Annotated in this window: 111 protein-coding genes, 2 tRNA genes and 1 pseudogene (2 of these 114 only partly in view); 68 read left to right on the top strand and 46 right to left on the bottom strand. The window is 54.5% G+C overall.

The features are described from left to right. Positions 1-307, top strand: partial view of a DMT family transporter gene (locus tag AAC621_RS03400; protein WP_340252245.1) — the 3' end only. The gene continues 545 nt to the left of window position 1, outside the view; the window shows 307 of its 852 coding nt (coding positions 546-852); its start codon lies off the left edge, out of view; the stop codon is at positions 305-307. A 19-nt stretch (positions 308-326) separates the two neighbouring features. Further along, positions 327-2,039 (top strand): dihydroxy-acid dehydratase, encoded by a 1,713-nt coding sequence (locus tag AAC621_RS03395; protein WP_340252242.1) that lies wholly within the window; start codon positions 327-329, stop codon positions 2,037-2,039. A 73-nt stretch (positions 2,040-2,112) separates the two neighbouring features. Here AAC621_RS03395 and AAC621_RS03390 read toward each other — a convergent pair whose 3' ends face one another. Then, positions 2,113-2,850, bottom strand: coding sequence for an SDR family oxidoreductase (locus tag AAC621_RS03390; protein ID WP_340252240.1), 738 nt, complete (start codon positions 2,848-2,850; stop codon positions 2,113-2,115). Between the two features lie 38 nt (positions 2,851-2,888). Then, positions 2,889-4,670, bottom strand: a complete 1,782-nt coding sequence (locus AAC621_RS03385; RefSeq protein ID WP_340252238.1) for an IlvD/Edd family dehydratase — start codon at positions 4,668-4,670, stop codon at positions 2,889-2,891. Between the two features lie 132 nt (positions 4,671-4,802). Between AAC621_RS03385 and AAC621_RS03380 the strand changes: the two genes are divergently transcribed. The 3 genes from AAC621_RS03380 to AAC621_RS03370 all read left to right on the top strand — a co-directional run bounded on the left by AAC621_RS03380 (position 4,803) and on the right by AAC621_RS03370 (position 6,861). After that, entirely contained in the window at positions 4,803-5,285 is a 483-nt protein-coding gene (locus tag AAC621_RS03380) for a hypothetical protein (RefSeq protein WP_340252235.1), read from the top strand. Between the two features lie 92 nt (positions 5,286-5,377). Then, positions 5,378-6,082: an RraA family protein gene (locus AAC621_RS03375; RefSeq protein WP_340252234.1), complete on the top strand. Its 705-nt coding sequence runs from the start codon at positions 5,378-5,380 to the stop codon at positions 6,080-6,082. A 14-nt stretch (positions 6,083-6,096) separates the two neighbouring features. Next, the gene (locus AAC621_RS03370) at positions 6,097-6,861 is read left to right on the top strand and encodes an SDR family NAD(P)-dependent oxidoreductase (RefSeq protein WP_340252231.1); all 765 of its coding nucleotides are present in this window, start codon (positions 6,097-6,099) and stop codon (positions 6,859-6,861) included. 16 nt (positions 6,862-6,877) lie between these two features. On the opposite strand, the gene AAC621_RS03365 is transcribed toward AAC621_RS03370, so the two are convergent. Genes AAC621_RS03365 through AAC621_RS03355 form a run of 3 tightly spaced genes read right to left on the bottom strand, consistent with a single transcriptional unit; the run spans position 6,878 to position 9,498 of the window. Beyond that, positions 6,878-7,768, bottom strand: a complete 891-nt coding sequence (locus tag AAC621_RS03365; protein ID WP_340252230.1) for a phytanoyl-CoA dioxygenase family protein — start codon at positions 7,766-7,768, stop codon at positions 6,878-6,880. A 26-nt stretch (positions 7,769-7,794) separates the two neighbouring features. Next, complete coding sequence (locus AAC621_RS03360; protein ID WP_340252228.1) at positions 7,795-8,718, bottom strand: NAD(P)-dependent oxidoreductase; 924 nt, start codon at positions 8,716-8,718, stop codon at positions 7,795-7,797. Between the two features lie 18 nt (positions 8,719-8,736). Continuing rightward, entirely contained in the window at positions 8,737-9,498 is a 762-nt protein-coding gene (locus AAC621_RS03355; RefSeq protein WP_340252227.1) for an SDR family oxidoreductase, read from the bottom strand. A 170-nt stretch (positions 9,499-9,668) separates the two neighbouring features. Here AAC621_RS03355 and AAC621_RS03350 point away from each other — a divergent pair, with 170 nt between their 5' ends. From AAC621_RS03350 to denD, 7 genes are read left to right on the top strand one after another with little or no spacing between them, the layout of a single operon-like run. After that, the gene (locus AAC621_RS03350) at positions 9,669-10,709 is read left to right on the top strand and encodes an L-idonate 5-dehydrogenase (RefSeq protein ID WP_340297405.1); all 1,041 of its coding nucleotides are present in this window, start codon (positions 9,669-9,671) and stop codon (positions 10,707-10,709) included. After that, positions 10,703-11,305, top strand: a complete 603-nt coding sequence (locus tag AAC621_RS03345; protein WP_340252224.1) for a LysE family translocator — start codon at positions 10,703-10,705, stop codon at positions 11,303-11,305. The genes AAC621_RS03350 and AAC621_RS03345 overlap by 7 nt, the downstream gene beginning before the upstream one ends. After that, positions 11,302-12,492, top strand: a complete 1,191-nt coding sequence (locus tag AAC621_RS03340) for a mandelate racemase/muconate lactonizing enzyme family protein (protein ID WP_340252222.1) — start codon at positions 11,302-11,304, stop codon at positions 12,490-12,492. The genes AAC621_RS03345 and AAC621_RS03340 overlap by 4 nt, the downstream gene beginning before the upstream one ends. A gap of 8 nt (positions 12,493-12,500) precedes the next feature. After that, a complete protein-coding gene (locus tag AAC621_RS03335; RefSeq protein ID WP_340252219.1) occupies positions 12,501-13,877 on the top strand; it encodes an FAD-binding oxidoreductase in 1,377 nt (458 codons plus the stop codon). Between the two features lie 13 nt (positions 13,878-13,890). Beyond that, entirely contained in the window at positions 13,891-15,051 is a 1,161-nt protein-coding gene (locus AAC621_RS03330) for a fumarylacetoacetate hydrolase family protein (protein WP_340252217.1), read from the top strand. Positions 15,052-15,083: 32 nt separating this feature from the next. Next, on the top strand, positions 15,084-15,968 hold the full coding sequence (locus AAC621_RS03325) for a sugar kinase (protein ID WP_340252214.1): 885 nt from the start codon (positions 15,084-15,086) through the stop codon (positions 15,966-15,968). Further along, entirely contained in the window at positions 15,968-16,933 is a 966-nt protein-coding gene (denD, locus tag AAC621_RS03320) for a D-erythronate dehydrogenase (protein WP_340252212.1), read from the top strand. Before AAC621_RS03325 ends, denD begins: the two co-directional genes overlap by 1 nt. Positions 16,934-16,987: 54 nt before the next feature. On the opposite strand, the gene AAC621_RS03315 is transcribed toward denD, so the two are convergent. From AAC621_RS03315 to ltnD, 10 genes are all read right to left on the bottom strand, one after another. Further along, a complete protein-coding gene (locus AAC621_RS03315) occupies positions 16,988-17,926 on the bottom strand; it encodes a 2-hydroxyacid dehydrogenase (protein ID WP_340252209.1) in 939 nt (312 codons plus the stop codon). 29 nt (positions 17,927-17,955) lie between these two features. Further along, complete coding sequence (rhmD, locus tag AAC621_RS03310; RefSeq protein WP_340252207.1) at positions 17,956-19,128, bottom strand: L-rhamnonate dehydratase; 1,173 nt, start codon at positions 19,126-19,128, stop codon at positions 17,956-17,958. Positions 19,129-19,298: 170 nt separating this feature from the next. Then, positions 19,299-20,138 (bottom strand): phosphogluconate dehydrogenase C-terminal domain-containing protein, encoded by an 840-nt coding sequence (locus AAC621_RS03305; RefSeq protein WP_340252204.1) that lies wholly within the window; start codon positions 20,136-20,138, stop codon positions 19,299-19,301. A gap of 3 nt (positions 20,139-20,141) precedes the next feature. Beyond that, positions 20,142-21,512: a four-carbon acid sugar kinase family protein gene (locus tag AAC621_RS03300; protein ID WP_340252203.1), complete on the bottom strand. Its 1,371-nt coding sequence runs from the start codon at positions 21,510-21,512 to the stop codon at positions 20,142-20,144. Next, the gene (locus tag AAC621_RS03295; protein WP_340252201.1) at positions 21,509-22,756 is read right to left on the bottom strand and encodes a ribulose-bisphosphate carboxylase large subunit family protein; all 1,248 of its coding nucleotides are present in this window, start codon (positions 22,754-22,756) and stop codon (positions 21,509-21,511) included. The genes AAC621_RS03300 and AAC621_RS03295 overlap by 4 nt, the downstream gene beginning before the upstream one ends. Then, a complete protein-coding gene (gene nanR / locus AAC621_RS03290; RefSeq protein ID WP_340252199.1) occupies positions 22,753-23,499 on the bottom strand; it encodes a transcriptional regulator NanR in 747 nt (248 codons plus the stop codon). Before nanR ends, AAC621_RS03295 begins: the two co-directional genes overlap by 4 nt. Positions 23,500-23,550: 51 nt before the next feature. Beyond that, positions 23,551-24,312, bottom strand: a complete 762-nt coding sequence (locus tag AAC621_RS03285) for a hydroxypyruvate isomerase family protein (protein ID WP_340252197.1) — start codon at positions 24,310-24,312, stop codon at positions 23,551-23,553. Further along, positions 24,312-24,959, bottom strand: coding sequence for a 3-oxo-tetronate 4-phosphate decarboxylase (otnC, locus tag AAC621_RS03280; RefSeq protein ID WP_340243209.1), 648 nt, complete (start codon positions 24,957-24,959; stop codon positions 24,312-24,314). Before otnC ends, AAC621_RS03285 begins: the two co-directional genes overlap by 1 nt. Beyond that, positions 24,956-26,227, bottom strand: a complete 1,272-nt coding sequence (gene otnK / locus AAC621_RS03275; RefSeq protein ID WP_340252194.1) for a 3-oxo-tetronate kinase — start codon at positions 26,225-26,227, stop codon at positions 24,956-24,958. Before otnK ends, otnC begins: the two co-directional genes overlap by 4 nt. 4 nt (positions 26,228-26,231) lie before the next feature. Then, positions 26,232-27,125: an L-threonate dehydrogenase gene (ltnD, locus tag AAC621_RS03270; RefSeq protein WP_340252193.1), complete on the bottom strand. Its 894-nt coding sequence runs from the start codon at positions 27,123-27,125 to the stop codon at positions 26,232-26,234. 156 nt (positions 27,126-27,281) lie between these two features. Between ltnD and AAC621_RS03265 the strand changes: the two genes are divergently transcribed. After that, complete coding sequence (locus tag AAC621_RS03265) at positions 27,282-28,451, top strand: pyridoxal phosphate-dependent aminotransferase (protein ID WP_340252192.1); 1,170 nt, start codon at positions 27,282-27,284, stop codon at positions 28,449-28,451. A gap of 39 nt (positions 28,452-28,490) precedes the next feature. Here the strand turns inward: AAC621_RS03265 and AAC621_RS03260 are convergent, their stop codons facing one another. The 3 genes from AAC621_RS03260 to AAC621_RS03250 are packed head-to-tail and all read right to left on the bottom strand — an operon-like array spanning position 28,491 to position 30,774. Further along, positions 28,491-28,667, bottom strand: a complete 177-nt coding sequence (locus AAC621_RS03260) for a hypothetical protein (RefSeq protein WP_340243201.1) — start codon at positions 28,665-28,667, stop codon at positions 28,491-28,493. After that, entirely contained in the window at positions 28,664-29,809 is a 1,146-nt protein-coding gene (locus AAC621_RS03255; RefSeq protein ID WP_340252190.1) for a YeeE/YedE thiosulfate transporter family protein, read from the bottom strand. Before AAC621_RS03255 ends, AAC621_RS03260 begins: the two co-directional genes overlap by 4 nt. An 11-nt stretch (positions 29,810-29,820) precedes the next feature. Next, positions 29,821-30,774: a sulfurtransferase gene (locus AAC621_RS03250; RefSeq protein ID WP_340252187.1), complete on the bottom strand. Its 954-nt coding sequence runs from the start codon at positions 30,772-30,774 to the stop codon at positions 29,821-29,823. A gap of 710 nt (positions 30,775-31,484) precedes the next feature. Here AAC621_RS03250 and AAC621_RS03245 point away from each other — a divergent pair. From AAC621_RS03245 to AAC621_RS03235, 3 genes are all read left to right on the top strand, one after another. Further along, positions 31,485-32,411 carry a LysR family transcriptional regulator gene (locus AAC621_RS03245; protein WP_340252184.1) on the top strand — a complete coding sequence of 309 codons (927 nt, stop codon included), beginning with the start codon at positions 31,485-31,487 and terminating at the stop codon, positions 32,409-32,411. A 114-nt stretch (positions 32,412-32,525) separates the two neighbouring features. Further along, complete coding sequence (locus tag AAC621_RS03240) at positions 32,526-33,377, top strand: shikimate dehydrogenase family protein (RefSeq protein ID WP_340252181.1); 852 nt, start codon at positions 32,526-32,528, stop codon at positions 33,375-33,377. Beyond that, complete coding sequence (locus AAC621_RS03235; RefSeq protein ID WP_340252178.1) at positions 33,374-35,263, top strand: bifunctional sugar phosphate isomerase/epimerase/4-hydroxyphenylpyruvate dioxygenase family protein; 1,890 nt, start codon at positions 33,374-33,376, stop codon at positions 35,261-35,263. Before AAC621_RS03240 ends, AAC621_RS03235 begins: the two co-directional genes overlap by 4 nt. A 131-nt stretch (positions 35,264-35,394) precedes the next feature. Here the strand turns inward: AAC621_RS03235 and AAC621_RS03230 are convergent, their stop codons facing one another. Next, a complete protein-coding gene (locus AAC621_RS03230) occupies positions 35,395-36,327 on the bottom strand; it encodes a LysR substrate-binding domain-containing protein (RefSeq protein WP_340252175.1) in 933 nt (310 codons plus the stop codon). A gap of 96 nt (positions 36,328-36,423) precedes the next feature. Here AAC621_RS03230 and pcaC point away from each other — a divergent pair, with 96 nt between their 5' ends. From pcaC to AAC621_RS03200, 6 genes are read left to right on the top strand one after another with little or no spacing between them, the layout of a single operon-like run. Continuing rightward, a complete protein-coding gene (pcaC, locus tag AAC621_RS03225) occupies positions 36,424-36,804 on the top strand; it encodes a 4-carboxymuconolactone decarboxylase (protein WP_445322479.1) in 381 nt (126 codons plus the stop codon). A gap of 51 nt (positions 36,805-36,855) precedes the next feature. Next, on the top strand, positions 36,856-37,578 hold the full coding sequence (pcaH, locus tag AAC621_RS03220; protein WP_340252169.1) for a protocatechuate 3,4-dioxygenase subunit beta: 723 nt from the start codon (positions 36,856-36,858) through the stop codon (positions 37,576-37,578). After that, entirely contained in the window at positions 37,578-38,132 is a 555-nt protein-coding gene (gene pcaG / locus AAC621_RS03215) for a protocatechuate 3,4-dioxygenase subunit alpha (RefSeq protein WP_340252167.1), read from the top strand. The genes pcaH and pcaG overlap by 1 nt, the downstream gene beginning before the upstream one ends. After that, positions 38,125-38,976: a BKACE family enzyme gene (locus AAC621_RS03210; RefSeq protein ID WP_340256290.1), complete on the top strand. Its 852-nt coding sequence runs from the start codon at positions 38,125-38,127 to the stop codon at positions 38,974-38,976. Before pcaG ends, AAC621_RS03210 begins: the two co-directional genes overlap by 8 nt. Next, positions 38,969-39,754 carry a 3-oxoadipate enol-lactonase gene (gene pcaD / locus AAC621_RS03205; RefSeq protein ID WP_340252165.1) on the top strand — a complete coding sequence of 262 codons (786 nt, stop codon included), beginning with the start codon at positions 38,969-38,971 and terminating at the stop codon, positions 39,752-39,754. The genes AAC621_RS03210 and pcaD overlap by 8 nt, the downstream gene beginning before the upstream one ends. Beyond that, the gene (locus tag AAC621_RS03200) at positions 39,751-40,806 is read left to right on the top strand and encodes a 3-carboxy-cis,cis-muconate cycloisomerase (RefSeq protein WP_340252163.1); all 1,056 of its coding nucleotides are present in this window, start codon (positions 39,751-39,753) and stop codon (positions 40,804-40,806) included. Before pcaD ends, AAC621_RS03200 begins: the two co-directional genes overlap by 4 nt. Positions 40,807-41,358: 552 nt before the next feature. On the opposite strand, the gene AAC621_RS03195 is transcribed toward AAC621_RS03200, so the two are convergent. From AAC621_RS03195 to AAC621_RS03180, 4 genes are all read right to left on the bottom strand, one after another. Further along, positions 41,359-41,432, bottom strand: a tRNA-Cys gene (locus tag AAC621_RS03195). Positions 41,433-41,528: 96 nt separating this feature from the next. Further along, positions 41,529-42,242, bottom strand: coding sequence for a leucine-rich repeat domain-containing protein (locus tag AAC621_RS03190; protein ID WP_340252162.1), 714 nt, complete (start codon positions 42,240-42,242; stop codon positions 41,529-41,531). Positions 42,243-42,271: 29 nt separating this feature from the next. Then, positions 42,272-42,664 (bottom strand): bactofilin family protein, encoded by a 393-nt coding sequence (locus AAC621_RS03185; RefSeq protein WP_340252160.1) that lies wholly within the window; start codon positions 42,662-42,664, stop codon positions 42,272-42,274. A gap of 71 nt (positions 42,665-42,735) precedes the next feature. Next, entirely contained in the window at positions 42,736-43,752 is a 1,017-nt protein-coding gene (locus AAC621_RS03180) for a rod shape-determining protein (RefSeq protein WP_340252158.1), read from the bottom strand. Between the two features lie 232 nt (positions 43,753-43,984). Here AAC621_RS03180 and AAC621_RS03175 point away from each other — a divergent pair, with 232 nt between their 5' ends. The 4 genes from AAC621_RS03175 (at position 43,985) to AAC621_RS03160 (ending at position 47,801) form a co-directional block, all read left to right on the top strand. Then, the gene (locus tag AAC621_RS03175) at positions 43,985-44,638 is read left to right on the top strand and encodes a protein-L-isoaspartate O-methyltransferase family protein (RefSeq protein ID WP_340252156.1); all 654 of its coding nucleotides are present in this window, start codon (positions 43,985-43,987) and stop codon (positions 44,636-44,638) included. Positions 44,639-44,706: 68 nt separating this feature from the next. Then, positions 44,707-46,095 carry a TolC family outer membrane protein gene (locus tag AAC621_RS03170; protein WP_340252155.1) on the top strand — a complete coding sequence of 463 codons (1,389 nt, stop codon included), beginning with the start codon at positions 44,707-44,709 and terminating at the stop codon, positions 46,093-46,095. Positions 46,096-46,375: 280 nt separating this feature from the next. Next, positions 46,376-46,939, top strand: a complete 564-nt coding sequence (locus tag AAC621_RS03165; protein WP_340252154.1) for a hypothetical protein — start codon at positions 46,376-46,378, stop codon at positions 46,937-46,939. 40 nt (positions 46,940-46,979) lie between these two features. Then, positions 46,980-47,801, top strand: coding sequence for a rhomboid family intramembrane serine protease (locus tag AAC621_RS03160; protein WP_340252152.1), 822 nt, complete (start codon positions 46,980-46,982; stop codon positions 47,799-47,801). A 65-nt stretch (positions 47,802-47,866) separates the two neighbouring features. Here AAC621_RS03160 and efp read toward each other — a convergent pair whose 3' ends face one another. Then, positions 47,867-48,430, bottom strand: coding sequence for an elongation factor P (gene efp / locus AAC621_RS03155; protein WP_317656085.1), 564 nt, complete (start codon positions 48,428-48,430; stop codon positions 47,867-47,869). Positions 48,431-48,648: 218 nt separating this feature from the next. Between efp and AAC621_RS03150 the strand changes: the two genes are divergently transcribed. The 4 genes from AAC621_RS03150 to AAC621_RS03135 all read left to right on the top strand — a co-directional run bounded on the left by AAC621_RS03150 (position 48,649) and on the right by AAC621_RS03135 (position 52,347). Continuing rightward, positions 48,649-48,960, top strand: a complete 312-nt coding sequence (locus AAC621_RS03150) for a DUF6280 family protein (protein WP_340252151.1) — start codon at positions 48,649-48,651, stop codon at positions 48,958-48,960. Between the two features lie 899 nt (positions 48,961-49,859). Continuing rightward, on the top strand, positions 49,860-51,218 hold the full coding sequence (locus AAC621_RS03145) for a peptidoglycan-binding domain-containing protein (protein ID WP_340252150.1): 1,359 nt from the start codon (positions 49,860-49,862) through the stop codon (positions 51,216-51,218). A gap of 49 nt (positions 51,219-51,267) precedes the next feature. Beyond that, complete coding sequence (locus AAC621_RS03140; RefSeq protein WP_340252149.1) at positions 51,268-51,630, top strand: hypothetical protein; 363 nt, start codon at positions 51,268-51,270, stop codon at positions 51,628-51,630. A gap of 306 nt (positions 51,631-51,936) precedes the next feature. Then, the gene (locus AAC621_RS03135) at positions 51,937-52,347 is read left to right on the top strand and encodes a thermonuclease family protein (protein ID WP_340256287.1); all 411 of its coding nucleotides are present in this window, start codon (positions 51,937-51,939) and stop codon (positions 52,345-52,347) included. A 17-nt stretch (positions 52,348-52,364) separates the two neighbouring features. Here AAC621_RS03135 and AAC621_RS03130 read toward each other — a convergent pair whose 3' ends face one another. Then, complete coding sequence (locus AAC621_RS03130; protein ID WP_340252147.1) at positions 52,365-52,832, bottom strand: YccF family protein; 468 nt, start codon at positions 52,830-52,832, stop codon at positions 52,365-52,367. Positions 52,833-52,905: 73 nt separating this feature from the next. On the opposite strand from AAC621_RS03130, the gene AAC621_RS03125 reads away from it, so the two are divergent. Next, complete coding sequence (locus tag AAC621_RS03125; RefSeq protein ID WP_340252144.1) at positions 52,906-54,432, top strand: hypothetical protein; 1,527 nt, start codon at positions 52,906-52,908, stop codon at positions 54,430-54,432. 154 nt (positions 54,433-54,586) lie between these two features. Here AAC621_RS03125 and AAC621_RS03120 read toward each other — a convergent pair. The 4 genes from AAC621_RS03120 to AAC621_RS03105 form a co-directional block, all read right to left on the bottom strand. Continuing rightward, positions 54,587-54,671, bottom strand: a tRNA-Leu gene (locus tag AAC621_RS03120). A 197-nt stretch (positions 54,672-54,868) separates the two neighbouring features. Then, entirely contained in the window at positions 54,869-55,408 is a 540-nt protein-coding gene (locus AAC621_RS03115) for an adenine phosphoribosyltransferase (RefSeq protein WP_317656083.1), read from the bottom strand. A 23-nt stretch (positions 55,409-55,431) separates the two neighbouring features. After that, positions 55,432-56,304: an S-methyl-5'-thioadenosine phosphorylase gene (locus AAC621_RS03110; protein WP_340252142.1), complete on the bottom strand. Its 873-nt coding sequence runs from the start codon at positions 56,302-56,304 to the stop codon at positions 55,432-55,434. Positions 56,305-56,391: 87 nt separating this feature from the next. Then, positions 56,392-56,994, bottom strand: coding sequence for a flavin reductase family protein (locus AAC621_RS03105; protein WP_340252140.1), 603 nt, complete (start codon positions 56,992-56,994; stop codon positions 56,392-56,394). Between the two features lie 82 nt (positions 56,995-57,076). Here AAC621_RS03105 and AAC621_RS03100 point away from each other — a divergent pair, with 82 nt between their 5' ends. Then, positions 57,077-57,553 carry a GNAT family N-acetyltransferase gene (locus AAC621_RS03100; protein WP_317656078.1) on the top strand — a complete coding sequence of 159 codons (477 nt, stop codon included), beginning with the start codon at positions 57,077-57,079 and terminating at the stop codon, positions 57,551-57,553. Here the strand turns inward: AAC621_RS03100 and AAC621_RS03095 are convergent. The 4 genes from AAC621_RS03095 to acuR all read right to left on the bottom strand — a co-directional run bounded on the left by AAC621_RS03095 (position 57,550) and on the right by acuR (position 61,556). Further along, positions 57,550-59,145: a GMC family oxidoreductase gene (locus AAC621_RS03095; RefSeq protein WP_340252137.1), complete on the bottom strand. Its 1,596-nt coding sequence runs from the start codon at positions 59,143-59,145 to the stop codon at positions 57,550-57,552. The genes AAC621_RS03100 and AAC621_RS03095 overlap by 4 nt on opposite strands. A gap of 20 nt (positions 59,146-59,165) precedes the next feature. Beyond that, positions 59,166-59,825, bottom strand: coding sequence for a dimethylsulfonioproprionate lyase family protein (locus tag AAC621_RS03090; protein WP_340252134.1), 660 nt, complete (start codon positions 59,823-59,825; stop codon positions 59,166-59,168). Between the two features lie 79 nt (positions 59,826-59,904). Further along, the gene (gene acuI, locus AAC621_RS03085) at positions 59,905-60,897 is read right to left on the bottom strand and encodes an acrylyl-CoA reductase (NADPH) (protein WP_340252132.1); all 993 of its coding nucleotides are present in this window, start codon (positions 60,895-60,897) and stop codon (positions 59,905-59,907) included. Next, on the bottom strand, positions 60,879-61,556 hold the full coding sequence (gene acuR, locus AAC621_RS03080; RefSeq protein ID WP_340252130.1) for an acrylate utilization transcriptional regulator AcuR: 678 nt from the start codon (positions 61,554-61,556) through the stop codon (positions 60,879-60,881). Before acuR ends, acuI begins: the two co-directional genes overlap by 19 nt. A 132-nt stretch (positions 61,557-61,688) precedes the next feature. Between acuR and AAC621_RS03075 the strand changes: the two genes are divergently transcribed. Further along, entirely contained in the window at positions 61,689-62,438 is a 750-nt protein-coding gene (locus AAC621_RS03075; protein WP_340252128.1) for an SDR family NAD(P)-dependent oxidoreductase, read from the top strand. A gap of 3 nt (positions 62,439-62,441) precedes the next feature. On the opposite strand, the gene ptsP is transcribed toward AAC621_RS03075, so the two are convergent. After that, on the bottom strand, positions 62,442-64,691 hold the full coding sequence (gene ptsP / locus AAC621_RS03070; RefSeq protein ID WP_340252125.1) for a phosphoenolpyruvate--protein phosphotransferase: 2,250 nt from the start codon (positions 64,689-64,691) through the stop codon (positions 62,442-62,444). A 258-nt stretch (positions 64,692-64,949) separates the two neighbouring features. Here ptsP and AAC621_RS03065 point away from each other — a divergent pair, with 258 nt between their 5' ends. The 22 genes and pseudogenes from AAC621_RS03065 (at position 64,950) to AAC621_RS02960 (ending at position 85,651) form a co-directional block, all read left to right on the top strand. Beyond that, positions 64,950-65,315 carry an NADH-quinone oxidoreductase subunit A gene (locus tag AAC621_RS03065; RefSeq protein WP_317656069.1) on the top strand — a complete coding sequence of 122 codons (366 nt, stop codon included), beginning with the start codon at positions 64,950-64,952 and terminating at the stop codon, positions 65,313-65,315. Next, positions 65,306-65,839: a NuoB/complex I 20 kDa subunit family protein gene (locus AAC621_RS03060; protein ID WP_340252123.1), complete on the top strand. Its 534-nt coding sequence runs from the start codon at positions 65,306-65,308 to the stop codon at positions 65,837-65,839. The genes AAC621_RS03065 and AAC621_RS03060 overlap by 10 nt, the downstream gene beginning before the upstream one ends. A 48-nt stretch (positions 65,840-65,887) precedes the next feature. Continuing rightward, positions 65,888-66,511, top strand: coding sequence for an NADH-quinone oxidoreductase subunit C (locus tag AAC621_RS03055; RefSeq protein WP_340252121.1), 624 nt, complete (start codon positions 65,888-65,890; stop codon positions 66,509-66,511). Next, on the top strand, positions 66,508-67,731 hold the full coding sequence (locus tag AAC621_RS03050; RefSeq protein ID WP_340243165.1) for an NADH-quinone oxidoreductase subunit D: 1,224 nt from the start codon (positions 66,508-66,510) through the stop codon (positions 67,729-67,731). The genes AAC621_RS03055 and AAC621_RS03050 overlap by 4 nt, the downstream gene beginning before the upstream one ends. 66 nt (positions 67,732-67,797) lie before the next feature. Then, positions 67,798-68,646 (top strand): annotated as a pseudogene (gene nuoE, locus AAC621_RS03045) (NADH-quinone oxidoreductase subunit NuoE); the annotation flags it as partial. A gap of 199 nt (positions 68,647-68,845) precedes the next feature. Next, entirely contained in the window at positions 68,846-69,535 is a 690-nt protein-coding gene (locus AAC621_RS03040; protein WP_340252119.1) for a hypothetical protein, read from the top strand. 126 nt (positions 69,536-69,661) lie between these two features. Next, the gene (locus AAC621_RS03035; RefSeq protein ID WP_317656064.1) at positions 69,662-69,934 is read left to right on the top strand and encodes a DUF5337 domain-containing protein; all 273 of its coding nucleotides are present in this window, start codon (positions 69,662-69,664) and stop codon (positions 69,932-69,934) included. Between the two features lie 3 nt (positions 69,935-69,937). Further along, entirely contained in the window at positions 69,938-71,224 is a 1,287-nt protein-coding gene (nuoF, locus tag AAC621_RS03030; RefSeq protein ID WP_340252117.1) for an NADH-quinone oxidoreductase subunit NuoF, read from the top strand. Positions 71,225-71,341: 117 nt separating this feature from the next. Beyond that, on the top strand, positions 71,342-71,785 hold the full coding sequence (locus AAC621_RS03025) for a DUF5333 domain-containing protein (RefSeq protein WP_340252115.1): 444 nt from the start codon (positions 71,342-71,344) through the stop codon (positions 71,783-71,785). A gap of 70 nt (positions 71,786-71,855) precedes the next feature. After that, positions 71,856-73,877, top strand: a complete 2,022-nt coding sequence (nuoG, locus tag AAC621_RS03020) for an NADH-quinone oxidoreductase subunit NuoG (RefSeq protein ID WP_340252113.1) — start codon at positions 71,856-71,858, stop codon at positions 73,875-73,877. Between the two features lie 103 nt (positions 73,878-73,980). Next, entirely contained in the window at positions 73,981-74,313 is a 333-nt protein-coding gene (locus tag AAC621_RS03015) for a hypothetical protein (protein ID WP_340256284.1), read from the top strand. Positions 74,314-74,320: 7 nt separating this feature from the next. Further along, positions 74,321-75,358 carry an NADH-quinone oxidoreductase subunit NuoH gene (gene nuoH / locus AAC621_RS03010; RefSeq protein WP_340252110.1) on the top strand — a complete coding sequence of 346 codons (1,038 nt, stop codon included), beginning with the start codon at positions 74,321-74,323 and terminating at the stop codon, positions 75,356-75,358. Between the two features lie 3 nt (positions 75,359-75,361). Further along, the gene (nuoI, locus tag AAC621_RS03005) at positions 75,362-75,856 is read left to right on the top strand and encodes an NADH-quinone oxidoreductase subunit NuoI (protein WP_317656054.1); all 495 of its coding nucleotides are present in this window, start codon (positions 75,362-75,364) and stop codon (positions 75,854-75,856) included. Between the two features lie 23 nt (positions 75,857-75,879). Then, on the top strand, positions 75,880-76,296 hold the full coding sequence (locus tag AAC621_RS03000) for a carboxymuconolactone decarboxylase family protein (protein WP_317656053.1): 417 nt from the start codon (positions 75,880-75,882) through the stop codon (positions 76,294-76,296). A 3-nt stretch (positions 76,297-76,299) separates the two neighbouring features. Next, positions 76,300-76,914: an NADH-quinone oxidoreductase subunit J gene (locus AAC621_RS02995; protein ID WP_340252105.1), complete on the top strand. Its 615-nt coding sequence runs from the start codon at positions 76,300-76,302 to the stop codon at positions 76,912-76,914. Between the two features lie 68 nt (positions 76,915-76,982). Further along, a complete protein-coding gene (gene nuoK / locus AAC621_RS02990) occupies positions 76,983-77,291 on the top strand; it encodes an NADH-quinone oxidoreductase subunit NuoK (protein WP_340252102.1) in 309 nt (102 codons plus the stop codon). Positions 77,292-77,295: 4 nt separating this feature from the next. Continuing rightward, entirely contained in the window at positions 77,296-79,437 is a 2,142-nt protein-coding gene (nuoL, locus tag AAC621_RS02985) for an NADH-quinone oxidoreductase subunit L (RefSeq protein WP_340252099.1), read from the top strand. Positions 79,438-79,446: 9 nt separating this feature from the next. Further along, entirely contained in the window at positions 79,447-80,991 is a 1,545-nt protein-coding gene (locus AAC621_RS02980) for an NADH-quinone oxidoreductase subunit M (protein WP_340252096.1), read from the top strand. Positions 80,992-81,001: 10 nt separating this feature from the next. Continuing rightward, positions 81,002-82,438 carry an NADH-quinone oxidoreductase subunit NuoN gene (gene nuoN / locus AAC621_RS02975; protein WP_340252093.1) on the top strand — a complete coding sequence of 479 codons (1,437 nt, stop codon included), beginning with the start codon at positions 81,002-81,004 and terminating at the stop codon, positions 82,436-82,438. Continuing rightward, the gene (locus tag AAC621_RS02970; RefSeq protein ID WP_340252090.1) at positions 82,428-83,183 is read left to right on the top strand and encodes a biotin--[acetyl-CoA-carboxylase] ligase; all 756 of its coding nucleotides are present in this window, start codon (positions 82,428-82,430) and stop codon (positions 83,181-83,183) included. The genes nuoN and AAC621_RS02970 overlap by 11 nt, the downstream gene beginning before the upstream one ends. 12 nt (positions 83,184-83,195) lie before the next feature. After that, the gene (locus AAC621_RS02965) at positions 83,196-83,972 is read left to right on the top strand and encodes a type III pantothenate kinase (RefSeq protein ID WP_340252087.1); all 777 of its coding nucleotides are present in this window, start codon (positions 83,196-83,198) and stop codon (positions 83,970-83,972) included. Continuing rightward, positions 83,972-85,651: a ribonuclease J gene (locus tag AAC621_RS02960; RefSeq protein WP_340252084.1), complete on the top strand. Its 1,680-nt coding sequence runs from the start codon at positions 83,972-83,974 to the stop codon at positions 85,649-85,651. Before AAC621_RS02965 ends, AAC621_RS02960 begins: the two co-directional genes overlap by 1 nt. A gap of 27 nt (positions 85,652-85,678) precedes the next feature. On the opposite strand, the gene AAC621_RS02955 is transcribed toward AAC621_RS02960, so the two are convergent. From AAC621_RS02955 to AAC621_RS02945, 3 genes are all read right to left on the bottom strand, one after another. Further along, a complete protein-coding gene (locus AAC621_RS02955; RefSeq protein ID WP_340252081.1) occupies positions 85,679-87,364 on the bottom strand; it encodes a DEAD/DEAH box helicase in 1,686 nt (561 codons plus the stop codon). A gap of 139 nt (positions 87,365-87,503) precedes the next feature. After that, entirely contained in the window at positions 87,504-89,123 is a 1,620-nt protein-coding gene (locus AAC621_RS02950) for a peptide chain release factor 3 (protein ID WP_340252078.1), read from the bottom strand. A 68-nt stretch (positions 89,124-89,191) separates the two neighbouring features. Beyond that, on the bottom strand, positions 89,192-90,211 hold the full coding sequence (locus AAC621_RS02945) for a Hint domain-containing protein (RefSeq protein WP_340252075.1): 1,020 nt from the start codon (positions 90,209-90,211) through the stop codon (positions 89,192-89,194). Positions 90,212-90,382: 171 nt separating this feature from the next. Here AAC621_RS02945 and AAC621_RS02940 point away from each other — a divergent pair, with 171 nt between their 5' ends. The 6 genes from AAC621_RS02940 to AAC621_RS02915 all read left to right on the top strand — a co-directional run bounded on the left by AAC621_RS02940 (position 90,383) and on the right by AAC621_RS02915 (position 95,216). Beyond that, positions 90,383-91,162 (top strand): SDR family oxidoreductase, encoded by a 780-nt coding sequence (locus tag AAC621_RS02940; protein WP_340252072.1) that lies wholly within the window; start codon positions 90,383-90,385, stop codon positions 91,160-91,162. Between the two features lie 87 nt (positions 91,163-91,249). Further along, positions 91,250-92,353, top strand: coding sequence for an ABC transporter ATP-binding protein (locus tag AAC621_RS02935; protein ID WP_340252070.1), 1,104 nt, complete (start codon positions 91,250-91,252; stop codon positions 92,351-92,353). 204 nt (positions 92,354-92,557) lie between these two features. Continuing rightward, a complete protein-coding gene (locus AAC621_RS02930; protein ID WP_317656028.1) occupies positions 92,558-92,779 on the top strand; it encodes a twin-arginine translocase TatA/TatE family subunit in 222 nt (73 codons plus the stop codon). 83 nt (positions 92,780-92,862) lie between these two features. Next, the gene (gene tatB, locus AAC621_RS02925; protein WP_340252068.1) at positions 92,863-93,468 is read left to right on the top strand and encodes a Sec-independent protein translocase protein TatB; all 606 of its coding nucleotides are present in this window, start codon (positions 92,863-92,865) and stop codon (positions 93,466-93,468) included. Beyond that, on the top strand, positions 93,465-94,358 hold the full coding sequence (tatC, locus tag AAC621_RS02920; RefSeq protein WP_340252066.1) for a twin-arginine translocase subunit TatC: 894 nt from the start codon (positions 93,465-93,467) through the stop codon (positions 94,356-94,358). Before tatB ends, tatC begins: the two co-directional genes overlap by 4 nt. Before the next feature lie 15 nt (positions 94,359-94,373). After that, positions 94,374-95,216 carry an ATP-binding protein gene (locus AAC621_RS02915; RefSeq protein ID WP_340256281.1) on the top strand — a complete coding sequence of 281 codons (843 nt, stop codon included), beginning with the start codon at positions 94,374-94,376 and terminating at the stop codon, positions 95,214-95,216. Here the strand turns inward: AAC621_RS02915 and AAC621_RS02910 are convergent, their stop codons facing one another. From AAC621_RS02910 to AAC621_RS02895, 4 genes are read right to left on the bottom strand one after another with little or no spacing between them, the layout of a single operon-like run. Next, positions 95,217-96,164 carry an AEC family transporter gene (locus AAC621_RS02910; protein ID WP_340252064.1) on the bottom strand — a complete coding sequence of 316 codons (948 nt, stop codon included), beginning with the start codon at positions 96,162-96,164 and terminating at the stop codon, positions 95,217-95,219. Between the two features lie 9 nt (positions 96,165-96,173). Further along, on the bottom strand, positions 96,174-97,085 hold the full coding sequence (locus tag AAC621_RS02905; protein WP_340252061.1) for a DMT family transporter: 912 nt from the start codon (positions 97,083-97,085) through the stop codon (positions 96,174-96,176). 42 nt (positions 97,086-97,127) lie between these two features. Continuing rightward, complete coding sequence (locus tag AAC621_RS02900) at positions 97,128-97,619, bottom strand: lipocalin family protein (protein WP_340252058.1); 492 nt, start codon at positions 97,617-97,619, stop codon at positions 97,128-97,130. Then, the gene (locus tag AAC621_RS02895; RefSeq protein WP_340252055.1) at positions 97,619-98,665 is read right to left on the bottom strand and encodes an aldo/keto reductase; all 1,047 of its coding nucleotides are present in this window, start codon (positions 98,663-98,665) and stop codon (positions 97,619-97,621) included. The genes AAC621_RS02900 and AAC621_RS02895 overlap by 1 nt, the downstream gene beginning before the upstream one ends. 115 nt (positions 98,666-98,780) lie before the next feature. Here AAC621_RS02895 and AAC621_RS02890 point away from each other — a divergent pair, with 115 nt between their 5' ends. The 3 genes from AAC621_RS02890 (at position 98,781) to AAC621_RS02880 (ending at position 103,016) form a co-directional block, all read left to right on the top strand. Beyond that, positions 98,781-99,440, top strand: coding sequence for an ImuA family protein (locus AAC621_RS02890; protein ID WP_340252052.1), 660 nt, complete (start codon positions 98,781-98,783; stop codon positions 99,438-99,440). Positions 99,441-99,522: 82 nt separating this feature from the next. Next, positions 99,523-101,235 carry a methionine--tRNA ligase gene (metG, locus tag AAC621_RS02885; protein ID WP_340252050.1) on the top strand — a complete coding sequence of 571 codons (1,713 nt, stop codon included), beginning with the start codon at positions 99,523-99,525 and terminating at the stop codon, positions 101,233-101,235. Positions 101,236-101,348: 113 nt separating this feature from the next. Next, positions 101,349-103,016, top strand: coding sequence for a chloride channel protein (locus AAC621_RS02880; RefSeq protein ID WP_340256278.1), 1,668 nt, complete (start codon positions 101,349-101,351; stop codon positions 103,014-103,016). Between the two features lie 11 nt (positions 103,017-103,027). Here AAC621_RS02880 and AAC621_RS02875 read toward each other — a convergent pair whose 3' ends face one another. From AAC621_RS02875 to AAC621_RS02855, 5 genes are all read right to left on the bottom strand, one after another. After that, complete coding sequence (locus AAC621_RS02875) at positions 103,028-103,372, bottom strand: DUF427 domain-containing protein (protein ID WP_340252048.1); 345 nt, start codon at positions 103,370-103,372, stop codon at positions 103,028-103,030. Between the two features lie 70 nt (positions 103,373-103,442). Continuing rightward, positions 103,443-105,266, bottom strand: a complete 1,824-nt coding sequence (locus AAC621_RS02870) for an aminopeptidase P family protein (RefSeq protein WP_340252046.1) — start codon at positions 105,264-105,266, stop codon at positions 103,443-103,445. Continuing rightward, positions 105,259-107,169, bottom strand: a complete 1,911-nt coding sequence (gene cobT / locus AAC621_RS02865; RefSeq protein ID WP_340252044.1) for a cobaltochelatase subunit CobT — start codon at positions 107,167-107,169, stop codon at positions 105,259-105,261. Before cobT ends, AAC621_RS02870 begins: the two co-directional genes overlap by 8 nt. A 17-nt stretch (positions 107,170-107,186) precedes the next feature. Beyond that, positions 107,187-108,173, bottom strand: a complete 987-nt coding sequence (cobS, locus tag AAC621_RS02860) for a cobaltochelatase subunit CobS (RefSeq protein ID WP_340252042.1) — start codon at positions 108,171-108,173, stop codon at positions 107,187-107,189. A 128-nt stretch (positions 108,174-108,301) separates the two neighbouring features. After that, positions 108,302-110,080: a peptidoglycan-binding protein gene (locus AAC621_RS02855; RefSeq protein WP_340252040.1), complete on the bottom strand. Its 1,779-nt coding sequence runs from the start codon at positions 110,078-110,080 to the stop codon at positions 108,302-108,304. Between the two features lie 184 nt (positions 110,081-110,264). Here AAC621_RS02855 and AAC621_RS02850 point away from each other — a divergent pair, with 184 nt between their 5' ends. The 4 genes in view from AAC621_RS02850 to glyS are tightly spaced (at most 24 nt apart) and all read left to right on the top strand, a layout consistent with a single transcriptional unit that may run on beyond the window. Next, positions 110,265-111,203: a glycine--tRNA ligase subunit alpha gene (locus tag AAC621_RS02850; protein WP_340252038.1), complete on the top strand. Its 939-nt coding sequence runs from the start codon at positions 110,265-110,267 to the stop codon at positions 111,201-111,203. After that, entirely contained in the window at positions 111,200-111,739 is a 540-nt protein-coding gene (locus AAC621_RS02845; protein WP_340252036.1) for a DUF6446 family protein, read from the top strand. Before AAC621_RS02850 ends, AAC621_RS02845 begins: the two co-directional genes overlap by 4 nt. Next, entirely contained in the window at positions 111,736-112,428 is a 693-nt protein-coding gene (locus tag AAC621_RS02840; RefSeq protein ID WP_340252034.1) for an FkbM family methyltransferase, read from the top strand. Before AAC621_RS02845 ends, AAC621_RS02840 begins: the two co-directional genes overlap by 4 nt. A gap of 24 nt (positions 112,429-112,452) precedes the next feature. Further along, positions 112,453-113,461 carry the beginning of a glycine--tRNA ligase subunit beta gene (gene glyS / locus AAC621_RS02835; protein ID WP_340252032.1) on the top strand. Its footprint extends 1,070 nt past the window's final position, so the window shows 1,009 of its 2,079 coding nt (coding positions 1-1,009); the start codon lies at positions 112,453-112,455; its stop codon lies beyond the right edge, outside the window.

Genomic DNA, 113,461 nt, shown 5'->3' with positions numbered 1-113,461 from the left:
GCCATTTGCCTTAAATGTTTGGGTATGGCCAAACAACGGCGTTGACTGGGCCGTCCTAGGCATAATTGGTTTCTGCGGCGCTATGGGCCATATTGCGGTTACCACTGCCCATCGTTGGGCTGACGCATCAATTCTAGCTCCGCTGATCTACACACAGGTTTTTTGGGCTGCGTTGGTAGGTGTAGTAATTTTCAACACATATCCAACGGTTTGGACTTTAGCCGGGGCTGCAGTTATCATCGCTTCTGGTCTCTATATTTGGCGAAGAGAACGTTACAAAAAAGTGCAGGCCAATCTCGTTGGATAAGACTTCTTTTGGGGTGATTATGTCAAAAGAGAAAAAAGTCGGCTTCAGTAAGGGACTTACCAATTACGGTGACCAAGATTTCTCATTGTATTTGAGGAACTCATTTGCGGCCTCAATGGGATACTCAAAAGAGGTTTTGAAAAAGCCTATTGTTGGAATAGCCAATAGCTATTCGGGATTTAACAATTGCCATCGGCATTTCCCTGAATTGCTTGAGGCGGTTAAGCGGGGCGTTCTTCTAGGAGGGGGACTGCCCATTGAGTTTCCGACCATATCGCTCGGCGAGGTTTTTCTTAATCCGACTAGTCTGAAATTTAGAAATTTGATGTCGATGGACGTCGAGGAAATGATAAGAGCTCAGCCAATGGATGCCGTTGTGTTGATGGGGGGCTGCGACAAAACTGTGCCGGCTCAATTAATGGGTGCGGCTTCAGCAAATTTACCGGCAGTTCAGCTGGTTGGTGGTCCAATGATGACTTCCCGCTATGGTGAAGAAAGGCTAGGAGCTTGCACCGATTGTCGCAGGTTTTGGGCTAAGTACAGGTCTGGTGATGTCTCAAAAGACCAAATCGATGATATTGAAGGTCGGCTAGCCACTACTGCAGGCAGTTGTGCAGTTATGGGCACTGCCTCAACAATGGCTTGTGTTGCTGAAACTCTAGGAATGACCATTCCTGGTACGGCCGCTATACCCGCGGTGCATGCGGATCGCCTTAGAGCGGCTGAAGCGTCTGGTTTGGCCGCGGCGCGGATGGTTGAAAAACCCATACTTCCTAGTGAAATCATAACTGAAAAATCCGTTGAAAACGCAATCAGGGTTTTGCTCGCGCTAAGCGGCTCAACCAATGCCATAGTGCACCTAACTGCCGTTGCTGGTCGGCTAGGGATAAACGTTTCTTTAGAGCGATTGAACGAGCTATCGGATACGACACCAGTCCTCGTTAATCTAAAGCCTATGGGCTCACATTACATGGAAGATTTTTTCTTCGCGGGTGGGATGGGAGCTGTACTTCGCGAATTACGTCCCCTGCTACACTTGGATACAATTAGTGTGACCGGTGAAACGCTTGGCGATCGATTGGAGACAGATGACGGCTACATAGATACGACGGTTATAGCACGTGCACAGGAGCCGTTAGAGCCAGAAGGCGGGTTGATTGCTCTTTTTGGAAATTTAGCTCCAAATGGTGCAATATTAAAGCGGGCTGCGGCCGACAAAAATCTCTTTGAAGCAGAGGGCCGTGCCGTTGTTTTTTCCTCTCTCGAAGATTTAGCTGCAAGAGTTGATGATCCAGATTTAGATATTTCTAGCGATGACTTTATGGTTCTACAAAATGCAGGGCCAAAAAGTGACTCTGGGATGCCTGAAGCGGGGTATTTACCTATTCCTAAAAAGCTCAGCAAATTGGGTGTGAAAGATATGGTGCGGATATCTGATGCCCGAATGTCTGGAACTGCTTTCGGTACTATTGTGCTTCATGTGTCTCCTGAAGCAGCCATAGGAGGTCCGCTATCACTCGTGCGAAATGGAGATCGCATTCGCATTTCTGTGTCCAACAAGCGTATTGATTTGTTGGTCGATGAAAAGGAATTAGATAAGCGTCGGTCAGAATGGGTATCTGATCTCGAAGAGCCTGAGAATTTGCGTGGATATAATAAGCTCTATGCTACCGAAGTCACACAGGCAGAACAGGGTTGTGATTTCGAATTTCTTAAGCCGGTAAAACGATAGCGGAAAAAGAGTGACTTCGCGCTTACAGCGTTAGGTGGTGAGTGGAAGGGCGGTTCTCCCTTCCACTAATAATTTAGCCACGTCCAATATATGGCATATTCGTAGCCATGACTGTCATAAACTGGACATTGGCCTCCAAAGGAAGATTTGCCATATGAAGCACGGATGTTGCGACATTAGACACATCCATGACCGGCTCTACTTCGATACTTCCATCAGCTTGCGGTACACCTTTTGTCATTTTTCTGGCCATGTCGGTAAGTGCGTTGCCGATGTCAACTTGCCCGCAAGCAATGTTGAATGGACGTCCGTCAAGGCTGATTGAGCGAGTAAGACCGGTAATCGCGTGTTTTGAAGCTGTATAAGGCGCAGAGCCCCAACGTGGTACATAGGCAGACACAGATCCATTGTTGATAATGCGGCCGCCCTGTGGCGATTGATGTCGCATGATCCTAAAAGCGGCGCGGGCCACAATGAAGCTGCCTGTAACGTTGATATCAATAAGATTACGCCAGTCATCCACTGAAAGTTCGTCGATTGGCGCGCCTCCGAGGCTCACGCCGGCATTGTTGAATACGGCGTCCAATCGTCCCCATGCCTCGTAGGCAGTGTTAAACGCACTTTCTACTTGGGTTTCGTCAGTGACATCACATGGTAAAATAAGTGTATTTTTATTTTTTGCCGCGGTTTCTTCCAAAGCGGCGGATCTGCGGCCAATTAAGCCGACTTGCCATCCATTGGCGAGGAAATGTTGCGCTGTGGCGCGTCCGACACCGCCGCCGCCGCCTGTAATGATAATAGTTTTGGACATATTAGGCCTCCTTGTTCGATTGATCTTATGCGGTGGCTTCAGTGATTGTCCCTGGGTAGATCACGCCCAATCTTCTGATAGGCAGTCGCTAATTCTAAGCAACCTCCATCGGCTAGCTGGCCCACATGAGTACGATAAATTTCCTGCCATGGGGTTTGATGATGTAACTCAGGAGGGATCCAAGCATCAATTCTGGCTTGCCACTCGGCATCATCAACTAATGCGTGCAATGTTGAACTGTTGAAATCCAATCTTACCCGGTCGCCTGTCTTTAGATAGGCAAGGCCACCTCCAACTACGCTTTCTGGCGAAGCGTTCAGGATTGATGGGCTCTCAGATGTACCTGATTGACGGCCATCTCCCACGGTCGGCAAGTGGCTGATACCTTGACGAATGATGTGATCAGGTGGCTGCATGTTCACAACTTCCGCTGAGCCAGGATAGCCAACGGCGCCAACGCCACGTATAAACATGATGGTGTGCTCATCGATGCCCAAAGAGGCTTCATTAACTCGTTCGTGATAATCTTCAGGGCCCTCAAAAACCACTGCCTTAGCCTCAAATACGCCCTCATTCCCGGGTTCTGAGAGGAAGCGCTTGCGAAAGTCTTCCGAAATCACAGAGGTTTTCATTAAAGCTGAGTCAAACAGGTTACCTGAGAGCACCTTAAAGCCTGCATTTTTACGCAGTGGTTTTTCATAAGTCGTAATTACGCTGTGGTCACGAGAGACCTGACCTTCCAGGTTTTGGCCCATACTTTTACCTGTCGCAGTAATTACATCTTCATGAATGCGGCCTGCCTTTTGTAGTTCTCCCATAACAGCAGGAACACCGCCGGCTCTGAAAAAGCTTTCCCCCAAATACTCGCCTGCTGGCTGCATATTAAGCATTAGTGGTACGTCATAGCCGATCTTTTCCCAGTCCCGTACGTTAAGTTCTACACCTATGTGACGGGCAACCGCCTGCAAATGAGGTGGAGCATTGGTCGAACCACCAATCGCCGCATTAACGACGATAGCATTTTCAAAAGCTTTGCGCGTCATGATGTCGGAAGGTTTTAGATCCTCATGAACCATTTGTACAATTCGCTTGCCTGTTTCGTAAGCCATTGTCATCCGCTCACGAAATGGTGCAGGAATAGCCGAGTTTCCAGTCAGAGACATTCCCAAGGCTTCAGCCATGGCATTCATAGTCGAAGCTGTTCCCATGGTATTGCAATGCCCGAGTGAAGGCGCTGACGAGCATACCCGCGACATGAACTCTTCGTAGTCTATCTCACCAGCAGCAAGCAGGCGACGGCTTTCCCATACGATCATGCCGGAACCCGCTCGCTTTCCATTCCACCAACCGTCAAGCATTGGTCCGCCATTAAGCGCGATTGCTGGCAAATCGACAGTGGCTGCTCCCATCAACATTGCTGGGGTTGTTTTGTCACATCCTGTGGTTAACACCACTCCGTCGATAGGATAACCATGCAAAACCTCTACCAACGAAAGATATTGCAGGTTGCGATCAAGCGCTGCAGTTGGCCTCTTGCCTGTTTCCTGAATTGGATGGACAGGAAATTCCATTGGAACCCCGCCTGCCTCACGAATGCCTTGTTTGATCCGTTCCATCAGGAAAACATGTATCTTATTACATGGTGCCAGATCAGATCCCGTTTGAGCGATGCCAATGATTGGACGCTCACTTTGTAATTCTTCGCGTGAAAACGTCGAGTTCTGATAACGCTCAACATAGAGAGCAGTCATCCCCGGGTTGTTGGGGTTATCAAACCACTCTTGTGAGCGGAAACGTTTGTTGGCGCGAGTGTCAGACATTGTAATCTCCTGATCGAGCGGCTTCGCTGGGGTTAGCCGCTCTAATAAAGTCAAACGTCAAAGTGTTCTTGTTATACAAAATGCAAATGGTATACCAAATGCAAGAGTAAAGCGTTTGAACTGAGAAACATTATGAAAACGAAATTTTGGTCATTCCTCACAGTGGCCTGCATGCTAGTTTTTTCGGGCCCTGCATCAGCGCAAGATGCACGACTAACACTCAACACGTGCTTGTCTGAAGGTACTCAGGACGAAGAGGGAGTACTGTCGTGCATCAATGAAGCGCTATATCCGTGTCTCACTCAGTCTGAAGATATGAGTTCGGTCGCGACCTTATGTTTTATCGAAGCCCGTGGTCAGTTTGATGAGGGCATCAGTTCTGCGATGTCAGATATCCGCGGCAGAGTTGACGAGCAGTTAATTGCTCTTATGACGATTGGGCTTAAATACGATATGCTCAGCGGTTTGTTGCAGTGCGATCGTTTGGAAGAGCTAGCGCTCGCCTTATCCGAACTATCAGGAGAAATAATTCAAAGGCAAAAAGCACAGTGTCTCGCAACGACCTCTGGTCTTGCATTAGCCAGGGTCACATCACGCGCAGCAGGCCTTGATTGATGGCGTAAAAGCCACTCAAGTCGCTTGCCTGTATATTGATTAGTTAGAATGAAAAAAGTTTGATTGGCTGTTTTACAACAGGAGAAAATAACGTGATTTTTGAACCACCAATTTTGACTATTTGTGAGAACTTCAAGCGCCCATCCTCAGCACAAATTGCTGCTTTTAAGAATATACCTACCGGCTATGTCTGTGACGCCATGGAGGGGCAGGGTGCGATGGACAGTAGTATTAAGCCCCTTTTTGCAGCTACTCGAGATAAAGATCTTTACACCACCGTGGGGGTGGCACTTGTCGCTGAAAATGGCCCAGCAGAAATTCTTGCCACAATGGGTGCGCTGCATGTTTTGCAAAAGGGAGATATAGTCATTGCTGCAATGCAAGGCGGTAAAAACTGCTCGGCTTCCGGGGATCGCTTCTGTGGCATGCTAAAGAACAAGGGTGCGGCGGGGTTCGTTACAGATGGCGAAATGCGTGATTATGAGGGGATTTTGGAAACCCGTTTGCCAGTTTTTTGTACGGGTCTTAGCCCTAATTCGCCCTATTCCAATGGGCCTGCTCGTGTTGGTTTCGGCGCCATAGTTGGCGGACGAAATGTGCAAAGTGGTGATATTATCGTGGCCGACATAAACGGCGTGGTAGTAGTACCTTTTGCTCGAATTGATGAAGTTATTGCTACAATAAATGAAATCAGCGCAGCTGAAGATGCATTGGATGAAAAAGTCCGCAACGGATTTTGCGAAATGCCCATTATCTCCGAGATGATTAATGATGGGCGCGCAGTAATAGTCGATTAATTAGGGAGTAAGTTATGTCAGACACTGAAAGCAGGATTAACTTAGAGGGCCTTTGTGCGGTGGTGACGGGTGGCGCGCAAGGCATAGGTTATGCTGTAGCATCACGAATATTGCGATCCGGGGCTAGTGTTATGCTTTGGGATATGAATTCGGCACTAAATGATAAAGCGGTCAAAAGCTTGTCTGCGGTTGGGCGGGTTCAGGCTATTGATTGTAATGTAAGCGATTACAGTTCTGTTGAGGCAGCGGTTAATGCAACTGAGACCGCGTTTGGACGCATCGATATCCTTGTGAATAGTGCGGGTGTTGCAGGAGATAACGCGACGGTGGCGGAGTATTCCAATGACGAATTTCGGCGGGTTATAGACATCAATTTGATGGGCACGTATTACACGAACAAAGCTGTGATTTCTGGAATGATAGAACGCAATTTTGGTCGGATCGTAAACATTGCGTCTATCGCTGGTAAAGAAGGCAACCCCAATGCAAGCGCTTACAGCGCTTCGAAGGCTGGTGTCATTGGCTTTACTAAGTCACTAGGAAAGGAATGCGCGAACCACGACATTGCAGTTAATTGTGTAACACCTGCCGCGGCACGCACAGCGATTTTCGATCAGATTACGCAACAGCACATAGATTATATGCTTTCAAAGATCCCACGTAATCGTTTTCTAGAAGTTGATGAGGCAGCGGCAATGATCGCTTGGCTTGTGAGCCGCGAGAATTCCTTTACCACTGCATCAGTTTTTGACCTGTCAGGTGGGCGCGCGACTTATTGAAGGTCCGCGCTCGTTGTCACTGAAACGCACTTTTCGCGCCTGCGCTTTGTTGAGTTTTGAAAATTGAACTGTTGTCTGGCGCAGGTGGCAGGGGCATACGCACAGGCACTGTTTCAAGACGGGGCACTAGGCAGGCTTTGCCTGTGATGATGCGTTCCTGTAAATCTTCCCAAAACCGCCGCTGACCCAATTCGTGGATATACGAAGCGGCACCAAGGATCGGCCATGCGTCTGCCTTGGCGATTTCATAGAACAGAATATAGCGCGGTCTATCGCTGACATTCGGGGCTGAGCCGTGCAGAATGCGGGCGTGATGCACCGTCATTGATCCTGCTTTTCCTGTCAAAGTTACAATCTTGTCGCGCTCAAAGAGTGGGTCATCGGGATTGATCGCGCCCGCGAAAACCCCGTTTATGCCGTGATCCAAAATTGGCCCGCGATGGGTTTCAGGGATCACCATCAATGGGCCATTGGCCGCATCCACGTCCTCAAGCATCAGGCCAAAGGCCAGAAGGTCATCGTTAGTATGTGGATAAAATGCCCAATCTTGGTGCCATTCCACCGCTGCCCCACCGCCTGGTGCCTTGGTGTTGAGCTTAGAAGTGATAATGGCTGTATCGGGGCCAAGCAGGCTTGCCAACACCTCGGTCATGCGTGAATTGCGCAGCACCTCCCAGAAATAGGGATGCTGCTTATGCGGGATTTTGATCCGGGTTAGGCGCGGGGTGTCTGGCCCGTGGCCCTTGTCGAGATCATAAACCGCGTTGCTTTCGCGTACATCGCGGGAGGCCTCAATGAACTGCGCGGTCAAGCGGCGCAATTCGTTTAATTGGGAGGGGCTGACTGCATCCTCCACCATTAGATAGCCATTCTTTTGGTAGGATGCGATCTCGTCTTTGGATAGCATGGTTAGCCTCCTTTTTGATGCAGGTGCTACTTTTTACCTTTGGCTACTTCGGCGGCTAAATCCATTCCGTTTAAGTTGCCAATGTGATCCGACAGCATTGGAACAAAATCTCCGCCTTTTCCGATGGCTTCGGCATGGGTGAAATAATGCCGCGCAGCGGATGCCATGACATTCATCACGCCCGCATCTGTTGCCATCGCATTCACATAGCGGATGTCCTTTGACAGATTCTCAATCGAGAATTTATGCGCATTCTTATCCCTATCGCAGACATATTGCATGAATGTACCAAAGAAGCCTGAGCCAAGACGGCTGGGTGCAATCACTTCGCGAAACGCGTGGGGTGAGATCCCAACTGCTGCGCCTAGAACAGTAGCCTCGGAATAAAGAGCAGCATAAGCGGCTCCTAAGAAATTCATCAAGAGCTTCATCTTGTGGCCTGTGCCCACCTCGCCAATGCGCGTGATGGTGCCAGCCCAGCAATCAATGACCGGATGCACCTGATCAAACAGTGCAGCATCGCAGCCCAACATCGCGTCAAGCATCCCTTCCTCGGCCTCTTTGGGCGTGCGGCCCAAGGGGGCATCCACCATATGCGCGCCAACCACTGAAAGCTTTTCTGCCATAGCCAGCGTTGATGTTGGATCAGCGGTGGTCGTGTCGATCACAATCATACCTTTGCGCGCACCTGCGATGATGCCACTCTCGCCCGTGATCACCGCTTCGACCTGGGGCGAGTTGGACAGACACAGATGGATGATGTCGCATTTTGAGGCCATGTCTTGTGGCGATGCGGCCTCTTTTGCACCCATGCTGAGCAAGCTTTCGACAGGCGCGCGGTTGCGGTTGCCCAAGATCCAAAGTTCATACCCGCCCTTTAGGATATTTTTCGCCATCCCATGGCCCATGAAACCTACGCCGATAAAACCGATAACGGGTTTTTGTGTCATGATATGGATCTCCCTTTCCTATAGGCTTGCGGTGATGCCGCCATCGACAAACAGCGTGTGGCCGTTCACGAAACTGGATGCCTCCGCAGATAAAAACACGCACGCGCCCACCAATTCATCCACCTCCCCCCAGCGGCCTGCAGGGGTGCGCTTTTCAAGCCACGCGGAAAATTCGGGGTCAGCAACAAGGGCCGCGTTGAGCGGTGTGTTGAAATAGCCAGGTGCAATGGCATTGCAGTTGAGTCCGTATTTCGCCCAATCGGTCGCCATCCCTTTGGTGAGGTTCGCAACCGCGCCCTTAGACGCTGTGTAAGGTGCGATAGAGGGGCGGGCGAGGGCGGTTTGTACACTTGCAATATTGATAATGCGGCCTTTGCCTCGTGCGATCATGTGGCGTGCCACTGCTTGGGCAACATAAAAAACCGAATTCACATTTGTCCGCATCAACCGATCAAAAGCATCGGCTGGAAAGTCCTCTAGTGGCGCACGATGTTGCATCCCTGCATTATTCACCAAAATATCAATTGCACCCTCTTTTGCCTCGAAGGCATCAATCGCTTCGCGCGCTGCGACTGGGTCGGTTACATCAAAGGCTAATGCCAAAACATTTGCCCCTTTTGCGCGTAGGTCTTCGGTAGCCGCATGAAGGCGGTCTGCATTGCGGGCATTCAGCACAACTTGAGCGCCTGCGTCACTCAGACCTTTAGCCAAAGCGTATCCAATACCCATTGAAGAGCCTGTAATCAAAGCACGTCGCCCGCTTAGACTAAACAGTTTCATTGTTTCTCCTCTGGGTTTTTCGCACCCTGATTTTTGATTGGCTTAGCCGAACCAAGCGCTACTCGCGCCCTTGACATTTCTTGTAAATCCCGCGCTCTATGCTCAAATGGTATACCATTTTTAGGTTGGCGCAAGAGAAAGCCTAACGTTTAAAAAACGAGGATATTGTTGTGGCACAAGCGCTATTCGTACATGGCTCTGGAGACCTCCGCGTTGGGACCTGTAAGACGGCCTGTCCATCGGAAGGTGAAGTGCAGGTTGCCCTGCGCCGAGGGGGGATTTGCGGGTCAGATTTGCATTATTTCAACCATGGCGGCTTTGGCACCGTGCGTCTGCGTGAGCCGATGATCTTGGGTCATGAGGTGGCGGGCGAGATCACTGAAATTGGGCCAGAGGTAACGGGCTTGGCGGTTGGGGATCTGGTTGCCATTTCACCCTCGCGCCCCTGTTTCACTTGTGTTGAGTGTAGGCGCGGATTGCCCAATCAATGCCTTAACATGCGGTTTTACGGATCGGCTATGCCTTTTCCCCATATCCAAGGCGCGTTTCGAGAAGTAATTACAGTGCGCGCAGAAAACTGTGTTAAAGCCGATGGTTTGAGTGCTGCTGAGGCTGCGATGGCCGAACCCTTGGCTGTGGCGCTGCACGCAGTCCGCCGCGCAGGTAACCTGGTGGGCCAGAGCGTTTTAGTGACGGGATGCGGCCCGATTGGCGTTTTGGCCATTATGGCTGCGCGCCGTGCGGGCGCAGGCGAAATCATCGCCACAGATATCAGCGACACGATGTTAAGCTATGCGCGCAAAGCGGGTGCAGATGTCTGTCTGAACACCGCGCGCAACCCAGAGGCGCTAAGCCCGTATGAAGAAGGCAAAGGCACAGTTGATGCGTTGTTTGAATGTTCAGGCGCGCAAGTGGCCCTTGTTTCTGCACTGCTCGCGATCCGCCCCCAAGGTCGTCTTGTGCAATTGGGGATGTCTGGGGATATGCAGCTTCCCATGATGCAGATCACCGCGCGCGAATTACAACTGATGGGCTCTTTCCGCTTCCATGAGGAATTCGCAATGGCTGTGCGGATGATGCAAAATGGGCTGATCGACACGCGGCCCCTGATTACGCATAGTTTTGCTTGGGCGGAATTTTCGGCGGCTTTTGCGATGGCCAATGACCGCACTCAGGCCATGAAAGTGCAATTGGAGTTTGGCCCGTGCTGACTTTTGCGCTTGCTGTCATTTTGCTTATCATCACTCCTGGGCCGGGTGTTCTTAGCACCGCGGGCTTTGGCGCGGCTTATGGGTTCAAGCCCTCTTTGCGCTATGTTCTAGGTTTGTTTATTGGCACAAATTTGGTGATGTTGGCAGTCGTGTCTGGATTAGCGGCGGTGGTCTTGTCTGTGCCATGGTTGCGCGTGGTGCTAATGGGGGCCTCGGTGGCTTATCTGCTCTATCTCGCGACGAAGATTGGTTTTGCAGGCGCAAAAATCGCTTTTATCGAGGCTGCCACTCCGCCAGGCATCTTGGGGGGTATCTTGCTACAAGCGATTAACCCCAAGGCCTATGCCGTCAATACATCGCTGATGACTGGTTTTGGATTTGCGCCCGATAACTTGGTCTTTGAGATTGCCATGAAAATCCTGATTGCCAATGCGATTTGGATTCCTATCCATTTGGCGTGGCTTTGGGCGGGGGTGACGCTGCATCGCCTTGATCTGCCGTCTCGAACGCAGCGGATCATTAATATCTTCATGGCATTGGCCATGCTCAGCGTTGTTGGTTTGGCCCTATGGTCAAGTTTCGGAGGTCAGGGATGAAAATTACCAAATTGGAAACCATCCGGGTTAAGGAACGGCCCAACTTGGTATGGCTGCATGTGCATACAGATGACGGTGTGATGGGCCTTGGCGAAACATTTTTTGGCTCAGGCGCAGTAGAAGCGTATATTCATGAGACCCTTGCACCATTGGTAATTGGTGAGGATCCATTGCGCATTGAGTATCTGGCCCGCAAAGTGGAGGGCTATCTCGGGTGGCGCTCAACAGGCGCTGAGGCGCGGGGAAATTCTGCATTTGATATTGCGCTTTGGGATCTTTGGGGCAAGTCTACAGGCCAGCCAGTGGCGCAGCTACTAGGCGGTTTCACTCGTGATAGCATTCGTACCTACAACACTTGTGCAGGCAATGATTACATCAAAAAAAATGAAGGCCAGACTACCAAGAATTACGGACTCGGTGCGGATGATCGATATGATGACCTAAATGGATTTTTGAATCGAGCGGACGATTTGGCTCAGTCTCTTCTGGAAGAAGGGATTACCGCAATGAAAATTTGGCCATTTGATGCGGCTGCAGAGGCTAATGAGGGATCGCATATCTCGGCTGAAGAATTGAAATTGGCGCTCTCGCCGTTTGAGAAAATTCGCCGCGCCGTTGGTGATCAAATGGATATCATGGTCGAATTCCATTCGATGTGGCAATTGACCCCTGCAATTCGCATTGCGCGGGCGCTTCAACCCTATCAGACCTATTGGCATGAAGACCCGATCCGAATGGATAATTTTGCAGCCCTTTCACGTTATGCTCAAGAAAGCCCCGCACCTGTTTGTGCCTCTGAAACGCTTAATGGAATCGGTGCATTTCGTGATCTTTTGGCCGCGCAGGCAGCAGGCGTCGTTATGTTGGATTTGTCATGGTGTGGCGGCTTGACTGCTGCGCGGAAAATCGCTGCGATGGCCGAGGCAGAGAAACTTCCAGTAGCACCGCATGATTGCACAGGTCCTGTAGTTTTAGCGGCTTCAACGCATTTGTCGCTGTCCGCACCCAATGCCCTGATCCAAGAAAGCGTACGCGCCTTTTATAAGGGGTGGTATGCAGAAATTGTGACAGGTTTACCCGAAGTCAAAAACGGTCAAATTTCTGTAAGCCGTTCTCCAGGTTTGGGCATGGAATTGATACCTGATCTTGATCGCGCTTTCACAACTGCGCGCAGTGTATCGCAATGAGGGATGACATGCGTGATCATTCACAGGCCATTACTGAGCTCAGCGCACTGTTGGGGGAACGCTTAGTTACTAGCGCAGCTGATTTGAACCTGCATGGTCAAAATGAGACCTATTATCCCAACACACCACCCGATGCTGTTGCCTATCCTGAGACGACCGAGGAAGTGTCTCAAATTCTCAAAATTTGCCACGCGCAAGAATGTCCCGTGGTAGCTTATGGCGCTGCATCGTCCTTGGAGGGGCAGCATCTCGCCGTTGCAGGGGGGATCAGCTTGGATATGTCGCGCATGGCGCGCGTGCTGTCCTTGGATGCTGAAGACTTGAAGGTGACCGTGCAGCCCGGCATCACACGCAAATCCCTCAACGAGGAATTGCGCGCAACGGGTTTGTTTTTCTCGGTAGATCCTGGCGCAGATGCGTCAGTCGGGGGTATGGCCGCCACACGCGCCTCTGGCACAACTGCAGTGCGATACGGAACGATGCGTGAGAATGTCCTTGCCCTTGAGGCGGTGATGGCAGACGGCACGATTATCCGCGCAGGTTCAGGCGCGCGCAAATCCTCGACTGGCTACGACTTGGCTCATCTTTTGATTGGTTCAGAGGGAACGCTTGGGATCATCACTGAGTTGACCCTGAAATTGCACGGCGTGCCTGAAACAATTGCGGCTGCCACTTGCCGTTTTCCGAGCGTCGAGGATGCGGTCAATTGTGTCATTTTAACGATCCAGTCGGGTATTCCGATGGCGCGCATCGAATTGGTAGATGAGATGATGGTGCGTGGCTTTAACGCATATGCAAAATCAGATTTCCCCGAAATACCGCATTTATTTTTAGAATTTCACGGCACAGAGGCGGGTGTCAAAGAGCAGATGAGCTCTTTTGCGGATATCGCAAGCGAGTTTGGCTCAGATGGGTTTGAGACAGCCACTACCACTGAAGCGCGCAACGCCCTTTGGGCGATCCGCCACAATTCCCATTACGCCAGTGCGGCCTTAGGGCAGGGCGGCCACATTTGGCCCACAGATGTGTGCGTCCCGATCTCAAAATTGGCCGAGGCCGTGTTGCAGGCGCAACGCGATGCAAAGGCAATGGGGCTCACCGCAACGATTGTTGGCCATGTTGGCGATGGAAATTTCCACGCAGGGCTCAGTGTTGATCCGAATGACTCAGATGAAATGGAGCGGGCCGAAAAATTCACCACGGCCTTAGCTGAAACCGCGCTACGCTTGGGGGGCACTGTCTCGGGCGAGCATGGGATTGGCCTTGGTAAAGTCAAATTCATGAATGCTGAACATGGCGCGGCAGTGGCTTACATGCGGGCAATAAAAACGGCTTTTGATCCGAAAAATATTCTCAATCCGAACAAGATGTTTCCAGCGCATTAGGAAAGGGCAAGGCATGATTTCCACAAAAGATTTTGATCCAAAAGGAACTTATATAGGCCGCGTCTGGCGACCTGATGTGGGGCCTGCGCTTGTTAGGCTTGAGGGAGGGGATGTGCTTGATATCACGAGCCGCGCTTGTCCCACCATGCATGACCTTTTGGAAGGTGAGCACCCTGCGGCGACCGCCCGTGCTGCTAAGGGCGATGTGATATGTGGTCTTGATGATCTGGTTGAAAGCAGCCTTTCCGCTGCGCAAACAGGCGATGCCAATGCTTTGCGTTTTTTGGCCCCACCCGATTTGCAAGCGATTAAAGCGTCTGGCGTGACCTTCGCCGAAAGCATGGTCGAGCGTGTCATTGAGGAGCAGGCGGCAGGCAATGCCGATTTGGCTGACGGGATCCGCGCGCGCGTGAAAGCGGTGATTGGCGACAGCTTGTCCGGCATTGAGCCCGGATCAGAGGCGGCGATGAAGGTGAAATCGGTTCTCCAAGAAGAGGGGCTCTGGTCGCAATATCTTGAGGTGGGCATTGGCCCTGACGCGGAAGTCTTCACCAAATCCCAACCAATGGGATCGGTGGGCTACGGCGCTCTAGTTGGGCTGCATCCGATGTCCAGTTGGAATAATCCAGAGCCCGAAATTGTTTTGGCAATCAATTCTAAAGGCGTGATTGTAGGCGCTACGCTTGGTAATGATGTTAATCTTAGGGATGTAGAGGGGCGCTCTGCGCTTCTTTTGGGTAAAGCTAAAGACAATAATGCGTCTTGTTCAATTGGCCCATTCCTGCGCCTGTTTGATGACAGCTTCAGCCTTGATGATATTCGAGCGGCGGAGCTTTCCATGCGGGTTGTGGGCGAAGATGAATTCGTTCTTGAAGGGCATTCATCGATGACCAAGATCAGTCGCGACCCTGCCGATATTGTGGCGCAGACCATCGGGCGGCATCACCAATATCCTGATGGGTTTTTCTTGTTCTTGGGAACAATGTTTGCCCCCGTCAAAGATCGCGACGCAGTAGGTCAGGGCTTTACCCATCATGGTGGCGATGTGGTTACCATTACTGAAGCGCGGCTTGGATCGTTGCAAAACACTGTGCGACTGTCGACCGAATGCCCCGAATGGCGCTTTGGTATGGCGGCCTTGATGCGCAATTTGGCAGAGCGTAGATTGATTTAATGGGGTCGTCCTTCATCTCTTTGGGTGAGTGTATGGTTGAGCTGTCCGATCAGGGCGGTGGCCTCTATCGGCGCGGCTTTGCGGGTGATACCTTTAACACCGCATGGTATGCCCGCCGCATTTTGCCAAAGACCTGGTCAGTGTCCTATGGCAGTTGCATCGGTGCGGACGCAGCCTCAGGCGAGATGCGCGCCTTTATGGAGGCAGGTGGAATCGATACTAAGGCATTGCGCGTGATCCCGGATCAAACCGTTGGGCTTTACATGATCAGCCTGGATCAGGGCGAGCGCAGCTTTTCCTATTGGCGCAGCCAATCTGCTGCGCGTTGCCTCGCTGATGACCCCGCATGGCTTCAGGCCACTCTTGCCGGATGCGATGTAATCTATTTTTCTGGCATCACCCTAGCAATCCTTTCGCCTGAGGGGCGCGCGGCCCTTTGCGCCGCATTGGCGGAGGCGCGTAGACAAGGGACCCTGGTCGCCTTTGATACGAACCTTCGTCCCCGTTTGTGGGAAGATCATGCGACTATGCAGACAGGAATAATGGCTGGTGCGGCAGTGGCTGATATTATTTTGCCGTCTTTTGATGAAGAACAAATCCTGTTCGAGGGCGCGACAGCCTCAGACACGATTGCGCGCTACCGCGCAGCAGGGGCACATATCATCGCGCTTAAAGATGGCGCGGGCGATGTGCAATTGTGGGATGAAGCAGGCGGGGTGCGTGTCTTACCCTGTCGGCCCGTCGAACATGTGGTCGATAGTACCGCTGCGGGGGACAGTTTTGGCGCAGCTTTTGTAGCAAATGTAGCGCAGGGTTGCGCTTTGGAAGAGGCCGCATTAGCCGCGATGCAGCTTGCAGGTCAGGTTATCCAATATCGCGGAGCTTTGGTGCCACAGATTTTTAAGGGAGAAAAGTAATGCATATTCTGATTATTGGCGGCGGCGGCGTCGTGGGACAAAAACTGGCGCGATCATTGGCAGCACGCGGGCAGTTGCGTGGAAAAGAAATCCGTAAAATCACTTTGGCTGATATTGTTGACCCCGCAATGGTAGAGGCCCCGTTCGACGTCGATTGCGTTTCCTGTGATATCAGTAATCCCGCTTCAGTGGCTGCCACGCTCGGAGCAGATGTGGATGTGATCTATCTACTCGCTGCCATTGTCTCTGCCCATGCAGAAGAGGATTTTGATGCTGGGCTGTCGATTAATTTAATGGGGACGCTCCACGTATTGCAGCGGGCGCGCGAGTTGCAGACTAAGCCGGTAGTGGTCTTTACCTCTTCTATTGCTGTTTATGGGGGTGAAGTGCCGGACCCGATTGTGGATCACACTTTTCTAAATCCACAAACTTCATATGGTGCGCAAAAGGCGATGGGCGAATTGTTGGTGAATGATTTTAGCCGCAAAGGTTATATCGACGGCCGCGGCTTCCGCTTGCCTACCATCTCAGTGCGCCCAGGCAAACCAAATCGCGCTGCTTCGAGCTTTATGTCATCGATTTTGCGCGAGCCGCTCAATGGGCAAGAGGCAATTTGCCCTGTTAGTGATGATTTTCCGCATTTCTATCTGTCGCCGCGCAAATGTGTCGAAAACCTTATTCGCGGAGCAGAGGTTAACGAGGAAGATCTCGGCCAAAACCGATGCATGATGATGCCCGGTAGAACTTGGACAATTCGTCAGATGATTGAAGCCCTGACAGTGGTCGCGGGACCGGAGCCAGCCAAGCTAATTAAATTTGAAGCGCAACCAATGATTGAAGAAATCTGTAAAGGATGGCGTTTTGATTTGCGCCCTGAAAAAGCTCTTAAACTTGGCTTAAGTGCAGATGAAAGTTTTGAGGATAACATCCGATATTATTTGGAAGACGATAAACCTGCAGCCTGACTTAGGTCGTATATCATCAAAAAACCCCCGTTTTTCGGGGGTTTTTATTTTGGGTTAATTGACGGGTGTGATCAAATTGGATCCTTGAATGAATGCGTGAATGTTGTCTCGTTGAAGAGCCGCCATAGCGTCACGGGTTTCAACTGTTCCAGAACCTTGATGCGGCTGAACCACTACATTTGGCAAACTATAAAATCTCGGATTAATGTTGGGTTCGTTGAGAAACACGTCCAAAGCTGCGCCCCCAATTTTACCAGTCTCCAGCGCTTCGAGCATAGCTTCTTCGTCTATTGTGCTTCCGCGTGAGATGTTCACAATTATCGAGCGGGGGCCCAATGCTGCAATGACTTCGCGCGATACAAAATTTATAGTGTCTGGACCGCCTACTACAGCGACAATCAAATAATCCACCGCTGCGGCCAGGCTCGTGACGTCTGAATGATAGGTCCAACCTGGGGTTTCTTTTTCTGTTCTAGCGTAATAGTGGATGTCCATTTTAAAGGCCGCTAAACGGTTAGCAATTTCTCGTCCGATACGACCAAGGCCAACGATTCCCGCGCGCCCACCGGAGAACTTTCGATTTAGGCGGTATTCGCCTGCAGTTTTCCAGTTTCCTGAATGTGCCCATTCGGAAGCTTGAGCCATTTCTCGGACTTGCATCAACAACATTGCAACGGCTAGATCCGCCACGTCATCATTAAGAACATTTGGAGTGTTGGTAACTTTGATGTTTCGTTCATTTGCAGCCGAAATATCAATAGCATCATACCCAACCCCAAAATTTGCTATGAGATTTAGGTTTGGAAGCATTGCGATTTCATCAGTGCCAAACGAGGTGTGCCCCTTGAACGCAAGTGCTTTTATTTTTGATCGCGCGCTTGCATCGAGTTCACGCATTTGAGAAGGCGTGTCCAAAAAAATAGGATCAAAAGCAGATTTTAAACCTGCAATATCACGTTCGCTGTAAGGCCCAATCGCAAGTACGTCAGTCATAAGGAGCTCCACTTATATCTATTTAAAGTTCAGAATTGTGCAAGTTTACAATTAGGATTGAGCGTCATCCCAAAACCCGGTTTCGAATCTAATTTGAGTTTTCCATTTTTTGGTACGGGTTCGTCGCTAAACAATTCACCAAAAACCGGTCGTATATAGGTTCCATCAGGTGCTGATGTAACATATTCGCATCTCGGTTGTTCGTTTTGGCTCATTATAAAGTGGTAACTATAAGGACCGGAGCCATGAGGAATAATGGGAATATCATACGCTGATGCATGTGCCGCAATGCGTAGAAGTTCAGTCAAACCGCCCACCCACATGACATCAGGTTGAAGAACGTCGATGGTTCGTTCCTCAATTAACTTTCGAAATCCATGCCTAGTGTAGTTATGTTCACCTGTCGTCCACTTTAGTGTGGGATGAGCATTTCTAATTATGCGATAGCCTTCAATATCTGTCGGTTGCAGTACTTCTTCCCACCAATAAATGTTCAGATCAGAGCAAGCTTTTGCAAGTTCGACAGCATAGCTTGGAGTTAAGGACATGTAGCAGTCCACCATCAAAGGAAAATCACTTCCGATTTCGGCCCGCTGCTTTTTCAGAAATTGATAATTCTGTTTTACTCCATCAATTCCATCGTAGTGGCCATGAGGAAGCGGTACTTTCGCCCCCCAAAAGCCCATGTCTTTTATGGCTTTGGCATTAGGGCCGGTACAATAAAACGATATTTCTGGACGGCTACACCCGCCAATTAAATTATAGACAGGTTCGTCGCGAAGTTTGCCCAGCAAATCCCACAAGGCCAAATCAACAGCAGAGATAGCCGCTATTGGCAAACCAGCTTGCCCGTAGGGTAAGCTGGCGCGATACATTTGATCCCAAATAAGATTAATATTTCTTGCGTCTTGGCCAACCAAAAAACGGTTAAAATGATGATTAATTATCCAAGCTGCAGGCGCACCACCAAATCCTGTTGCAACTCCAATTGTCCCATTAGAAGTTTCGATTTCGACTACTATCGATCCTAGAACGTCTATTCCCCAGCTTGTTCTCACTTTTTTATAGTCATCGTGCCCTGACATCGGATTGGCGATCAAAGAGCCTATGAGCCAGTGTTCTTTGCTTTGCTGGAAATAGTCCCCACCGCTTCCACTTCCTTCAACACGGCTAACAGTGACCCGTTTGATAGTAAAATCCATTCCATCAGTCCTCGATTTGCAGCAGCGGGTTTCGGAGTATCGCCAACTCGTTGATCTTCACAAAAATCTTTCAGTAATAGGTTGGCTCGTGCAACCCTATTAATCTGATGATGCAGGGCATATTTGCACTTTAACGGCAATAGAAACGCTTTGATTTCACTGCCGCACCGTTAATCTTCGCAGATTTCAGTGACGGATTTCTTGACGGCGGCCAGATCAAAGACGCGATCTAGCCAATCGGGTTGGAAGATCACAGAGCGCGCCTTATCAATCGCCATCAAGGCGCCGTCTGAAAATTTGCCCTCAGGGAAAATGCCAAAGGCGATGGCCAATTCAATTTTGAGATGGCCCAAGATGAAATCATGTGCGGCCGCCTCAGGGATGCCCATGGATACAGCGCGATCTGTTGCCTCCCGCAGCGCCAAGGCCATGGTCGCCCCGACCGTCTCAGAAAGGGCGGGTTCCAGAACAGCAATATTTTCAAGGCTGCACCGATGCGAGCGCGCAACGGGGGCATAGATCACTTTGGCGATATCTTCACATAGCGCATAATGCGGCTCTGGCCCTTGGATCAGCGCGCAAACAATGCCCTGCGGCGCGGCGATCCCACCAAAATAATCCTCCTGCGCGGCAATGCTGTCATGTGCCTCTAGGATATGGGGGTGGCAGGGATGCGTGCAGAAATACGTGACATCTTCGCGCACGGGCATCTGGCCTGCATAGGGTGCGGCAGCATCCAACACGATCACGGCTGCGCCAGATTTCAATTGATCCACAAAGCCATGCGCGATTTTGCCGATCAGGCGATCTGGCACGGCCATAACAACAACATCGGCATCGCCAAGGGCGGTTTCAGCGGCCACACAGTCAAACCCCGTTTCCGACTTAAGGCGTGCTTGGCCTGCTTCGGTCACTTCGACAGGGGCAAGATGATAGCTGCTTTGCATCAGGTTGCGCGCAATCCGCACACCCATTTTGCCGCCCGCACCAAGAAGTGCAATTTTTGTCACGATCTATCCTTTCGCTTCGGCACGCGCGCCGTTTTTGATCCAAGAGAAATAATCAGGGCTGCCCATCTGCCCGCCCTTTAGGGCCAATTCCAAGCCATCAAATTCGGGGGTGTCGCTGTGCCCTTTCAAAAGGGCCGCACCTGCCGTGGTTGCGCCAATCGCGGTGAGGGCAAACAACCCGAGCGCTTGAGCAGCAAAGCCTGATGTGTCGCCGCCTGCGATGATCATGCGCGTAACGCCCGTGCCGCGCAAAAGATCACGCAGGAGCGCGCCAAGACTTGTGCAGATGAGCGCATTGGCCTCATGCGGTGTATGCTGAGATGCTGACAGTGCTGCGCGCATAGCGGCAACGGCTGGATCATCTGGCCCGCGTGCGCTGCAAATCAGCGGATCGCGCCCTTGGGAGAGCGCGGCGCGTGCGGCCTCATAGCTGTTGGTCATAGCCCGCTTGGCGCTATCGCCGCCCTTGATCAGTGCGGCAGCGTCCAGTGGGATGACGATAAACCCATCTTCTTCCGCGCGGGCAATTTGTGCCGCAGTGGTGGGTGAGACAGAGCCCGAAATCGCAATCACCTGATCCACTTTGCCAAAACTTGGGGCGGGTTCGGGCGGGGGTATAAGGCCCGATTTTTGCCAATGGGCCACCAGTGCATATTCCATCCCCTGCGATCCTATTGCCAGATGTCCATCCGCCTCTGCGGCATCCCAAATCAACGCGCCCAGTTGCGCTGCGTGATCCATGTCGATGCAATCAAGCGTTATGATTTTCGCAGGCGCGTTGGCGCGCAAGGATGCAAGGCCTGTGGGGTTGAGATGCTCAAGCGTCAGTGTCGCAAGCGGCAGGTCGGTTTGCTCGCGCAGATGCATGGCCACATCGGCCTCTTGCATCGGCGTTACGGGGTGGGATGCCATCACAGGGTGGCGATCAAGCCGATAGACCGCGTCCCCTGCGGCGGCAAATAGCTGACCAAAGGCTTGGTAACGCCGCAGAGGTGGTGCGGCGATCAAGCAGGAAACCCAATCGCTGCCGCGCACCGCAAGGGCTAATTCAACTGCCTTGCCAATCGAGCCTGTATGCGGCGCGCTGTCCAAGGTGGAGCAGGTTTTGTAATGCAACAGGGGCGCGCCCGTAGCGGCCAAATGTGAAAAAAGGGGTGGCAGATGTCTGGCCATCCAATCGGGTGATTGGCTGCGCGCGGTGGTGGCAATGCCGATGCCCCGCATCGCGCCAAATCGCGCCGCTTGCGCCTTTGTTGGGGGCGCAAGGAACAACACCGTTGGCAGGCCTGCAAAACTTAACACCTCCATCGTGGCAGCGGAGCCTGTGAAATCATCGCCCAAAAAGGCAATTAATGGCCCATCGGGAAGTGTCATTTTGCATAGGCCTTTAGCGCGCGGGCAAGCTCGGGATGGGATTTGGCGTAATCAGCGGCGGGGATGCCCGCAATCGCCCCTTGCCACGATTGCCGCAATGCCGCGACACCTGCACGCGGCCCGTCAGGGTGGGCCATAATCCCACCCCCTGCTGCATAAATGCAATCTGCATGGCCGAGGTGGCGATGGGTTTCAGGGGGTTGCAACGCGGATTGGCCCGATGAAAAGACGGGCATCGGGATGCAGGGGGCATCGCCAAAGAGTGGGGTGAGCAGAGATTTGGCCGAGGCGATGACGCTTGCGTCACTTTCGCTGAATTTGTTTTGGAGGCCGTTGACGTGCATATGATCCGCCCCCGCCAAGCGCCAGATTTTCGACCATGCCGCATAGTCCCATCCCAACAATTCGGCGCGGCTGAGATATCCCCATCCGTTGCGATGGGCATGGATAGGCAGCGCGCTATGCCGTGACAGGCCCAAAAAGCCCGCCACGCCGACCGAATTGAGGCTGACCATCACGCAAGTTGCACCTTTTGAGAGGGCAAAATCATGTCGGGCGCGCATCTCATCGACTTCGCCTGTTAGGTTGAAGGCATACATGACCTTTTTACCAGTGCGGTCGGCATGGGCGTTGATGACATCCATCACCGCGCTCACCCTCTCCTCGAAAGGGCAGGCGGGGCCGTTGGCCTGCAATTCATCATCCTTGATGAAATCAATGCCCGCTTCGGCGAGTGTGCCGACCAATTTGGCAGTTTCCTGCCCGTCAAGCCCGACAGAGGGTTTAATAATCGTGCCAATCAGCGGGCCATCCGCAACCCCTGCTAATTTGCGGGTGCCGCTGATCCCAAATTTTGGGCCAGAATAGGCATCCGCAAATGCGCGCGGCATGCGGATATCCAGCAAACGTAGCCCTGAGAATTGCGCCAATTCGAAAAGATTGCCCGCGACCGTAGCCATGAGGTTGGGTAAATCGGGGCCGATATTATCCAAGGGCCAACTGAGTGTGACCTTGGCGCGCTGATAGCGCGTGCCCTGCTGCCCGCCTGTCAAGCTTGGGCTGTCGGTTGCATCAAGCGGAGTTAGGGAAACCACTTGGGCCCCCGCGCGGGCCTGTAGTTCTGGCGTTTCGCCCGGCACTTTTACAAAGGTGCCCGCGCTTTGCTCGCCCGCCATCACGGCGGCGGCGCGGGCAGGGTCAATCGGGGTTTCGATCAGGTAATCTGCTTCAAATCTGTCGCTCATTGCGCGTGATCCTGATGATATAGGGCATTGGCGCGCTCCAAATGCTCGCGCATGGCACGGGCGGCGGCATTGGTATCTTTACGGGCAATTCCATCCAAAATGGCGCGATGTTCGGTCAAGGTCAGTGGCTCTAGGCCCAATTTGTGAACCTGTTCTTTATGAAAGGCGCTCATCCAAGAGAACACGCCATGGGTCAGGGTTTCAAAGATCGGGTTGCCCGATATGGCCGAGATGCGGCGGTGAAACTGCCCGTCTATCTGGGTAAAAAGCGGCACATCGCGCTTGGCTGCGGCTTGGGCGCGCAAAAGCTGTTCTAAATCGTTTAAGTCATCTGCGCTGCGGCGTTCTGCGGCAATGCGCACCATTTCCACCTCAAGGGCCACACGCGCCTCCTTGAGATGTTCGAGAGAGGAGTGCGAATGCGTCAGAATATGGCGCATGGAAATGCCCAATTGATCAATAACCCCATCCAAGGATGGGGTCGCCACGCGCGGCTTGCCGCCGTGGCGGATATCAATCACGCCTTTATGCTGCAGGCTTTGCATGGCTTCGCGAATGGCAGGGCGGCCAATGCCATAGCGCGCCATCAAGGCGCGCTCGCTTGGCAAAGCATCACCTGGTTTGAGGTCAGCGGTGCGGATCAAGGCCAACAGGCGATCTTCGACTTCGTCTGACAGTTTTTTGGGCCGTATGATCTGGTCGCGGTCGGACATGGGCTGCCATGATTCTGGTATACTGGTCATACCAGTTTGGCACAGAAAAAGACCCTCCGCAATCCCAAACACGCGCGGGGATCAGCGAAACTGTGCCATCCAGTCTAAGGTCAGGTCTGTCTCGATTTTCGGCTTATATTCTGCACCTATCGGACGGGCCCAACGAAGGCTGTCGATATGAGAGAAGATATGCTCATAACTCACCTCACCATGATCAGGGGTGCCACGATCAGGCACAGAGGCAAATTGAATATGCCCAATCACAGGCAACAGGCGGCTGAGGCGGTTGGTCAAATCCCCCTCCATCAACTGAACATGATAGCAATCAAACATCAGCCGCAAATTTGGAGCTTTGACCTCTTCTATGATGGCGACCGCTTTTGCGGTTGTCGAAAGGAAATAGCCCTTTGCATCATAGTGATTGAGGGGCTCAATCAATATTGTGATGCCATTTTCAGCGGCCTGTGTGGTCGCGTAGCGCAGATTGGCTACAAAGGTCTTATGGGCGCTTTCGCCACTGGCGAACCCTGCCATAACATGCACAGCGCCTGCGCCGATGATCTGGGCATAGTCCAGGGCTTGATCAATCGCGGCGCGCGCCTCCGCCTCGCGGTCGGGCAAAGCAGCCAATCCGTTTTCGCCAGCCGCAACATCGCCTCGGCTTGTGTTGAGCCCAAGCATCTCAAGACCTGTTTCATCTAAGGCGGCCTTCACATCAAGCGGGTCATGAGCATAGGGCCAATGACATTCGACCGCATCAAACCCTGCTGCTTTTGCTGCGCGGATGGCATCAGGCAGGGGGCGGTCAGCCCATAGAAATCCTAGATTTGCAGAAAAACGCATCACTCCCACTCCACCTCGAATTTACGCACGACATCGCGCACCTGTGCAGGCGTCAAGGCGCGGGCATCAAAGCCACGCATCATGATCGCAAGCTTCGCTGTTTCCTCCAGCTCTTCAATTGCGTTGCAGGCGGCCTCGACATCCTTGCCTGCAACCACTGGGCCGTGATTGGCAAGCAAAACGGCGCTGCGTTTGCCCCCTAGACTGCGTAGGGCTTCGCCCATTGCGGCATCGCCTGGCATGAAGAACGGCAAAAGCTGCACCTTACCCAGTTTCATGATTGCGTAAGGGGTCAGCGGCGGCAGCACATTGTCGGGGTCAATTTCAGGCATCATTGACCACGCCACAGAATGGCAAGAGTGTAAATGAACCACCGCGCCTGCTGATTTTCGTGTCTCGTAAAAGGCACTGTGAAGCGGCATTTCCTTGGTTGGTTTCAGGCCCGCGATATGTTGGCCCGCTGCATCGAAGCGGGACAACTCTGCGGGATCAAGCCGCCCAAAGGAACTGCCTGTGGGCGAAACCAAAAGCCCCCCATCTTCGGTGCGGGCGGAGATATTGCCTGTTGATCCCCCCGTTAGGCCACGATCGAACATCGATTTCGCCAAGAGGCAAATCTGCTCGCGCAGTTTGGATTCAGAACTCATGCGTCCTCCAATTTTGCGAAAGCATCGCTGAAAAAGCTTTCTGCGCCAAAATTGCCTGATTTGAGGGTGAGGGCGATATCCTGCCCCTCTGATGTGCAAAAACACCATGGCACGCCTGCGGCAATTTCAGGCCCGATATCTAACCTGTCGACCCGCAGGGCCTTTGTGACCGCGCCTGAGGTTTCCCCGCCCGCGACCACAATCCGCCGTGCGCCCTGATCGCGCGCGGCAACGGCCAAATCTGCAAGTGCCGCCTCAACGATTGCGCCCGCCTCGGCCTTGCCCAATTGGTCTTGTGCGGCGCGCACCGCATCGGGTGTTGCGGTCGCATAGATTAAGGGCTGCGCTGCGAGATCTTGCGCTGCAAGCCAATCCATGGCGGGTTGCAGGCCCCTTGCCTTCAGGCTTAGGGGGTCAAGCTGGAAACTGGGCTTTCCTTGGGATTGATACCGCGCAACTTGTGCATTTGTCATGGCAGAGCAACTGCCAGATAAAATGACCCCTTCGGGCGCGATGTCGCGGGGTGTGGTTTCTTTCTCATGCGCAGCCAGTAGGCCGCGCTTGGCATAAATCTGGGGGATCGGCATCGCAATCGCAGAGCCGCCCGTCAGAAACCGCATATCGGCGCAGGCCTCGGTGATCCGCGCAAGATCGGCATTTTCCACCGCATCGACCACGATATGCGCCACGTTTTTCTCGGCCAAGTCTGCACAAGCTTTTTTAATGGCCGCGGGCCCTGCGGCAACAGTCAGGCGATCAATCAGCCCAACTGTTCCACGCACCTGCGGCTGCAAAAGCCGCATCAGATTGCTGTCTTGCATGGGCGTCAGGGGGTGATCTTTCATCGGGCTTTCTGACAAGGGCAATTGGCCCACAAACAAATTGCCCATGAAAATGGCACGGCCATTTTCGGGAAAGGCGGGGCAATAGATTGTCTGCGCGACACCCAGATTGGCCATAATCGCCTCGGCCACTGGCCCGATATTGCCCTCTGGGGTCGAGTCGAAGGTTGAGCAGTATTTCCAAAAATATTGCTGTGCTCCCGCGCGCTTGAGCCATGCTAGGGCCGCGCGCGCCTCTGCGACCGCATCTGTCACGGGCTCAGTGCGGATTTTAAGGGCGATGACCTCGAAGGGGCTTGTGCCCTGTGGCGGTTCAGCAGGAACGCCAATCCGCAAGGAAACAGGGTATCCGCTGCGCGCCAAAAGCCCTGCAAGATCCGTGGCGCCAGTGAAATCATCGGCAATTGCACCAAAAAGCGTGGTCATTGTGTTATTGTCCCTTGGGTAAGGTCAGACCTGCGGCCTTGGCATAGAGTTTGGCAAGGGCTGCATCATCCTCTGCCCCAAGACCCTGCGCTGCGGCCTCCTTGAATAACGCAAGCGCGGCCTCAGTGATCGGGGCAGAAAAGCCCGAGTTTTGCGCAATATCCATCACAATCCCCAAATCTTTGGGCCAGATATTGATGGTGCTGCGTGGGGTGTAATCACCTTCGATGATGTGGGGCGCGCGGTTTTCTAACATCCAACTGGTTCCCGCGCTTTGCGACACCACCTCTAAAAACCGCTCAGGAGAGATGCCCTGCGCCAGAGCAAAGGTGATCGCCTCGGCCATTGAGGCGATGTGAATACCTGCCAACATTTGGTTTGTGGCCTTCATCGCGGAGCCTGCCCCCGCGCGGTCGCCCATTTCAAAGACTTTTGCAGAGATGGCATCGAGTGCGGGCTTTGCAGCGTCAAAGGCCGCTTTGCGCCCCGATGCCATGATCGTCAACTCACCCGAGGCAGCCTTAATCGCCCCGCCAGAAATTGGCGCGTCCAGATATAGCAGGCCTGCGCTTTCTGCGCGCGTTTCCATTTCGGCAGCGAAAGCAGGGGGGATCGTGGCGCAAGAAAGGATCACCGTGTTTTGTTGAAGCGCTGCCGCCACGCCCTCAGGGCCGAAAAGGACGGCTTCGGTTTGCGCCGCGTTGAGCACGACCACCACCAACGCGTCCAAACCCTCTGCATGATCTAAGAGCGCACCTGCTTGTGCACCATCTGCCACAAGTCGCGCGACCGCATCGGGGTTGATATCATGGCCCCAAACCTGATGACCCGCCTTGATCAGATTGCGCGCCATGCCATAGCCCATAGACCCCAATCCGATAATCCCGATCTTTTGCATATCTCGGCCCCTTTGCCTAAGTTGTGAGATGCAATCCTCCGCGCGTCATGCTTGAGGTTGCTGCCCTCTTCACATAGCTCTATGCCTTGGGTATCACAAGTTTGGTATACCAAAAAAGAGTGGCCATTTTGGCCGCGCATTATAGAGGGAGCGCGCATGTCTGACTTGAAATTCGCCCAAAGCCTGTCTCGCTTGGGCACGGAATCTGCCTTTGTCGTTTTGGCCCGCGCGCAAGCCTTGGCCGCCGAGGGTCGCGACATCATCAATCTGGGCATCGGTCAGCCCGATTTTCGGACGCCTGAGCATATCGTTGAGGCAGGCATCAAGGCGCTGCGGGATGGTCATCATGGCTATACGCCCGCCAATGGCCTGCCCGCACTGCGGGAGGCGGTGGCCGCCGATTTGCATCGCCGCCATGGGGTAGAGGTGAACCCTGATTGTGTGGTCGCCGTTCCTGGGGGTAAACCCACGATGTTCTTTGCGGTGATGATGTTCGGCGAGCCTGGCGCCGAGATCATGTATCCCAACCCTGGGTTCCCGATTTACGAATCTGTAATCCGCTATTCAGGGGCAACCCCTGTGCCGATTGCGCTGCGCGAGGAAAACGGATTTTCCTTTTCGGCAGAGGAGGTCTTGGCACAGATCACGCCCAAGACGCGGTTGATCATCATCAACTCGCCCGCAAACCCAACGGGCGGTGTGACCCCGAAGGAAGAGATCGACAAGTTAGTTGCAGGTCTTTTGGATCATCCCCATGTGGCGCTGATGTCGGATGAGATCTATTCCAACATGCTTTATGGCGGGCGCGAGCATGTTTCGCTTCTGCAATATCCCGAAATTCGGGATCGATTGATCATGCTAGATGGGTGGTCAAAGACCTATGCGATGACAGGGTGGCGTTTGGGTTATGCCGTTTGGCCTGAGGCCTGCGTGCCGCATGTGACCCGCCTGTGCATCAATGACCATTCCTGTGTGAATGCCGCTACCCAATTTGCAGGGATTGCGGCGCTCAATGGCCCTCAAGATGCCGTGCGCGAGATGGTCGCCCAATTCGATGCGCGCAGACAAGTGATTGTTGAGGGGTTGAACACCCTCGAAGGCGTGACCTGCACCGATGCGGCGGGTGCGTTTTATGCATTCCCGAATATCTCGGGCACAGGCATGACTGCCGTGGAGGCACAGAACCTGTTCCTGAACGAGGCGGGCGTGGCCACAGTGGCGGGCACGAGTTTTGGCGCGATGGGCGAGGGCTATGTACGCTTTTCATACGCCAATTCCACCGAGAATATCCTCGCTGCGCTTGATCGTATTGCGAAGGTGTTGTGATGCAGTGACGCGCGAAGATGACCCTTCGCGCGTCACTTTTTAAGACCCGGGCGCTGCAGCGCAATGCGCGCCGCTGGCGGCTTGACCTGAACCCAGTGCAAGAATGGCAGGGGCGCGGAATGGATCAAGCGGTGCGCTGTGGCTAAGGTCAAAAGCCAAAAGAGCGCCGATCATCACGAACAGCGCGATGACCCCATGTTTGCGAGATACTGTCATGTGCGGGGCTCCAGTTGTAGAAGCGGGCGCAGACGCACACCGATGATGGATCCAACAAAGGCTGCTGCAAACCAAACCCATCCATGCAGGCTGCCTGTAGAAATGCCGCTGAAAAAGGCACCCACATTGCAGCCAAAGGCAAGGCGTGAGGAGTAGCCAAGCGCAAGCCCCGCAAGGATCGTAGCACCCCACGCAATCAAGGGCAGTCGCGGGATTGGTTGCGAGAGGCCCGCGCGCCACGCGGCCACGATGAATGCGCCCCCAATCAAGCCAAGATTGGTGAGCGAGGTGACATCGGTCAAAAGGCTTTGCGCGATCCGTTCAGCATGGGCGGGGCTTCCCCAAAACGGGTTGAGCGTCAGATCAACGCCTGTCGCACTGACGCCCTTAGCCACCCAAAGGCCAAGACCGTAAACCACGCCCCAAGGTTGCCCTGCGACCACAAGGTTGCCCAGTGCCAAGAGAGCGACCAATATTGAAGCCATCACAAGACGGCGGGGCAGGCGGCGTTGGCCTTGTTCGGCGAAAATCCACACGATGAGCGCGACACTGCCAAGCCCCATAAGGGTCAGGCCAAGGCCCGCGCCGCCCTCAAGCGCGACAAGAGGCAAAGTGCCAAGTGACGTCCACCAGTTGAGATGTACAGCGCCAAGAAAGCTTCCAATGGCGAAGAAAGGTAACGCGACCAATGCCACGGGATTGCCGCTGCCTGCATTAACCAAGGTGCCAGAGCCACAGCCCAGAACCACTTGCATTGCGATGCCAAAGACAAAAGCACCGCCCACCATGGCAAACCCGATGGGCGCATGGGCCCCGATCAACTCGCCCGAATGGCTGGCCAATAGCGGGAAGGCCACAGCGGCCACAAGAGCGATGGCCAAGAGCTGCGCAAAGAGGCCCGATGGATCACGGCGCAGGATCATCGCGCGCCACGGCCCCGCAAAGCCGAACCGCAACCCTTCAAGCGTTGCGCCAAGGCCAAGACCGATCAGCAAAAGCAGACCGAACCGCGCACCCGCAGCGGCGGCAAGGATCAAAACAAAAGAAATCGCGCCAATCAGCAAGGCAAGGCGCCCCCAACGCGCGGGGCGTTGGGGGCGGTCTAAGTGGCTGCTTTGGTCGCTTTGGGCCAGCGGCGCCATTGCGTCTCTCCTTAGAAAACCGATTTGATCTGGTTCCACAGGTTGCGGATTGGGCCAGGGACATTGGCCATCTCATAACCTGCATTCGACCATCCGACCATGGATTCGGGGTAGAGTTTCACATTCTCAATCCCTGCCAATTCCGAGAGGGCGAACCAGTTGGTTGCAGCCCAGTGGCCCGTGTTGCAGAAAGACACCAAGGTTTCTGCATCCGTGAACCCCTCGGCCTCGGCCAAAGCACGCGCGGCATCGGCATCCACAATCGCAGGGCCATTGTCGAACCAGCTGCTATGCACAAAATATTGCGACTGCGGCAGCGTGCCTGGACGGGCAGCGGCAGGGTGGCTTTGGTCACCGTTCCAGAAGCTTTCAGGGCGCGCATCAAGCAACAAACCATTGCTGTCGCCTGCAATCACAGTCTGGATTTGCTCTGCCGTGGCTGTCCACTGATCGGAGAGGGTGACAGTGATTGTGCTTTGTGTTGGGGTGGTTGCCTCGGTCGACAGGGCAAGCCTTGCCTCCGTCCATGCGGCAACGCCGCCATTGAGGATCGACAGATTTCCGAAGCCTGCGGATTTCAACGTCCAATAAACGCGCGCCGCGGCACCGAAATCGGTTTCATTCGCGCCTTGATGGGCAATCACAACAGTCTGGTTCTGGCGCAAACCCAATTCACGCAGCAATGCGGTCAGCTCTTCGGCGCTGGGCAATTGGCCAGGATTTTCAGCAGGCCCACGGAACCGGCCATAGGGGGCGTTGATTGCGCCCGCGATATGACCTGCGCTGTAGGTGTTTACATTTTCTTGACCTTCGGCTGCAGCGGGCGCGCGAATGTCCAAGATGACGGGCGCATTCGTGCCCAAGCTGGCGTTCAATTCAGCGGGGCTGACCAAGGGGCCAAACTGCGCCGCAGCAACATTTGCCATCAGCACAAGAGCTGCGGCTGCATAAGAAAGAAGTTTCATTTCATGGCCTCGTTTTTCGGGTGAGAGGGACGATTATGGCGCCGCATGTGACGTGAGAATGCGTGACTGACAAGGGGACAGCACATCAGAAAAGAGCCGTGAAGGCGGCCAAAATTCTAGGCAAGGAGGATCGGCAGAATTCCTGTCACGCAGCAGCGCTGATCTAGGAAATTTGTTCCGCAATTTTTGATTTCACGGAATATTTTCGTTCTTTTTTGCATGGATTCATGAATCGCGCGAACAATCTACCTGTTTAGGGCGATTTTTGTATGGGGATGCCGGAACGAGGGGGGAAGTGGAGGCGAGTACCGGAATCGAACCGGTGTACACGGATTTGCAAATAATTAACCCAATACTAAGTAATTGATTTATAATTATATTATAAATAATTTATATCGGTGTGTATCAAATTACGACAATCCGTAGATATAACTTCCTAAGTTTTGCAGTGTTGAACACAATGTTTTGTCTGCAAATTTCACGGCAATAATTCTAATAAAAAGGCCACTGATCTGAAACCTAGGACAACTCTCGCAAGAGCCGAAAGCTCATCATCGCGATAAGTAACACCACGAACCCAGCTTGATTCCAATTGAAATCGTTACGCGTGAAAATCTGGAGTGGCGTAATTTGTAGAGCCCATTTTTGTCAGCAGCTAGTGAGTTGCCATATAAAGCCGTCTGGATTTTAAATGCTAGGAGTATCACCCGATGAACGACATGACCTTGCGGCAAATCGAAGTAATACGTGCTGTCATGCTGACGGGCACAATCTCTGGAGCAGCGGGGCTTCTGAATGTCTCTGCTCCAGGTATTAGTCGCCTAGTCAAACACACGGAAGAAACGTTGGGAATACGATTGTTCGAGCGTAAAGCTGGGGTATTCATACCATCAGTTGAAGCCAGCCGCGTATTTGACCAAGTGCGGGAAGTTTATAGACAAGTTGAAAGTTTGAATGCGGCAGTAAGCTCCCTCAAGTGCGGCGAAGATGTTAGGCTGTCATTTGCCACCGCTCCCTCAATTGCACAATTTATCGCTGCGCGAGTTTTGCAGAAAGTGAGAGGCGTTTATGGTGACTTATTTGTCGACATGAATGTTCTCAAAATTGAAGAGACGGTGGATTACCTTCTGTTAGAAAGAGGTGAATTTGTGATCATGAGCTCCCCTGTTAAAAACGCGGCTATAGAAAATGAAGAGATCGCAGAGGGACGGTTGGTTGCTATTTTGCCTGAGGGGCACGAGCTATCCCAGAAAGAAAAAGTTTCAGCATCGGATCTTGCTCGTGAACCAGTCATAGGTGTTGATCCAAATGATCCATATGGAGCGCTATTGGCGAAGCCGTTTGTGCAGGCTGGTATTGAGATCAATCATGCGATGCGCGGACGCTTTGCACAGACCGTTGTTAGTCTAGTGAGACACGGTCTTGGGGTGGCGGTTATCGATGAATTTTCAGTAGCGGAAGTCTATATGCCTGGATTGGTGCGCCGTCCGCTCGTCGAAGATGTCCCTATAAAATCATATGTGACGCGCAAAAAAGGGCGCGTGCTGTCTCGATTTGCAGAAGACTCGATTAATCACTTCCGACGTCAACTAGAGCGTGCGGTCAAAGATGGCCCTTGGTATCGCGCACAGAAATAACATTATGTTAATAGTGAAATAAATTAAATATTTGACGTTAATTTTTGTTGCGCCGACAATGAACGCATCACTACTGGCATCGCGTAAAGCTGGGCCTTTTGGGAGAAAGTGTTCATGAACAAAAAGGTTGATATTTATCTTGGCCTTATTGGCGACAATATAGCCCAATCAAAAGCGCCGCTACTTCATCGCCTCGCAGGTCGACAAAACGGAATGAGCGTTCAGTATGACCGTCTCGTTCCTAGCGAGCAGAAAAAAGATTTTGATGCACTCTTTGATGCTTGTCCGTTACGTGGATATCGTGCCATCAACGTAACTTATCCTTACAAAGAGCGTGCCGCGTCCAAAGTGTTAATAAGTGACCCACTAGTCCGGGCCATGGGAGCAGTGAACACAGTCTTATTCAAGGAAAATGGGCCTTTTGGATATAATACTGATTATTCTGGGTTCATCGCGGCTTACCGTAATCAACGTGGCGATAAGCTGCCCGGTGTGGCGTGTTTAATTGGCACCGGGGGCGTGGGGAGAGCACTTGCTTTCGCGTTAATTGCTCTTGGCACTAATGAGATAAGACTCGTCGATAACGACAAAACAAAAGCTGACGTGTTAGCTGACGATTTGCGCAAAGTAGCACCAACTGTATCGGTGCGCGTGATGGATAACGCCGCTAGTGCGGCTGACGGCGCATCAGGGCTTTTAAACGGTACTCCAATTGGCATGGTGGGTTATGAAGGTACGCCTTTACCTGCGTCGGCGTTGACCGGAGCGGTCTGGGCTTTCGATGCAGTTTACACACCAGTTAATACTGAGTTCCTTATGGACGCAGAAAGTAGAGGATTAGAAGTCATTTCTGGATATGAATTGTTCTTCTATCAAGGTGTGCACGCCTGGTCACATTTTGCAAACTTACCCCTGGATGAAAATCGTCTGCGGATTGACCTTAAATCTGAAGGAAATGCAGCATGAAGACCTCTATTGCGACTGTCTCCATTTCTGGAAATTTGCGGGAAAAGCTCGATGCAATCGCCGCTGCAGGTTTTGATGGCATTGAAATTTTTGAGCAAGATTTTGTAGCGGATAGTGGAACGCCGCGCGAAATTGGTGACATGATCCGTGACCACGGTCTCGAAATAACGCTCTTTCAACCATTTAGAGACTTTGAAGGACTCACAGGAGAAGCCCGTCGCAAGGCGTTCGACCGAGCAAAGTACAAATTCGACACTATGCAGGAATTGGGTACGGATTTGATTTTGTTCTGCTCATCCACTCGGCCTGATGGGCTCGGCGGAATTGATCGTGCTGCAGCGGATTTTTATGAGCTTGGAGAGCTTGCTGCAACTTACGACATTCGCGTTGGCTATGAAGCATTGGCATGGGGCAGGCATGTTTATGATCATCGTGACGCGTGGGAGATTGTGAGGCGCGCAAGCCATCCTAATATCGGTTTGATACTTGATAGCTTTCATTCTTTAGCAAGAAAGATTGATCCAAGTACTATCCGCAGCATTCCAAGCGATAAAATATTTTTTGTTCAATTAGCGGACGCGCCATTAATTGAAATGGACCTTTTGTACTGGTCCCGGCATTTCAGAAATATGCCAGGTGAAGGCGACCTTGCGGTAACTGAGTTCACGCGAGCGGTTATGGCAACAGGATATAACGGACCAATAAGCCTAGAGATATTTAATGACCAATTTCGTGGTGGACTGCCGAAGGGTTTGGCGAGAGACGGTTATCGGTCGTTGGTAGCGCTCATGGATGACGTTCGAAGAAGTGAACCTGATATTCATGTTCCCATGCCTAATTTACCACCACGCATAGAGGTGCAAGGGGTTGCATTCATTGAATTCGGGACTGACGACAATGAAGCTAGGGCGCTAGGCCAACAACTAAAGTCAATGGGCTTTTTGCATGTAGGAAATCACGTTTCCAAAAAACTTGAGCTATGGCAGCAAGGTGAAATCCGCATTCTTCTAAACACCGAAAGAACCGGTTTTAGCCATTCGTCTTTTGTGGCTAATGGCACAAGTATTTGCGACATTGGTCTATCGGTAAAAAGCGCATCCGATACAATCGAACGGGCGCATGCTTTGGCAGCTACACCATTCACACAACAAGTTGCTTCTGGAGAATTGGATATCCCTGCAATTCATAATGTTGCGGGCAGCGTCATGCATTTTATTGATAAAGATAGCGGATTATCAAATGTGTGGGATGTAGAATTTGTCCCAGTTGAGAATAACATCGAAAATCAGGTCGGGCTGACCCAAATTGATCACTTGGCAGAAACTATGAGCTATGATGAAATGCTCAGCTGGTCATTGTTCTACACTTCAATTTTTGACATGGATCGCACGCCCATGGTGGATGTTATCGATCCTGACGGACTTGTCAGGAGCCAAGCAATTAAAGCAAAAAATGGCTCAATTAGAATAACTCTTAATGGTGCAGAGACTCATAGAACTGTCGCGGGCAGATTTTTGGCAGAGCGCTTTACAGGTGCTGTGCAACATGTGGCCTTCAGAACAGAAGACATCTTTAAAACTGCAGTAGGCATGCAAGAGCGTGGCTTTGAACCGCTAGAAATGACCGAGAATTACTATCACGATCTACAGGCTCGTTTTTCAATTAACGATGAAAATTTAACGCGAATGAAAGCGCTCAACATTCTTTACGACGAGGATCAAGATGGCGCATTCTACCAGCTTTATGGCAAGCCTTTTGCGGGTGCTTTATTCTTTGAAATTGTTCAACGTATCGATCAATACGACGGCTATGGCGCGGCAAATGCACCCTTTAGAATTGTTGCGCAAAAACGGCTCATGCGGCCAAAGGGAATGCCAAGCAAATGACTGCTAAAATAGGTTACTTCCACAATTTATCTTAGAGCTCTCGGGAACCACTCCAAATATTAATGTCTGAGACGCCATGTGTCGTACGCTTTGTTCCAACCGAGAAGATTGATCACTTTTTTAGCGCACAGCTAATTGTGGGCACTTGTTGACCATTGCTTAGATGCCGCAAATTGCAGGCATTCAGCAAAGACACTGCGCTCAACATTGATTGGCGCTCCTCTTGCTACGCTGAAGCCAACAGGGCCGGAAAGCAAAGGTGAAGACAGTGCAACAGCAACCAGCGTTCCTTCTTTCAATTCGTCGGCAACCACTCCATGTGAGATGAACCACAGCGCATCCGAGAGACGCACAAGCTTACGCCCCACTGGAAGTGCAACAGTCTCATAGGCTGCACGTATCTCCGGCAATCCAATACTGGAGAGGTAGCGCTCGACCGTTTGAGAAATAACCGCACCCTGCGGAGGTAAAATTAACGTATAGCCCTCGACCTTCTTCTCCGGCACTGGCTCGAGTAATATGGGATGGCCGGGACGGCAGACGAGGACGACATCCTCGATGTAGAGTTGCTGGAAGGTGACACCCGTTCGAGTGTCTCGCTCTGGCATTCTTCCAACCACCAGATCAACTTGCCCGTCTCGCAACTGATTGAAAAGAAGCCAGTTTGGCCCAGATTGAATTTGCAAGCGGACATGCGGCATTTCCTTTCGGAATGCCAGAGCTGCTCGAGGAAGCAGATCCGTCGCAGCCGTCGGTAAAACCCCAATTGATAAACGTGTCGTTAATTCGCCATCAGCTGTAAGGCGTTCTGCTCCTCGTATGAGCTCGGTGATCGACGCGCTTGCGTGGCCCTGAAATACACGCCCAGCCTCATTTAGTCTAAGCCGCCGGCCGATGCGATCGAACAGTCGCACACCAAGCATCTTCTCCAACTCTTTCAGGCTGCGTGACACCGCTGGCTGAGTGATCCTTAACCTGTCCGCTGCCAGCGAGACGCTTTCGGCACGCGCAATTTCTAGGAAGGTTCGAACGTGCCGAAGATTTAGATGCTGATCCCAATTCATAACATATTTGTTATATTATCTTCCGATAAAGTCAATATAAAAAGCAAAATTATGATATATAATAGGGTAAGGTTGATCTAATTATGGAGAATAATGTTGTCCGAGCGTCACCAAAAAGGCATGCAGGTACGCCGCTCAGTTCTGGGCGACGCTCATGTCGACCGTGCCGAAGCGGCAAAAACAGCCTTTGATGAACCATTTCAAACGTTAATCACCGAGAGTGCATGGGGCACAGTCTGGGCCGATAAGGCAATTAGCTACCGTGAGCGCTCGATGCTAACGCTTGCTCTACTGGCTGCAACCGGCAACTTCGAGGAAATACCAATGCATATCCGCGCTACGGCGCGCACTGGCGCTTCCAAAGAAGATATAATGCAAGCATTTCTGCATGTGGCAATCTATGCAGGAGTGCCGAAGGCAAACCATGCCATCAAACTCGCAAAACAGACCTTCAGCGAAATGGAAGAGCGTCCATGATTCACCAGCTGCCACTACAACACAGATCATCCGCATTAAAGGGCAAATGATATGACAGGATTAATTTCTGCTCGTGATTTGGACTGGCACCCCGCACCACTAGCACCCGACTATCGCAGCTCAATCTTGCGTTCGCCAGCCCATGCGCGTCTCCACTATGATCCGACTGAAACTGAGATGACTGGACCGACATTTGGCCATAACATGCTGGGAGCGTTGGATGACAATTTGATCCTGAACTACGCAAATCCTGGCGAAGCTGCCATCGGCCCGCGCATCATCGTGCATGGCAAGCTGATAGACGAAGATCACCGTCCGTTACCAGGAAAATTGATCGAAGTGTGGCAAGCTAATGCAGGCGGTCGCTATAGGCACAAAAAAGATGGCTACACCGCACCGCTTGATCCAAACTTTGGGGGCTGTGGGCGTTGCATCTCTGGGGAGGATGGGAGCTATAGCTTCCAAACTATCCAGCCAGGCCCGTACCCCTGGCCCAATGGTGGTAATGACTGGCGTCCAGCGCACATCCATTTTTCGGTTTTCGGCGATGGATTTGCACAGCGCTTGATCACCCAAATGTATTTCGAAGGCGACCCTCACATTGCGCTCTGTCCAATTGTTCAGTCGATACCTTCAACCCAAGCCATCAACACACTGGTTGCACGACTGGATATGTCGAAGACGATCCCGATGGACATTCGCGCTTACCGTTTCGACATAGTGCTTCGTGGCCGCAATCAGACACTCTTTGAAAACAAGATAGAGGGATTGTGATGGCAAACTTCAAAGAATCTCCGTCCCAGACCGCCGGACCTTACGTGCATATAGGCTGCGTGCCCACTTTTGCTGGACTTGAAGGCATGTATGGCGGCAAAGACCTCGGCAACACGATGATTACCGGCAACCCCGCCGGCGAGCGGATCACCCTATGTCTACGTGTCATTGACGCTGCTGGGGAACCAATGACTGATGCGATGATCGAAGCCTGGCAGCCCGGTCCAGAAGGCTCATTCGGCCCGACCGAAGGCTTTAACCATTGGGGGCGCCAGCCGACCCACGCCGAAACCGGTGAGGCAATCTTCAAAACGCTTATGCCAGGCGCACCTACCGGCCAAACACCACATATACTTCTCTGGATTGCTGCTCGCGGAATAAATATGGCGCTGATTACGCGAGTTTACTTTCCTGAAAACGACAACGCGGCTGATCCAGTCTTTGCTATTGCCGGGGAGCGCGCTTCAACACTTGTAGCCGAAAAAACCGACAACGGTTATGTTCATTCAATCCACCTACAAGGTGATCATGAAACGGTGTTTTTCGATGTCTAAACCTTGCATTATCTGTGTTGCAATCACCGGATCTCTACCGACTAAAGCGAACAACCCCGCTGTGCCGATTACAGTGGCAGAGCAAATTGAAAGTACGCATGAAGCCTTCGAGGCAGGTGCGGCGATTATGCATGCCCATGTACGTAATGATGACCAAACCCCTTCTTCAGACCCCGAGAAATTTGCGGCTCTAAAAGAAGGGGTTGAGAAACACTGCCCCGGTATGATCATCCAGCTGTCTACTGGTGGAAGATCTGGCGCCGGCAAAACACGCGGTGGCATGCTTCCACTGTCACCTGACATGGCCTCACTGTCGGTAGGATCAAACAACTTTCCCACTCGAGTGTACGAGAACCCTCCCGATCTAGTCGATTGGCTGGCGTCGGAAATGCGAACTTACCGCATCAAGCCTGAGGTTGAAGCCTTTGACCTTAGCCACATCCATAAAGCGGCTATGATGCACGCTGAGGGCCAGATCATAGACACGCCCTATGTACAATTCGTGATGGGCGTTAAGAACGCTATGCCGGTGGACCGCGATGTCTTTGATTATTACGTGAAGACAGTTAAGCGGTTGTTTGGGGATGACGCTCCATGGTGTGCTGCTGGTATCGGTGCACATCAGCTTACACTGAACGAATGGGCAGTCTCATCAGGTGGTCATGCGCGAACAGGCTTGGAGGACAACGTCCGCCTCGATCGCGAAAAGCTTGCCCCTTCAAATGCAGCATTGGTGAAACGCGTTGTTGATCTTTGCCAGACCTACGAACGTCCAGTCGCTACTTGGCAGCAAGCTCGGGCAATTCTTGGACTAAAAAAAGAGGTCGCGCAAGCCAATGGCTAAGTTCACCAACGTAAACGGACGCGTATTACACTTTCGTTTTAGATCCGGCAATGGCGGCATACCCGTCGTTTTCGCAAATTCACTTGGGACCGACTTCCGCATTTGGGATGATGTTGTTGCGCGCCTTCCGGAAGGCACATCAACCTTGCAATATGACAAATCCGGTCACGGCCTGAGTGAAAAGGGTGCAGTCACAATTTTTGACCATGCTGCGGACCTTTCCACTTTGATGGATTCCTTGGGTCTGACAAGAGCATTGGTCTGTGGTGTCTCAGTGGGTGGAATGATTGCGATGGCACTGTCCGCCGCCCGCCCTGACTTGACTGCAGGACTCCTGCTTAGCAACACAGGATACAAAATTGGTACATCAGAAATGTGGGCCGACAGGATCAGTGCGGTTAACGAACTAGGACTTGATGCAATGGCTGATGGTGTGCTTGAGCGGTGGTTCTCGAGTAACTTCCGGCAAAAGGAAACGGTTCAGATTGCTGGTTATAGGATGATGCTGTCGCGCACGCCTGTGCAGGGCTATGCATCTGTCTGCGCAGCAATTCGGGATGCCGATCTAGCGTCCGAAGCTGCGTCTATCAGTTGTAGGACGGTTTGCCTTGCAGGATCCGAAGATAAGGCAACAACGCCAGAGGTTGTCGCAGCCTTAGCCGACAAGATTACAGGAGCAATTTACCATGTAATCGATGGTGTTGGGCACATCCCGGCGATCGAAGCACCTGACACCGTCGCGCGGCTTTTAAGTGAGCAGATGGCTCTCTTGGCATGACATCAATCTTTGACCATCCCTGGCTTGGCGGCCTCTTTTCTGACCCAGATCTTCAAGCGCTCTGGTCGGCCGAAGTTCAGATTATGCATTACCGTAAGTTCGAAATAGCTTTGGCGCATGCGCTCGAAGCACATGGGTTGGTAGCAGCCGGTTTAGGCCAAAAAGCCGCCATTCGCATCGAGCAAGCACCGCTCGATATCCCACAATTGGCCCGAGCGACCGCCATCGACGGGCTACCAATCCCCAACTTCGTAAAACAAATGCGTGCGGCTGCCCCAGACTGTGCAGAGGCGATCCACGCAGGAGCCACATCGCAGGATGTGCTGGACACAGCCCTATCTATTACGCTTGCTGCGACAACTAACCTTTTGACGGACCGCATCCGCAAGTTGCTTAACCAGCTCGACAGACTTGTAGAAGATTATGGCTGCAATCGACTGGTAGCTCGGACACGAATGCAGGCGGCATTGCCCGTAACAGCAGCTGAACGAATTGCTGCTTGGCGTTCTCCCCTTCAGTCGGCGCTAGCCAATCTCAATGATACAAGTTTGCAGATTGCCCGCCTGCAACTTGGTGGCGCGGTGGGCACTCGCGATGCCTTTGAGGGCAAAGGGGACGCCATTGCTGAAGAATTGGCCAAAGCGCTCACGCTCACTGAAAATGGAGTTTGGCACAGTGACCGTAGCCAAATTGCCGGTTTTGCATCTCTTCTCTCGCACATCACTGGTGCACTGGGCAAGATGGGACAGGACATCGCGCTGATGGCGCAACAAGGCGTGGACGCGATCGCTTTGTCTGGCGGTGGTGGATCATCTGCGATGCCACACAAATCAAATCCAGTGCTCGCCGAATTGCTTATCACCCTTGCACGTTTCAACGCTACACAGCTTTCCGCCATGCATCATAGCCTCGTCCATGAACAGGAACGATCCGGCGCTGCATGGATGCTAGAATGGATGGTGTTACCGCAGATGGCGATGGCAACTGGAAGCGCGACTTTGGCAGCCAAAGACTTATGTAAAAAGATCAGACAAATAGGCGACGACGGTTAGAGACCACATTTCAGAAGCCTGAAACTAAGAGCGCAAAATATGGAAAATTTATCGCTGAAAACTCAAGTTGCGATAATCGGCGGCGGGCCATCGGGTCTTTTGTTGTCGCAGTTGTCGCGTATAACTCTAATAACTGGTCAGTAGCGGCTATCCCGTTGGTACTTGCTTCAGGACTAACGGTCGTTCTTGTTTCGCAAGCCACCAAATCGATATGCAACCAGTAAAGATTGGCCAAAAATAGAGATACAAAGCCACCTGGCGGTAAGCTTGTTTGTTGTGACAACCTTCAAGAAATTCTATTCTTTTGGCACAAACCGAAGCGGCAATCGGTCCAAAGCATGGATTGCATTGTTAGGTCTCCAAATCGGCTGTCTTCGTTCTGTCCAACACAGCGTGCCATCACAAGAAACGGCCAAAAAAGCACCGATTCACGCAGCACCCAAAACACTCTGTTCAACATCGCAAACGCACTCACGCTCCGGTGTGTATAGTGTGTATCAGATGTGTATCGCTATTTTGCGAAGAAAAAATCAGCTAAGTCATTGATTTTGTTGGAGGCGAGTACCGGAATCGAACCGGTGTACACGGATTTGCAATCCGCTGCGTCACCACTCCGCCAACTCGCCTTCGGGGTATCTGTGGTGTCTGTGGGGCGGTGCTACTGCAAGGTTTACGCCTGCGCAAGTGGTAAGAGGGCAAAACGCGCGGAAGAACGGGTTGGGTTAGCTTGAAAACAGTCCTTTGCGCTTTGGTTTTTCTACCGCATCGGCCTCACGGATCACGATTTTGATACGGGGCCCCGTTTGGATCATGGATGGATCCACGGGGCAAAGGCTGAGGTCAAGGATCTCAAGCCGTTGCAGCCGCGCAATCGGCGTGATGTCATAAACTTCGGTGTCACGCAGAATCAATTCCCGCAGATCTTTGCACAGGCTCAACGGGCTGATATCCGCAACGCGGCTATGAGATACATCAAGATAGCGCAGCCCCGTCAATTCGCGCAAAGCTGTGATGTCCGATATAAATGTTCCCCCAAGCTGCAGATGGGTCAGGCTGCGCATACCCGCCACGGGGCTGAGATCACTAATTGGCGTGGCCCAAGCTGAGACGCGCTCAAGATGAGACAGGCCGCGCAAAGGCTGTAGACTGGTGACGCGGGTGTTTGAAATGTTCAAGCTGCGCAAATTGCTGCATTTGGCGATGCTCGAGGGCAATTCCACCAAATTGTTAAGCCCCGAAAGATCAAGCGATTGACCATCACTCATCAGACAATCTGCGATCATACCTTGGCAAATTGAGTAATCGGCGGCGCATTCGGGCAGGTTACGCAAATATTCGGTCGATGGCGCTTCAACATCCATGCTGCGCGCAAGTTTCATCTGCGAGGCATTGGACACAAATACCAGTTCATTGGCGTTTTCATACTCTGCGCTCATGGTGCTGTGCCTATTAATTGCTGCGCGGTTCAATCGTTCATCGCCATGCTAGATTGCTGCTTAACGGTGACATTGCCTTCAAAGCGCGCGCCAAAGGCCACGGCGAGGATGTTTTGGTTGAACTCGCCGCGCGCTTGCGCGTTGCTGTCGATTTGCAACTTTCTGCAGGTGATCGTGCCCTCGAACTGGCTATCGATTTTTACCATGTCAGCGGTGATTGTGCCGCGCACTTTGGCCCCATGGGCAATGGTGACGTTATGACCCGTGATGTCGCCCGTCACGCTGCCTTCAATGACGACATCGCCATTGCTGCGCAACTTCCCCTCAATCGTCATACCTGCATGGATGACTGTTGCAGACGCGGTGCCGCGTGGGCTGTCAAGGTTGTGTTCATTCGGGCTTGTGGGGGAGAACGGCGTCATCATTCATCCAGAAAAATTATCAATATGATATAATATGCCTTTGCAGGGCCAAGGGTCAACCTGCTGCGATCCTATGGATCGCGCTGTATAGCGTGCTCCATACGCTTGCCCAAATTCATCGCAATTTGGGTGCCAAAGGCCACGCAATATTTGGGATTTTCGGCCACGGTTGCAGGAACGCCCGTGAGGTCAGACAAGGCTTTGTCAATGCCCCTGAGGCCCGCGCCACCGCCTGTAAGCATCAACCCATATTCATGGATGTCCGATGCCAGATCGGGCGGTGTTTGATCGAGCAGTGACATCACCGCCGTCCAAATCTGTTCGATAAGCGGGTGCAGTGCCTCGGCCACATCTTGTTCGGTCACAACTTGCTCTTTGGGCAGCCCGTTAAAGGCATCACGCCCCCGCACTGTGGCGCTCCGTCCTTTACCATCTGCGGGGAAGATGGCGGTGCCGATCTCATGTTTGAGCTTTTCACAGGATGAGACGCCCACGTTCAAATTGTAGTTTTTCTTGATGAAGTTTGAGATAGCCTCATCAAAATGGTCGCCCCCGATGCGCACTGAGCGTGCTGTGACAATGCCGCCCAAGGAGAGAACTGCAACTTCGGTTGTGCCGCCGCCAATATCGACAACCATCGCGCCGCGTGGGTCAAGAACAGGCAGGCCCGCACCAAGTGCGGCGGCCATCGGTTCTTCAACTAGCCCAACTTTGCGCGCCCCTGCCGCTTCGACCGAGTGCTTGATCGCACGCTTTTCAACGGGGGTGGCGCCATATGGCACGCAGACATAGACAATCGGCTTTCGCAGCATGAAGCGGTTCAAAGCCTTGCGGAAAAACGCGCCAATCATTTCTTGAGCTGCATCAAAATCGGCGATGACCCCATCGGACAGGGGGCGGCAGGCTTGGATCGATTCCGGCGTCTTGCCGAGCATTAATTTGGCATCTTCACCCACCGCGAACAGCTTTTTGCGCCCGTCTTTGATGTGAAACGCCACGACAGATGGCTCATCCAAGATCACGCCCGACTCGCTATCCACAAAAACGGTGTTGGCCGTGCCAAGATCAATGCTGATTTTTGACGTCATACTGGTTAACCGAAATACAAATAAACTGACAGATGGGCATCAATCAGGCCGCCCTTGCGCAAGTGTTAATCTATTGCGATGCGCGCGTCTATCACCCCATTGCAGCGGAATTTTGGGCAAGGATGCGGCAAAGCAGACCTAACTTGCACTAAAGCGCCCAGCAGGCGTTGCACGAGGGCCCGCCATGTGCCATAGCAAGAACAACGTAAACTAGACTCATTGGTTCAGTTGAATGGCCGACTTTAAATCTCGCCGCGTCACGATGGTAGACACCCAAGTGCGCCCCTCAGATGTCACGAAATTCCAGGTGATTGATGCTATGCTTGCCATTCCGCGCGAGGCCTATGTGCCCGCCGATATGCAGGATGTGGCCTATATTGGTGAAAACCTGATCCTTGGGGCAGGTCGCGTGATCCTTGAAGCCCGCAGTTTTGCGAAAATGTTGGACGCGCTCGATATTGGGCCGAGTGATCTGGTTCTCGATGTCGCCGCAGGCCTTGGTTATTCCAGTGCGGTGTTGGCCCATATGGCCGAGGCTGTGGTCGCGGTCGAAGAAAATGCCGACTTTGCCCAAGAGGCAGAAGCAAATTTCGCAGCACAATCTGTTGATAATGCCGCAATGATTTGCGCAAGCCATGTTGAAGGCGCGACCAAATATGGCCCCTATGACGTCATAGTTGTGAACGGGGCTGTTGAAACCATGCCCACAAGCCTGACGGATCAATTGAAGGAAGGTGGCCGCATGGGCGCAATCTTCGCGGTTGGTCAACTCTGCGAATTGCGGATTGGGCGCAAAATTGACGGCCAAATGAATTGGCGGCTGTTGTGCCATGCTAATGCGCCAGTTTTAGACGGGTTCAAGCGCGAAGCGGCGTTTCAGCTCTAAGCCCGCGCATCAGCGGCGGCACGAAGTAAATTTGAGGCGCCTATGGGCCCCGTGAGGGAGTGTTGCTTGTGAGTGTTCGGATCAAGAAATCCTTTCAGATGTTTGGCGCCTCTTTGGCCATGTCCCTGTCCGTTCTCGGGGCAGGGCAGGTGAGCGCACAAGGGTTGCAGGCCACGATGGAAGCGGCCTATGAAAATTCCGATCTGCTTGAGCAAAACCGCTATCTTGCGCGAGTTGCTGATGAAGGCATTGCGCAGCGCGTTGCCGCGTTGCGACCCACCCTCAATATGGTTGCACAGCGGGCGCGCACGGACGCGGCAGGCAGCTTGACCGAAACCATTGCCCTGACCGCTGATTTGGTGCTGTTTGCAAGTGGCAGTCGCAGCGCTCAGATTGCGGCGGCGCGGGCCTCTGCCGAGGCCACCCAAGCGCAGCTTTTGGGGCTTGAGGGGCAGGTGCTGCTTGATGCTGTCACGGCCTATATGAATGTCTGGCGCGATGTTCAGGTGGTGAATGTGCGTCAATCTAATTTGCGCGTGGTTGAGGAACAATTACGCGCCGCAAGAGATCGCTTTGATTTAGGCGAGGCCACCCGAACCGATGTTGCGCAGGCCGAGGCGCAGATGGCTGCGGCACGATCCGCTTTGGCATCGGCGCAAGGGACGCTCAGCATCAGCCGCGAACTTTATCAATTGGCCGTGGGCGTAGCACCAGAGGCACTTGGCGCACCAGGTGCGCGGCCCGTATTACCTGCATCTGCTGAGGCAGCGGAAATGATTGCGCGCAGCTCAGCCCCCTTGATCCTCGCAGCACAGCATGAGGTGACGGCCAATCAATATAATTTGACCGCGGCCCGTGCCGCTTATGGCCCAACTGTCAGCATGAGCGCGACTTCGACAGACACGCGGGAAGGGGCCCCCAATACCATCGGAAACAGCGAGCGTCTGTCGCTGACCATCACGCAACCCATTTACCAAGGTGGGCGGCTGGCCTCTCTTGAGCGGACTGCGCTGGCCAATCTTGCAGCCTCTCAATCCAATTTGAGCCGCCAGACCGCGACTGTCATCCAAAACTTGGGCAGTGCTTATGCACGCCTTTCTATCGCTTCTGCGCAAATTGCGGCCACTGAACAGCAGATTAACGCGGCGCAGTTGGCCTTTGAAGGCGCCCGTGAAGAGGCGTCCTTGGGCGCGCGCACAACGCTTGATGTGCTGAATGCGGAACAAGATCTGCTTGATGCGCGCATAGCCCGCATTCAGGCTCAGACGGATCTCTATACGGCAAGCTACAGCGTTTTGAATGCGATGGGCCGGTTGACGGCAGAGGCGATGGGGCTGGATGTAGAGCTATACGATGCTGACGCCTATGGCGCGCGCTTCTCAGGCGCACCGCTTGGCCGCCCATCGGTGCAAGGCAGCCGCCTGGACGGTGTTCTGGAACGCTTAGGGCGCGAGTAAGCCCAAACGGCCAAGTTGCGACAAGGCCCGATGAAACCCGCCCCATGTGGTGGGTTTTTCATATCTAGGCCACTGGTCTTACATCCGCCCTGACGTGTCACGTGTCGCAGCTGCCGCATCGGCAGAATTCTTTACGTTGCCGTTTGACTTCCTTGCAGAGTATATAATTAAATAAATACATAAATGATTTACTATTTTGCTGTGATCCAAATGTTCTGCCCCGCGATGCGAGTGAGATCGGCGGCCAAGGCAGCACCAAGCGCATCTTGCGGTGCGGCTGATGGCGAAGCGCTGCCGTCTGCATAAGGGTTGCACTGCCCCCGCCGCGTCACATGCGGGGGCAGTGCAGCAAGACCCTTCGCCTCAAGCGGCCATACCTCCCGCCGCGGACCCCCTGCCTGATCAGGCAGATGCAGCGCAACATGACGCGCCTGAAAGGCATCATGATTTTATATCAACCGAGATAGCCGATGAAGATGGCTATGACGAGGAGGTGGAAACCCTGACCCTCTTCGCCGCGCCGCCGCCGCCATTGAGGGCCAAGCCCAAAGCGGAGGCCCCCCCTGTCTACACGATTGAGCCCGAGCCAGAGGTGCAAGAAGATGATCTTGCAACGGAGGATCCTGTTGATGACTTGGGCCATGCCCCGCATATGCGGTTCACTGCAAAAGAGGCCGATCTCATCTTGGCCGAGCAAGACGAAGTTGCGTTACGCGCCCTTGTTGCGCGTGTTGTCCGCGAGGAATTGCAGGGTGATTTGGGACAACGGATTACCAGCAATCTGCGCAAATTGGTGCGCCGCGAAATTCGTATGATCCTCGCGGCTGAGAAACTGGATGGATAAGCCTTGACGACAGGCGCCGTCCCGCGAAGATGGCAGTGTCATGTTTCCGATACGCGACCATAACCCATCCAACCGCAAGCCCGTGATCACGATCGGTTTGATCTTGGTGAATGTAGCCGTGTTTCTGGGCTATTACCCCGAACTTTCATCGACCCCCGCAGGGCTTGCGCGGCTTTTTGACAGTTGGGCGCTTGTCCCCGCCGAAGTGCTGAAGGGCGGAGATACCCATAGTTTGATTACGTCCATGTTTCTGCATGGCGGCTGGATGCACCTGATCGGCAATATGCTGTTCTTATGGATTTTTGGCGATAACCTAGAGGATCAGCTCGGGCATGTTGGGTTTTTGGCCTTTTACCTTGTCGCAGGGCTGGCAGCGGGGTTTGGACAAATTTTGTCAAACCCCGCTTCGCAAGTGCCGATGGTGGGTGCCTCTGGGGCCATCGCTGGGGTGATGGGGGGATATTTGCTGTTATTCCCGCGCGCGAAGATCGACATCCTTTTTATCTTCATCATTTTCTTCAAAGTCTTCACTGTGCCCGCATGGGCCATGTTGGGGCTATGGTTTGGGCTGCAGCTGTTTAATGGTCTGTCGATGGATGCCACAGGTGGCGGTGTGGCCTATTGGGCCCATGCGGGCGGGTTTATCGCAGGCTTTGCATTGATGCTGCCGTTTTGGATCAATCGTGGCGCTCAGGCCTTTTGGGCGCGCACCGCGGGGGTTCCCCCCCATGAAGAGGCGCAATATCGCTTCGGCCAAAGCCGTATTCCTGCTGTGGGTCGGCCCAAAAATGCGCCACCCGCAGTCACCCGTGTGCTGCGGGTGACCCGCAAGACGCGCGGAGACAACCCTTGGTCAAAGTGATCTGCCAAACGAAAAATGCCCCACGCATCGCGCAGGGCATTTGATCTGACCGACCGCGTGCGTGTTTAGGCGCGTTCGGAATATTCCATCGTTTCGGTGTTCACGATGATCATTTCCTCTTGGCCGACAAAGGGCGGAACCATAACCTTTACGCCGTTGTCGAGGATTGCGGGCTTAAAGCTATTCGCCGCTGTTTGGCCCTTTACCACGGGTTCTGTTTCCACAACTTTGCAGGTGACTTTCTGAGGCAAGGTTGCGTTGAGCGCCTCGCTTTCATGGAATTCCACCACGATGGTCATCCCATCTTGCAAGAAGGGGCGGCGGTCGCCCAACAATTCCGCAGGCAATTCGATCTGCTCATAGGTTTCGGCGTCCATGAACACCAACATTCCATCTTGCTCATAGAGAAATTGCTGGTCTTTTTGTTCAAGACGCACGCGTTCTACCTTGTCAGCAGAGCGGAAACGCTCGTTCAATTTGCTGCCATTGCGCAGATTGCGCATCTCGACCTGAGCAAAAGCACCGCCCTTACCAGGCTTCACGTGATCCACTTTTACAGCGGCCCAGAGGCCACCATTATGTTCCAAAACATTTCCGGGACGAATTTCATTGCCGTTGATTTTAGGCATATTGTAAACCCTAGCAAACCTTGATGATTGATTAATGCTCCCTATATCTAGGCGATATCAGGGTGGCAATACACAAGCGCCGTGCAGCATTAAATGCGATCTCATGCAAAAAACGCATACGAGGTATGCAATATTCGCATACCAGAATCGCTTAGAACATGTGCATAAGGAGCTCCACGCCGCAAAACGCAAGAGCAAAAAATAAAAAGGACGACGAAATGCGAGATTTCGTTGATGGCACCGCCTTCAATTACGAGCAAGGTCAACGCGCACGCAAGTTATTTGCTGCCGTTGTTTTGGCCGCGCTTGATGATGCAATCGCCGATGACAAGAAATTCGGCAACGGTCCAGAGCAAATCGCACGCTGGGCGCGCTCCCGTGATGGGCGCGAAGTGCTCAGCTGTGCAGGGATCGACCCCAATGAGCGCGTTGTTCAAGGCTTGATGAAATTTGTGGCCTGTGGCGTGCGCACCTCTGTTGCGCTGAGCCGCGAGGAAAGCGAACGCCGCAATCAGGCCGAAGCTGCCTGATCAAACGTCACGCCTGATCTTTCAAACCGCGTCCCATTGGGGCGCGTTTTTTTTTGGGAAGGTGGCGGCCGCTGTGGCTGTGGTTGGCTTTGATCGCATCAAAACCAACTCAGTATTTGCGCAATGCGCTGCATACAATCCACACGCCCGAAAGCCTACTGGTCTGGTTGACACTTTCCCATAGGCCTTGCCACGTTAACTTTTACCAAAAACGTCACTAGTTTTCTTCGTGTGGTTAACATCGTGGCTCAATCGCTGATGCACTGCAAGTAAGGGCTGCATGATGTGTGCAGGCTACATGTAGAACATTATTGGAAATAAAATACTAAATGTAGTGCATCTGATTTCTGGAGCTAATCACCTTGGGTGTAAATAAATCTATATTTGTCAACAACTTATAAGTTTACCGTCCTGCAATTGAATATTGCCGTTCCACTCTATCTTGGGGGTCAGTGTGTGCAGCACTCTTGCACACTCCGCTGCACTCGCCGCAGCAGGCATAATTTAAGTTTATGTGTGAAAGAATGTGTGCTGACAGGCATAGTGGCAGATCAAATTACTAGGCATTGGAAGTTAATTTTGTTGGCTTTCTGTTGCCAAAGCATGGGTGCTAGTTTGGAAATCGAACTTCGATCTTAATCTGTTCGTCTGGTTTAACGGCGGCTGGATGTGCTTCAAAAAAGGTCAGAAAATAGGTTGGGTGTGGGAGAATACTCCCCCTCTTTGGATAAGTACTGCGGGGCTTTGGACTTTCGTACAGACTTTATTCAGTTTTACGGATCTCAATTAAATGACAGTTACAGAGACTATAAAACTTAGACTCTCTAACTATTCTTTCTTGCCTTGACTCGATTTGCGCTTAACTCAATTCTGGAAAAGAGATGTTGCGGGGGAATGACATGAAACAAACAATTTTGGTATCCGGCTTAGCTCTTGCTTTAGTGTTGCCGCAAACGGCTTCAGCAAACAATCATTCGTCTGATGCGATAGGTGCAATGATGGGGGCTATTATTGGGTCGGCTTTGTCTCAAGGTCTGCAGGCTGCGCCGCAGCAAAACTTTACAGGTTCTTCGGCTCCCAGCAGATCTTACGCTCCCAGCAGGTCGCCCGCAGAAATTGCAGAAGTACGAGAGATGCAAGAGGCTTTGAACTACTTCAATTTTCCAGCAGGTAGACCAGATGGAGTAATAGGACGAGGGACTCGTTCAGCGATAGCCCAGTACCAGAGTTTTATTGGATATCCAGCAACTGGAGAACTTTTGGCGCATGAGCGTATGTTCCTTGTTACGTCTTTCAATCGAGCGGCAGGTGAACCGCCCGCTCGCATACAGCAAGCCCTAGCAAATCCTATTGGACTCCGGAGTTTGCTGCGGGAGTATTCCCAGCCAGAGGAGCCTGCGGTTGTCGATGCAGGTAAAAACGCAACGCAGCCTACAGTGGTCAGTAGCACTGTGATTGTGGCAACAGCCAACAGTCCTGAGATTGAAGAGCTTCAGGATGAGGTAGATGATCTGGCAGATCAAGTGGCGCTACTTCAAGCAGTTGTTGACCACCAGCGGAATAGCGTTGCTTCTGTCGATCCTGAGGGTGCTGAGGCAAGAATCGAAGCGGTTATGGCTCTAATGGAGACATACAGCGCGAGACTGGAAGAGGTTGAAACATTCTCCAACGAACAATACTCCACACCGATTAGACCGCAGAACCAAAATCTGGGAGCTACTGCTCGTAGATTGTCAGAAATCTTCCCAAAGGTTCCATTTTATATCGCTGGAACCGAAGAGATTGGCGAAATGTGGGTAGAACCGGAAGTGACTGATCAGGGTTATCTGGTTTTCGGATTCAACTTTATTGATCCAATGGCGGAGTATGATCAGATACGGGAGACCATTAGCTTCACTGCAAATGAAGTTGAGATCGTTTCTGCTTCTTTAACTAAGGTCGATGAGTGGACTGACGTTGCTCAAGAGAATGGCGTGCGACGTAACTTTGAACGTCTCGTGAACTGCATTCCAGATGGAGCGTGCGAGAACTTACAAGAGGGCGTTAGCTCTAGTGCTGTAGTCTTCCAAATCTACGAAGATGGCTCAACGGCCGCAAAAATCCAAAGGAATAGAGGCTTGTTTGTATCAAGCTACAACTTCTCAGTAGAGTCCGGTTTAATGTTATCTGCATATCTTGACTATATGAGAGAAGTGGGGATGCGGGAGTTCACGACAGGCACAATGACCGAGGATGATCTGGACTCCCTGTTCGAGTGACCACTGCTCTCAAGCATAGTTGGCGACCACTAAAAAGGTTTACGTGCAAATGAATGGTTTCAAGTCGTTTCTGATCGCAGCAGCTGTGTCCATGTTGCCCATGACGGTTAATGCGCAAAGTCTGATGGAACGCTACAATCTGGTTGGTCAATGGAACATCGAGCCGAGCTTGTGTGGATTAGACTCCGAGACGTTTTTGGAGATACGTCCCGACCAACTGTTTTTCATGTATAGCGGATGCGACATTAACAAGCAGTACGAGCAAGGCTATGACATAGTGTTGGAATTGACCTGTTTCGGCGAAGGCGATGAATGGGAAAGCCGCGCCATATTAGGCGAAGGCGATGGTGGCATCATCTCCATGTATATGGACGATTTTGAATTATTTTATGAGCCGTGTTTTAAGCGCTAGAGATTTGGTTTGAAAGATTGGGGGCTAATTCGTGACTCATACCCCAGTCTTAACTTGACTATCCGGCCCAAAAGGTAGGGGTAGGGCGTTCTGATAAGCTCTCAGCATGAGGGCAGAGATAGGGGACTATCCCCTTCTCTAAATCAGTACTTTGGCATCTGAAATTTTCTGGTACTTTTTGAGACCATGTAAATTTAGGTTCATCAACGCTGGAAATTGCCAAGTGATCTTCAGGTGGTGCAACTGAAGCGCTACGGTGGATTACACAAGCGCTGGAGGCTGATTTCTGTGGCCCGCATATCATTCATGACTTTTGGCATCTTGATGTTTTCGCTGTTGCCGACAACCGCAACACCAAACGGGTCACAGGTTATCGGTTATGTCACGCACGTTAGGGATGTAGACACAATTGAGGTCGGAGACGTAGCTGTCAGGTTGAACGGACTAGATGGGCCTGAGCTATCCACCAACATCGGACAACAAGCAAAACGGTTCATGACGGAGTTGGTTCTAAACCGACAAGTGACCTGTGAGCTTACTGGTGAGCGTAGCTATGACCGGCAGATTGGGGTGTGCTTTCTCAATGGGGAAGACATTGGAGCTATTGCTGTAAGTAACGGCTATGCATTGGACTGCAGACGTTACTCCGGAGGCAGGTACGCAGCATTTGAAACTGATGCTGGACGATCAGCCATCCAAAGGGCGGGCTATTGCTGAATTTCCATTCTTAAATACTAGCTGCGATGCTTCGCTATGTAAGCAGCGGCCTTGTCATGTCTTACAAGCCCAGCAACTTCGCTGCTAACCACTCGACGACCAACAGGCCAAATAGAGATAGCTGCGAGTTTGAAGCATTGTAGTCCGAAGGGAATAAGTAAGATGGTCAAACAGGCCAGAACACCGGCAAGGATGTAGTAAAAGAACAGAAGAATGCCGAAGGTCACGGCCCATAGTAGGTTGAATATGAAGCCAACAGTGCCAGTCATCATAGTCTTTGGAGAGAGTTCTTTCTGGTCGATGTCTCTGATGTGAACGATTTCTTTCCCGAAAGGGAATGCACTCATTTTCGCCATCTCAAGCGCAGAACGCGTGAGTGGTAGGCCAATAATCGTTATGGCGAAAATCAATCCTGCAACGAGCCACGTGAGAGCTATGTGCCAACCAAACAGCACAAACCATAATACGTTGCCTGCAGTACGCATGGATTATTTCCCTAATATCTTGAAGTGAACTTCTCTCCAGCTACAACTTAGATAGAAATTGATGGAGACTACAATGGCGCTGCGTATGAAAAAATTGGCAATCTTGTCCTTAATTACGTGTTTAGCGCCTGCCGCAGCCTTCTCTCAGTCGTGTACAGTCGCGCAGGTTTCTCAAGAGCTTTCATACGAAGACACGTTCAATTCGTCGGGTTCTCCACTCGGCGATGCGTATGCTGTGTTCCAGCAAGATCGCTTCTATGTGAACCAACAGGGGCGGCTCGACCCGAATGATAAGCCCGATCCGATCATGGTGAACCGTGAGGCAAGAGCTAACTATGGTCAGGCTATAAGAGCCTACATGAATGCTAATGGAATGGGCGACATGCCTGCTCAGGTTCTTGTTGGCAGTCAGTATACGGTTGAAATTGAGGCCTGCGGTTCACAAGACAATCCTTCCATTCGAGTTCTTTTGATGCGCATGGGCGGCGATATTGAGGATGATAGCTGGGAACTTGAGCTAGAGTACCGTGAAGCGGAGTTAGCTGACTGGGAACAACGCCTCAATCAACGTGAAGCAGACTTGTACCAATGGGAGCGTCAACTGGGCGATTGGGAACGCCGGTTGTCCGACATGGAATACAACCTGTCAAACCCACAGCAAACTCCCGTTTCGCCGACAGGGGACAAAAACCCTGCAGGTCCAAGTGAGCCTGCAACCTCATCAAGTATTCCAGCTAGCGGCAGCAATTTTGCATCGGATTTTGTCCAAACGGAATGGACACTTTTTGACGATAACCTGTCATGTGGTACTGGTCAGGCTCGGTCATTTCAGAGATTTACACCTCAAGGCTACTTGCAAATGATCAATGGTGACGACACCAGTTCCAACGATTTAAGGGTAAACTACTTCAACGTAGATGAGCAGCTTCGTACATTTCAAGCAGAGTACGTGTACTACAATCCGAGCCTTACAGTACACGCCACTGCTGTTACAACATATAACGGAACTGTAAATTCTGATGGTTCGCTTAGCCTCACCTCAAACATCCAAATAATCGACTTTGATACGATTAATTCAGCAAGACCAGTGTACACAACCACCCAAGAGGGAGGTACCTATTGGAGTTGTGATGACGTTGAACAAGCCAATGACGCTCTCGTAGAAAGTGCCTTTAATGACGGGAACTATGATCGTGTGCTGATCTCAGGCGTGCCTGCTGACATGTTGTCACAAGCCACTCAGTCCTGTGCTGTTGCACTGTCTCAGGCAGTTAACACCAGCGATAATCTAGTATTACAAGTTTTCACTAGCCGCTACGGCCAGTGGAGCGAAACGATATACGGAACGGATGCTTGTCGGCAAAGTGATAACCCTAATTTGTGTGCCAGCGGTGAAAGCGAAGAAACAATTACCGTTATTCAAAACGACCCACTGACTTTACAGTCTAGATCAGTGTCGGGAGACTGCATTTCCATAGATGAATTCCGATTGGCTAATGGAGCTGGCCAGCACATCGCCACGTATCCAGAATCTATTTGTCCATCACTATATCGACTGCTGCCAGACCCAATTACTGAGAATGTAATTGAGTGTAATTGAGGTAGTTTACCGTAACGATTATGCGCCTTTACCGGAACTCTACGATTGTAGAGGTATTTCCCGTCACGAATTAATGTGTGCGGTATTGTGTGCATTTTTTACCTCGCCATTAATTAAATTAGCGAAGAAAAAAAGTGATTTTTTGTTGGGAAGGTGGTGGCCGCTGTGGGACTCGAACCCACACGCCCGAAAGCCTCGGATTTTAAGTCCGGTCTGTCTACCAGTTCCAGCAAGCGGCCACAGGGTTTGATTAGAGGAAAGTTTCCCGCCCCGCAAGCGGCCGAGGCACGTTCCATCCCCTACATCCAAAATTCGCCCCGCCCATAATATGAGCGAGGCGAAGGTTTGGGTTAGCAAGCAACATGTTCGCACGTGCTAGCGAACACCCCTTCGATACAGGGCAGGGCGTTAAATTTTGGTGAAATTGCGAAAAATTTTATAGCCCATCAAATTGGCAGAGCGCGTGAACGCTTTGGCCCATCTCCTCAAGCTTGGCGCGCCCCCCCAATTCAGGCAGATCAACCACAAAGGCGCAGCCCGTCACCTGCGCGCCGAGGCGCTCAATCAAGTGAATGCCCGCCCGCGCTGTGCCGCCAGTGGCCAAGAGATCATCCACGAGCAAAACACGTTCACCCGCCTCGAAAGCATCATCATGGATCTCGACAGTGGCCGTGCCATATTCCAATGCGTAATCTTCGCTGATCGTGGCCGCGGGCAATTTGCCTTTCTTGCGAATAGGCACAAAACCTTTGCCCAGTTGATGCGCGACCGCGCCGCCAAGGATGAACCCCCGCGCCTCAAGCCCCGCGACCTTATCAATCTTTTGCCCAACATAAGGGGCAAGCAATTGATCCACAGCCAATCGAAACCCGCGCGGGTCTGCAAAAAGCGTGGTCACGTCACGAAACAAAATCCCCTCATGCGGGAAATCGGGAATGGTGCGGATATAATCCTGAACCGTTTTTTGGGGCGTCATAGCGTCTCTCCGTTCGGCGGGCATTACAGCACGCGGCCTGCAATCGCATCTAGCTTGGCGACCATATCAGGGTCGCGCTTATCGGGGGCCGTCATGATGGCGTGATCCAATGCGCGATCACAGCCGCACGGACAAGGCGCGCGCTCAGGCCCCAAAAGCGCAGGCAAGGCGGCAATGGTCTTGCGCGCATTTTCTGCATTTCCTGTAAGGGTTTTGATGATCTCGGTGATATCCACCGCGCCGTGATCTGCATGCCAACTGTCATAATCCGTGATCATCGCAATCGGGGCGTAGCAAATCTCCGCTTCGCGGGCCAATTTTGCCTCTGGCATATTGGTCATGCCGATCACATCGGCCTTCCATTCATTGCGATACATCAGTGACTCTGCGAGGGTCGAGAATTGCGGGCCTTCCATCGCCAGATAAGTGCCGCCTTGATGCAGTTTTGCGCTGCTTGCGCTTGCGGCCTTGGCCAATTTTGCGCTGAGATCCGCGCAGGTGGGATGTGCCACGCTGACATGGGCCACCAGACCTGTGCCGAAAAAGGATTTATCGCGCGCGAAGGTGCGGTCGATAAATTGATCAACCAAGACGAAATCACCAGGCGCCAAATCTTCGCGGAATGACCCGCAGGCGGAGACAGAGATCAAATCGGTCACCCCAAGGCGTTTTAGCGCGTCAATATTGGCGCGATAGGGCACGGTGGTGGGGCTGTGGACATGGCCGCGCCCGTGGCGTGGCAAAAAGGCCATGCTGACCCCGCTCAGGCGGCCCGTCAGGATGGCGTCAGACAGCGTGCCAAAGGGGCTGTCCACCTCAACCCATTTCGCGCCCTCAAGCCCGTCTATCTCATAGACGCCCGAGCCGCCGATCACGCCAATCACGCGCTCTGTCATCCTGCCCCTCCATGGGTTGGTTCCAAATCCACGCGCGCAGTATCGCAAGCGGCGGGGGGAAGGGAACCCGCGAATTGGTATTTTGGCCTATTCAGGCCGCGTCATGGTGAAAATTTCACCGATTTGCGCGTAATCCTGATAGCCAAGCCGTGAAATCAAGCCCGCGCGGGTGATGTCAAAGCGGCCATCACTCAGGCAATCAGGGCGGATATGCACCCCCGTCACTTGGCCAAAGACCGCAAAATTATGTGCCCCGTCCAAGGCAACGATTTGGGTCAGTTTGCATTCAAGGCTTGCGGGGGCGTTGGCCACCCGCGCTGCTGCAATGGTTTCACAGGGGGCACGGGCGATCTGTGCATGGGTAAATTCATCCACGCCCCTTGGCCACGGGCCAGAGCTTTGGTTCATCATATCGCGCATCTCGTAGCCCACGAGATTGACACAAAACACCCCCGTCTCGCGAATATTGGCCACGCTATCCTTGGTGTCGCCGCGATCCGCTTTGGCCGAGGTCGAGGCGAACATCACCTGTGGCGGCACATAGGCGACTGCGTTGAAAAAGGAATAAGGCGCAAGATTGTCCTGACCATCGCTCCCCCGTGTCGAAATCCACCCAACCGGGCGCGGTGCGACTATGGCATTGAACGGGTTGTGGGGCAGGGGGTGGCCGTCATCAGGTTTATAGAACATCGCCGCGCCTTTTGCTTCTTCGGTTTGGCATTGAGCTAGCGCCGTGCTACCAGTTTGACCAGAGGCATTACATGAGCAGCCAATGGTCGATATCGCCAAAGAGCAGCCAAATGACTGGTGGGAGGTCGAAGCCCTTTTCGATCTGTGCTTTGCGCCCGGGCGCACGGCGCTGAGTTCCTATCGCCTGCGCGATGGGGTTCCGCCTGTTGACGGGCTCTGTCTCATAGCCCGCGATGACTATGGTGCGATTGGTGGAGCGATCCGGTTTTGGCCCGTGCGTGTCGGGGCCAAAGAGGCGTTGTTGCTTGGCCCGATTGCTGTGCATCCCACCCGTCAGGGGGAAGGTTTGGGCGGGCTGCTGATCCGCGAAGGTCTGCGGCGGGCTGACGCCTTGCACTGGCCGCGCACCATGTTGGTGGGGGATGCCCCTTATTATAGCCGCTTCGGGTTTCACCGCCTCGAGGGGGTGGAGATGCCACCACCCACCAACCCCGCCCGCATTTTGGGCGTTGGGGATTGGTCAGGGGTGACGGGGAAAGTGACGCGTTGGGGCGCCTAAGCGAGGCGCGCCAAGATCAAATCTGCAGCTTTTTCGGCAATCATGGTCACGGGCGCATGGGTATTGCCCGAGGGGATGGATGGCATCACGCTGGCATCCGCCACGGACAGGCCCGAAATCCCGCGCAAGCGCAACTCTGGGTCAAGCGGCGCGTTTTGATCCGCCCCCATTCGAACGGTTGAGACAGGGTGAAAAATCGTGGTTGCGATATCGCCTGCGGCGCGCACCAGATCACCTTCGCTATTGATATGGGTGCCGGGTTTGATTTCTTGCGGTGCAAAGGCGCGCAAGCGTTCGGTTTGCATCAGGCGGCGGGCATGTTTAATGCTATCGACCGCCACGCGCTGATCTGCTTCAGCAGACAGGTAATTCGGGTCAATGACAGGGGCGGCCTTTGCGTCGGGCGAGGTGATATGCACCGAACCGCGGCTTTCTGGCCTAAGGTTGCAGACCGAGATGGTGAGTGCGGGGAAGTCATGCAAAGGCTGACCAAAAGCTTCAAGCGATAGGGGCTGTACATGATATTCGATATTAGCGGTTTCGTAATCGGAACTTGATTTCGTGAAAATGCCCAGTTGTGAGGGGGCCATGGCCATCGGGCCAGATCGCTTGAGCGCATATTCAAGCGCAATTTTGGCCCGCCCCCAGAGCGAGGCGTAAAGGGTGTTGAGTGTTTTTGCGCCTGAAATGCGGAAAATCGTGCGGATCTGAAGGTGATCGGCGAGGTTTTCGCCAATCTCGGGGCTGTCTTGGATCACGGGTATGCCCAAACCCTGCAGGCGTTCCGCTTGGCCGATCCCTGACAATTCCAAAAGTTTCGGTGTGCCAATTGCCCCCGCGGCTAAGACCAACTCACCGCGGATTTGGATGTCTTTGACGATCCCGTTTTGACGATAGCGCAGGGCGCGAACGCGCCCCTCGGTGATGACGATTTGCTCGGCCTCTGCATTCGTGACGATGCGCAGGTTCTTACGGGTTTTGGCAGGATCAAGGAAGGCGCGGCGCGCGTTCCACCGCAAACCGCCTCTTTGGGTCACTTCGAAATATCCCGCGCCCTCATTGTCGCCTGTGTTGAAGTCATCTGAGGGCGGGATGCCCATTTCAGCGGCTGCTTCCCGCACCGCATCTAAAATTTCCCATGACAGGCGTTGATTTTCCACGCGCATTTCGCCGCCTGCGCCATGCAGGGCGTCCGCGCCGCGATGATAATCTTCCGAGCGTTTGAAATAGGGCAGGACATCCTCCCATCCCCAACCCGTATTGCCCATCTGGCGCCAAAGATCATAGTCGCGCGTTTGGCCGCGCATATAGATCATTCCATTGATTGAAGAGCAGCCCCCTAAAACCCGCCCACGCGGATAGTTGAGCGCGCGCCCATTTAACCCCGCCACAGACGCGGTTTTATAGCACCAATCAAGGCGCGGATTTCCCATCGCATAGAGATATCCCACGGGGATATGCACCCAAGGGTGGCGGTCATGCCCACCCGCCTCCAACAACACGACCTTGTGCTTGCCATTTTCAGACAGGCGATTGGCCAACACACATCCCGCTGACCCTGCGCCGACAATCACAATATCCGCTGCTTGCATGATTTAACCTCGATTGCTTTTTATATGCCCGCTTCAATACGGGCTTTTCTTGTTGCAGAAAGCTTCATCCCTGGGCTTGAAAGTTTGCTCTCAGGCCCAAGCCATGCATATGCCAAGAGGCAGGGATCAAGATCCGCCGTTGTGATCCGATGTTCGTCACCGGGGCGGTTTAGGATTAACGAACCTGGTGCATGAGCTGCGACTTCGTTTTCAGACCAATCGCCCGCGACCGAGATATAGCTTTCTTCAATTTCCGCATGGCTGTGTTGCGGGTAAGTGGTGCGGGGGGCAAAGAGAACAAAGCCCAAGATCATCTTTTCAGAATAGATCGGCCCCCGCGGCCCCAATATCTCGCAATAGGCATATTTCTGCGCCAAGGCCTTTGGCACTTTCTCATAGCCGTATTCCCATGTCAGTTCGGTTGCGACCCGCGACAGCGCGCGCGACAATCCCGCGACCAAACCCCGCTCGCCCAGATCAAGGGCGCGGGGCAAATGGTCGGTGACGGGTTTGAGCAATGGCCCGCGCGGCATCACCACGGGATTTGTGTCAAATACCTGCGAGATGCCTTCACGCACCCGTTTGCGGTGGCTGCGGATTGGTTTTGATCCCCCCGCCGAGCCGCGCCTGTAAAGCGCCTCAAACTCGCGCAAGAGATAGACCCAATTTGGAAAGGCCATAAGCCGCTTTGGGGGCCTCAACCTCAAGCGCCAACGGGGCAAGGGGGTCTGTCATAGCTGCTATCCTTTTGGGGCCCTACTAGGCCAGTGCCGCATTCAAAGGCACAACCACGCGGCCGCGGATTTTACCTTCAAGAAATTTTGGCGCCTCTGCGATGACATCTTCAAGGGCCATTTCATGGGCGATTGCCGCCAATTTGCTCATATCCAAATCTTTGGCCAAGGCCGTCCATGCATCAATCCGCTCATCGCGCGGCACCATGACACTGTCGACCCCCAATAGGCTGACCCCGCGCAAAATGAAGGGCGCGACCGAGCTTGGCAAATCCATGCCTGCGGCAAGGCCACAGGCGGCGACAAGCCCACGATATTTCATTTTCGAGATAACATTAGCCAAGACGGTGCTGCCCGCAACATCGACCGCACCTGCGAAACGCTCCTTGTCGAGGGGGCGGGGTTTGCCTGCGAAATCCTCTCGCGGCAGGATGTCGCTTGCGCCCAAGGATTTAAGATAGGCTTCTTCCTCGGCGCGGCCCGTGACCGCACAGACAGTAAATCCTTTCGCCGCCAAAAGGGCCACGGCAACACTGCCAACACCGCCCGCGGCCCCCGTGACCACGACCTCGCCCGCCTCTGGCGTGAGACCGGCCTTCAACAAGGCGCTGACGCAGAGCTGCGCGGTATATCCTGCCGTCCCGATCTCCATCGCTTGGCGCAGGCTGACACCATCGGGAAGTGGAACCAACCAATCGCCCTTGAGGCGTGCGAAACGCGCCAAACCGCCCCAATGTTTTTCACCAACACCCCATCCGTTCAAGACCACCCGATCGCCGGGATTATAGCGTGGATCTGCGCTTTCACGGACGATGCCCGATAGGTCAATGCCGGGAACCATCGGAAAACTGCGCACCACTGGCGCGGCCCCTGTGATGGCGAGCGCGTCCTTGTAATTCAAGGTTGACCAAGCCACTTCGACCAAAACATCCCCCTCGGGCAAGTCTTCCTTAGCGATTTGGCGCAAGGCCACGCTTTGCTGATCATCCTCTTTGCTGATTACGATGGCATCGAACATGGGGCATCTCCTTTTGGGGTGGTGTTAAGCTGTGCAAGAAATTGCGCTGCAAACAGGCGCAAGGGCGCAGGCCCGCGTTCCAATTTGGCCCGCAAAACGGCGCCCTCCCATCCAATCCAGAACATTTGCGCCAGATCTGCGGGGTTGTGATGGGGGGATATCTCGCCCTGATTTTGGGCAAGCTTTAGAACCCGCGCCAAGCGGGCTTGCCAATCTTCCAAGGTCGCAATGAGATCGGCGCGGAATTCTTCGGGCAATGCGCCCATTTCTTGCCCCAGATTGCCAATCAAACATCCGCGCCGAAAGCCGTGACGGGCCATGCCCGCCTCGGCCGCCGCAGCAAAGGCCGCGACACGGGCAAGCGGGGCAAGACTGTCATCGCTCAAGTGGCGTTCCATCTTTGACACGAAATAGGCGCGATAGGCCGCGATGGCGGCGCGACCGAAGGCGGCCTTGTTGGGGAAATAATGATAGAAACTGCCCTTTGGCACACGGGCATGCGTCAGGATCATATCAAGCCCGACCGCAGAATAACCCCGCTCTGTGAGATGCACCAACCCTGCGCGGATCAATCGCTGATAGGTGGCCGCGTCTTGGGGCGCAGTGGCGGGGCGGCCACGGCGTTTGTGGGCGTCATATGTCACATCGGCTAAGCTCATGCGATATTTCTTAGACGGCTCGGTCTAATAATCAAAGTCCTCATTTTTCGGGCGGCATAAATTCCGCTTGCCACGAGCGCGGAACCCGTCAGGATGCCACGGCAAAGCCAACATAAAGAGAGGGACAAACGGGTGAGCAAAGTAGCGATTGTAACGGGGGCCGCGCGCGGTATCGGATTGGCCACCACTGATCTTTTCCTTGAGATGGGCTGGCGGGTTGTGATGGTGGATCGCGATGCGGCCGAACTTGGCGCGACATCCACCCCGCGTGATGGGGCCCTAGGGTTTGTTTGCGATGTCTCAGACCCTGAGGCTGTGGCAGAACTGGCGACCCAGATCAGCGCCAAAATGGGGCGCGTGGATGCTTTGGTGAATAATGCAGGTGTCGCGGAATTTGGTCCGATTGAAGAATGCGATTTCACAACATGGCGCCGTGTCATGGCGACCAATTTAGATGGCGTTTTTCTGATGTCACAGGCGATGACGCCTGCGCTAAAGGAAACCCATGGCGCGATTGTCAATATTGGGTCAATTTCGGGTCTGCGGGCGTCAACCTTGCGGGTGGCTTATGGTACGACCAAGGCGGCTGTTATTCATTTGACCAAACAGCAGGCGGCAGAATTGGGCGAATACGGCATTCGTTCGAATTGCGTCTGCCCTGGCCCTGTGCGCACGAAATTGTCGATTGCGGTGCATTCGCCCGCCATCATAGCCGCCTATCATGATGCGATCCCGCTCAATCGTTATGGGTCCGAGCGTGAGATTGCTGAAGCGATCTGCTTCCTATGCAGTGAAAAAGCGAGCTACATCTCTGGTCAAATACTGGCTGCGGATGGGGGGTTTGAGTCGACAGGCGTTGGGCTGCCTGCGCTGCGCAGCTAGGGCCTAATGGCCGTTTTGATGAGCGAGCCAGTTTGCAACCGCGCTGCGCACGCTCATCGCCCCTGTTGCCTGCGCTTCGCGGATCACGGCGCGCAGTTCGCGCAAATCAACCCGCCGCAAGAGGCTTTTGACGGGGCCGATGGAGGCGGGGCGCATCGACAATTTGCGCAAACCCATCGCGGCAAAGCACAACGCCTCAAGGGGGCGGCCTGCATCCTCGCCACAAAATGACAAATCGGTTTCAGTTTCCGCGCACCGCGTGACGATCATTTCTAGGAAATTCAAGAAACTGACATTGAGCGTGTCATAGCGGCGGCGCACCTGTTCGTTCTCGCGGTCAGCGGCGAAGAAGAACTGCTTAAGGTCATTGCCGCCGATTGAGACAAAATCAGCCATTTCAAAAAATTGGCGCGGTGCGAAAGCAAGGCTTGGGGTTTCCAGCATGGCCCCGATTTTAAGGGTTTCGGGCAAGATATGTCCCAAGGCCGCTTCGCGATCCATTTCGCGCAAAAGATGATCACGGGCCTCGGTAAATTCTTCGAGTTGGGCCACAAAGGGGAACATGACCGAAAGCGGGCGGCCTTGTGCCGCGCGGATTAGGGCCTGCAACTGCATCCGCATAACGCCCGGTTTATCAAGACCCACGCGGATCGCGCGCCACCCCAAGGCGGGGTTTGGTTCTTCTGGCCGCTTCATATAGGGCAGCACCTTATCTGACCCAATATCAAGCGTGCGAAACACCACGCGCTTGCCGCGTGCTGCATCCATGACGCGAGAATAGAGCGCGGCCAATTCCCCGCGCCGTGGCACTTGGTTGCGCGTTAGAAATTGCAATTCCGTGCGAAATAATCCTACGCCTTCCGCACCTGACGAGGGCAGGGAGGGAAGATCCGCCATAAGGCCCGCATTCATCTCAAGCGTGATACGCGTGCCGCAAAGCGTCTCGGCGGGTTTGTCACGGATCGAGGCATAGCGTTCTTGGGCTGCGGCCTGCATGGCGATTTTATCGCGAAACGCCTTGGCCACATTCTCTTCGGGCCGCAAATGCACGATACCCTGCTCGCCATCGACCAAAATCGGGTCACCGTTCAGCGCCTCGGTTGTGATACGTTTGGCATTGATGATTAGCGGAATGGCGAGGGCGCGGGCCACAATCGCCGCGTGACTTCCAACCGATCCCTCCTCAAGCACCACGCCTTTGAGGCGGCGGCCATAATCCAACAATTCCCCTGGCCCAATGTTGCGTGCCACGAGAATCGGGTGTTCGGGCATTTCCGCGCCCGTGTCGCCACCTTGACCTGTCAAAATCCGCAAAAGGCGGTTTGAAAGGTCGTCTAAATCCTGCAAACGTTCGCGCAAATAGGCGTCAGGCACAGTTTCGAGCCGCGCGCGGGCGGCCGATTGTTCTTTTTCGACGGCTGCTTCGGCCGATAGGCCGCGCGCAATGTCCTCTTGCATCCGTTTGATCCAACTGCGCGAATTGGCGAACATGCGATAGGCTTCGAGAACTTGGCGTTCCTCGCTGTCATCGTTGTCCATACGGGTCAAAAGCTGATCAACTGATTGGCGCAGCGTGGCGATTGCATCCGATAGGCGGGCTTGTTCGGCCTCTGGATCATCGGCCACGGGGCGGGTGACGACCACGCGCGGTTCGTGTAGGTAAACCGCGCCTTCGGTCACGCCCTCTTGCGCGACACCGCCACGGATCATCACCTGCGACTGGTGACGAGCCGATAAAGCCTCGCCCTCACCGACAAAGGCGCCAAGTTCTGTCATTTCAGCCAGAACCATCGCGACAACCTCTAGGGCATAGAGTTCATCTTCCGAATAGCTGCGCGCCTCTTTCGATTGCACAACCAAAACGCCAAGCCGTTCCCCTAAGCGCTGGATTGGCACGCCTAAGAAACTGGAATACCGCTCTTCGCCCGTCTCAGGCATATAACGAAATCCACGCGCGGCGGGGGCGTTGGGGGTGTTAATGGGGCGGGCATCGCGGGCAACGCGCCCCACCAGACCCTCGCCGAGGCGCATTCGGGTGACATGAACGGCCTCTGGGGCCAAGCCCTCAGTCGCGCAAAGCTCGAGGGTGTCGGAATCGCGCAGCAGGTAAATCGAGCATACCTCCGTGCCCATCGAATCGGCGATCAGATGGGTGATACGGTCAAGTCGCTCCTGTCCTGCGCCTGCTTCGGCCAAACTGGCTTGCAAGCGGCGCAGCAATTTGCGGCTCTCGGTTTCCGTGCGCTCTGGCATAGTCCCTCATTTAGCCCCATAGGGGCTTGTCGTTCGGCCTAGACATACCGCCCGATGCAGGTGTCGCGCAACATACGGTTAGCGCAATCTGCGCCTTGCGGCATAAATTTGCACGAAACTCGGGCCTTTGGTTGAAAAAAGCAGCGACAAAACGTGCGCAATGCGCGCGCATCGGTTGACCACTTCAAGGCTTGGCGCTAGACCCTGCGCTGACCGGACACCCTTTGCCACGGTTCCTGACAACCGAGGGAGAGCATCTTGCAAGACCTTCTTTCTGAATACGCGCCAATTTTGATCTTTCTTGCCATGGCCATCGGCCTTGGCCTGATCCTGATTTTGGCTGCTGTGATTGTCGCTGTGCGCAATCCTGATCCTGAAAAAGTTTCCGCCTATGAATGTGGGTTCAACGCCTTTGATGATGCGCGCATGAAATTTGATGTGCGTTTCTATTTGGTGTCGATCCTGTTCATCATCTTTGATTTGGAAATCGCGTTCCTGTTCCCATGGGCGGTTGCCTTCCCAGATATGTCGATGACGGCGTTCTGGTCGATGATGGTGTTCTTAGGCGTGCTGACCATTGGCTTTGCCTATGAATGGAAAAAAGGAGCGCTGGAATGGGAGTGATGACAGGTCAAAACGCCGCAGGTGTGGACAAAGAGGTCGCCACCCAAGCGCTTAATCGCGAGCTTCAGGATAAAGGGTTTTTGCTGACCTCGACAGAGGACATCATCAACTGGGCGCGCACGGGCAGCTTGCATTGGATGACATTTGGTCTGGCATGCTGCGCGGTTGAGATGATGCACACCTCAATGCCGCGCTATGATGCGGAGCGGTTCGGGATCGCCCCACGCGCCTCTCCACGCCAGTCGGATGTTATGATCGTGGCGGGCACTTTGACCAACAAAATGGCCCCTGCGTTGCGCAAGGTTTACGACCAGATGCCTGAACCGCGCTATGTGATCTCGATGGGATCTTGTGCGAATGGCGGCGGTTACTACCATTACAGCTATTCCGTTGTGCGCGGCTGTGATCGGATTGTGCCAGTGGATATTTATGTTCCTGGCTGCCCTCCGACCGCTGAAGCGCTGCTTTATGGTATCCTTCAGTTGCAGCGCAAAATCCGCCGCACGGGAACGATTACGCGCTAAGGCGCATCTTTGGGCGCAAGGCGCCCGAACCAAAAAGAGAGTGACGCAATGAGCGACCAGGCCTTGCAAGAATTGGCGAATTATCTGGCCGAAAAGCAGCCCGAAGCCGTGATGGGCAGCGCCATCACACGCGGCGAATTGACGGTCGAGGTCTCCTTGGCCCATCTGTTGGATTTCGTGGAATTCTTGAAACTCGACCGCAATTGCGCCTTCTCGACCTTGGTCGATGTGACTGCTGTGGATTACCCCGGCCGGGAGCGGCGCTTTGATTTGGTCTGGCATTTCTTGTCTATGTATCAAAATCAACGCATCCGCCTTAAAGCGGCGCTGCGCGAGGATGAGATGGCCCCCTCCATCGTGTCGATTCATCCATCGGCGAATTGGTTTGAACGCGAAGTGTTCGATATGTTCGGTATCCTTTTCACAGGCCACCCCGATCTGCGCCGCATTTTGACCGATTACGGCTTTCGCGGTCATCCGTTGCGCAAGGATTTCCCGACCACTGGCTATGTTGAGCTGCGCTATGACGAGGCGCTCAAGCGCGTGGTCTACGAGCCTGTAAAACTGGTTCAGGAATACCGCCAATTTGATTTCATGAGCCCATGGGAAGGCGCGCAATATGTGCTGCCCGGGGATGAGAAGGCAGACCAAGCCAAGGAGGCGCAGAAATGATGGACGGCTCCAAAGGATTTGAAGACGCGCTGACAGGCGAGCAGAAAATTCGCAATTTCAATATCAATTTCGGGCCCCAACACCCCGCTGCGCATGGCGTGTTGCGTTTGGTGCTAGAATTGGACGGCGAGATTTGCGAGCGCTGTGATCCGCATATCGGTCTTTTGCATCGCGGCACAGAAAAGCTGATGGAAAGCCGCACCTATCTGCAAAACCTGCCTTATTTCGACCGTTTGGATTACGTTGGCACGATGAACCAAGAGCACGCATGGTGCTTGGCGATCGAACGTATGACAGGTGTCGAGGTGCCGCGCCGCGCCCAGTTGATCCGTGTTCTTTATTGCGAGATCGGGCGTATCTTGAACCATTTGCTGAACGTGACCACACAGGCGATGGATGTGGGCGCGCTGACGCCACCCCTTTGGGGCTTTGAGGAGCGCGAAAAGCTGATGGTGTTCTATGAGCGCGCCTGTGGTGCGCGCTTGCACGCGGCCTATTTCCGCCCCGGTGGCGTGCACCAAGACCTGCCCCCTGAATTGATTGCGGATATCGACACATGGGCGCAGGACTTCCCGCGCGTATTGTCAGATATTGACGGGCTTTTGACCGAAAACCGCATCTTCAAACAGCGCAATGTCGATATTGGCATTGTCACTGAAGAAGATATTCAAAACTGGGCATTCTCGGGGGTCATGGCCCGCGGGTCTGGTTTGGCATGGGATTTGCGCCGCGCGCAGCCCTATGAATGCTATGACGAGTTCGAATTCCAAATCCCTGTGGGCAAGAATGGCGATTGCTATGATCGCTACCTGTGCCGCATGGAGGAAATGCGCCAATCCATTTCGATCATCCGCCAAGCCTGTGCCAAGTTGCAACTGCCCGAAAATCAGGGCGATGTTCTGGCACGCGGCAAGATCACCCCGCCTTCACGCGGTGAGATGAAAACCTCGATGGAGGCGCTGATCCATCACTTCAAACTTTATACCGAGGGCTTCCACGTCCCTGAGGGCGAAATTTACGCCGCGGTCGAGGCCCCGAAAGGTGAGTTTGGTGTCTATCTGGTTTCTGATGGCAGCAACAAACCTTACCGCTCTAAGATCCGCGCCCCTGGATTTGCGCATCTTCAGGCGATGGATCACCTATGCCGCGGCCACCAATTGGCGGATGTGTCTGCTGTTCTTGGGTCGCTTGATGTTGTGTTTGGTGAGATTGACCGCTGATCTCGGATCGGCCTTTGCAGCGGCGGGATCACCGCCGCGTTCAACCTGTTGACGGAAAACTTTACGATGCTCAGACGCCTTCATTCGGAACAGCCAGATAGCTTTGCCTTTACCCCTGAAAATCAGGCATGGGCTGAGGCGCAGATCACCAAATACCCCGAAGGACGTCAGGCTTCGGCGATTATTCCCCTGTTGTGGCGCGCACAAGAACAGGAAGGGTGGCTCAGCAAGCCTGCGATTGAATATGTCGCTGATATGCTCGGCATGGCCTATATCCGCGCCTTGGAAGTCGCGACCTTCTATTTCATGTTCCAATTGCAGCCCGTGGGCAGTGTGGCGCATATTCAGGTTTGCGGCACCACCTCCTGCATGATCTGTGGAGCGGAAGATTTGATTGGCATTTGCTGCGAGAAAATTGCCCCCAACCCGCATGAGCTGTCGAAAGATGGCAAGTTCTCGTGGGAAGAGGTCGAATGTTTGGGCGCCTGTTCCAACGCGCCAATGGCGCAGATCGGCAAGGACTATTACGAAGACCTGACGGCGGCGCGCCTGTCTGAGATTATTGATGAATTGTCGGCAGGCAAGGTGCCGACACCTGGGCCACAAAATGGCCGCTATACATCCGAGCCTGCATCGGGTCTGACCAGTTTGGCCGCGCATGAAAAGGGCCGCGATCCGCTGAATGCCTCTGCGCGATTGGCGGCAGATATCGCTGATACGGTCAAGCGGATTGATGGCACCGAGGTGCCATTCCTGGCCCCTTGGGGCAAGCAGTCATCGGCTGGTCTTCCCAAGGAGGCCGCGCGGCCCAAACCCGCAAATGCGGCGAAGAAAGCGCCTGCGAAAAAGCCTGCTGCGAAGAAACCAGCCGCCAAAAAGGCGGCAGCAAAGCCCGCATCGCGCAAGCCAAAGTCGAGCGAATAAGCGGCTTTACCACTCAAAATTCGGATCAATTCCACAAAAAACCCGCCTTTATGGCGGGTTTTTTACATGTCACCCCATGAAAAGATGTTTTTTATATGTGAAAAGATAGGGTAGTTGCGGGGCATTACGGCGCGACAGGCGCATGTCGAATTCAGTGATCAAAAATCTACGATCAGACGGGGGAAAATAAATGAGCGAGAATTCAGGGGGTTTGACCTGTGCAGCTGTGTCATGGGGCTTGGCGGCATTGGTCGGGGCATTTGCAGGGGTGCTTGTGGCAGTCCTTGGCGATTGGAGCTTTATGCAAGCCGTGTTTGCGGCCGTGATCGTGGCAGTCGGGGTAGGGTTGTTTTTGATGCTCACGCTGTGTTGCTGCTTGCCTGAGCCCGCCAAAAAGAGCGTTTCTGCGCCACAGCCCGTAGCGCCAAAACCCGCGGCCCCGAAGGCGGCAGCATCTGCAGCATCCACAACTACAAAACCTGCTGCAAAACCAAAAGCCGCTCCCAAGCCAAAGGCGGCGGCGAAACCAAAAGCCACAGCAAAACCCAAAGCGGCTGCCAAAGCCGCCGCACCCGCGGCCACCACAGGCGCGGGCACGCGCCCTGCCGCCTTGAGCGCCGCGCGCGCCTCTGGGGCGGATGATTTGAAAATGATCAAAGGCGTTGGCCCGAAACTGGAGGCGTTGCTCAATCGTTTAGGGTTTTACCATTTTGACCAAGTTGCCTCTTGGACGGCGGATGAGGTTGCATGGGTTGATCAGAACCTCGAAGGGTTTAAGGGCCGCGTCAGCCGCGATAATTGGGTTGCGCAAGCCAAAACCTTGGCCGCAGGTGGGCAAACGGAATTCCTAAAACGCGTTGGCGATGGGGATGTCTACTAAGTCCTAATGCGATTTCGTTCAAAAAGCGGCCCTGCATCCCAGATGCGGGGCCGCTTTTTCTTGCAGCTTGCAGCCACCCTCGTTAAAAGCCCGAGCAAATGACATGCCATGTTGCAGACCAAATGAATGACCCGCAAACTGCCCATGCAAAACGCTGAAGATGCCGCGCTCGACCGCAAGGGGCGAGTGGCTGCCTTGGTTATTGCGGGGGCAATGCTATTGTGGATGTTGATGCAGGCCATCGGTGCCCATCTTGGGTGGCCTGCGAGACTGGCTTTTTTGTTTGACCTTGCGGCAATTGCGGCCCTTTTCTGGGCGCTTGTGGTAACATATCAGGTATGGCAAGGCCGTAAAAAACTCCGTGCGGGGCACGGGCAGCGCCAGAACGACAAGGACTAGGACATGCTTCAGGATAAAGACCGCATCTTTACCAACATCTATGGGATGCATGAGCGCAGCCTGAAAGGCGCAAAGGCGCGGGGCCATTGGGATAGCACCAAAGACCTGATTGCGCTGGGCCGTGACAAAATAATTGAGATCATGAAAGCATCGGGATTGCGGGGCCGTGGCGGGGCGGGGTTCCCCACAGGTTTGAAATGGTCCTTCATGCCGAAGGAAAGCGATGGTCGCCCCTCCTACTTGGTGGTGAATGCGGACGAATCTGAGCCTGGCACCTGTAAAGACCGCGAGATCATGCGCCATGACCCGCATACGCTGATTGAGGGATGTTTGATCGCCTCTTTCGCGATGGGGGCCCATGCCTGTTACATCTATATCCGCGGTGAATATATCCGCGAACGCGAGGCCCTTCAGGCCGCGATTGACGAATGTTATGATGCGGGCCTTCTGGGCAAAAATGCCGCGAAATCGGGTTGGGATTTTGATCTATATCTGCATCACGGGGCAGGGGCCTATATTTGCGGCGAGGAAACTGCGCTTCTTGAAAGCCTTGAGGGCAAAAAAGGCATGCCACGCATGAAGCCACCCTTCCCTGCGGGGGCGGGTCTCTATGGATGCCCGACCACGGTGAACAATGTCGAATCAATCGCGGTTGTGCCGACCATTCTGCGCCGTGGGGCTGAATGGTTTGCGGGTTTTGGGCGCCCCAATAATGCAGGGACAAAACTTTTTGCGATTTCTGGCCATGTGAACACCCCTTGCGTGGTGGAAGAGGCGATGTCGATCACCTTTGAGGAATTGATCGAGCGTCATTGCGGCGGCATTCGCGGTGGCTGGGATAACCTCAAGGCGGTCATTCCTGGTGGATCATCTGTGCCCTGTATCCGTGGTGAGGATATGCGCGAGGCCATCATGGATTTTGATTATCTGCGCGAACAGCGCTCTGGCCTTGGCACAGCTGCGGTGATCGTGATGGATAAATCCACAGACATCATCAAAGCGATTTGGCGCTTGTCGAAATTCTACAAGCATGAATCTTGTGGCCAATGCACGCCTTGCCGCGAAGGCACGGGCTGGATGATGCGCGTGATGGATCGTTTCGTCAAAGGCGAGGCATCGGTTGAAGAAATCGATATGCTGCTTGATGTGACCAAGCAGGTTGAAGGTCATACAATTTGCGCGCTTGGTGATGCGGCTGCGTGGCCGATCCAAGGTTTGATCCGCAATTTCCGTGATGAAATTGAAGATCGCATCAAATCAAAACGCGGTGCCGCGATTGCAGCAGAATGATATAGAACGGGGCCCTTGCGGCCCCGTTTTTGTATCTATCGTTGGTCTAAGCTCTGCACGGGCTTGTGAATTGCGCTCTGACATCCGATGTGGCCTGATGTGAATATGGTAACGCAGATGCACAAATCCCCTCGAAATGGCCCGCGCGCGATGATGCGCGCCTTGGTCCTTACGCTGCTTTTGGCGGCAGCGGCGATGCCTGCAAGGGCTGAGGATCGCTTTGATGCCTTGCGCAACGATCCCCAAATTCATGAGGGTCTTTTGGTCATCTCAATCGGGCGATTGGTGCGCAATCATTGTGACAGTATCAATGCACGGATTCTGCGCGCTTGGGCTTTTGCACAAAGCTTGGTTGATCGCGGCATATCCTTGGGCTATTCGCGTGCTGAGCTAGAAGACTATCTCGATAGCGATGCTGACAAAGCACGATACCGTGCCCTAGCAGCGGCCTATCTGGCAGAGCGCGAAGCAAGTGTCGAAGATGCCCAATCTATGTGCAGATTGGGCCGCGACGAAATTTCTTCGCAGTCAGCCGTTGGCAGATTGCTTATTGAGGGTTAGAAGGCACCAAAAGCGAATTTGCAGGGCATAAATTCCAGACCCGCCCTGAGGCCAACGAAGGACCGCGCGCATGAGCGACCTGAGAAAAATCGTTATTGATGGGAATGAGATCGAGGTGGAAGGGGCGATGACCCTGATCCAAGCTTGTGAAGTGGCAGGAATCGAAATTCCGCGCTTCTGCTATCACGAGCGCCTCTCCATCGCGGGCAACTGCCGGATGTGTTTGGTTGAGGTTGTGGGTGGCCCCCCCAAACCTGCGGCCTCTTGCGCGATGCAGGTGCGCGATTTGCGCCCCGGCCCAGAAGGTCAGCCGCCTGTGGTGAAAACCAATTCGCCTATGGTGAAGAAAGCCCGCGAAGGGGTGATGGAGTTTCTTCTGATCAACCACCCGCTTGATTGTCCAATCTGTGACCAAGGCGGTGAATGTGATCTGCAAGATCAGGCCATGGCTTATGGCGTGGATTTTAGCCGGTATCGCGAACCCAAACGTGCCTCAGAAGATTTGGACTTGGGCCCCTTGGTCGAAACCCACATGACGCGCTGCATTTCCTGCACGCGCTGCGTGCGCTTCACCACCGAGGTGGCAGGGATCACCCAAATGGGCCAGACAGGCCGTGGTGAGGATGCAGAGATCACCTCTTATCTTGGGGAAACCCTGAATTCGAACTTGCAGGGCAACATCATCGACCTGTGCCCCGTAGGCGCGCTGACCTCCAAGCCTTATGCCTTTACCGCGCGGCCTTGGGAGTTGAGCAAGACCGAGACTATCGATGTTATGGACGCGCTTGGCAGCAATATTCGCGTGGATACAAAAGGGCGCGAAGTGATGCGTATCCTGCCGCGCAACCATGATGGCGTGAACGAGGAATGGATTTCGGATAAAACCCGCTTTGTGTGGGATGGCCTGCGCCGCCAGCGGCTTGATGTGCCCTATATCCGCGAAAAAGGTAAATTGCGCAAAGCAACGTGGGGCGAGGCTTTGGCCAAAGCCGCCGAGGCGCTGAAAGGCGCTAAGAAAATTGCATGTCTCGTGGGTGATTTGGCCCCCGTTGAGGCGATTTTCGCAATGAAACAGATGATCGAGGGTCAAGGTGGCGTTGTAGAATGCCGCACCGATGGCGCGAAATTGCCCGAAGCCAATCGCGCGGCCTATGTGGGCACAGCGGCGATTGAAGATATTGATCACGCAGATCATATCATCCTAATCGGCACCAACCCCCGCCTTGAGGCCCCCGTGCTCAATGCGCGGATTCGCAAAGCATGGGCGCGCGGCGCAAATGTCGAGGTGATCGGCGAAGCGGCTGATCTGACCTATGACTATGCACATCTGGGCACAGATCGTGCGGCCTTGGAGAAAACCTTGTCCCGTGCGGCAGGGGCGGTCGCAAAACAGGCATCACTGGTCATCATCGGCCAAGGGGCCCTGCGTGAGGCTGATGGCGAGGCGGTTTTGGCCGCAGCGCAAGCCTTGGCTGAGAAAACCAAATCGGGCCTCTTGGTCTTGCACACGGCCGCGGCCCGCGTGGGCGCGATGGATGTGGGCGCTGTTACCAAGGGGGGGCTGACCGCCGCGGTAAAAGATGCGGATGTCATCTATAACCTCGGCGCAGATGAGGTTGAGATCGCCGATGGTGCCTTTGTTATCTATCAAGGCAGCCACGGGGATCGTGGCGCGCATCGTGCGGATGTCATTCTGCCTGCTGCAGCTTATACCGAAGAAAACGGCCTCTTCGTAAACACCGAAGGGCGTCCGCAATTGGCGCAGCGTGCGAATTTCCCCCCCAATGAAGCCAAGGAAAATTGGGCGATTTTGCGCGCGCTTTCCGCTGAATTGGGCGCGACATTGCCTTACGACACCCAAACCCAATTGCGTCAGGCCTTGGTGAAAGCCGTGCCGCATTTGGCTATGGTGGACGAGTTGCCCGCGAATTCAGGCGCGGCTCTGACGCAAAAGGCCTTGGGTAAGGCAGATTTCAAATCGGCCATTGCAGATCATTACCTAACCAACCCGATTGCCCGCGCCAGCCAATTGATGGCCGAGCTATCGGCGAATGCAAAGGCGCGTAATGCGGCCGCATTGGCGGCTGAATGAAGAAATGATGTTCCGCGATTTACATCATATTATCTCGAAACGGGGTTCTATGATGGTCGCGGGGCTGATATGAGCGGGCCTAGGCCTTGCGGGATGCCAGACCATTCCGCGTTACGATCAAGGGCCACCCGCTTTTTATGACGGTGTAGAGACAAGACTACTGGACGACGACTTGGTGAATTTCATCGTGCAAATGTCAGGCGCGACCACGACAAGTAATGTTGAGGACTATGCCAAATGTGCGGCAGCGCAATATGCGCTGATCCGCGGATATGGTTTTGCGCGACATGTGCGCACAAATGTATACGAAGAGGGTGGCATTTGGCGCGGAGATGCGGTTTACACCATCTCGCCATCGCTCCCGCTCGGGTCGCAGACGATAGATGCAGAAGTCATCGTTGCGGCCTGTCAGGATAACGGCATACCGACGGTTTGAGGACGACATGGACGGTTTCTTATCAACCACGCCCGGAATGATGCTGATCATCGCAGCACAATGTTTGCTTGTGATCGGCTTTGTGATGGTTTCGCTACTTTTCCTTGTTTATGGCGACCGCAAAATTTGGGCGGCTGTTCAGATGCGCCGCGGCCCCAATGTGGTGGGTGTGTTTGGCCTGTTGCAGACCGTGGCCGATGCGCTGAAATATGTAGTGAAGGAGGTCGTGATCCCCGCAGGTGCGGATCGCCCCGTGTTCCTTCTGGCGCCAATGACCAGTTTTGTCTTGGCCATGATTGCTTGGGCGGTGATCCCGTTCAACGATACATGGGTTTTGGCCGATTTGAACGTGGCAATCCTGTATGTTTTCGCGATTTCCTCGCTTGAGGTTTATGGCGTGATCATGGGGGGATGGGCGTCCAACTCGAAATATCCGTTCCTTGGCTCTTTGCGCTCGGCAGCGCAAATGATCTCTTATGAGGTGTCCATTGGTCTGATCATCGTTGGGGTAATCATTTCGACTGGATCGCTGAACTTTGGCGATATCGTGCGCGCGCAGGACGGGAATTTCGGCCTGTTCTCGTGGTATTGGTTGCCGCATTTGCCGATGGTGTTTTTGTTTTTCATCTCGGCGCTTGCTGAAACCAACCGCCCGCCCTTCGATCTGCCCGAAGCGGAATCGGAATTGGTCGCGGGCTATCAGGTTGAATATTCTTCGACACCGTTCTTGCTGTTCATGGCCGGCGAATATATCGCGATCTTCTTGATGTGCGCGCTGATGACGCTGTTGTTCTTCGGCGGTTGGCTATCGCCCATTCCAGGGGTCGCAGATGGCGCGCTGTGGATGGTCGCTAAGATGGCCGTATTCTTCTTCTTCTTCGCGATGGTAAAGGCGGTTGTGCCGCGCTACCGCTATGACCAATTGATGCGCATCGGTTGGAAAGTGTTCCTGCCTATGTCTTTGGCTTGGGTCGTCTTGGTCGCTTTCCTCGCAAAGTTTGAACTCTTTGGTGGGGCATATGCCCGTTGGGCAATTGGGGGCTGAACGATGACACAGATCGATTATACCCGCGCTGCAAAATATTTCTTGCTGGTCGACTTTTTTAAAGGCTTCAAGCTGGGCTTTAAGTATTTCTTTGCCCCCAAAGCGACCGTCAATTACCCGCATGAAAAGGGGCCGTTGTCGCCGCGTTTTCGCGGCGAACATGCGCTGCGCCGCTATCCTAATGGCGAAGAACGCTGCATCGCGTGTAAATTATGCGAGGCGATTTGCCCCGCACAGGCAATCACGATTGACGCTGAACCCCGCGAGGACGGCAGCCGCCGCACCACGCGCTACGATATCGATATGACCAAATGCATCTATTGCGGTTTCTGCCAAGAGGCTTGCCCTGTGGATGCGATTGTTGAAGGGCCGAATTTCGAATTCGCCACTGAAACCCGTGAAGAACTGTATTACGACAAGGCCAAACTTCTGGCCAATGGTGAGAGATGGGAAGCGGAAATTGCCCGCAACCTAGAGTTGGACGCGCCGTATCGGTAAGTCCGAACCTGTGAGTGTGTAAAATGAGTAACGAGTCCCCCCAGAATCCTTTCGAGGCATTGATGCGCCAAACGCAAGAGATGACACAGGACTTCCTCAAGGCGGTTAACCCCGCCATGGCGAATATTACTGCGTCAAATCTTGATAAACTTTGGCCCACCATGCCCGCCGAAATGATGGAGGCTTTCTTTGGAAAGCAATTCAATCCGGGGGGTTTGGACGCGAAAACGCGGCTGCTTTTGACCCTGCATGGTCTGACCGTTCAGGGCGCATTGGCCGAGGCGCAAATCCGTATGACGGTGCGCCATGCGGTCGAGGCAGGGGCAAGCCCGCAAGAGATTGCTGAGACCATTGGCATGGCCGCGATGTTTGGCGGTGTGCCTGCGATGAACAAAGCGATGGAACTGGCCAAAGCGGCCATTGACGAAGGCGAGGACTAAAATATGGGCGTGGCCGATATCACCTTCTATGCGTTTTCAACCGTTCTGGTTGCCGCAGCACTTTTGGTGGTGCTGGCCCGCAACCCCGTGCATTCGGTTCTGTGGCTGATCCTCAGCTTCCTGTCTGCCGCGGGTTTGTTCGTCCTTTTGGGCGCTGAATTTGTCGCGATGCTGTTGATCATTGTCTATGTGGGCGCGGTGGCGGTGTTGTTCCTCTTTGTGGTGATGATGTTGGATGTTGATTTCGCCGAACTTAAGGCGGGAATGGCGCAATATATGCCACTTGCGCTTTTGATTGGTGTGGTTTTGTTGATCCAACTGGGCCTTGCCTATGGCACATGGGCCTTTTCAGATGGGATTGATACCCGCCTTGGCAATCCAACCCCCGCAAGTGATCAGATGCACAACACTAAAGCCTTGGGGATGATCCTTTATGATCGTTACCTGTTGGTGTTCCAATTGGCAGGTTTGGTTTTGTTGGTTGCGATGGTGGGCGCGATTGTTCTGACGCTGCGCCACCGCGTGGACGTCAAGCGCCAGAATGTCTTGGCGCAGATGTATCGTGATCCTGCGAAAGCGATGGAACTAAAAGACGTAAAGCCTGGTCAAGGGCTGTGACATAAGCGGGGCTTTTGGCCTCGCAGAATATTGAATGACCATGAGGGAAACCCCCTCGGAGGGACGAGATGACGATCGGACTGGAACACTACCTGACGGTGGCGGCTGCGCTCTTTGTGATCGGGATTTTTGGCATTTTCCTCAATCGGAAGAATGTCATCGTGATCCTGATGTCAGTCGAATTGATTTTGCTATCGGTGAATATCAACCTTGTCGCGTTTTCCTCCCATTTGGGGGATTTGACGGGTCAGGTCTTTACCATGTTCGTCCTGACAGTCGCCGCGGCAGAGGCCGCGATTGGTCTTGCGATCCTTGTCTGTTTCTTCCGCAACCGTGGCACCATCGCGGTTGAAGATGTTTCGAATATGAAGGGCTGAGCCGATGGAAACGATCCTGCTTTTTGCACCGCTCATCGGCGCGCTTTTGGCTGGCTTTGGCTGGCGGTGGTTAGGTGAACAGCTCGCCTGCATCATTGCAACCGCGCTTTTGTTCTTGTCGATGATCCTGTCTTGGGCCCTGTTCATCGGGTTTGATGGCGAAACCTATTCCATATCAATCCTGCGTTGGGTGGAATCAGGCAGCCTGTTCACGGATTGGGCCATTCGCATTGATCGCTTGACGGCGATTATGTTGATTGTGATCACCTCTGTCTCGGCGCTCGTGCATCTGTATTCCTTTGGCTACATGGCGCATGACGACAATTTCCGCGAAGGCGAAAGCTATCGCCCGCGGTTCTTTGCCTATCTGTCGTTCTTCACCTTTGCCATGCTGATGCTGGTGACCGCGGATAACCTGCTGCAACTCTTCTTCGGGTGGGAAGGGGTAGGGGTCGCCTCCTATCTTTTGATTGGCTTCTATTTCCGCAAGCCAAGCGCAGGTGCGGCGGCGATGAAGGCCTTTATCGTCAACCGCGTTGGCGATTTCGGCTTCCTGTTGGGGATCTTCGGTCTGTACTGGATGGCGGACTCGATCCAATTTGATGTGATTTTGCCGATAGGTGCGGAATTGGCAGAGCAAAGCTTTGCCTTCCTCGGCTTTGAGGTTAATGCCGCCAATACAATCGCAATGCTGTTGTTCATCGGTGCGATGGGGAAATCGGCGCAGCTCTTGCTGCACACATGGTTGCCTGATGCGATGGAAGGCCCGACCCCTGTATCCGCGCTGATCCACGCTGCAACCATGGTGACGGCGGGGGTCTTCTTGGTCTGTCGTATGTCGCCGATTATGGAATACGCCCCCTATGCCACAAATTTCATCATCATCCTTGGCGCACTGACCGCGTTCTTTGCGGCCACTGTTGGATTGGTGCAGAACGACATCAAGCGCGTCATCGCCTATTCCACCTGTTCGCAATTGGGATACATGTTCGTTGCGGCGGGGGTTGGGGTTTATTCGGTGGCGATGTTCCACCTCTTCACCCACGCATTCTTCAAGGCCATGCTGTTCCTTGGCGCAGGCTCCGTCATCCACGCGATGCATCATGAGCAGGATATGCGCAATTACGGCGGATTGCGGAAGAAGATTCCCTATACATTCGCGGCCATGCTGATTGGCACATTGGCCATCACGGGCGTTGGTATCCCGCTGACCTATTATGGCTTTGCAGGGTTCCTGTCCAAAGACGCGGTGATTGAAAGCGCCTATGCCTTTGGCGGTGGTTTGGGCCATTACGCCTTCTGGATGTTGGTGATCGCGGCTGCCTTCACCAGCTTCTATTCATGGCGTTTGATGTTCCTCACCTTCTTTGGCACCCCGCGGGGTGACAAGCACACGCATGATCACGCACATGAAAGCCCTGTGGTGATGTTGATCCCGCTTGGCGTTCTGGCCTTTGGTGCGGTATTTGCAGGTATGATCTGGCTGAAGCCGTTCTTTGGGCATCCAGATGAGGTCGGTAAATTCTTTGGCGTCCCCTATGCTGAGGCGATGGCCCATGGTGAGGGGGACGCAACCCATGGCACCGAAGGTCACACCGATGCGGCCATGGCCGAAGAAGGTCATGATGCCACCCATGCCGCCACGCATGAGGGCACAGCCGAGGCTGAACATCACTATGTCTTTACAGGCGCACCCGGTGAAGGGGCCATTCACCAAGCCCCTGAAAATACCGTTCTCAGTGACGCGCATGAAGTGCCCAAATGGGTCAAAGTTGCGCCGTTTATCGCGATGTTGGGCGGGTTTCTTGTGGCTTATATCTTCTACATCGCTGTCCCAAGCCTTCCTGCCCGTTGGGCAGCGGTCAACCGCCCGCTTTATCTGTTCTTGCTGAACAAGTGGTATTTTGACGAGATTTATGACGCGGTCTTTGTGCGCCCTGCTCAGGCGATTGGCCGTGTCTTTTGGAAGCTTGGCGATACCAAAATCATTGACGGGGGTATCAACGGCCTTGCCCTTGGGATCATCCCCTTCTTAACCCGCCTCGCAGGGCGTGCGCAGTCGGGTTACGTTTTCCATTATGCATTTGCCATGGTGGTCGGTGTGGTAGCACTGATCACATGGATCAGCCTTTCGATCGGAGGCTAAGGGATTTCCATGGACAACTTACTTTCCATCGTCACCTTCCTGCCTATGGTTGCGGCCCTCATCCTTGCGCTGTTTTTGCGCGGCGAGGATGAGGCGGCACAGCTTGGAGCCAAGCGTTTAGCGCTGGCAGCCACCACCGCAACCTTCTTGATCTCCTTGGCGATCCTTGTGCAATTCGATGCGAATGACACGGGCTTCCAAATGGTGGAAGAACGCGAATGGCTCTTTGGGCTCAGCTATAAATTGGGCGTGGACGGGATCAGCGTGCTATTCGTTCTGCTGACCACATTCTTGATGCCGATTACAATTGCTGCCTGTTGGGGCGTAGAGCATCGCGTCAAAGAATACATGATCGCGCTTTTGGTTCTCGAAAGCCTGATGATCGGTGTCTTTGTGGCATTGGATTTGGTGCTGTTCTACCTGTTCTTCGAAGCGGGCCTGATCCCGATGTTCTTAATTATTGGGATTTGGGGCGGCAAAAACCGCATCTATGCGGCGTTCAAATTCTTCCTATACACCTTCCTTGGTTCGGTGCTGATGCTGGTGGCGATGGTGGCGATATATATTGATGCAGGCACCACCGATATCCCCACATTGTTGACACATGAATTCTCGGCGGCAGGTATCAGCCTCTTTGGATGGCAGATTGCAGGTGGGATGCAGATGTTGCTTTGGCTCGCTTTCTTCGCGTCCTTTGCGGTCAAAATGCCAATGTGGCCTGTCCATACGTGGTTGCCCGATGCACACGTTCAGGCGCCAACCGCAGGCTCTGTGGTTCTGGCGGCAATCTTGCTGAAGATGGGCGGATACGGTTTCTTGCGCTTTAGCTTGCCAATGTTCCCAGTCGCCTCTGACATCATGGCGCCGTTGGTGCTGTGGATGTCTGTGATTGCGATCATCTACACCTCACTGGTCGCGATGGTGCAAGAAGATATGAAAAAGCTGATCGCTTACTCATCAGTTGCGCATATGGGATATGTGACGATGGGGATTTTCGCCGCCAATCAACAAGGTGTAGATGGCGCGATTTTCCAAATGATCAGCCACGGCTTTGTTTCGGGGGCGTTGTTCCTCTGTGTTGGCGTCATCTATGATCGCATGCACACGCGCGAGATTGATGCCTATGGTGGTCTGGTAAATCGGATGCCCGCTTATGCGGCGGTGTTCATGCTGTTCACCATGGCCAATGTGGGCCTTCCTGGCACATCGGGCTTTGTCGGCGAATTCCTGACCTTGATGGGTGTTTTCCATGTGAACACGCTGATTGGGCTTTTGGCGGCAACAGGGGTGATCTTGTCGGCGGCTTATGCGCTCTGGCTCTATCGCCGCGTGGTGTTGGGTGACCTGATCAAGGAAAGCCTGAAATCCATCACCGACATGACCGCGCGCGAAAAGGCGATTTTCGCGCCATTGGTGGTGATGACCATTCTATTGGGTGTCTATCCGAGCCTCGTCACCGATATTATTGGCCCCTCGGTAGAGGCGCTTTTGTCGAATTATCACACAAGCGTTGCGGAGTTTGCCCCCGCAACTGCGCTTGCAGCCAGCCATTGAGGAATTTCTAATGATCGGCGCAGACCTCGCAGTTTTGATCCCAGAGATTGTCCTGTCCATCTATGCGATGGCGGGGCTGATGTTGGCTGTTTACACAACCAAAGATGGCATGGCGCCTGCCTTGACCTACGCGACCGCCGCAGTCTTTGCGATTATGGCGCTCTATGTCGCGGCAACAGGTCAAGGCGATGCAAGCAGCTTTGGTGGCATGATCGTGGTTGATGATTTTGCGCGCTTTGCCAAAATTGTGATCCTTTTATCCGCGGCGGCAATTTTGATCGTGGGCCAAGAGGCGATGCAGAAATCGGGCCTTGGTCGGTTTGAATATCCGATGATTGTCACCTTTGCGGTTGTTGGCATGATGATCATGGTGTCCGCTGGTGATTTGATCGTGCTTTACATGGGGTTGGAGCTGCAATCCCTAGCCCTTTATGTGGTTGCCGCCTTGCGCCGTGACAGTGTCCGCTCAACCGAAGCGGGCCTTAAATATTTCGTCCTTGGCGCTCTCTCCTCGGGTCTTTTGCTCTATGGCGCGTCCCTCGTTTACGGCTTTGCGGGCACCACGCTTTTTGCGGGCATCATCGAGGCATCGATGGGCGGTATGTCTTTGGGTATGGTGTTTGGCCTTGTCTTTATGGCGGCAGGTCTGGCCTTCAAAGTATCAGCGGCCCCATTCCACATGTGGACACCTGATGTTTATGAGGGCGCACCGACCCCTGTGACAGCCCTTTTTGCGACAGCGCCGAAAATGGCCGCAATGGGGCTATTTGCCCGTGTGGTCTACGATGCCTTTGGCATGGCCATTTCCGATTGGCAGCAGATCGTTGCGGCCTTGGCGGTTTTGTCGATGTTTGTCGGGGCCATTGCAGCCATTGGACAAACCGATATCAAACGCCTGATGGCTTATTCGTCCATCGGGCATATGGGCTTTGCCCTGATGGGTCTGGCTTCTGGCACGGGGCAGGGTGTCGAGGCGATGCTGATCTATATGGTGATTTATGTGACCATGAATATTGGTGTTTTCTCCTTCATCATGTCGATGGAGAAAGATGGTTACCCCGTCACCGATATCTCTGCCTTGAACGGCTATACCACCGCACAATCGGGTCAGGCCTTGGCGGTTTTGGTGCTGATGTTCAGTCTCGCAGGTGTCCCACCCATGTTGGGCTTTTTCGCGAAATACGCGGTCCTGGTAGCGGCTGTTGATGCGGGTTTGGTTTGGTTGGCCGTGTCAGGGGTCATCGCCTCTGTGATCGGCGCTTACTATTATTTGCGTATCGTCTATTTCATGTATTTTGGCGAACCGCGCGAAGGCCTAGATGGGCGGATGTCGATCATCCAATTCTTGGGCCTGACGATTTCCGCCGTGGTCATGATTGCGGGCATTGTGAATTTGTTCGGTATTGACCATTTGGCGGCCAACGCGGCGCAGGCACTTGTGCGCTGACAGCACGGCGGTTGAACGGGTCATTTTGGCCCGTGTCGACAGCACCATGGCCGAAGCGGAGCGGCGCTTGCGCGCCGCGCCGCTAGAGCGACCCATATGGATTTTGGCCCATACCCAAGAGGCGGGATATGGTCGGCGGGGGCGGGCATGGCGCGCCCCCTTTGGTAATTTCACAGCCTCACTTATCCTGCCACTCAACTGCCCCCCGCAAGAGGCAGCTTTGCGCTCGTTCACCGCGGCGCTGGCCTTGCGTGATGCTTTGTCCAGTTATTTGGCGCCTGACGCATTGACCTTAAAATGGCCCAATGATGTGCTGCTTGAGGGCCAGAAAATCGCGGGCATCCTGCTGCAAAGCCACGGGATCGCTGTGGGCAAGCAGGGGCATTTGGTGATCGGCATCGGTGTGAACCTTCGACACAGCCCAGATGTGGCGGGCCTTGAGGAGGGCGCGCTTGCGCCCATTGATCTGTTCAGCGTTGCAGGCCAATGCCCAGACCCTGAAACCTTTTTAGATCAGCTGACCCCGCGCATGGCTCATTGGGAGGCGCAGATCTCTCAGCAGGGTTTTGCTCCTGTGCGCGCCGCATGGATGACCCACGCGGCCAAGCGCGGCCAAGTCATTTTGGCGCGTTTGCCCAATCGGGACATTCGTGGCGTTTTTGACGATGTCGACGAAACTGGTAATCTGATATTAACCACGCCAAGCGGGCCTTGTGCCATTGCGGCGGCGGATATTTATTTTTAGGGGGCGTGCGAGATGCTTCTTTGTGTGGATTGTGGCAATACGAATACGGTGTTTTCCCTTTGGGATGGCGCACAATTTCTGTGCACATTGCGCACCGCAACTGAGCATCAACGCACCGCAGATCAATATTACGTTTGGTATTCAACCTTGATGGATCATTATGGGCTAAAACCCAAGATTGACGCGGTGATTATCTCCTCAACTGTGCCGCGCGTGGTCTTTAACTTGCGCGTTTTGTGTGATCGCTATTTCGACTGCCGCCCGCTTGTGGTTGGTAAATCTGAGTGTCTCTTGCCTGTGCCGCCGCGGGTGGATGCAGGCACGCAAGTGGGGCCTGACCGCTTGGTCAATACCGCGGGCGCCTATGATCGCCATGGCGGCGATTTGATTGTGGTGGATTTTGGCACAGCAACCACCTTTGACGTTGTGGCCGAAGATGGCGCTTATGTGGGTGGTGTCATTGCGCCGGGCGTCAATCTTAGCCTTGAAGCATTGCACCACGCAGCCGCCGCCTTGCCCCATGTGGATGTGACAAAACCGCAATCGGTGATTGGCACCAATACGGTGGCTTGCATGCAGTCGGGCGTGTTTTGGGGCTATGTAGGCCTTGTGCGTGGTATTTGTGACCGCATTCGCGCCGAGCGCGAACGCCCGATGCGGATAGTTGGGACAGGGGGGCTTGCGCCGCTCTTCTCTACGGGCGATGTGTTGTTTGACAGGATCGAAGATGATCTGACCATGCATGGTCTGACCGTGATCCATAAATATAACGAGGAACAGGCAAGCTGATGAGCGATCGAAACAGGCTGATCTATCTTCCCCTTGGCGGGGCAGGTGAGATCGGAATGAACGCATATGTCTATGGTGTTGGAGAACAAGGTGCGGAGCGTTTCATCCTTGTCGATTGCGGCGTCAGCTTTCCCGACATGGATGGTCAACCGGGCGTTGACCTGATCCTACCTGATATCGCGTGGTTGGAAGAACGTGCAGATCGCCTTGAGGGGATTTTCATCACCCACGCCCATGAAGATCACGTTGGCGCCCTTGGTCATTTGTGGGGGCGCCTGCGTGCGCCTGTTTACGCCCGTAATTTCACGGCCATCCATGCCCGCCGCAAATTGGAAGAGGCGGGTCACGACACTGATCAGGTGCGGGTCGTTGGGGCCTATCCCGAAGTGGTGGAAGCAGGCCCTTTCAAGGTGCAATTTGCCCCCGTCTCGCATTCCATCCCTGAAAGCTCGGGCCTTGTTATCCACACGGAACATGGCCGCGTGGTGCATTCGGGTGATTTCAAAATCGACAAGAACCCGATGGTCGGCGAACCTTTTGACGAGGCCATGTGGGGTGAGATCGCAGGGAAGGGGGTCTTGGCCTATATCTGCGACAGCACCAATGTGTTTTCGCGCCATGAGGGGCGCAGCGAAAGCCAGTTGCCAGAACCCATCACAGCGCTGATTGGGCGCGCGCGGGGCATGATGGTGGCGACCACCTTTGCCTCCAATGTTGCGCGGGTGAAAACCTTGGCCGATGCCGCGGTGGCCAATGGCCGTTCCGTCTGTCTGCTGGGCCGTGCGATGCAACGCATGATCCGCGCTTCGGTCGAGGCGGGCGTGCTGACTGATTTCCCCTCGACCGTGTCAGTTGAGGAAGCCCGCGATATCCCACGCGAAAACCTCATGCTGATTGTGACAGGCAGTCAGGGGGAGCGGCGGGCAGCCTCGGCGGCCCTATCGCGCGGCTCTTATTTGGGGATGGAGCTGAAAGAGGGCGATATGTTCCTCTTCTCGTCCAAAACCATTCCGGGCAACGAGATCTCTGTGGGGCGCATTCAAAACGCGCTTGCAGAAATCGGGGTAGAGATCGTGGATGAACAATCGGGCTTTTTCCATGTGTCGGGCCATGCCAATCGCCCCGATTTGGAAAAGATGCATGATATTTTGCGTCCGCGTATCCTTGTGCCCAATCATGGTGAATTCCGCCATTTGCGCGAACATGCGCGGCTTGCCATGGAAAAGGGAATACTTGGCCTTGTTGCGCCAAATGGCACAATGTTGGAATTGTCAGGCAATGCGCCCGCTGCGGTCGAATATGTCGAGGTCGCGCGCGATTACCTAGATGGCAGCACACGGGTGGGCGCCTATGACGGGGTGATCCGTGATCGCATGAAACTGGCCCTAAATGGCCTCGTGATTGCGGCGCTGATTGTCGATGAGGATGACAGCTTGATTGAAGATGCGTGGGTCGAGCTGCGTGGCCTGCCAGATCATTTGCGCAATGGCCATGGCAGTTTAACCGAGATGCTCGAGGATGAATTGGCCGATCTTCTGCCGCGTCTGGATCGCAAGATCACCCGTGATGACGACAAGATTGAGGAGGCGGTGCGCCGCGCCATCCGCCAATCTGTTCAGGCCGAAATCGGCAAAAAGCCTGAGGTCAGCGTGATCATCAGCCGCATTGTCGCTGAATAAAAAAACGCCCCAAGATGGGGCGTTTTTTTATTCTTCTGATGCCGGTTCAGCGGGGGTTTCTGCCCCTTCGGCCTCTGGTTTTTCTTTAGGTTTGCGCGGGCTGCGCTTGCGCTTTGGCTTTGGGGCCTCCTCAGTGGTGGCCACTGGTGTCTCAATCTCTTGCGCCTCAGCTTGGCTCTGCTCATCCTCTGCATCGGCAGGAAAATAGCTGCTGCTTGGCCCGCGGCGTTCGTCAAAGCTGAGCGCGATAAAGCTTGGTAAATGCTCACCCATGCCAACAACACGATGTCCGCCACCTTGTCCGCCGCGATTGCGTCCGCCGCGCTCATGGCAGTCATGGCTGCGCTCGGGGCGCGGCGCCGCGCTGCTCGGAGTTGGGTGGGGCGGGGTATTGTCTTCGGACACCTCTTTGGGCGCCTCGGTCTGTGTTTCAGTCTTTGCTTTGCTGCCCTCATCGTCCTCGTGCGACTTGCGGCGACCACGCCCCCCGCGGCTGCGGCGGGGTTTGTCGCGGTCATCATTCGCCGCGTCCGCTTCATGAGGCTTTTGCGCGCTTGTGGGGCTCCATGGCAGGGGCTCATCAGTCGGAATGGGCTTGCCAATCAAGGCCTCAATCGCTGTGAGATATTTTTCATCTGCAGGCACCGCGATGGTGATTGCGCGGCCCTTACGCCCTGCGCGGCCCGTGCGGCCAATACGGTGGACGTAATCCTCGGCGTGAGAGGGGACGTCAAAATTAAACACGTGGCTTACGCTTGGCACATCAAGGCCGCGCGCGGCCACATCTGAGGCCACAAGAAAGCGAAGGCTTCTTTCGCGGAACCCATCCAAGGTGCGCATGCGTTGCGATTGATCCAAATCGCCATGAATAGGGGCCGCATCCAGCCCGTGTTTCTTCAACGATTTTGCGACTATATCGACATCCACCTTGCGATTGCAGAAGATGATGGCATTTGTGCAACCCTCGCCCTCTGCGGCAATCGCGGCGCGCAGCATGGTGCGTTTTTCTTTCGCGCTCGTGTCGCGGCGGGTGGGTTTGAAGGAAAACAACGCCTGCGTGATGGTGTCGGATGTCGTGGATTGGCGCGCCACTTCGATCCGCGCGGGATTCGACAAAAAGGTTGATGTGATCCGCTCAATCTCTGGGGCCATCGTGGCAGAGAAAAAGAAGGTTTGGCGCGTGAAGGGCGTCAGCGAGAAAATCCGCTCAATATCGGGGATAAAGCCCATATCCAACATGCGATCGGCCTCATCCACCACCATGATCTGAACGCCCGTCAACAGCAGTTTGCCGCGCTCGAAATGATCCAAGAGACGGCCTGGTGTTGCGATCAGAACATCGACACCCCGATCAATCAGAAGGTCTTGCTCTTTGAATGACACCCCGCCAATCAGCAGGGCCTTGGTCAGTTTCAGATGCTTGGTGTAGGTGTCGAAATTTTCGGCCACCTGTGCCGCCAATTCGCGGGTGGGACAAAGAACGAGGCTGCGTGGCATCCGCGCCCGTGCCCGACCCCGTGCCAAAAGTGTGATCATGGGCAATGTGAAACTGGCGGTTTTGCCTGTGCCCGTCTGGGCAATCCCCAAAACATCGCGCCCGTCCAATGCGGGGGGGATTGCGCCTGCCTGAATGGGGGTTGGGGTTTCATACCCTGCTTCAGATATAGCTTTCAGAACCTTCGGATTGAGGTTTAGATCGGTGAATTTGGTCATATGCGTCCGTTCTGGCCAGTCTCAACTGGCATATGTGAAGGAGCGCATATCCTCGCGCGCTCCGCGGCGTGATCCTTGGCCAGATTGCCAAGAATGGACAAGCATTTAGCCGAAACCACGGCAAGGGTCAAACGGGGTGTTAAACCATCAATTCCTTGGTCGCCGAGAGCCGCACATCGGGGTAGTCGCGTTCGACACGATCAATGTCCCATTGCAGGCGCGTCAGATACACAGGGTCGCCATCATTATCGACCGCCATATGTTGTTTATTGGCGGTCGCAAATGCATCGACCTTATCGCGCGCGCCATGCACCCATCGGGCCGATGTGAATTGGCTGGCTTCAAAACGCACGGGCAGCCCGTATTCCAGTTCTATCCGACTGGCGAGAACCTCGAATTGCAGCGCGCCCACAACACCTACGATAAAACCTGAGCCGAGTTGCGGCTTAAAGATTTTTGCAGCCCCTTCTTCGGCGAATTGCATCAGGGCCTTTTCAAGGTGTTTGGCTTTCATCGGGTCGCCTGCGCGCGCCACTTGCAACAATTCAGGCGCGAAACTGGGTATCCCTGTAAAGCGCAGCGCCTCCCCTTCGGTCAGGGCATCCCCGATGCGCAACTGCCCGTGATTGGGAATGCCGATAATGTCGCCTGCCCATGCCTCTTCCGCCAATTCGCGGTCAGCGGCGAGGAACAGCACAGGGTTGGATACAGCCATCGGTTTCTTAGAGCGCACATGATGCAGTTTCATGCCCCGCTCAAAATGTCCTGACGCCAAACGAATAAACGCCACGCGATCGCGGTGTTTTGGGTCCATATTGGCCTGAACTTTGAACACGAAGCCCGTTACCTTGCCTTCTTCTGGCGAAATTTCGCGCGGATCGGCCGTTTGCACCTGTGGCGCGGGGCCGAATTCGGCAATACCCTCCATCAATTCCCGCACCCCAAAGGAGTTGATGGCCGAGCCGAACCAAATCGGGGTCATCGCACCCGCAAGGAATGTGGCGCGATCAAAGGCGGGCAGCAATTCGCGCGCCATCTCGATTTCTTCGCGCAGCTTGGCAAGCTGTGCGTCGGGGATGTGATCCGCAAGTTTTGGGTCGTATAGCCCACTCATCTTGACCGTTTCGGCAACGCGGTTGCGATCTGCGCGATCCATCAATTCAAGCCGATCATGGATCAGGTCGTAGCACCCCAAGAAATCGCGCCCCATCCCAATAGGCCAACTGGCGGGGGCCACATCAATCGCAAGGTTCTCTTGGATTTCGTCAATGATTTCGAATGTGTCGCGGCTTTCGCGATCCATCTTGTTGCAGAAGGTGAGGATGGGCAAATCGCGCAAGCGGCAAACCTCAAAGAGCTTTTGGGTCTGGCTTTCTACGCCCTTGGCCCCATCAATCACCATGATGGCGGCATCCACCGCCGTAAGCGTGCGGTAGGTATCCTCTGAGAAATCGCTGTGGCCCGGGGTGTCCACAAGGTTAAAGCGGAACTCGCGGTAGTCAAAGGACATGGCCGAAGCCGAGACTGAGATGCCGCGATCCTGTTCCATTTTCATAAAGTCCGAGCGCGTGCGCCGTGCTTCGCCCTTGGCGCGCACTTGACCCGCCATTTGAATCGCACCGCCATAGAGCAAGAATTTCTCTGTCAGCGTGGTCTTGCCCGCGTCTGGGTGGGAAATGATCGCAAAGGTGCGTCTGCGCCCGATTTCAGGCGGCAGGGCAGGGCGATTGGCGAGGGGTGAAGGCGATATATCGGACATGGGGCGCGGTATATGGCGCGATGCGCCCTTTGGAAAGGGGGATGATGCGGCAGGGTGATGAGAATATGCTATGGGTTAGGGCGTTTTTTGCCACCCAGTGAGGCCTCGTAAAGCGCCTTGGCAGGATCACCCCCCGCGCGGGCAAGCGCCAGCGCGTCAAGCTCAAGCGCGGTGCGTAATTCGGGGCTCAGATCGGGCGCGGCGGCTGCAAGGATCGCTTCGGGCAAGGCGGGGCGGGTTTGTCCTGTAACCATCAGGCTTTCGACCGCGATCCCCTCGGCATAAAGGATTTCGTGACGATCAAGCAGGATTTGGAACTCATCAAAGAAGCCGCCCTCAAGCCGTGTGATGGTGCTGCCATTGATCAAATGGGCGGCCTTGACCATGACCTCAGCGCGGCCTGTGCCAAGCATATCTTGGCGTTGCCATACAAAGAGGCGATGGTTCGGCATCAAAACCAAATCTCGCGCCGTGTTTAACGCGCCTTGGCGGATCAGCACGGGCGCCGTGCTGCCTGTGCCGCGCAACACAGTGCGCCCAATCCATCGGATAGGCTGCGCCCCATTTTCGCGGGTCAGCAGCAGATGGCCTTCTTGCAGCGCCTCAACGGCAATTTGTGCGCCAGAGGCAAGGGTAAGGTGCGTGCCTGCCAAAAAGGACAGGCAGGCAATATCAGCAAAGCGCAGCGATGCTGTTTCGGCCTCAGAGCCTACCAATTCATAATCTTCACCCGGCTCCAGATTGCACAGCGGCAGGATGTAATGGGCGGGTTGGCCTGCAGGCCAGATTGTCAGGGTCAGGATTTCGGCCAAAGTCGCGTCTGGGGTCATCAATTGGTGACAGGCTGCAATCGTCAGCTTGTCGCCTGCACGGCCCAATTGACTGCCTTCGGCCACCAGCTGCGTGCCATCGGCATCATCCCGCATGGCAAGGGTGAGGGCGCTGGCATCTTTGCGCATGCGGTAGATATCGCCTGCCTCCACCTCGTCAAAGGTGCCAAGCGCATCGCCTTCATTGGCGCCGCGATCCACGCAGAACTGCGTGGCAGGATAAACATCGAATTTTAATTGCGCGGGTAAGCTGGCCATTTCACCCTCCTTTTTTCTCAATAGAAACGGGGCAGGGCGCGGTCAATCGGCGCTTTTGGTGAAAGGTAAATCTCACGCAAGACTGGATTTGGCAGCAACAGGCACCTAACTTGCCCCCAGAGGCGCGCTTGCGCGCAAGGAAAGATAGTAAAGAATGCGAGGGAGCAGATTATGGATTTGGGCATTAAGGGAAAGCGCGCATTGGTTTGTGCATCGTCCAAGGGCTTGGGGCGCGGCTGCGCCGAAGCCTTGGCTGAGGCAGGGGTTGATCTGGTGCTCAATGCCCGCGGTGCAGAGGCGCTTGAGGCGACTGCTGCGCATATTCGCGACACCTATGGCGTTTCAGTCACCGCGATTGCCGCCGATATCACCGATGAGGCGGCGCGCGCCGATGTGATCGCGGGGGCGGGTGCAATTGATATTCTTGTGACCAATGCGGGCGGCCCCCCACCAGGTTTGTGGTCGGATTGGACGCGCGATGATTTCATCAAGGCGCTGGATGCCAATATGCTGACGCCGATTGCGCTGATGAAACATTACATGCCGCAAATGATGGAAAAATCATGGGGTCGTGTGGTCAATATCACCTCGCAATCGGTCAAGGCACCGATCCCACAATTGGGCTTGTCCAATTCTGCACGCGCAGGCTTGACGGGCTATGTTGCGGGCACAGCCCGACAGGTTGCTGCCAAAGGTGTGATCATCAACAATCTCTTGCCTGGTATCCACGCCACGGATCGCGCCGATGCGCTCGATAAGGGCGTAGCGGAGCGCGAGGGAATTAGTGTTGAGGAAGCACGCACCCGCCGCTTTGGCACCCTACCCGTTGGGCGCTACGGCACGGCGCAGGAATTTGGCGCTACTTGTGCCTTTTTATGCTCGCAACATGTGGGCTTCATGGTGGGGCAAAATGTGCTCTTGGATGGTGGTCAGAACGCCATCACCATTTGAGCGGCCGCAGCACAGCGGCGCTTGAAAGGGGGGCTTGTGCCTGATACCTGACCAAGTTGAGTGTTTTTATCAGGATGCAAGCGCCCTATGAACCAAGTCCCGCGCCAAAATTCCCCGCGGCTTGAGGTAAGCAACCTCTCTTGCGTCTTTGATGGGACGGAAGTGGTGCGGGGCATATCCTTGTCGGTGGCGGCTGGGCAGGTGATGTGTTTGCTTGGCCCTTCGGGATGCGGAAAATCCACCACATTGCGTGTCATCGCGGGGGTTGAGCGTCAAACGGGTGGGACGGTTGCGCTTGATGGTGTCACTGTCTCCGATGCAGGGCTGCATCTGCCCCCCGAGGCGCGGTCGGTCGGTTTGATCTTTCAAGATTTCGCGCTTTTTCCGCATCTCAACGTGGCGCAAAATATTGCCTTTGGTCTAAAGGGGCGCGGCCCTGAAGTGGGCGCGCGGGTTGAGGAATTGCTCGCCCGTGTCGATCTCAAAGGATATGGGGAAAAAGGCATCCATATGCTGTCGGGCGGCGAGCAGCAGCGTGTGGCCTTGGCCCGCGCGCTTGCGCCGCGCCCCAAAGTGATGCTGATGGATGAACCCTTTTCGGGGTTGGACAATCGCCTGCGCGATGGCATCCGCGATGAAACATTGGAATTGCTGAAAGAAGAGGGCACAGCGGTGGTTCTTGTCACCCATGAGCCCGAAGAAGCGATGCGCATGGCGGATCAAATCGCCTTGATGCGCAACGGTCATATCGTGCAACAGGGCGCGCCCTATAATATTTACAACGCCCCCGTGGACAAAGCGGCGGCGGCGTTTTTCTCGGATGTGAATGTCATCTCTGGCCGTGTGGACGGGGCGCTGATCGACACCGCCTTTGGGCAATTCTTGGCGCCGGGTTTTGCCGATGGCACGGCGGTTGAGATTGTCTTTCGCCCTCAACATGTGAAGATTGATTTTGATCGGGGTGGTCGTGGCCCAAACCCTACTGTCAGCGATGGTGTGCCGGCACGCGGCATGGTCGAGCGCGCGCGCTTCATGGGCCATGAAAGCCTTGTTGAGTTTCGCATGGATTTCAACGGCGAGGTGATCCGTGCCACAGTGCCGGGCGTGTTTTTGCCCAAGAAAGGCACCGCGATGTGGTTGAGCCTGCGCCGCGAGAAATGTTTTGTCTTTCCTGCGGCCAAAGCATCCTAAACGGGCCTTCATTATACAATCGTGATCAGTTTCCCGCGTGCAGGGGCGTTTTGCCCCTTGCAGGCGGCGCAGGATTTCGCGACATTCCTTTGGTGGGCAAGCGGCATTGGCCTCTGGGGGCTATGGCGTTGAGGCCAAGATATAAACGCGGCGCGGTTGATGTGCGGATTGTGTCATCAGCCTGCGCTGAAATGGGAGAGCGAAATGTTCAACAATATTGGCCCTGCAGGGCTTTTGCTGATTGCGGTGGTCGTGCTGGTTCTATTCGGGCGCGGCAAAATCGCGGGCCTGATGGGCGAAGTGGGGAAAGGTATCACCGCCTTTAAGCGTGGCGTCAAAGACAGCACCGAGGAGCTTGAAAATAAAGCTGCCGATGGTGAGGGCGCGCGCGATGTCACCCCTGAAAATGAGCGTGACAAGGCCTAATGATCGTCTTTGGCCTTGCGCATTGGCGCGGGGCTGGATCATGAAACCCTGCGCTAATCGCGGTTTGTCACGAGAGGGATGCCATGCCTGATATCGGGTGGATGGAATTGATGGTGATCGGCATTGTCGCCTTGATCGTTGTTGGGCCAAAAGACTTGCCTGTCATGTTCCGCAAAGCGGGTCTGTTTGTGGGGCGCATCAAGGGCATGGCGCGCGAGTTTACCTCGGCTATGAATGATGCGGCCGATCAAACGGGCATGCGCGAAATGAACCGCGAGATGAAAGCCCTGACCAATCCGCGTCAATATGGTCTGGATAAGGTCAAGCAATCTCTCAACGCGGATCTTGATCTGGATGCAGATTTCAACAGCGACAAGCCGCTGAAGACGGGCAATCAGGGTAAACCTGCGGGCGCGCAAGGAAATCCGACCCAAGCCCCCGCACCTGCCGTTAAACGCAGTGAGCCTGCAGAGGCGCCAAGCGAGGCGCCAGAGCAGGCAAAAGCCGCGCCTGCCAAAAGGGCTGTCCCCAAAGCAAAGGCGGCCCCCAAGGCTGCGCCGAAAAAGGCACCTGCAAAAAAAGCCGAACCCGCAAAAACGACACGGGCCAAGGCTGCGCCTGCAAAGGCCAAGACCACTGCGCCCAAAGCGGCCCCCAAACCCCGCGCGAAAAAGGCGGATGAGGCATGAGCGAAGACGAGATTGAAGATCATTCCGCCCCATTGATTGAGCATTTGGCGGAATTGCGCACGCGGTTGATCCGCTCGGTTTTGGCCTTTGTGGCGGGTATGGTGATTATGTTCACTGTAGCCGAACCATTGCTTGAATTTATTTCGCAACCTCTGGCCGATGTCTTGCGCGCGCGGGGCGAAGATGCACGTTTGATCTTCACCGCCCCGCAAGAGAAATTCTTTGTCTTGATCCGTATTTCAGTGATCGCGGGCTTTGCGATTTCTTTCCCTGTGATTGCGCATCAGCTTTGGCGCTTTGTGGCACCTGGTCTCTATAAGACTGAGAAAAATGCGTTTTTGCCCTTCTTGATTGCTTCGCCGCTTTTGTTTCTCTTAGGGGCTGCCTTCGCGCATTTCATCGTTACGCCCTTGGCCATGAATTTCTTCATCGGGTTTTCCGATGCGATCCCTGCCTTGGCCAACTTGATTGCAGGGGAGGGGGAGTTCCAACCCTCCGCGCCCTCACAAGAGCTGCAAACGGTCTTTCTCGGTTCGGTGCGCGAGTCGCTTGATCTGGCGCTCAAGTTCATCTTTGCCTTTGGGCTGTGCTTTCAGCTGCCCGTGCTTTTGACCTTGATGGGTAAGGCGGGTTTGGTTTCAGCGGCAGGTCTGCGCGATGTGCGCAAATATGCGATTGTGGGCATTTTGGTCGTTGCGGCCTTGGTGACCCCGCCAGATGTTGTCACGCAGCTGATCCTTTTCAGCGCCGTTTATGGGCTTTACGAGATTTCCATTTTCTTGGTCGCCATGGTTGAGAAAAAGCGTAAGGTGCGCCTCAAGGCCGAAGGCCTATGGGATGAAGACGAGGCCGATGAAGCACCCGCAAAGGACGCGGCGCAGAAAGAGTAAACGGTAGTAATGGCTATGGCGAAAAAGCAGCTTGCCCGAATTGCGGATGCGTTAGAACGGATGGCCCCGCCCGCCGCGCAAACCCCTGATTGGGGTGCAGCTGATGCCTTTGTGTGGCATGCAGATCCTGATCATTTGGAACCTGTCGCGCAGATTTCGCGCGTGGGTGTTGAAATGTTGGTGGGCGTGGATCGCGCGCGCGACACGCTTATGGCCAATACGCGCCAATTTGCGCGCGGCTATGCCGCTAATAACGCGCTCTTATGGGGCGCGCGGGGGATGGGGAAATCCTCGTTGGTTAAGGCCGCACATGGGGCCGTGGTGGCCGAGGGTCTGCCGCTCAAATTGGTGGAAATGCAACGCGAAGATTTGCCCACGATTGGCAGGCTTTTGACACTGTTGCGCGCGGCCCCCGCACGCGTGATCTTGTTTTGTGATGATCTATCCTTCAGCCATGATGACCAACATTATAAATCGCTCAAGGCGGTTTTGGATGGTGGTGTGCAAGGCCGCCCTGAAAATGTGATTTTCTATGCCACGTCCAACCGCCGTCACCTGATGCCGCGTGATATGATCGAGAATGAGCGCAGCGGTGCTATAAACCCGTCTGAGGCGGTGGAGGAGAAGGTCTCGCTCTCGGATCGGTTTGGGCTGTGGCTTGGGTTCCATCCTTGCACGCAGGACGAATATTTCGAGATGATTGACGGCTACTGCCGTGCTTATGGCGTGGCTGTGCCCCAAGATCAGTTGCGTGCCGAGGCGATTGAGTGGACTGCAACGCGCGGGGCGCGGTCAGGCCGCGTGGCATGGCAATTTTTCACCGATTTGGCAGGTCGACACGGCGTTGCGCTGAAATAATTACAGACCGAAAACCCGCTCCCCAAGGCTCAGCCACAATTGCATGGTTGCGAAGGAAAGCAGCGTTTGCACCGTGATCATCGCGGCCATAAGCGGCGCATCCCCTCCCATTTGTCGGGCCAATGTATAGGCGGCCACACCTGTTGGCAGCGCGCCAAAGGTCAGCGCGATTTGTGCCTGTAGGGGCGGCACATCGAGGATCAAAGCCAACCCCATAATTGCGGCAGGAAACAAGCCAAGCTTTGCGATGGCTGCAAGAAATAATGGCCCCGCCTCTGCCGAGAGGCCGCGCAGCTTGAGGTTCGCCCCAACGCACAGCAACATGATGGGCAGGGCCGCTTGGCCCAGAATTTCGAGGCTGTCGTGAAAAACTGGCACCCGCGGCAACCCTGCAAGGTTCCATGCCAAGGCAGCGGCAATCGACAGGATCAAAGGGTTTTTCGCAAGATTTTTCAGAGTGGCCGTGATCTGGCCGCCAATCCCCGTGCCGCGCTCTTGTGGCAACATGAGGACAAGCGTGGTCACCACTGTTAGGTTGACCACAGGCACCAGAATGGCCGCGCCTAAAATCGCAAGCTCCAACCCCTCAGGCCCATAGAGGGCGCCTGCGACAGCAAGGGCGATGAACGTGTTGAACCGTCCCGCCCCTTGCACCAAAGAACTGCCCGCGGCGCGCCCATGGTGGCGCATTAAGCCTGCCCCGCTGAGCCCCGCAATGATGCCCACGAAAAACCCCGCATAGAGCAATGCGGAAAAGCCACCCAAAGCAGCAGCGCCCAAATCGGCCGTAGAAATGCTGTCAAAGAATATGGCAGGCATCAGAACCAGATAGACCAGACGGTCATTGAGGTTCCAAAACTCGGCCGAGGGCAGGCCGGCGCGGCGCAGGCCGTAGCCTGTGGCAATCAGAACGAAAATCGGCGCAATGGCGAGGGGTATTGTGAACATGGCGCTTTCTTACGCCTCTTGCAGGATAATGGCGAGCAGCGCGGCTAGGATCAGAACCAATCCCATCACCTCTTTTTTCGTGCTGCGTTCTTTGAGCCAGAAGATGGAAAAGAGATAGGTAAAGACCAATTCCACTTGCCCGACCGCTTTGACCAATGCCGCATTTTGCAGGCCAAAGGCCAAGAACCATCCAAGTGAACCCATAAGTGAGGTGGCCCCCGTGGCAAGTCCAATGCGCCATTGATGCAGCACAGAACCAATTTGTGCGCGCTCGCGCCAAGCAATCCAAAGGCCCAAACTGCTGGCTTGAATGGCGCAGGCCACCGCAAGAGCAAATCCAGATCGCAGCAGCGCATCCCCCCCTTCAAGGCTTAGGATCGCGCCGCGATAAGTCACGGCAGACACCCCGAAAAGCCCGCCAGAGGCCAGCCCGAAAAATGCGGCCTTGGTGGCAAAGCGTGCGAGAAGGGTTTGACCATCGCCCTTTTGCCCCCCGTCTGAGATCAAAATAACGCCGATCACCCCAACCACGATGGCGGCAAAAACCCATAGCGATACGCCTTCGCCCAAAACCACCAAGCCGAGGCAGGCGGTCAGGATGGTTTCCGTCTTTTTCAGGGTAACGCCAATTGCGAAGTTGCGAAATCCAAACAGCGCCACAACACAGGCTGTGGCCAGAACTTGGGCCAATGATCCAAGAACGATATAGGCCCAGAACTGGGGTTGGATCTGTGGCAAATCAAACCCGCGTAGGCGGGCATATAGGATCACGCCACAGGCCACGATGGGCGCGCTGTAAAGAAACCGCGCCCAAGTGGCGCCTGCGGTCGACAGCGCACTTTTGCGCAAGTGATGCTGCAACAGAAACCTGAGGTTCTGCATGAAGGCAGCAAAGATGGTGGCGGCAATCCAAATTGGCATGCGATCAGATTGCGCCTTTCCTGAGAAAGGGCAAGCGTGCAGTTACGGGTTCAGCGCGATAAAATCATTTGGGTCATAACCATTGGCCGCAGCAAGGCGCAATGCAGCGTCAATGCGATCAGCGCCCCCCGTTGTTCTGCGGTCAATGATCCACGCCAAGCGCCCGTCAGGCGCGCCTAGCAATGCGGTGCGATAGTCATCATCAACCCAAAGCACCCAAAGCGCCCGCCCGCGCGCATCTGTAAAGCGGGCAGGGTGCGGGCCGTCCGAGGTCAGCGCCATCCTTTGGCCAGACCCATCCACATACCGCAAACCTATGATTTGGCCGCTGCCTTCCTCAAAGCTGAGGTTGCGCGGCGCGGTTCTATCGATGGCGTGGCGCATCACCCATGGCCCCGCAAATCGTGCTGCTTCAAACCGCGTGGTCGAGGCAATCGGTGCATCCGCCCGTCTTGCCCCCATCATGGGCGGGCTACAGGCTGTGATCAAACACAGGGCCAAGAGGAGCGCGGTTTGGGTGAGGCGCAGGCGCATCAATAGGGCAACGGATGGGCGCGATGGATCGCGTCTATCTCGTCCAGAACATCGCCCGATAGGGTCACATCCAAGCCATCTAGAATGCGGGCAAGCTGTGCGCTTGTGGTTGCGCCAAAGATGGTCGAGACGGAGAAAGGGCGCTGCACAGTAAAGGCCAAAGCCATGTAAACGGGATCAATCCCGTGCTTTTGTGCCAAGTCTAGATAGGCTGCGACCGCATCAAAGACGCGCGGGCTTTTGCGACCGCCCAAATCCCCGTTACCCTCCATGCGCGAGCCTTCTGGAATGGCCCCGTTTTGGTATTTCCCCGTCAAAAGGCCCGCGGCAAGGGGCGAATAGGCCAGCAGGGTCAGTTGCTCATTCACGGACAGTTCCGCAAAATCTGTGTCATAGAGGCGGCACAGGAGCGAATATTCATTTTGCAACGACATCACACGCGGCAGGCCGCGCTCTTCGGAAAGGCGCATCCATTGCGCAACGCCCCAGACCGTATCATTGGACAGCGCGAAATAGCGCATCTTGCCTGCTTTGATCATCCGATCCGCCGCATCCAAGATCTCTTCCATATGGGCCAGCGTCACGGATTTCACCTGTGCCGAAGGATCATAGCCCCAGTTTTGGCGGAAATGATACGAACCGCGATTGGGCCAATGCATTTGGTAAATGTCGATATACTCTGTGCCCAGTCGTGCGAGCGAAGCATCGAGTGCTGCGGTAAAACTTGCGGCTGTTATATCCTCACCCATGCGAACAAACGCGGCGTTTTTGCCCGTGATTTTGGTGGCCAAGATATAATCGCCGCGCCGCGCAGGGTTGGCGCGGTTCCAATTGCCAAGAATGGTTTCGGTATTGCCGACTGTTTCCGCCCGCACAGGGTTAACGGGATACATCTCGGCGGTGTCGACAATATTGATCCCTGCCGCAAGCGCCATATCCATTTGGCGATGTGCGTCTGCCTCTGGGGTTTGGTTGCCCCATGTCATCGTGCCGAGGCAGTAATCGGTGATCATTGTGTCTGTGGTGCCAAGCTGAATTTTGCGCATCCCATCCTATCCTTCGCTGCTATCTTCCGCGTTATTGGTAGCGAGATGCCCAAGAAGGGCAAGGGGAGTGCGAAAATTTCTTGCGGAACAAAAGAGGAACATTTAGTCTGGCCTCATGCAAATCACCCATGCCTCTTTTGATCACATTAAGGCCTCTGTGGCGCGGGCAAACCCGTCTTTGCGCCTTTTCGAGGGGTGTGATTTGCGGCTTGGGCGGGTGCATGAGTTTTGCGGCCCCGCACGGCGGCGTCTGGCGCTTTGGGCGGCGGCGCGGATGGAGGGGGCGGTGCTTTGGATCCGCCCTGCGTGGCACCCTGATCATCTGCATATGCAGGCCGTGGTGGAGGAGATTGACCCCGCCCGCATGATCTTTGTCGCGCCTGAGCGGCGCGAAGACCTGTTATGGTGCATGGAGGAGGCTTTGCGCAGCGGGGCCTGTAAAACCGTGGTGGCCGAAGTGCTAGAGCCACCCAACCTGACCGCGATCCGCCGTTTGCATCTGGCGGCTGAACATGCGGGAAAGCAGCCTTTCGCCGCGATTTTAACACCGCATCATGGGGGCGCAGCAGGGGTTGAGACGCGCTTTTCCTTAGCGGCCAATCATGGGGCCTTATCCATGCAAGGGGCGCTTGCAGGAAATCTGCCTGCAGGCCTAGAGGGGCGCGCATGGCATATGCAACGTCTGCGCGCGCGCCTTGCCCCGCCCGCCGCATGGCGTGTAACGCGCGCATCCTCAGGCCTTTGTGCGAAATCCATAGCGCCCAGTTTTGTTTGACACCTTTGCACCGTCTAGCCATCCGCTTTGCTTTGGGTTAGACGCGAGAGCGAAGGAAATCATCTAAGACAAGGCGGGCGTGATGGAGCGTGTTCTGATCACTTCGGCGATCCCATATATCAATGGGATCAAGCATTTGGGAAATCTCGTAGGCAGCCAATTGCCTGCTGATCTTTTCGCCCGTTACAACCGCGGTCGGGGCCGTGAGGTTTTATTTCTCTGTGCCACAGATGAGCATGGCACGCCCGCCGAATTAGCCGCCGCCAAAGCGGGCATGGATGTCGCTGAATATTGCGCCAAAATGCACGCAGTTCAGGCTGAGATTGCACAGGGTTTTCGCCTGAGTTTCGATCACTTTGGCCGGTCTTCTAGCCCGCAAAACCACGAATTGACCCAACATTTCGCAGGCCGTTTGGCCGAGGCAGGGCTGATCTCTGAGGTGAGCGAGCGGCAGGTCTATTCCAATGCCGATGGCCGCTTTTTGCCTGATCGCTACATTGAGGGCACATGCCCCAATTGCGGCTATGACAAGGCCCGTGGGGATCAATGCGAGAACTGCACTAAGCAGCTTGACCCGACCGATTTGATTGACCCGCGCAGTGCGATTTCTGGCTCAACGGATTTGGAAGTGCGCAAGACCAAGCATCTGTATCTGCGCCAATCCTCTATGCGGGATCAATTGAATGCGTGGATCGACAGCAAGACAGATTGGCCAATTCTGACCACCTCTATCGCCAAAAAATGGCTCAATGACGGGGACGGGTTGCAAGATCGTGGGATCACGCGCGATTTGGATTGGGGCATCCCTGTTAAAAAGGGCAAGGATGAATGGCCAGGGATGGAGGGCAAGGTCTTCTATGTTTGGTTTGATGCGCCGATCGAATATATCGCCTGCGCCGCAGAGTGGGTTGACGCAGGCAAGGGAGATGATTGGGAGCGGTGGTGGCGCACTGACAAGGGCGCGCAAGATGTGCGTTACGTCCAGTTCATGGGCAAGGATAACGTGCCCTTCCACACCTTGAGCTTCCCTGCAACGATCTTAGGCTCTGGCGAGCCATGGAAGCTGGTGGATTACATCAAATCCTTCAACTATCTCAATTATGATGGCGGCCAATTCTCGACCAGCCAAGGGCGTGGCGTGTTCATGGATCAGGCTTTGTCGATCCTGCCTTCGGATTGTTGGCGGTGGTGGTTGCTGAGCCATGCGCCAGAAACCTCGGATAGCGAATTCACTTGGGAGAATTTCCAAGCAGGCGTGAACAAGGATTTGGCCGATGTTCTGGGCAATTTCGTCAGTCGGATCACCAAATTCTGCCGCTCAAAATTCGGTGAAGTGATCCCTGAAGCGGGCGACTACAGCGCACAAGAGGCCCAAGTGATGGCTGATTTACAGGCCCGCCTTGCGGCCTATCAGGCGCATATGGAGGCGATTGAAATTCGCAAAGCCGCCGCCGAATTGCGCGCAATTTGGGTTTTGGGGAATGAATATTTGCAATCTGCCGCCCCTTGGACGGTGTTCAAGGAAGATCCAGATCGCGCCGCGGCCATCACGCGGTTTTCTCTGAACCTCATCCCGTTTTATGCGCTCTTGTCTGCGCCGTTCATCCCAGATGCCGCACAGGCAATGTTGGATGCGATGGGGTGCAAAGATTACGCATGGCCCGAAGATGTCGCAGAAGGCCTCTCGCGGCTTCCAGCTGGGCAAGACTTCACTGTGCCTGAGGTTCTTTTCGCAAAGATCAGTGACGAGCAGCGCGAAGAATGGCAAGCCCGCTTTGCGGGGGTGCGCAGCTGATAGAGGGTTGAATTTCAACCTCTTTGGGCCTTTGGTGGTGATAGAGGCGCGGCGCAAAGGCTGGTAAGTTGGATAAAGACCCGTCCCGATCTGGGCAACACCCCCTTAAGGCGATGTTGGCAGCAACATGGCCCCAGCAGCGCGCCTTGTTGTCGGAGGCATGGTTTATCCTACGCCGCAAAGGCCCAAGCCAAATTCAGTTTTGGTTTATCGCGCTTGTGCTTGGGGGGGCAGCAGGCAGTGCGGCGGTTTTGTTCCGCCTTGGTGTGGATCGCTTGCAAGCCACGCTTTATGGCACCGAAGATATCCGTCATTTGCACAGCTACGCCGAAAGTTTGCCGTGGTATCTGATTTTGCTGATCCCCATTTTGGGGGGGCTTTTCGTGGGGCTGATCCTGCATCGCTTTACGCCTGATGGGAGGGTACGCTCTGTGGCGGATGTGATTGAGGGGGCCGCGCTGAATGAAGGTCGCGTTGAGATACGCGCGGGCCTTGCCTCGGCTGCGGCGTCCCTAATCACGCTTGGCTCAGGCGGCTCTACGGGTCGAGAGGGGCCTGTGGTGCATTTGGCTGCCGTAATCTCTAGTAAAATCTCCGCGCTTATTCGTGCCGATGGGATCACGGGGCGGGATTTGTTGGGCTGCGCGGTGGCCGCGGCTGTTTCCGCCTCGTTCAATGCACCAATTGCAGGGGCGCTTTTCGCGCTTGAGGTGATCTTGCGCCATTTCGCGGTGCATGCATTTGCGCCCATTGTCATTGCCAGTGTGGCAGGCACAGTGATCAGTCGCCTCACCTTGGGCGATGTGACCGAGTTCACATTGGGTCGTGAAAGCGCCTTGGGCTTTTACGCGGAACTGCCCGCCTATCTTATGTTGGGATTGATCTGTGGGCTTGTTGCCGTGGTGTTTATCCGCGCGGCCTTTTGGGCCGATGACCAAGGCACTCGGGTGCAAAATTTCCTGCGCTTGCCGCGGTTCTTGCGCCCTGCGATTGCGGGTGCGTTACTGGGAGGCTTGGGGATTTTCTTCCCCCATATCATTGGCGTGGGCTATGAGACCACAAGCGCCGCTCTGACAGGGCAATTGGTGCTGCATGAGGCGATTATCTTCGCCATTCTCAAGACGGTTGCCGTGGCAATCACGGTTGCGGGGCGCATGGGGGGCGGGGTGTTTTCCCCCTCATTGATGATTGGCGCGCTGACGGGCCTTGCCTTTGGTTTGATCGCGACCGCAATCCTGCCCGAGATGTCAGGGTCGGTGACGCTCTACGCGTTGGCAGGGATGGGGGCGGTTGCCGCCGCTGTTTTGGGTGCGCCCATCTCAACCACGTTGATTGTGTTTGAACTGACAGGCGACTGGCAAACGGGCCTTGCGGTGATGGTTTCTGTGTCCCTTTCCACGGCGCTTGCCAGCCGCCTTGTAGATCGCTCGTTCTTTTTGACCCAACTTGAACGGCGAAACATCCATTTGGCGGCAGGGCCACAGGCCTATTTGTTGGCCATGGTCGGGGCAGGGCGGATCATGCGGCCCATGACCGACCCGCGTGCCGCGCCCGCTGATGCCCTCTTGGCGCAGGTTGCGGAAGGGGTGTTTGTGACGCTTGAGGATACGCTTGAAACCATCATGCCGATTTTTGAGAAAACCGAAGCGGATTACATTCCCGTAATCAAAGAAAATCCGCAGGATGGGCCCCCCGCCCTAGAGGGGGCGGTGTTCCATATTGATGCGCTCAAAGCCTATACCCGTGCCATGGCGGACACTGCCGCGGAAGAGCACAGCTGACGGACACTGTGTTAAATACGCTCGACTGTGACGCGGTCGGTAAAGAAGGCTATCTGGCCCTTAATGGCTTGGGCTTCGTCCGTTTTTGGGTCTTCATAAGACCACGCCGCATCGTCAATCTGCCCTGATGCCGTTGAAATGGCATAGTAGCTGGCCATTCCCTTCTTGAGGCATTTGGTGGTGCTTTGGGTCTTTTCCAAAAGCGCCATGGCGATATCTTCGCGCGGAAAGTAGATCACAGCGGGCTGATCGCCCTCACTCAATTCCAATGCCGCAGCAGACTCCGCCACGATCGCGCCGCCTGCGCGCACAACATATTTCCCCGATGCAGGGCGAATCGACATTGTGTTGGTCATGAATAGATCTCCTTCGTGAGCCTCTCATACAGGCTTGGTCTGAGAATAGCTAGGGAAGGTAACGGAAAGACTACGCGATGGGCGCAGTGGCCTGTCGCAGCCATGCCTGCGCCTCGGGCGGCACCAACGGCATCAGGGCTTTGGCCACGCGGGCGTGATATTCGTTCAGCCATGCGATATCCGCCGCCGCCATGTCATGGCTGACCACCAACCGCCGATCAATGGGGGCGAGGGTCAAAGTTTCAAATTCCAACATCGCCCGCGCATTCCCACCCGCAATTGGGGCGGCCTCTTGGACGACAATCAGGTTTTCAATGCGGATCCCATAAGCCCCCTCTTTGTAGAAGCCTGGTTCGCTTGATAAAATCATCCCAACCTCGAGGGGCACATCCGAGGCGCGACTGATCCGTTGTGGGGCCTCATGCACGCTGAGATAGACCCCGACACCGTGACCTGTTCCGTGGTCGTAATCGCGTCCAGCGGCCCAGAGGGGGGCGCGGGCCAATGCATCCAAATCCCGCCCTGCCAATCCTTTGGGGAAGCGCGCGCGCGACAGCGCAATCATGCCACGCAAAACTTGGGTGAAGGCCTGTTTTTCCTCAATCCCAACATCCCCCACGGGCAGGGTGCGGGTGATGTCGGTGGTGCCATCAAGATATTGCCCGCCTGAATCGATCAAAAACAGCGTGTTTGGCGCAAGCGGCGCATTGGTGGCCTCGCTCACGCGATAATGCACAATCGCGCCATGTGCGCCTGCGCCTGCGATTGTATCAAAACTGATATCTTGCAGCGCGCCCGTCTCGCGGCGAAAGCGTTCAAGCGCGCAGACGCACTCAATTTCAGTCAACCCGCCTTGAGGGGCGTGATGATCAAACCAACGCAAAAACTGCACCATGGCGGCCCCATCGCGCAGATGTGCAGCACGGGTTGCGTCAATCTCGGCGGGATGTTTGCGCGCCTTGGGCAGGGTGCAAGGCTCGGGGCCTTCGTCAATTTCTGCCCCTGCCTCGGCTAAAATCATCCGCAGTTTATGGGGGGCTGTCTTGGGATCAAGGCGGATGGGGCCAGAGTTTGCCTCTTGGCGCAACCGCTCCTCAAAGCGGTTGAGCGGGTAAAGCGTGACCTGATCGGGCAGATCAACATCCGCGAATTTCGCAGGGTCGGCAAATACGCTGATGATGCCTGTGCTTGAGAGAATGGCGAAGGCCTGAACCACGGGAAGATGCGGCAGGTCGGCGCCGCGAATGTTTAACATCCAACAGATGGAGTCGGGCAGGCTGAGCACAGCGGCGCTTACGCCTTGGGCGGCGAGATCAAGCCCCACTTCGCTACATTTTTCAACAGCGCTGCGGCCCGCGTAGTGCAATGGATAGGCGCTCGCCTTCCCATCAGGCGGCGGCGGGCGGTCAGACCAAAGCGCGTCAATTGGGTTCTCAGTAAGAGGGCGCAAGGTGATCTGATGGCTTGCAACAGCCTCTGCCAAGCGATCAATCTCGGCCATTGTGTGCAGCCATGGATCAAACCCGATCACGCCGCCCTTCGGCAATGCTGTGGGCAGCCATGTTTCAAGTTTGGTTTTGGGCCAATCTACAGGGGTGAAGATGTCTAAATCGACCTCATCGCGCACCTGAAGGCGGTAACGGCCATCAATAAAGATACCAGCCTGCTCTTTGAGAACGGCACAGAATCCCGCCGAGCCAGAAAATCCGCTCAACCACAAAAGCCGTGCATCACAAGGCGCAACATATTCGCCTTGATGGGCATCGACGCGCGGCACTAAAACACCATCGACCCCAAGTTTTGGAAAACAGTCACGCAAAGCGGCCACGCGCGGGGCGCCTTGGTCGGGGCGGGAGGCAGTATCAAAACTTTGAAACTCTGCCCGCTTATCCAAACCGATATAACCCTGATTTTGCGCCCCCGTTGCGCAGTCCCATAACGCGGGCGCGGGCCCTCGGGTCAGTGTCAAAGAGGGCCGCCAATTGTTCGGTGATTGCCCCTGCCAACTGTTCCGCATCAGTGATCGTCACGGCGCGCTCGTAATAGCGGGTTACATCATGACCAATGCCAATCGCCAGCAATTCCACGGCACGGCGGCGTTCAACCATGCTGATCACATCGCGCAAGTGCTTTTCAAGGTAATTCGCGGGGTTCACGGATAAGGTGCTGTCATCGACAGGCGCGCCATCCGAGATGACCATCAAAATTTTGCGCGCTTCGGGGCGGGCCAACATCCGCTTATGCGCCCATTCCAGCGCCTCGCCATCAATGTTTTCTTTCAAAAGGCCTTCTTTCATCATCAGGCCCAAATTGTCGCGCACCCGTCGCCACGGGGCGTCTGCTGATTTATAGATGATGTGGCGCAGATCATTCAGACGACCGGGTTGCTGCGCGCGCCCTTGTGCCAGCCATTCCTCGCGCGCGCGCCCACCTTTCCACGCCCGGGTGGTGAAGCCCAAGATTTCGACCTTTACATCGCAGCGCTCTAGCGTGCGCGCCAGAACATCGGCGCAGATTGCCGCGATGGAAATGGGCCGCCCGCGCATCGAGCCTGAATTGTCCAAAAGAAGCGTCACCACCGTGTCGCGGAATTCGGTATCCTTTTCGACCTTAAAGGACAAAGGCGTTGTAGGATTGGCCACAACCCGCGCAAGGCGGCCTGCATCCAAGATCCCTTCTTCGCGGTCAAACTCCCACGAGCGGTTTTGCTGCGCCTGAAGGCGGCGCTGTAGTTTATTCGCCAAGCGGCTGACCGCGCCTTTCAAAGGTTCCAACTGCTGATCAAGATAGGCGCGCAGGCGTTCAAGCTCCTGAGCTTCGGCCAAATCTTCGGCGGCGATTTCCTCGTCATGGGCGGTTGAGAATACGATGTAATCTGGGTCGGCATCCGAATGAGGGGGCGCTTGGGGCGGTTCAACGGGCGCGTCTCCATCGGGCAGTTCTTGTTCCTCGCCCTCCTCGGAATCGCCGTTTTCATCCATTTGCACCTGTGCCTGAGAGGCGTCCTGCTGTTCTTCTTGCGAACGCTCTGGGTCGGCATCGGCGCTGTCATCTTCCTGACTTTCGCTATCGCCTGTGCTGTCTGGTGTTTCTTCTTGCTCCTGATCTTGATCGGCGCTGTCCTCATCCTCTTGGTCGTCCAATTGGTCGGGGTCATCGCCCAGTTGGTCAGCATATCCCAGATCAGAGATGAATTGCCGCGCAACGCGCGAAAAGGCGGTTTGATCGTCCAGCGACCCTTTGAGGGCATCTAGGCTTTCGCCGCAGCGTTCTTCAATGAAGGGGCGCCACAGCTCTACGATATTTTGCGCCTCAGGGGGCAGCGGGCGGCCTGTTGCAATCTGGCGCAGCATATATCCCGCCGCGGTCGACAGCGGCGCATCGCTGCGTTCGGTAATTTCACCATAGGCCTTGCGCCGCGCCTCTGCGCCGATTTTTGCGTCAATATTCCCAGCTGTGCCAGGCATGACGCGGGCACCAATGGCTTCGCAACGGGCGGTTTCAATCGCCGTCATCAAATCGCGCGCAATCGGCCCCGTGGGTTCGTATTTCGCGGCAATGCGGGGGTTGTGAAAGCGATGACGCAGTGCGAACGCATCAGCCGTGCCGCGCGCAAGCAGAACCTCATCGCGGCTCATGCGGCGGCTGATTTGCGGCAGGCGGATCGTGTCATTGCTGGCACCAGGCGGGTCAACCGAATAGCTGACCCCGAGATCGGGGTCATTGGCCAAAACCCGTGTCGCATCGGCAAGCGCCTTTTTGAACTGATCGGCTGGATTATCGGTGGGCTTGCCCATTGGGTGTCGGTCTTTCCTTAGCCAAGGCTGACGCTTGCAGCACTTTCTGGCAATTCTTCATCAAAGCAGCGCTGATAAAACTCTGCGACAGTCTGGCGCTCTAGCTCGTCACATTTGTTGAGGAAGGACAAACGGAACGCATAGCCCGTATCGCGGAAAATCTCGGCATTCTGCGCCCAGTTGATGACGGTGCGCGGGCTCATCACAGTCGACAATTCCCCGTTCATAAAGGCCGTGCGTGTGAGATCGGCAACTGTGACCATCTGGCTGACCGTTTTGCGCCCCTCTGCCGTGTTGTAATGAGGGGCCTTTGACAGAACGATTGCGGCTTCGGCATCATGGCTGAGATAGTTCAAGGTCGCCACGAGGCTCCAACGGTCCATCTGCGCTTGGTTGATCTGCTGCGTGCCGTGATAAAGACCTGTGGTGTCGCCCAAACCGACAGTGTTTGCCGTTGCGAATAGGCGGAAATATTTATGCGGCTGAATGATCTCGTTTTGGTCAAGCAGGGTGAGCTTTCCATCATGCTCGAGCACGCGCTGGATCACGAACATCACATCAGCGCGTCCCGCATCATATTCGTCAAACACGATGGCGACAGGATTGCGCAAGGCCCAAGGAAGGATGCCCTCATGGAATTCGGTCACCTGTTTGCCATCGCGCAGTTTGATGGCGTCTTTGCCGATTAGGTCAATACGGCTGATATGACTGTCGAGGTTCACGCGCACGGCGGGCCAGTTCAGGCGGGCGGCGACCTGTTCGATATGGGTGGATTTCCCTGTGCCGTGATAGCCTTGGATCATCACGCGGCGATTGTGCGAAAACCCCGCCAAAATCGCCAATGTCGTGTCGCGATCAAATTTATAGGTTGCGTCGATCTCAGGCACACGATCAGTCGCGTCAGCAAAGCCTTTAACCTTCATATCACTGTCGATGCCAAAGACATCCCGCACCGAAATTTCTTCGGTGGGTTTTGCATCCATTGCCAAGCTTCCATCTGCCATATCGTAAAACCTCGGGGGAGTTAAAATGCGTCACCTGTGGTGGTGCAACATATCGCGCTGCGCCGCAAGGGGAAGGGGCGTAGGAATTTTGTCTCCGATTTGGGGGTGATTTCCGCCAAAATACACGCTTAACGCGAAAGACAGGTCACCTTTGCCGTGATCGCCTGCGCAAGCCGCGCTAAGGTCTCGCCGCGCAGCGGTTCCTCTCGGATCACACGGGGCAGGGCAGGCAGCCCTGCCGCTGCAAGCGTTATGGTGATATCGGTAGCAGGCGTGACAGCCCCCCCGCGATAAAGCCCCAAAAGCCCGCCCGTGGCATCAAGGACCGGCCCGCCCAACTCGGTTTGCGAGGGGTTTGGATAGGCGGGGCCTGCGTCCTCCAAGGGTCGCAAGGTGGCCGCTGAAAGCCTGCCTTCATAGGCAAATCCAGCGATATATTGCGCCGATCCCATCCGAGAGGCGGCTGTAAATTCCGCCAAAGCTGGTGGGGTCAGCGGGGTGTCGGGCGCAATCACCACAATCCCAAGGGCGCTGTCGCGGTAAATCTCCCGCGCGGAAACCGCATCATTGAGGCGTAGGGTGGGGCAGGTTTGCGGCAGGCTTGCATCGGTTAAGACATGGCCTGTGTCCGTCACAAAAACGCCTGAGCGTTGCGCAAGGGGGCTTGGCTCTGTTTCCGATGTATTCAGTGCGGGTGATGTGCCGCTTTGTGCGGTGTCACGCTCTAACACGCCCTCTAATGCCAGGAAATTTTCCTCAATCTGCGGCATCAGCCGTGCGATGGGGGTATATTCTGTGGCGGGGCCACGGATGATTAAACCCTTAATCGCGCCGCCCTCTAAGCGGGCAAAACCTGTGGTAAAGCGCGCCGCATCACTGGCGGCAATATCAAAACGGCCCCGCAGCATATCGCGCAAGCCCCCTTCGGGCATGATGTCGGCATCTGTTACAATCTCGAACAAAGACTGCAGCCGCGCCTGATCCCCCTCAGCGGAGATCAACACGACCTCGACCCCGCGCGCATCTGTTGGGGCAAAGACCGCAAAGGGGGGGGCGTAGGTCGCGAATTCCACATATCCCATGGGCAAGAGTGCTGCGATGCCCGCGCGGGTGTCCGTGATCCGCTCTAGGCCAAGTTGCGCTAAGTCTGCCTGCCATTGCACGATTAAATCTGACCGTTCGGCGGTGGTTGATACCCCCGTTTCGGGCCAGTCATTCCTGCGCTGCCATGCCGCCATGGCCGCCCTCGTGCCCGCGCCAAATACCCCATCAATCGCCCCATCATAAAGCCCGAACCATTGCAGCGCGCGCTGTAAATCATCGCGCGCGGCGGGATCAAGATCCGCTTCGCCTGCGCGCGCTTGGGCAAGGGTTTCTCGCGGAGGTGCATCTGTTTGGGGCGTGGTTACAGGGGCGGTTTTTGGTTCCACGGGTGTTTGTGATGGTTTTTCAGGCGCATCTTGTGGCGCGACCTCGGGCAAAGGTTCAATTGCGATCACCTGCGGTGCTGTCGCTTGGGCCGCAATAGGCCAGAATTGGCGCGTGTAATTTTGCGGCGTTTGCATATAGCTGTCGCTAGGGATTTGACCTGAGGCCCTTAGATCGCGCAGGCGTTCCTGTGCCGCATCGCGCGGATAGGGGCCGAGGGCCAGCGCATAAAGGCCCGTGCGCATCATAAATCCTGCCACCCCCATGGTGGCGCTGCGGCTCTCATAGACGCGCAGACGGGATTGCGCCGTAACCAGATCGGGATGCGCTTCGATTTGCACCCAAACCAAATCTGTTTGGGCCTGCGCTTGGGCCTGTGGCGCGTGGCCAATCAGACTGGCGCATAGAATGGCCAAAGAGATCACAATTGCCGCCCGCAACCGCGCAGTCTGACCTGCCCGAACCCCGTGATTTTGCATACTGCCCTAATCCGTAACCTTAAGGGTGATTTTGTTCAGGTTATCCGCGAAACGGACGGGATGCACCCCGTTTTCACCAATAATTTCGTAAATTTCCCATCGCGCAGGTCATAAGCTGTGATTGACCCTCGGCATCCTGCGTCCTATGTGGTCGACAACTTTCGTTAAGCCCAAGGAACGATCAATGTCGCGCATGGAAAAGCCCCACAGTTTCCAAGAGATCATCCTGCGTCTTCAAACCTACTGGGCGCAGAAAGGCTGTGCCGTGATGCAGCCCTATGACATGGAGGTCGGGGCGGGAACCTTTCACCCTGCCACAACCTTGCGCAGCTTAGGCTCGCGGCCTTGGGCGGCAGCTTATGTGCAGCCTTCGCGCCGCCCCACCGATGGCAGGTATGGGGAGAACCCTAACCGCTTGCAGCATTATTACCAGTATCAGGTGCTGATCAAACCAAGCCCGCCCAATTTGCAAGATCTCTATCTTGGTAGCCTTGAGGCCATCGGGATTGATATGGCGATGCATGACATTCGCTTTGTGGAGGACGACTGGGAAAGTCCGACTTTGGGCGCTTGGGGCCTTGGTTGGGAAGTTTGGTGTGATGGCATGGAGGTCAGCCAATTCACCTATTTCCAACAGGTGGGCGGGCATGATTGCCACCCTGTGTCGGGCGAGTTGACCTATGGTCTTGAGCGTCTGGCGATGTATGTGCTGGGCGTGGATCATGTGATGGAGATGCCGTTTAATGATCCAGATGCACCGATTGCGTTGAAATATGGGGATGTGTTCCGTCAGACCGAGGAAGAATATTCCCGTTTTAACTTTGACACGGCCAATACAGACATTCTTTTGCGCCAGTTCGAAGAGGCAGAAGCCGAATGTCAGCGCATCCTTGCCGCAGAAAATATTGATCCCAAAACAGGCAAGCGGATCATCATGGCGCATCCCGCCTATGATCAATGCATCAAGGCAAGCCACATGTTCAACCTGTTGGATGCCCGTGGGGTCATTTCGGTGACGGAGCGGCAAGGTTACATTGGGCGGGTGCGCGCATTGGCGAAACTGTGCGCTGACGCTTTCGTGCAAACTGAGGCGGGCGGATTTGAGGCGGGGCAGCACGCATGAGCAATAAACGCGTGGGTCGTTTTGTGGTGGTGGCGATTGCCCTCTCGGCTTTGGCGGCAGGGGCGGGAATGTGGTATGCGCAAACCCGCGCCTATTATGCCCCTGTCATGCCCGATGATCCGCGCGGGCAGATCACGCTCAGCGTTGATGGCGCGCCCACGCGTTTGGCCATTTCCAACTTCGATGGCATTGACAGCAACAGCTCGCCCATTCGGTTCCGCGCTTGTTTTGATCTCGAGGCAGGCCAAGAGGCGCTGATTTCGGCTGCGGAACCTTATGAGGGGGCAACGCCCTTGATCGCGCCATCTTGGTTCCAATGTTTTGACGCCGAGGCGATTGGTGCCGCCCTAGAGGCGGGGCGCGCAACCGCCTATTTGAGTGCGCGCGATTTTGTCTATGGGGTCGATATCGTGGTTGCCTTGGATGACGCGGGGCAGGGCCATGCTTGGCGGCAGATCAACCCGTGCGGCGAAGCAGCCTTTAATGGGGATCCTGTGCCAGAAGGGTGCCCCCCTGTCCCTGAGGGGATGCAATGACCGAAACCCTCACCGAACTTGAACAGTTGCAAGCCGAGTTTGATCGGTTCCGCCGCCGCGCGCGCCGCAATGCGCGCAAGGCGCAGGTGGATGGGCTGTTGATGGGGGTTGTGTCGATGCTGACCCCGCGTGATGTGGTGTGCGATTGTGGGGCGAATGTGGGGGATGTGACCGCACAGCTTGCCGCGTCAGGCGCCCATGTTCACGCATTTGATCCTGATCCCTATTGCATTGATACGTTAAAAAAACGCTTTGCCGATGCGCCGAACGTGACCATTCACGAAGCGGCACTTGGCACGCGCGAAGGCACGATCCAATTGATGCGGGCTGTCAATTTTGACGAAAACCCAAAAGGTGCATCCGTCAAATCCACTGTCTTGGAAGGCTGGCGGATGATTGATCAGGATCTGGAGCACGCGATAGTTGTGCGCCTGTTGGATTTCCCCGCCTTTTTGCGTGATCTCATCGCAGAGCATGGCGAAATTGCCTTTGTCAAAATGGATGTCGAAGGTGCTGAGCTTGACCTTCTCGAGGCGATGGAGGCGGCGGGCCTGTTTGACGCAATCCGCCTGACTGTGGCTGAAACCCATGAAAATAAATTCAAAGAGCTTCGGCCCCGTTTTCGCGCTATGAGCGAACGCCTGAGCGAGGCCTATCCGATCACCCGCGTCAACCTTGATTGGATCTAACGCGACCGCAATAGGACGAAATCTATGCCCGATCTTCTGCTGGAACTGTTTTCCGAAGAAATCCCTGCCCGCATGCAAGCCAAAGCGGCCGAGGATTTGAAATCGCTTGTGACCAATGGTCTGGTTGAGGCGGGGCTGACCTATGCATCCGCGGCAAGTTTTGCGACCCCCCGCCGCCTGTGTTTGGTGGTGGACGGGCTGAGCGCCAATTCCCCAACCACAACACAAGAGCGCAAAGGCCCGCGCGTGGATGCGCCAGAGGCCGCGATCGAAGGGTTCTTGCGCGGCGCAGGCGTGTCACGCGATGCGCTTGAGACACGCGAAGATAAGAAGGGCGAGATTTATGTCGCCCGTATCACCCATCAGGGGCGTGATGCTGCGGATATTATTGCGGAATTGGTGCCATCGGTCATTCGCAATTTCCCATGGCCGAAATCCATGCGATGGGGGGCAGGCTCTTTGCGTTGGGTGCGGCCTTTGCATTCGATCCTATGCCGCTTGACCGATGAGGCGGGCGCAGGCGTTGTGCCCTTCGAGGTTGATGATATCGTGGCGGGTGACAAAACGCGCGGCCATCGCTTCATGGCCCCTGATGCCTTTTCTGTCAGCAGTTTTGAGGATTATGAAGCCAAGCTGAAACGTGCCCATGTGATCTTGCGCGCTGATGAACGCGCAGACGCCATTTGGCACGAGGCCAGTCAAATGGCCTTCGCCGCGGGGTTGGAATTGGTCGAAGATCGCGGCCTTTTGGCGGAGGTGGCGGGCCTTGTGGAATGGCCCGTTGTTTTGATGGGCGAGATCGGCGCGGATTTCTTGAACCTGCCACCAGAGGTTTTGCAGACCTCGATGAAAGAGCATCAGAAATTCTTTTCTGTGAAGAACCCCAAGACAGGGCGGATTGAGCGCTTTGTGACTGTGGCCAACCGCATTACCGCTGATGAGGGCGCGACCATTTTGGCGGGCAATCAAAAGGTGCTTTCTGCGCGTCTGTCAGATGCGAAATTCTTTTGGGAAAATGATTTGCGTGTGGCAA

The sequence above is a fragment of the Roseobacter sp. HKCC-CH-9208 genome, assembly GCF_037805125.1.
GTDB lineage: Bacteria > Pseudomonadota > Alphaproteobacteria > Rhodobacterales > Rhodobacteraceae > M30B80.
The sequence above is the reverse complement of the archived record's forward strand: the minus strand, read 5'-3'. Positions and strand labels throughout refer to the sequence as shown.

What these genes read in the sequence shown, in the direction of transcription:
- AAC621_RS03395 (WP_340252242.1), top strand. Translation starts at nt 327, where the DNA reads ATGTCAAAAGAGAAAAAAGTCGGCTTCAGTAAGGGACTTACCAATTAC.
- AAC621_RS03390 (WP_340252240.1), bottom strand. Translation starts at nt 2,850, where the DNA reads ATGTCCAAAACTATTATCATTACAGGCGGCGGCGGCGGTGTCGGACGC.
- AAC621_RS03385 (WP_340252238.1), bottom strand. Translation starts at nt 4,670, where the DNA reads ATGTCTGACACTCGCGCCAACAAACGTTTCCGCTCACAAGAGTGGTTT.
- AAC621_RS03380 (WP_340252235.1), top strand. Translation starts at nt 4,803, where the DNA reads ATGAAAACGAAATTTTGGTCATTCCTCACAGTGGCCTGCATGCTAGTT.
- AAC621_RS03370 (WP_340252231.1), top strand. Translation starts at nt 6,097, where the DNA reads ATGTCAGACACTGAAAGCAGGATTAACTTAGAGGGCCTTTGTGCGGTG.
- AAC621_RS03365 (WP_340252230.1), bottom strand. Translation starts at nt 7,768, where the DNA reads ATGCTATCCAAAGACGAGATCGCATCCTACCAAAAGAATGGCTATCTA.
- AAC621_RS03360 (WP_340252228.1), bottom strand. Translation starts at nt 8,718, where the DNA reads ATGACACAAAAACCCGTTATCGGTTTTATCGGCGTAGGTTTCATGGGC.
- AAC621_RS03355 (WP_340252227.1), bottom strand. Translation starts at nt 9,498, where the DNA reads ATGAAACTGTTTAGTCTAAGCGGGCGACGTGCTTTGATTACAGGCTCT.
- AAC621_RS03340 (WP_340252222.1), top strand. Translation starts at nt 11,302, where the DNA reads ATGAAAATTACCAAATTGGAAACCATCCGGGTTAAGGAACGGCCCAAC.
- AAC621_RS03335 (WP_340252219.1), top strand. Translation starts at nt 12,501, where the DNA reads ATGCGTGATCATTCACAGGCCATTACTGAGCTCAGCGCACTGTTGGGG.
- AAC621_RS03330 (WP_340252217.1), top strand. Translation starts at nt 13,891, where the DNA reads ATGATTTCCACAAAAGATTTTGATCCAAAAGGAACTTATATAGGCCGC.
- AAC621_RS03325 (WP_340252214.1), top strand. Translation starts at nt 15,084, where the DNA reads ATGGTTGAGCTGTCCGATCAGGGCGGTGGCCTCTATCGGCGCGGCTTT.
- denD (WP_340252212.1), top strand. Translation starts at nt 15,968, where the DNA reads ATGCATATTCTGATTATTGGCGGCGGCGGCGTCGTGGGACAAAAACTG.
- AAC621_RS03315 (WP_340252209.1), bottom strand. Translation starts at nt 17,926, where the DNA reads ATGACTGACGTACTTGCGATTGGGCCTTACAGCGAACGTGATATTGCA.
- rhmD (WP_340252207.1), bottom strand. Translation starts at nt 19,128, where the DNA reads ATGGATTTTACTATCAAACGGGTCACTGTTAGCCGTGTTGAAGGAAGT.
- AAC621_RS03300 (WP_340252203.1), bottom strand. Translation starts at nt 21,512, where the DNA reads ATGACACTTCCCGATGGGCCATTAATTGCCTTTTTGGGCGATGATTTC.
- AAC621_RS03295 (WP_340252201.1), bottom strand. Translation starts at nt 22,756, where the DNA reads ATGAGCGACAGATTTGAAGCAGATTACCTGATCGAAACCCCGATTGAC.
- nanR (WP_340252199.1), bottom strand. Translation starts at nt 23,499, where the DNA reads ATGACCAGTATACCAGAATCATGGCAGCCCATGTCCGACCGCGACCAG.
- AAC621_RS03285 (WP_340252197.1), bottom strand. Translation starts at nt 24,312, where the DNA reads ATGCGTTTTTCTGCAAATCTAGGATTTCTATGGGCTGACCGCCCCCTG.
- otnC (WP_340243209.1), bottom strand. Translation starts at nt 24,959, where the DNA reads ATGAGTTCTGAATCCAAACTGCGCGAGCAGATTTGCCTCTTGGCGAAA.
- otnK (WP_340252194.1), bottom strand. Translation starts at nt 26,227, where the DNA reads ATGACCACGCTTTTTGGTGCAATTGCCGATGATTTCACTGGCGCCACG.
- ltnD (WP_340252193.1), bottom strand. Translation starts at nt 27,125, where the DNA reads ATGCAAAAGATCGGGATTATCGGATTGGGGTCTATGGGCTATGGCATG.
- AAC621_RS03265 (WP_340252192.1), top strand. Translation starts at nt 27,282, where the DNA reads ATGTCTGACTTGAAATTCGCCCAAAGCCTGTCTCGCTTGGGCACGGAA.
- AAC621_RS03260 (WP_340243201.1), bottom strand. Translation starts at nt 28,667, where the DNA reads ATGACAGTATCTCGCAAACATGGGGTCATCGCGCTGTTCGTGATGATC.
- AAC621_RS03255 (WP_340252190.1), bottom strand. Translation starts at nt 29,809, where the DNA reads ATGGCGCCGCTGGCCCAAAGCGACCAAAGCAGCCACTTAGACCGCCCC.
- AAC621_RS03250 (WP_340252187.1), bottom strand. Translation starts at nt 30,774, where the DNA reads ATGAAACTTCTTTCTTATGCAGCCGCAGCTCTTGTGCTGATGGCAAAT.
- AAC621_RS03245 (WP_340252184.1), top strand. Translation starts at nt 31,485, where the DNA reads ATGAACGACATGACCTTGCGGCAAATCGAAGTAATACGTGCTGTCATG.
- AAC621_RS03240 (WP_340252181.1), top strand. Translation starts at nt 32,526, where the DNA reads ATGAACAAAAAGGTTGATATTTATCTTGGCCTTATTGGCGACAATATA.
- AAC621_RS03235 (WP_340252178.1), top strand. Translation starts at nt 33,374, where the DNA reads ATGAAGACCTCTATTGCGACTGTCTCCATTTCTGGAAATTTGCGGGAA.
- AAC621_RS03230 (WP_340252175.1), bottom strand. Translation starts at nt 36,327, where the DNA reads ATGAATTGGGATCAGCATCTAAATCTTCGGCACGTTCGAACCTTCCTA.
- pcaH (WP_340252169.1), top strand. Translation starts at nt 36,856, where the DNA reads ATGACAGGATTAATTTCTGCTCGTGATTTGGACTGGCACCCCGCACCA.
- pcaG (WP_340252167.1), top strand. Translation starts at nt 37,578, where the DNA reads ATGGCAAACTTCAAAGAATCTCCGTCCCAGACCGCCGGACCTTACGTG.
- AAC621_RS03210 (WP_340256290.1), top strand. Translation starts at nt 38,125, where the DNA reads ATGTCTAAACCTTGCATTATCTGTGTTGCAATCACCGGATCTCTACCG.
- pcaD (WP_340252165.1), top strand. Translation starts at nt 38,969, where the DNA reads ATGGCTAAGTTCACCAACGTAAACGGACGCGTATTACACTTTCGTTTT.
- AAC621_RS03200 (WP_340252163.1), top strand. Translation starts at nt 39,751, where the DNA reads ATGACATCAATCTTTGACCATCCCTGGCTTGGCGGCCTCTTTTCTGAC.
- AAC621_RS03190 (WP_340252162.1), bottom strand. Translation starts at nt 42,242, where the DNA reads ATGAGCGCAGAGTATGAAAACGCCAATGAACTGGTATTTGTGTCCAAT.
- AAC621_RS03185 (WP_340252160.1), bottom strand. Translation starts at nt 42,664, where the DNA reads ATGACGCCGTTCTCCCCCACAAGCCCGAATGAACACAACCTTGACAGC.
- AAC621_RS03180 (WP_340252158.1), bottom strand. Translation starts at nt 43,752, where the DNA reads ATGACGTCAAAAATCAGCATTGATCTTGGCACGGCCAACACCGTTTTT.
- AAC621_RS03175 (WP_340252156.1), top strand. Translation starts at nt 43,985, where the DNA reads ATGGCCGACTTTAAATCTCGCCGCGTCACGATGGTAGACACCCAAGTG.
- AAC621_RS03165 (WP_340252154.1), top strand. Translation starts at nt 46,376, where the DNA reads ATGGCGAAGCGCTGCCGTCTGCATAAGGGTTGCACTGCCCCCGCCGCG.
- AAC621_RS03160 (WP_340252152.1), top strand. Translation starts at nt 46,980, where the DNA reads ATGTTTCCGATACGCGACCATAACCCATCCAACCGCAAGCCCGTGATC.
- efp (WP_317656085.1), bottom strand. Translation starts at nt 48,430, where the DNA reads ATGCCTAAAATCAACGGCAATGAAATTCGTCCCGGAAATGTTTTGGAA.
- AAC621_RS03150 (WP_340252151.1), top strand. Translation starts at nt 48,649, where the DNA reads ATGCGAGATTTCGTTGATGGCACCGCCTTCAATTACGAGCAAGGTCAA.
- AAC621_RS03145 (WP_340252150.1), top strand. Translation starts at nt 49,860, where the DNA reads ATGAAACAAACAATTTTGGTATCCGGCTTAGCTCTTGCTTTAGTGTTG.
- AAC621_RS03140 (WP_340252149.1), top strand. Translation starts at nt 51,268, where the DNA reads ATGAATGGTTTCAAGTCGTTTCTGATCGCAGCAGCTGTGTCCATGTTG.
- AAC621_RS03135 (WP_340256287.1), top strand. Translation starts at nt 51,937, where the DNA reads ATGACTTTTGGCATCTTGATGTTTTCGCTGTTGCCGACAACCGCAACA.
- AAC621_RS03130 (WP_340252147.1), bottom strand. Translation starts at nt 52,832, where the DNA reads ATGCGTACTGCAGGCAACGTATTATGGTTTGTGCTGTTTGGTTGGCAC.
- AAC621_RS03125 (WP_340252144.1), top strand. Translation starts at nt 52,906, where the DNA reads ATGGCGCTGCGTATGAAAAAATTGGCAATCTTGTCCTTAATTACGTGT.
- AAC621_RS03115 (WP_317656083.1), bottom strand. Translation starts at nt 55,408, where the DNA reads ATGACGCCCCAAAAAACGGTTCAGGATTATATCCGCACCATTCCCGAT.
- AAC621_RS03110 (WP_340252142.1), bottom strand. Translation starts at nt 56,304, where the DNA reads ATGACAGAGCGCGTGATTGGCGTGATCGGCGGCTCGGGCGTCTATGAG.
- AAC621_RS03105 (WP_340252140.1), bottom strand. Translation starts at nt 56,994, where the DNA reads ATGTTCTATAAACCTGATGACGGCCACCCCCTGCCCCACAACCCGTTC.
- AAC621_RS03100 (WP_317656078.1), top strand. Translation starts at nt 57,077, where the DNA reads ATGGTCGATATCGCCAAAGAGCAGCCAAATGACTGGTGGGAGGTCGAA.
- AAC621_RS03095 (WP_340252137.1), bottom strand. Translation starts at nt 59,145, where the DNA reads ATGCAAGCAGCGGATATTGTGATTGTCGGCGCAGGGTCAGCGGGATGT.
- AAC621_RS03090 (WP_340252134.1), bottom strand. Translation starts at nt 59,825, where the DNA reads ATGGCCTTTCCAAATTGGGTCTATCTCTTGCGCGAGTTTGAGGCGCTT.
- acuI (WP_340252132.1), bottom strand. Translation starts at nt 60,897, where the DNA reads ATGTTCGATGCCATCGTAATCAGCAAAGAGGATGATCAGCAAAGCGTG.
- acuR (WP_340252130.1), bottom strand. Translation starts at nt 61,556, where the DNA reads ATGAGCTTAGCCGATGTGACATATGACGCCCACAAACGCCGTGGCCGC.
- ptsP (WP_340252125.1), bottom strand. Translation starts at nt 64,691, where the DNA reads ATGCCAGAGCGCACGGAAACCGAGAGCCGCAAATTGCTGCGCCGCTTG.
- AAC621_RS03060 (WP_340252123.1), top strand. Translation starts at nt 65,306, where the DNA reads ATGGGAGTGATGACAGGTCAAAACGCCGCAGGTGTGGACAAAGAGGTC.
- AAC621_RS03055 (WP_340252121.1), top strand. Translation starts at nt 65,888, where the DNA reads ATGAGCGACCAGGCCTTGCAAGAATTGGCGAATTATCTGGCCGAAAAG.
- AAC621_RS03050 (WP_340243165.1), top strand. Translation starts at nt 66,508, where the DNA reads ATGATGGACGGCTCCAAAGGATTTGAAGACGCGCTGACAGGCGAGCAG.
- AAC621_RS03040 (WP_340252119.1), top strand. Translation starts at nt 68,846, where the DNA reads ATGAGCGAGAATTCAGGGGGTTTGACCTGTGCAGCTGTGTCATGGGGC.
- AAC621_RS03035 (WP_317656064.1), top strand. Translation starts at nt 69,662, where the DNA reads ATGACCCGCAAACTGCCCATGCAAAACGCTGAAGATGCCGCGCTCGAC.
- nuoF (WP_340252117.1), top strand. Translation starts at nt 69,938, where the DNA reads ATGCTTCAGGATAAAGACCGCATCTTTACCAACATCTATGGGATGCAT.
- AAC621_RS03025 (WP_340252115.1), top strand. Translation starts at nt 71,342, where the DNA reads ATGCACAAATCCCCTCGAAATGGCCCGCGCGCGATGATGCGCGCCTTG.
- nuoG (WP_340252113.1), top strand. Translation starts at nt 71,856, where the DNA reads ATGAGCGACCTGAGAAAAATCGTTATTGATGGGAATGAGATCGAGGTG.
- nuoH (WP_340252110.1), top strand. Translation starts at nt 74,321, where the DNA reads ATGGACGGTTTCTTATCAACCACGCCCGGAATGATGCTGATCATCGCA.
- nuoI (WP_317656054.1), top strand. Translation starts at nt 75,362, where the DNA reads ATGACACAGATCGATTATACCCGCGCTGCAAAATATTTCTTGCTGGTC.
- AAC621_RS03000 (WP_317656053.1), top strand. Translation starts at nt 75,880, where the DNA reads ATGAGTAACGAGTCCCCCCAGAATCCTTTCGAGGCATTGATGCGCCAA.
- AAC621_RS02995 (WP_340252105.1), top strand. Translation starts at nt 76,300, where the DNA reads ATGGGCGTGGCCGATATCACCTTCTATGCGTTTTCAACCGTTCTGGTT.
- nuoK (WP_340252102.1), top strand. Translation starts at nt 76,983, where the DNA reads ATGACGATCGGACTGGAACACTACCTGACGGTGGCGGCTGCGCTCTTT.
- nuoL (WP_340252099.1), top strand. Translation starts at nt 77,296, where the DNA reads ATGGAAACGATCCTGCTTTTTGCACCGCTCATCGGCGCGCTTTTGGCT.
- AAC621_RS02980 (WP_340252096.1), top strand. Translation starts at nt 79,447, where the DNA reads ATGGACAACTTACTTTCCATCGTCACCTTCCTGCCTATGGTTGCGGCC.
- nuoN (WP_340252093.1), top strand. Translation starts at nt 81,002, where the DNA reads ATGATCGGCGCAGACCTCGCAGTTTTGATCCCAGAGATTGTCCTGTCC.
- AAC621_RS02965 (WP_340252087.1), top strand. Translation starts at nt 83,196, where the DNA reads ATGCTTCTTTGTGTGGATTGTGGCAATACGAATACGGTGTTTTCCCTT.
- AAC621_RS02960 (WP_340252084.1), top strand. Translation starts at nt 83,972, where the DNA reads ATGAGCGATCGAAACAGGCTGATCTATCTTCCCCTTGGCGGGGCAGGT.
- AAC621_RS02955 (WP_340252081.1), bottom strand. Translation starts at nt 87,364, where the DNA reads ATGACCAAATTCACCGATCTAAACCTCAATCCGAAGGTTCTGAAAGCT.
- AAC621_RS02950 (WP_340252078.1), bottom strand. Translation starts at nt 89,123, where the DNA reads ATGTCCGATATATCGCCTTCACCCCTCGCCAATCGCCCTGCCCTGCCG.
- AAC621_RS02945 (WP_340252075.1), bottom strand. Translation starts at nt 90,211, where the DNA reads ATGGCCAGCTTACCCGCGCAATTAAAATTCGATGTTTATCCTGCCACG.
- AAC621_RS02940 (WP_340252072.1), top strand. Translation starts at nt 90,383, where the DNA reads ATGGATTTGGGCATTAAGGGAAAGCGCGCATTGGTTTGTGCATCGTCC.
- AAC621_RS02935 (WP_340252070.1), top strand. Translation starts at nt 91,250, where the DNA reads ATGAACCAAGTCCCGCGCCAAAATTCCCCGCGGCTTGAGGTAAGCAAC.
- AAC621_RS02930 (WP_317656028.1), top strand. Translation starts at nt 92,558, where the DNA reads ATGTTCAACAATATTGGCCCTGCAGGGCTTTTGCTGATTGCGGTGGTC.
- tatB (WP_340252068.1), top strand. Translation starts at nt 92,863, where the DNA reads ATGCCTGATATCGGGTGGATGGAATTGATGGTGATCGGCATTGTCGCC.
- tatC (WP_340252066.1), top strand. Translation starts at nt 93,465, where the DNA reads ATGAGCGAAGACGAGATTGAAGATCATTCCGCCCCATTGATTGAGCAT.
- AAC621_RS02915 (WP_340256281.1), top strand. Translation starts at nt 94,374, where the DNA reads ATGGCGAAAAAGCAGCTTGCCCGAATTGCGGATGCGTTAGAACGGATG.
- AAC621_RS02910 (WP_340252064.1), bottom strand. Translation starts at nt 96,164, where the DNA reads ATGTTCACAATACCCCTCGCCATTGCGCCGATTTTCGTTCTGATTGCC.
- AAC621_RS02905 (WP_340252061.1), bottom strand. Translation starts at nt 97,085, where the DNA reads ATGCCAATTTGGATTGCCGCCACCATCTTTGCTGCCTTCATGCAGAAC.
- AAC621_RS02900 (WP_340252058.1), bottom strand. Translation starts at nt 97,619, where the DNA reads ATGCGCCTGCGCCTCACCCAAACCGCGCTCCTCTTGGCCCTGTGTTTG.
- AAC621_RS02895 (WP_340252055.1), bottom strand. Translation starts at nt 98,665, where the DNA reads ATGCGCAAAATTCAGCTTGGCACCACAGACACAATGATCACCGATTAC.
- AAC621_RS02890 (WP_340252052.1), top strand. Translation starts at nt 98,781, where the DNA reads ATGCAAATCACCCATGCCTCTTTTGATCACATTAAGGCCTCTGTGGCG.
- metG (WP_340252050.1), top strand. Translation starts at nt 99,523, where the DNA reads ATGGAGCGTGTTCTGATCACTTCGGCGATCCCATATATCAATGGGATC.
- AAC621_RS02880 (WP_340256278.1), top strand. Translation starts at nt 101,349, where the DNA reads ATGTTGGCAGCAACATGGCCCCAGCAGCGCGCCTTGTTGTCGGAGGCA.
- AAC621_RS02875 (WP_340252048.1), bottom strand. Translation starts at nt 103,372, where the DNA reads ATGACCAACACAATGTCGATTCGCCCTGCATCGGGGAAATATGTTGTG.
- cobT (WP_340252044.1), bottom strand. Translation starts at nt 107,169, where the DNA reads ATGGGCAAGCCCACCGATAATCCAGCCGATCAGTTCAAAAAGGCGCTT.
- cobS (WP_340252042.1), bottom strand. Translation starts at nt 108,173, where the DNA reads ATGGCAGATGGAAGCTTGGCAATGGATGCAAAACCCACCGAAGAAATT.
- AAC621_RS02855 (WP_340252040.1), bottom strand. Translation starts at nt 110,080, where the DNA reads ATGCAAAATCACGGGGTTCGGGCAGGTCAGACTGCGCGGTTGCGGGCG.
- AAC621_RS02850 (WP_340252038.1), top strand. Translation starts at nt 110,265, where the DNA reads ATGTCGCGCATGGAAAAGCCCCACAGTTTCCAAGAGATCATCCTGCGT.
- AAC621_RS02845 (WP_340252036.1), top strand. Translation starts at nt 111,200, where the DNA reads ATGAGCAATAAACGCGTGGGTCGTTTTGTGGTGGTGGCGATTGCCCTC.
- AAC621_RS02840 (WP_340252034.1), top strand. Translation starts at nt 111,736, where the DNA reads ATGACCGAAACCCTCACCGAACTTGAACAGTTGCAAGCCGAGTTTGAT.